Below are 112,848 nucleotides of genomic sequence, written 5' to 3' on the forward strand. Positions count from 1 at the left end.
GAGAAGTTCGACCGGGACGAGAAGTTCGACCGGGACGAGAAGTTCGACCGGGACGAGAAGTTCGACCGGGACGAGAAGTTCGACCGGGACGAGAAGTTCGACCGGGACGAGAAGCAGCACGACTTCGATCGGGACGAGAAGGACTTCGACGACGAGAAGTTCGATCGGGACGAGAAGTTCGATCGGGACGAGAAGGACTTCGACTCGCACGACCGGGAGAAGAAGGACTTCGACTCGTACGACCAGGATGACTCCTACGACCAGGATGACTCCTACGAGAGCGACGAGAAGAAGGACGACTTCGACCGGGACGAGAAGAAGTTCGACGACCAGAAGAAGCGCGACAGGAAGTTCGACTACGCCGATTACGACGAGCAGGCGTACGACAGCGACCGGTACGAGAAGGATTACGACTCCTACGACCAGGACGAGCAGAACTACGACGAGTCCTACGAATCCGCTCGTGACGAGAAGCAGCGCAACGACGGGTTCGAGAAGAAGAAGAACGACTACGACGACGAGAAGTACGACTCCTTCGACAACGAGAAGAAGAACGACTCTTACGACGACGAGACGTACGACTCCGACGACGACGAAAGGTCTTACGACTCCTTCGACGACGACCGGAACGAGAAGAAGCACGGCAAGAGGCACGACGACAACGACGACGACCACAAGCACCACCACCACTGGGGCTGGCCCTACAAGTGGGACAACACCCACGGTTGGTGGCCTTGGAACGGTGACTGGGGCTACTACTGGCCTTGGGGCGCTCGCTACTGACGGACAGTTTGATTCGGGCTCTCGGGGACGCGTCGCGGCGCGCCCCGGGACCCCACCCCGCCGCACATTCCCACCCCTGTGAACCGATCTCCGCAGCCGGGTGCCAGATCTTCGCACTCAGCGCTTGATGGGAATGTGCGCCCCTCCTCACACTTGTCCGCGCCACTGCTCGCGCAGTCGGACGTGGCAACTCTCCCCCCTGCACAGCCAGGCAAAGGGCGCTGCTCGCGCTGCCGGATGTGCCGCCTTCCAGCCCTTGTACGGTTTGGGCAAGTGCATTCAGATGCCGTGTCCTCCGACGCCGGTTCGGCCGGGCGAAGAATGCTGCTCGCGCAGTCGGACGTGACGTCTTCCGCCCTCTGCGCGCTGAGTGAAGTGCAGCCAGGTGCTACGCCCTCCGAAGCCCGTGTTCGCCTATGGGAAGGACCCTTCTTCCGCAATCGGGCGTGACTCCTTCTGGCCCTCGTGCGCTCGGGAAGGCGCAGTCGGGTGCTATGTCCTCCGCCCTTGTACGGCCCTGGGAAGCTGCTGCTTGAGTAGCCGCATGTGATTCCTTCCGCCCCCTCTGTGTGTGTGCAGTCAGGTGCTATGCCCTTCGACGTTTCTGTGGCCGTGGGAAAGGTGCTGCTGCCCGTGTATTCGGATGTGACGTCTTCTGGCCCCGTGCGGCGGGCGAAGTGCATTCGGGTGCTAAATCTTCCGATCCCTGGCGCGTCTGGGCGGGGAGGGCTCTGTGCGGGCGGGCGGAGGTGTCGTGTAGGCGGGGTGGAGGGTGAGGTTATGTGGTTTGGTGGTGGGCTGTGGCGGCTTGTTCGCCGCGGCGGCCGTACCAGGCGCTCCATACCGCCACCAGCGTCAGCGTGCCGATCAGCAGGGCCGACGACAGGCCCGCCATGATGTCCACCGGGAGCAGGTAGATCAGCGGGATCCGCACCACCGACTCGGTCACCAGGGCCGCGGCCCAGGTCAGCGTCATGACCATGTACACGCGCCGGAACTTCGGGTCCGCCTCGTAGAGCACGTCCCAGCGGGCCGCGGTGGCCGCGTCGTCGGCGCCGAAGCGCTTGGCCATTCCGTACGCCGCGGGGTGGCCCGCCACGCAGGTGGCCACCAGGACGACCGCCATCACGCCGGTGGTGACGGACTTGACGGCGAGCATGAAGCGTTCGTCGCCGGTGAGGAAGGCGAGTGCGAGCCCGAGGCCGAAGATCAGGCACATGAAGGCGGCGAAGCCGTCCAGTCGGCGTTCCCGGATCCCGACGTGGGCGGCGCGCACGAAGCCGGTCAGGGAGGCGCCCAGCAGGGCGAGGTGCTCGTTCACGCCGAGGGCGCGTAAGGCGTAGTACGCGGCGACCGGCGGCAGGACGTCCCACAGGGCGACCTTGATCAGAGAACGGTTCACGTACGGCTCCTTTCGTCGGAGCGCCGGCGGATGTGTCCGTTCGCCCTCTTAATGCGAAGAATTTCGCTTCAAGGTAAACACGGTGGAAGTCCTAATGCAAGAGGTCTCGCGTTAAGGTGGGTGCATGCAACCCGCACGACGGCCCGGTGGCCGCAGCGCGAAGGTCCGCGCGGCCGTCCATGACGCGGTCATCGACCTGTTGCGTGAGGAGGACTGGGACACGCTGAGCATCGCCCGGGTGGCCGAGCGATCAGGTGTTCACCAGGCGACGATCTACCGCCGCTGGGGGACGCTGCCCGCGCTGGTCGACGACGCGGTGACCGAGCAGCTCGCGAAGGGCTCGCCGGTGCCCGACACGGGTTCGCTGCGCGGCGACCTGGAGGCGTACGCGATGCAGGCGGCGGCCGATGTGGCCGGTCCGCTGGGCCACCTGTACGTGCGGGCGGCCCAGGTCAGCACGCGCAGTGAGGACTACCAGACGTTCATGGCGGAGCGGGCTGTGCAGCTCGAGGTCATGCTGACGCGGGCGCGGGAGCGTGGCGAAGATCCGCCTGGGCTGCTGGAGCTCATGGAGGTGGTGCTCGCCCCGATCTACTACCACGCGATCTTCTTCAACCGGCCGATCGGGCCCCAGCACGCCAGGACGTACGTGGACCGGTTGCTCAGGCTGCGGGCCGGTTAGGTGGGCGACTGCCAAGGCTGCGGGCTGCTTGGGCGTGCGTAACCGGCCGGACGGCGCAGGCTGCAGGTTGGCGCAGGCTGCCGGCCGGGTGGTGTGCGTGGGGTGGCTCGGGTGGGGGCTGGGTGGTCAGCGGTCGACGATCTCGTTCTTGCCGATCACCACAACCCCTCCCCTGGTCAGGGCGAACCGGGTGCGGTCGTAGTCGAGGTCGAAGCCGATCCTGGCGCCGTCGGGGATCACGACGTTCTTGTCGATGATCGCCTTGCGGATGACGGCGCCCCGGCCGACCTTGACGTTCTCCATCAGTACGGAGTCCTCCACCAGCGAGTGCGAGTGGAGCACGACCTTGGGCGACAGGATGGACCGGATCGCCGTGCCGCCGGAGACGATCACGCCGGGCGACACCAGCGAGTCGATGGCCCGCCCCACCCGATCGCCGTCGTTGTGCACGAACTTGGCCGGGGGCAGCGGGTCGTGGCCGGTGAAGATCGGCCACTTGTCGTTGTAGAGATTGAAGACGGGGTGCGCCGAGATGAGGTCCATGTGGGCCTCGTAGTACGCGTCGAGCGTCCCCACGTCGCGCCAGTAGCCGCGGTCGCGCTCGCTGGAACCCGGCACGATGTTGTTCTTGAAGTCGTAGACGTCGGCCCCGCCCGACTTGACGAGCATCGGGATGATGTTGCCGCCCAGGTCGTGCTTGCTGGTCGGGTCGAGCGCGTCCTCCCGCAGCGCGTCGATCATCGACTGGGTCTTGAACACGTAGTTGCCCATCGACGCGTACACCTCGTCGGGGGAGTCCGCCAGCCCCACCGCGTCCTTCGGCTTCTCCCTGAACGCCACGATCCTGCGCCCCTGCGGATCGGTCTCGATCACACCGAACTGGTCGGCCAGCGACAGCGGCTGCCTGATCGCCGCCACCGTCACGTCGGCGCCCGAGTCCTCGTGCTGCTCGACCATCTGACGCGGATCCATCCGGTAGATGTGGTCCGCCCCGAACACGATCACGTGCTCGGGCATCTCGTCATAGATCAGGTTCAGGTTCTGGAACAGCGCGTCCGCGGACCCCGAGAACCACCGCGGGCCGAGCCGCTGCTGCGCGGGCACGGGCGTCACGTAGTTGCCGAGCATCGCCGACAGCCGCCAGGTGCGCGAGACGTGCCGGTCAAGACTGTGGTTCTTGTACTGGGTCAGTACGACGATCTTCAAGAAGCCGCCGTTCGCCAGGTTGGACAGGACGAAATCGACGAGCCTGTATATCCCCCCGAACGGCACCGCCGGTTTCGCCCGATCCGCCGTGAGCGGCATGAGCCTCTTGCCCTCTCCACCTGCCAGCACAACCGCAAGCACCCTCCGGGACCTCATGCCCAGGACGCTACCCTCAAATGGCCGATCTATCGACGAATCCCGGCATGGAGACCTCCCTTCGTGTCCAGATTTGTTGCGCAATGGACGTCGGGAGATCGTCGAGCCGCTCAGGTTGACCTCTGCCGCGAAACTCGCTGCTTGTGGTGGCCCGCCGGCCGCGGCCCACCATAAGGTCGTCTCATGCGTGTTGATCTGCTCAGCCGGGAGTACCCGCCCGAGGTGTACGGCGGGGCCGGGGTGCACATGGAATACCTGGCCAGGGAGCTGCGGAAGCTGGCCGACGTACGCGTGCGCTGCTTCGGAGCCGACCGCACCGAGCCCGGCGTCTCGGCCTACCGGGTGCCCGAGGGGCTGGCGGCCGCCAACGCGGCGCTGCAGGTGCTCGGCGTGGACCTGGAGATGGCCGCCGCGTGCGAGGGCGCGGACGTCGTCCACTCGCACACCTGGTACGCCAACTTCGCCGGGCATGTCGCGAAGATGCTGCACGGCATCCCGCACGTGATCACCACGCACAGCCTGGAGCCGCTGCGGCCGTGGAAGGCCGAGCAACTCGGCGGCGGCTACACGATCTCGTCGTGGGCCGAGCGCACCGCCCTGGCGAGCGCGGACGCGGTCATCGCGGTGTCGGAGGGGATGCGCCGCGACGTACTGTCGGCCTACCCCGAGATCCCGCCGGACAGGGTCAGCGTCATCCACAACGGCATCGACACCGTCGAGTACGCCCCCGACCGAGACCTCGACGTGCTGGAGAAGCACGGGGTGGACCCGCACCGCCCGTACGTCGTCTTCGTGGGCCGCATCACCTGGCAGAAGGGCCTGGTCCACCTCCTGCGCGCGGCGCGGTCCTTCGACCGGGACGCCCAGCTCGTGCTGTGTGCGGGCGCGCCGGACACGCCGGAGATCGCGGCGGAGGTCACCGAGCTGGTGCGCGGCCTCGACCGGGACGGGGTGTTCTGGATCCAGGAGATGCTGCCCAAGCCTGAGGTCATCCAGCTGCTGACGCACGCGACGGTGTTCGTGTGCCCGTCGGTGTACGAGCCCATGGGGATCGTGAACCTGGAGGCGATGGCCTGCGAGACGGCCGTGGTGGCGACGGCCACCGGCGGCATCCCCGAGGTGGTGGCCGACGGGGAGACGGGCCTGCTCGTCCCGATCTCTCAGGGCCCTGACGGCACGCCGTACGATCCCGACCGGTTCGCCGCCGACCTGGCCGAGCGCGTCAACGCGCTGCTGCGGGACCCGGCGCGGGCCAAGGCGCTCGGGGTGGCGGGGCGGGCCAGGGCCGTCGAGCACTTCTCCTGGGAACGCATCGCCCACCGCACCATGGATCTTTACGCGACCCTGCGGCCCTGAGGCCCCACGAGGGTTCTCACGGGGCGGTCCCGCCACGGTGGTAGAGGGCCCGGGGGCGACCACACCCTTCGAGCGGGCACCGGGGGCGACGGCAACACTGTGCGAGTGGGGCCGGGCGAGGGGAGCGGGACGCGCCGCCCCTGATCTCACACCAGGCCGCGGCGGCTGGCCTGGGCGCCGGCTTGGAAGCGGGTCTCCGCGTTGAGCTCGTCCAGGAGGTGACGCAGCCGGCGGCGTAGGGTGCGGGGGCTGGTGCCGAGCTGGCGGGCGATGGCGTCGTCCTTGAGCCCGGCCGCGAGCAGCGCCAGGAGCCTGCGGTCCTCCAGGCTGAGCGCCCCGGCCGCAGGGCTGAGGGTACTGGCTGCAGGGCCGAGTGAACCGGCCGCAGTACCGAGCGTCCCCGTAGCAGGGCCGGGCGCACCCGCAGCACGGCCGAGTGTCCCCTGCGCAGGAGTCCCCTCCGCAGGGATGAGCGGTCCGGCCTCAGGGTCGAGGTCGGCGACCGGTGATCCGGGATCGGTCGTCTCCGGCCGCGAATCACCGAGCTCCTGCCACAGCTCCGGCCGTACCGGAAGCGCCTCCCGCCACATCCGCTCGAACAGCTCCACCAACGCCATCACCATGGTGGACCCCGTGATCAGCACGCCGCGCGTCAACGGCGGGTCCATCTGCAGAGGCATGACTGCCCGCCACCGGTCGACGATCGCCATCTTGAACGGCAGCTCCGGCAGGACCCGCGCCTCCTCACCCGCCTTGATGAGGCTGCCCACCTCGTCGAGCGCCCCCGTGTGGTCGAAGGCCTCCGGCACGTAGATGGTCCGGTAGCGGACGCCGCTGCGGAGCAGGCCGGTCTGGAGCGGGTTGTGGTAGTCCAGCACGTACGGCGGCCGGTCGAAGGTCAGCACCTCCTCCTTGGCCTCCTGCTGCAACCGTACGTACCACCGGGCCTGCTCCTCGGGCCCGGCCAGGACCTCCAGCTGACCGCCCTCGTCCATCCCCTGGCCGACGGTGCGGAAGGCGGCCTCCAACTCGTCGGCGGTGTCGGTGAGCCGGTCGAGCTCGCCCTGCATGCCGCGCACCAGCGAGCGGATCGCGGCGCCCGGGTTCGTCGCCGTCCAGCGGGGCGAGCGGCCCCACAGGCGGCTGACCATCCCCTTGGCGCGCAGCCGGCTCAGGGACGACTGGATGCGCCCCGCGCTCTCGCCGCTGCGCCTGACCAGCTCCTGCACGGTGATGCCGGGACTGGCCAGCACCCCGCGGTAGACCCGCTCGTCGAAGGCGCTGATGCCCACGACCTCCAGCGCCCGCCCCTCCTCAAGCATGCCCACGATCTTGGCCAATTCCGGCAGTTGCCGCAATAGGCCACATCAACCACCTTGTCACCAAATTTCACTAACAGTTAGAAATCGGGATGTGCTTCAGAGAACCGCCCTTCTGGGCGTCGTGGTAACGGCCCTGATCGCCGCCGCCACGCCGGCTCAGGCGGCCCCCACCCCCGCCCCCTCCGCCAAGGCGACCACCCAGCCGGACAAGCCGTCCGGACCGCCCACGACGATCACCCTGATCACCGGCGACAAGGTCACCCTCCGCGAGCTCCCCGACAAGCAGACCCAGCTCGACGTCAAGCCCGGCCCCGGCAGGGAGAAGGTCACGTTCGTGCACCGCCGGGGCAAGGACGGGCTCAGCATCGTCCCCACGGACGCGATGCCCCTTCTGGCCGCCGGCCGCCTCGACCCCCGGCTGTTCAACGTCACCCGGCTCGCCGCGCTCGGCTACGACGACGCCGCCAGCCCGGCGCTCCCGCTGATCACGACGTACCCGGACCAGGCCGGCGCCGCCACGCTGCGCGCCGCGGGCGGGCGCCCGCTGCCCGCGATCAACGGCGTCGCGCAGAGCGAGCCCCGCACCGGCGCGGGCACGTTGTGGAAGGCCCTGACCGGGCAGGCCAGGACGGCCGCGGCCGCGCCCGAGAAGATCTGGCTGGACGGCAAGGCCAAGCTCTCCCTCGACGTCAGCGTCCCGCACATCGGGGCGCCCCAGGCCTGGGCGGCCGGCCACACCGGCAAGGACGTGCCCGTCGCGGTCCTCGACTCCGGGTACGACCCCGGCCACCCCGACCTCCAGGGCCTGGTCACCAAGACCCAGAACTTCACCGACGAGCCCGACGTCCGCGACCTCAACGGCCACGGCACCCACGTCGCCGCCACCATCGCCGGCTCCGGCGCCGCCTCGGGCGGCAGGTACAAGGGCGTCGCCCCCGGCGCCAAGCTGCTGATCGGCAAGGTCTGCGTGCAGAGCGGCTTCTGCCCCGACTCGGCCATCATCGAGGCCATGACCTGGGCGGCCGAGAACGGCGCCCGCGTCGCCAACCTCAGCCTCGGCGAGCCTGACTCCATCGGCGTGGACCCCGTGGAGCAGGCCGTCAACAGCCTGTCGGAGAAGTACGGCACGCTGTTCGTCATCGCCTCGGGCAACGACGGCCCTCAGACGGTCGGCTCCCCGAGCACCGCGGACCGCGCGCTCTCCGTCGGCGCCTCCTACCGCGACGACGACACGGTCGCCCAGTTCAGCAGCACGGGCCCGCGCGTGGGCGACGCCGCGGTCAAGCCCGACCTGATCGCGCCGGGCGTGGGGATCGTCGCCGCGCGGGCCGCGGGCACGGGCCTGGGCTCGCCGATCGACGACTCGTACACCGAGCTGAGCGGCACCTCCATGGCCACCCCGCACGTGGCCGGGGCCGCCGCGATCGTCGCAGGGCAGCACCCCGACTGGAAGGCCGACCGGATCAAGTCGGCGCTCATGGCCTCCACCGCGCCCGGTGACGAGCTGGGCGCCTACGTCCAGGGCTCCGGCCGCGTGGACGTCGCCCGCGCCGTCATCCAGCAGATCACCGCCGAGCCCGCCAGCCTGAACCTGGGCGAGATCGAGCTGCCCAGCCCCGCGCCCAGGGAGCAGACGCTCACCTACCGCAACGACGGCGACGCCGCCGTCCGGCTGGACCTCAGCGTGATCGCCAAGGACGGCGAGGGCGCGACGGTGACGCCGTTCAAGCTCGGCGCCCCGGCCGTGGAGGTGCCCGCGCACGGCACCGCCCAGGTCAAGGTGACCGCCCAGCCGGGCCCGATCGGCACGTTCAGCGGCACGGTCATCGCCAGGAACGCCGACGTCACCGTCCGCACCGGCATCGGCATGCGGGTCGAGCCGGAGAAGCGCTCGCTCAAGCTGACCTTCACCGGCACCGACGGGCGGCCCGCGCAGGCCGCGTTCGCCGGCGTGATCGACCTCGAGGCCAAGGAACAGGTCAACTACGACATTGCCGGCGGCACGCTGGACCTCAGGCTCCAGAAGGGCCACCGCTACACCGTCGTCACCCTCATGATGGACAGCGACGGCACCCTGGTGATGGCCGCCGACCCGGAGTTCACGCTCGACGCCGACCGCACCGTCGCCGCCGAGGCCCGCAAGGCGCGCCCGGTGACCGTCCGTACGGAGGAGCCCACCGCGCGGCTGGCCGTCGGCATGCTCGGCATGCTCCAGCTCGCCGAGGGCGTGCAGGCCATGGGCGTGGACGTCGACCTGGCCGGCATGTGGGGCGCGGAGCGCGTCGAGGGCATCAAGGCCATCCCGACGGCCCGCACCGTGAGCAAGAACTTCGCCTTCTACCGGTGGACGCAGTGGGCCAAGCCGAAGGCCGACGGCAGCTATGACGACAGCCCGTACTTCTACCACCTGATGAAGGCCGAGCCGCGCATCCCCGCCGACCCCGGCTACCAGCCGCGCCGCCGCGACCTCGCCGAGGTCACCTCCACGTACGCCACGCAGCACGACGCCAAGTTCGGCGAGCGCTTCGCCCTGCCGGTGCTGTACGGCAAGGAGCTGGCCTGGATGCCGTACGGCCAGGTGTCGCGCTTCTCGCTGCCGTTCCGCAGGACCGAGTACTACACGCCCGCCGACACCGGCTGGTACCCGTCCTTCATCCAGTATCAGACGCCGCCGGACGGCTGGGACGACGTCGACCAGTTCTTCTTCGGCGACATCACCTCCTACCGGGCCGGCACGAAGACCACCGACCGCTGGAACGGCGGCGTCTTCGCGGCCGCGCTCAACCCCGACGGCGACTACAACTGGCGTGACGAGAACCTGGTGCAGTTCTCGGCCGGGCTGTTCGAGGACAGCACGCCGGACCGCGTCTCCTACGGCGACTACATCGCCCCGCAGGCCAAGGTCTACCGCGACGGCAAGGAGATCTACGCCGCCGACTACCTGCCGGGCTCGGTCGACGTGCCCGCCGAGACGAAGGCGAGCGAATACCGCCTGACCATGACCGCCGACCGCGAGGCGAAGCAGACCAAGGTCTCCACCCGGGTCAGCGCCGAGTGGAAGTTCAGGTCGAAGTCGGCCGAGCCGGGCAAGCGCCAGGTGCTGCCGTTGCTGACCGTCAAGATCGCCCCTGAGCTGGACGACCGCAACCGGGCGGCGGTGGGTCTCATGAGCATCCCGCTGAGCGTCCAGCGCCAGGACGGCTCGCCCGACCTGCCGCTGCGCAAGCTCACGGTGGACATCTCCTACGACGACGGCCGCACCTGGCTGCCCACGCTGGTGCACCCGGCGGGCAACGGCACGTGGGCCGCGCAGACGTGGCACCCGGTCAGCGCGCGCGGCGGGTTCGCCTCGCTGCGCCTCAACGCCGCCGACACCGGCGGCAACGGCTTCACCGAGACCGTCATCAGGGCCTACCAGCTCAGATGACGTGAAGGGAGCCCCGTCGCGCCCTGACCGGGCGCGGCGGGGCCCGCGTCACTTGACGCGTTCGAGCACGACGACCGGGATATCGCGGTCGGTCTTCTTCTGGTATTCGTCGTAGTCCGGCCAGGTGCGGGCCATCAGCCGCCAGAGCTCCGGCTTCTCCTCCTTCGAGGCCGTACGCGCGCGGGCCGCGAACTTGTCGGCCTTGACCTGCACCTCCACCTCGGGGTTGGCCAGGATGTTCTTGTACCACTCGGGATGGTCGGGATCCCCGCCCTTGGACGCGACGATCACGTGGTCGTCGCCGTGCTTCTGATAGATGAGAGGCGTCGTGTAAGACCGGCCCGACTTGCGGCCCTTCGTGGTGAGGAGGAGGACGATCGTGTTGTTCCAGTCGTGTCCCTCCTCGCCGTTGGTCTCCTGATAACGCTGTACGTGTTCCTTGCCGTAGAGCATGATCCACAACTACCCATCGAGGGCGTGACCTCACCGTTACTCGCCGGGGTCTGTACGAGAAGTTAACAACCCTGGCAGGATGCATGTGTGTAAGCGCTTACAGTCCAAAGTGGAAGCGCTTACACAACAGGGAGACGCTCGATGGACGTGACCATCTACGAGGTGGCCCAGCGGGCCGGCGTGTCGATCGCGACCGTGTCCCGGGCGCTGCGCGGCACCGGCCCGGTCGCGGCCAGGACGCGCGAGAAGGTGCTCAAGGCGGTCGAGGAGCTCAACTTCACGCCCAGCCGCCTCGGGGTGAGCCTGGCCGAGGGCCGCCACGCCGCCAACGGCATCGTCTTCCCCGACCTCGCCGGCCCCTACTACACCGAGGTCCTGCTCGGCTACGAGGAGGTCGCCTCCGAGCTGGGGCGCTCCGTCGTCATCCTGTCCACCAAGGGGCGCACGCGGGTCAACGACCTGGTCAAGGACCTCGCCGGGCGGGTCGACGGCATGCTGATCTTCGGTCACACCGTCCCCGAGTCGCTGGTGGCCGAGCTGGTGCGGCTCGGCATGCGGCTGGTGTTCATCTCGCGCGACCCGCTGACCGGCGCCGACACGCTGCGCAGCGAGAACCGGACCTCGGCGGGAGAGCTGGCCGCCCACCTGGCCGGGCACGGCTACGAGCGCTTCGCCTTCCTCGGCGCGCCCATGGCCAGCCAGGACGACGTGGACGAGCGCTGGCAGGGCGTGCGGGCGGTGCTCGGCGGCGCGATCGAGGCCGTGGACACGCGCCACTACACCGTCGAGTGCGGCTTCGAGGCCGCCAGGGACCTGCTCAAAGGCAAGGGCAGGCCCGAGGCGATCATCTGCTCCGACGACGAGGTGGCGCTGGGCGCGCTGCTGGCCGCCGAGGAGCTGGGCCTGAGCGTGCCCGGCGACCTGGCCGTGACCGGCTGGGACGACATCATGGCCGCCCGCCACGCCCGCCCGGCGCTGACCACCGTACGCCAGCCCATGCGCGAGCTCGGCGCCCGCGCCGCCCGCGCGCTCGACGAGCTGATCACCCGCGCCCGCGACCTGCCCCGCCACCAGAGCCTGCCCACCGAGCTGGTGGTCCGCTCCAGCTGCGGCGACCACCCCGAGACGTCACCCGAGCCCTGACCGCCGAGCCGGAGATCCGTTCCGGCCGCGGTGACCAACCCCCAGGAGGTAGTCCGTGAACACCACCACCCGGCGCGCCGCGGGAGGCGTGCTGGCCCTCGCGATCCTGGCGGCCGGCTGCGGCCGCAGCGCAGACAGGACTCCTGAGCAGGCACAGAACGTCACGACCGGCAAGATCACGGGGGAGGTCACGGTCTGGGCGATGGGCGAGGAGGGCAAGGCGCTCGGCGCGTTCGTCAAGGACTTCGAGGCCGCCAACCCGGGCGTGAAGGTCAACGTCACGGCCATCGGCTGGGACGTGGCGCACGACAAGATCACCGCGGCCATCGCAGGCAGCGCCACGCCGGACGTGAGCATGGTCGGCTCCACCTGGTCGGGCGAGCTGGCCAAGACCGGCGCGCTGGAGCCGACCCCCGGCAACCTGGTCGACAAGTCCGTGTTCTTCCCCGGCGCCTGGCAGACGGTCGACGTCAACGGCACGGCGTACGGGGTGCCGTGGTACGTCGAGACCCGCGTCCTCTACTACCGCACCGACCAGGCGAAGAAGGCCGGCGTCGAGCCGCCGAAGACGTGGGAGGAGTTCACCGCGTTCGCCAAGGCGCTCAAGGAGAAGGGCGGCGCCAAGAACGGCTTCAACCAGAGCTACACGCAGGGCGCCTCCTGGCAGGAGGTGCTGCCGCTCATCTGGCAGGCGGGCGGCGAGATCGTCAAGGACGGCAAGTACACGTTCGACACCCCTGAGGCGCTCACGGCGCTCAAGCAGTACGCGTCGCTGTTCACCCAGAAGCTCGCCCCCAACGACACCCCGGAGGGCGCCTTCCCGCAGAGCTTCATCAAGGGGGAGGTCGGCGGCTTCTTCTCCGGCCCGTGGATGGTCGGCGTGGTGAACAACGACGGCGGCCCCGGCTTCAAGGACAAGTTCGACGTCGCGCCCTACCCCAAGGGGCCGGTCTCGGCGACCAGCTTCCTCGGCGGGTCCGACATGGTGGTCTTCAAGAAGGCCAAGAACCGCGACGCCGCCTGGAAGTTCATCCAGTGGCTGAGCGAGCCGAAGGTCCAGGCCAAGTGGTACACGACGGTGAAGTCGCTGCCCGCGGTCGCGGCGGCCTGGCAGGAGCCGGAGCTGACCGCCGACAAGCAGCTCGCGGTCTTCGGCGAGCAGCTCAAGGACGCCAAGACGCCGCCGCCGTTCCCGACGTGGGAGCAGGTGGCCAGGGTGCTGGAGACCGAGCTGGAGAAGCTGGCCCGGGGCGCGCAGACGCCCGAGCAGACGCTCAAGGCGATCCAGTCACAGGCCGACACGATCGGCACCGGCCTGTGAACGAGCGGGGCGGCTCTCGCGCGGCGCCGACGCGGGAGGGCCCATGAGCGTGGCGGTCCCCGCCGGCCGGGTGGCGCCGATCAGGCTCAGGGGCACGTTACGCCAGGCCGGCATCGGCTGGATCTTCATCCTGCCGTTCGTGGTGCTGTTCGCGGTCTTCTACCTGGGCCCGCTGCTGGTCGGCATCGGCATGAGCTTCACCGACATGCGCAGCACCGACGTGAGCGACCCGCTCGCCGTCAACGTGGTCGGGGTCGACAACTACCTGCGGCTCATGAACGACGGCGCCATGCGCAAGGCGGCGCTCAACACCGTGGTCTTCGTGGTCACCGCGCTGCCGCTGACCATCGGGCTCGGGCTGGCCGCGGCCGTGCTGCTCAACTCGGGGATCGCCCGGCTGCCGGCCGCGTTCTTCCGGCTCGGCTACTACCTGCCGAACATCACCAGCATCATCGGCATCGCCGTGGCCTGGAAGTTCCTGCTGGAGCCAGAGGCCGGGCTGGTCAACCGGCTGCTGGAGCTGGTGGGCGTCCAGGGCCCCAACTGGCTGCAGAGCACGTCCACCGCCCTGCCGTCGATCATCGTGATGACGGCCTGGCGCAGCTTCGGCTTCAACATGGTCGTGCTGCTGGCCGCGCTGCAGAGCATCCCGAGGGAGCTGTACGAGGCCGCCGAGGTGGACGGTGCCGGACGCTGGGCCCGCTTCCGCGCGGTGACCGTGCCCTCGCTGCGGCCCGTGCTGCTGTTCTGCACCGTCTACAGCTCGGTCGGCTTCATGCAGTTCCTGGAGGAGCCCCTGGTCATGACCAGGGGAGGCCCGCTCGACTCCACGCTGTCGGCCTCGCTGGCCATCTTCGGCCAGTTCGGGGTCGGCAACTACGGCTACGCGGGGGCCGCCTCGTCCGTGCTGTTCGTGGTGATCGTGGCGCTGGCCGTCCTGCAGCTGAGGCTGGGGAGGCGCAGGTGAGCCGGACCCGCCGCCAGCGCGCGGTCGTCTACCTGGGGCTGAGCCTGGGGCTGGCGCTGGTCGCCGGGCCGTTCCTGTGGACGGCGCTCAGCTCGGTCAAGCCGGAGCAGGAGATCAGGCGCGACCCGCCGACGTTCTGGCCGGAGACGTTCACGCTGGACAACTTCGCGGAGCTGTTCCAGCGGGTGAACATCGGCGACGCCTTCGCCAACAGCATGCTCATCGCGCTCGTGCTGGTCGCCACCAACCTGCTGTTCTGCTCCATGGTCGGGTACGCCTTCGCCAAGCTGTCCTTCCGCGGCAAGAACCTCGCCTTCGGCCTGGTGCTGGTGCAGCTCGCGATCCCGGCGATCGTGCTCATGGTGCCGCAGTTCGTGCTGATCGCGAAGCTCGGCATGGTCAACACGTTCATCGGGATCATCCTGCCGACCGTGGTGACGCCGCTCGGCGTGTTCATGATGCGGCAGTTCATCGCCGACCTGCCGGACGAGCTGATCCATGCGGCCAGGGTGGACGGCGCGGGAGAGTTCCGGATCTTCTTCACGATCATCCTGCCGCTGTGCGGGCCGCCGCTGGCCACGTTGGGGCTGATCACGTTCCTCGGCTCGTGGAACAACTTCCTGTGGCCGGCCGTGGTCGCGCAGAGCGAGAACATGTACACCCTCCCGGTCGCGCTCAACATCCTGAACGGGCACGAGGCCACCCACTACAACCTGCTGGTCGCCGGGTCGGTCGTGGTGATCGCGCCGATCCTGTTCCTGTTCGTCTTCCTGCAGCGCTTCTTCATCCAGGGCATCGCCACCACCGGCCTCAAGTAGAGGAGCCCCCCATGCGCAAGACAGTCCTGTCCGGCGTGCTCGTGCTGGCCCTGACGGTGCCGGCCACCCCCGCCCCTGCCCTCGCCGACGCCTCCGCGAACGCCACCCTGCTCCGTTACGCCAAGGACACCTGGCGGTCGATGGCCGCCATGGTGGAGCCGGCCACCGGCCTGCCCGCCGACAAGGTGACCGGCGACCTCGCGACCAGGGCGAAGGTCACCTCGCCCACCAACATCGGCACGTACCTGTGGAGCACTCTCGCCGCCCGCGACCTGCGCCTGATCAGCGGCGGGGACGCCGTCGCCAGGATCGGCCGGGTGATCAAGGCGCTGGAGGGACTTGAGCGGAACACGCCCACCGGCCAGTTCTACAACTGGTACGATCCCGGCACCCTCCAGTTGATCCACACCTGGCCGGAGACCGGCGATCCGGTGCGCCTGTTCGCCTCCAGCGTGGACAACGGCTGGCTGGCCACGGCCCTGATGATGGTCCGCAACGCGACCCCGCAATACTCCGCCCGCGCCAACCGTCTGCTGACCTCCATGAACTTCGCCTCCTACTACGACCCCGCCGCCCGCCCCGACGCGGGCACCGGCCTGATCCGCGGGGGCTTCTGGCCCGAGCCGCCCGACGGCTGCTACGTCGCGAGCGACTACGCCGGCACCGGCACGACCGTCTACTCGACCTGCCACCACTACGGCGCGCCCGCCGAGACCCGCATCGGTCAGTACGTGGGCATCGCGCTCGGCCAGCTCCCGCGCGAGAGCTACTTCGGCCCGTACCGCACCTTCCCCGACAACGGCTGCGACTTCGGCTGGCAGGACCAGAAGCCGGTCGGCTCGTGGAAGAAGTACCTGGGCGTGAACGTCTGGGAGGGCACGTACGCCTACCGAGGCATGCGCTACGTCCCCAACTGGGGCGGCTCCATGTTCGAGGCCCTCATGCCGGACCTCGTGGTCCCCGAGGCGAAGTGGGCGCCCAAGAGCTGGGGCCGCAACCACCCGGTGTTCGTGCGCGCCCAGATCGAGCACGGCATGAACGAGGCCAAGTACGGCTACTGGGGCTTCTCCCCGTCCAACGACCCGCACGGCGGCTACCGCGAGTACGGCGTGGACCCGCTCGGCATGGACGAGCCCGGCTACACCACCGACCGCGAGCGCACCAGCACCGACCCCGGCTACGAGGGCTGCCGCCCGGCCAAGCCGGAGCCCACGGCCTACGGCGACGGCGTCGTGACGCCGCACGCCAGCTTCCTGGCGCTGCCGTACGCGAAGGACGCGGCCATCGACAACCTGGACAAGCTCCGCCGGAACTTCGACGCCTACGGCCCCGGCGGCTTCTACGACGCCGTCGCGGTCCGCTCGGGGGCCGTGTCCAAGTGGTACCTGGCACTCGACCAGGGCATGGTGATGGCCGCCCTGGGCAACGTGCTCACCGGCGGCGACCTGCACCGCTACTTCGCGGGCTCGGGCGTGGAGGCCAAGCTGCGCCCGGTAATGGAAATCGAGGAATGGAACGTCACTTCATGAACATGGCTGCCCACCGCGACTGGCAGGAGCGCATCGGCCAGGAGTCCGGTGCGATCACCCCGGCCTCCCGGCCCGAGCTGCCGGCCCCGACGGGCCTGTCGGCGGTCCCGGGAGCGGGCCACGTGACGCTGACCTGGGACGCCGTGCCCGGGGCCATCGGCTACGTGGTGCACCGGGACGGGGCGCCGGCCACACCGCCGGACGTGGACGTGCCCGCCGTCCCGTCCTGCCGGTACGTGGACACCGGCCACGGAGCGGCGTCCTACCAGGTGGCCGCCGTCGCCGCCGTGGACCACGCCGGCCCGCTGTCCGAGCCCGTCCAGGCCGCCCCGCTCGAAGGGCCGGCAGGGTTGTCGGTCCACGTGGACGCGGCGCGGGTGACCCGCGAGCTGCCGCGCCCGTGGGCGTACATGGTGGGGTCGGAGCACCTGTCGCACCTGCTGAGCACCGACGAGAGCGGCGGCCGGCCCATCGGCGAGGAGCTGGCCGAGGCGCTGCGCGTCATGCGCGACGAGCTCGGCGTCCAGACGGTCAGGGCCCACGCCATCCTCTGCGACGACCTGGGCGTCTACCGCGAGGTCGACGGTCAGGCGGTCTACGACTTCAGCCGCGTGGACGAGGTCTACGACAAGGTCGTGGCGCTGGGCCTGCGGCCGATCGTGGAGCTCAGCTACATGCCGCGCGACCTGGCCGCCGACCCCTCCAGGACCGTCTTCGGCTACGGCGCCGTCGTCTCGCCGCCGAAGGACTTCGAGGCGTGGAGCGACCTGGTCAGGGCGCTCGTGGAGCACCTGGCCGAGCGGTACGGGATCCACGAGCTGATCGACCACTGGGCCTTCGAGGTCTGGAACGAGCCGAACCTGGCCGTCTTCTGGACCGGCACGCCCGAGGAGTACTTCCTGCTCTACGACGTCACCGCCGCGGCCGTGAAGAACGTCCACCCGGACCTGCGCGTCGGCGGGCCCGCCTCGGCGGCCGACGGCTGGGTGGAGGAACTGCTCGCCCACGTCGAGGAGTCGGGCGCGGCGCTCGACTTCGTCTCCAGCCACACCTACGGCAACGCGCCGCTCGACTGGCGTCCCGTCCTGGCCAGGTACGGCGTGGACGTCCCCGTCTGGTGGACCGAATGGGGGCCCACGCCCACCCACTTCCACGGCATCGGCGACGGGCCGTTCGGGGCGGCGTTCCTGCTGCATGGCATGAAGTCGGCCGCCGGCCGGATCGCCGCGCTGTCGCACTGGGTGGCCTCCGACCACTTCGAGGAGCTGGGCCGGCCGCCGCGGCTGTTCCACGGCGGGTTCGGCCTGCTGACGGTCGGCAACCTGCGCAAGCCCCGCTTCCACGCGCTCACCCTGGCCTCCCGGCTGGGCGACGCGGAGCTGGCCGCCACGCTCGACGGCGACGTGGCCGGCGTCGAGGCGTGGGCGGCCCGGCACGAGGACGGCAGGATCGGCGTGCTGGTCTGGAACGGTACCCTCAACCACGCCCAGGCCGACGGCGCCCCCGAGCTCACCCGTACGGTGTCCCTGACCGTCGACGGGCTCGCCGGCGGGGAGTACACGGTCACCCACCACCGCATCGACCGCGACCACTCCAACGTGCAGGCGGCCTGGCAGGCGATGGGCGGCGGCGACTGGCCGGCGGACGAGGAATGGGACAAACTTCGCGCCGCCAACACCCTGGACGAGCTGACCTCTCCGGCCACGGCCGCCGGGAGCACGGTCACGCTCGAGTTCGATCTGCCCATGCCGGGCGTGTCCTTCATCGAGCTGACACCGTAAAGAGCGATACCGTACGGGGCGATGTGGAGGTCTGAGGCACGGTTCTGTACGGGCGCGCACGCCGGTGAGAGCCTGTGCCCATGACCGAACCGGCTCGGGCGCTGGCCGCCCGCATCGAGCGGTTCGAGCAGGCCGCGGATCCCGGCCTGATCTGGGATCCCGCGGCGCTGGTCGAGGCCGAGCAGGCGATGCGGGCGTGCGCGGGCGACCGCACCGACGCCGTCACCTGGCGCCTGATCGGCATGCTCCACCTGGCCCGTTACCGGCTGGACCAGCGGTTCACGCAGGACGCGGCGGTGGCGGGCACGTACTTCGCCGCCGTGGCCGTGGTCGATCCGGCGCGGCTCCCGGAGCGGCTGCGCGGCTCGAACGTGCCCCCCGGCGACTCGGCCGACACGTGGGCGGGGCTCGTCGAAGAGGTGTTCCAGCACGTGGACCCGTCGGCGTACCCGCACGTGGGGCTGCTGATCCACGCCCTCGTGCGGCGCGCCATGGCACAGCCGACGACGGAGGTGGCCGACCGGCTCGGCGAGCTGCTGTTGCGGCAGTCGACGGGCTCGCCCGACCCCGCGTGGGCGCCCGGCGCGCTGGCGCTGCTCGGTGACGGGCTGGTGCGGCTGTTCGGGGCCACGGGGGAGCTGGAGGTCGTCGACGACGCCGTGCACGTGCTGTTCAGGGCGGCGCTGGCGGAGCCGGCGCACGTGGACGAGCTGGGCACGGCGCTCGGGCTGGCGGCGTTCGGCGATGAAGAGCTGGCCGGGGCGTACGTGACGGCCGCGCAGGCGCCGCCGGCCGGCCAGGACCGGTCGCAGGCGCTGCTGGCGCTGGTGGAGCTCACGTGGGCGCGCTCGACCGGGTCGTACGCCGACCGCGACCTGCTGGCGTTCATCCGGGTCGGGCAGTGCGCGCTGGACTTCTGGCACGAGAAGTGGGCCCATCCCGGCGTGCTGGCGCCGTACGCGGCCGGGCTGGTCGAGTGGTTCGTCGTCACGGGGGACGAGCGCTCGCTCGAAGCCGGGACGGAGATGCTGGAGGCCCTGCACATCACGCCCGGCGAGAAGGCGCGCGGGCTCGGCGCCGACCCCGTCGTGCGGCTCGGGCTGCTGGGAGACCGCCGCTGGAACCGGTACGGCGTCACCGGCGACTCCGACGACCTGGAGACCGCCATCGAGGTCATGCGCGAGGCGGCCGGCCAGGCTCCGCGCGGGCACTCCGACCGCGCCAGGCTGCTCGCCAACCTGGCGAACGCGGTGCTCAGGCGGGCCGTCGTGACCGGCGGGGACCCCTCGGAGCCGATCGCGGCCGCGCGTGCCGCGCTCGCGGCCCACGGGGAGCGGGACCCGGCCAGGCCCAGGGTCCTGATGCTGCTGGGCCAGGCGCTCAAGCTCGACCTCGACGCCGGGCACGCCGACGAGGCGATCGCCGCGTTACGCGAGGCGCTGGCGGCCGGTGAGCGGCTGTCGCCGCGGGCGGAGGCGTACGGGCTCGTCTCGGAGGTGCTGCGCTGGCGGGCCGCGCGCTCGGGACGGGTTGAGGACCTGAACGAGGCGGTGTCGTCCGCGCGCCAGGGTCTGGAGGTGGCCGTGAAGTCCGCCCAGGACCCGGCGCCCGCGCAGCGGGTGCTGTGCGGGGCGCTGCTGGCGCGCTTCTCGGCGCAGGGCGACCCGGGGGACCTGGGGGAGGTGCTCGAACTCGCCAGGGAAGGGGACCCGGAGCTGCTGTCGCAGCTCGGCGCGGCCCTCGACGGGACGCCGGTGCCGGACGAGCGGCTCGCGGGGGTCGCGACCGAGCTGGCGCTGGCCACGCGGAACGACGAGGTCACGGTCGAGCTGCTGCGTTACGCCGAGCGGCAGGCCGAATCGCGCGGCGAGTTCCTGCTGGAGTCCGGGCTGCGGCTGGCCTCGCTCGGGCGGCTGCGGGTGGCCTGCGCCGTGCTGGGGCGTTCGGCGGAGGCGTTCGGCTCCGGCTTCGAGGAAGGGGCTCGGACGGCGTACGCGCTGGCCGAGCAGGGGCGGGCGTACCAGGAGCTGGGCGAGCTGGGTTCGGCGCTGGAGTCGTTCGCGCGGTCGGCGGCCGGCTACGGCTCGCTGGGCGAGGTCCGGGCCGAGGCGCTCCAGCTCGGCAGCATGGGCGTCGTGCTGCTCAGGGCCGGCGACCCCGTCCGCGCGCTCGAACACCACCACCGCGCCATCGCCCTGTGCGAGAGCGCCGGGCTGGCGGCGGAGGAGGCGGCCCAGCAGGGGCACGCGGCCGAGGCGTTCCTGGCCGCCGGCGACCCGGACGGCGCCGTGGCCTGCGCGGTCCAGGCCCGTGAGCTCTATCGGGAGCTGGGAGAGACCGTGCCGGCCGCCATGGCGCTCGTCCACGCCGCCCGGGCGGCCGTCGACCAGGACGACCTCACCGCGGCCGCGGAACGCATGGCCGCCTGCGCCATCGAGCTGGAGGCCGCCGGGGCGTGGGAGGACGCGTGCCGGGCGCTCGACGCGCACGCCGTCCTGCTGGTGGAGCGCGGTCACCCCGGGCAGGCCGCCGCCTGCGAGACCCGGCTGGTGGAGATCGTGCGGCGCAGGGGCGAGCGGCGCGAGCCCGCCGACGAGTGGTACCGCATCGCGGGGCGCCGCCGGGGCCGTGGGGACTCCGACGGTGCCCGGACGGCCTTCGGGCTGGCCGAGCGCGAGTACGAGTCGCTCGGCCACTATGACGGGGCCGCCTCGGCGCGCTACAACCTGGGCGCGCTCTCGTACGCGGAAGGGGATCCAGGGCGGGCGCTGGAGGAGTTCGGGGCGGCGGCGGAGGCGTTCGCCAGGCTGCGTGCCGCGGTCAAGGAGGCGTCCGCGCTGACCATGCGCGCCTCCTGCCTGACCGCCCTCGACCGCTACGACGACGCGCCGGCCGACCTGGAGCGGGCGCTGGAGCTGGCCGCCACGGAGGGGGACGCGGGGGCCGTCCTCGTCGCCGTGCTGGGGCGGGTGGCGCTGGACCTGCGGCTCGGCTCGTGGGACGAGGCGGCGGAACGGCTGAACTCGGCCCTGGGGCTGTCGGCCGGGGACCCGCTCAAGGAGGCGGTCGTCCGCGACCGGCTGGCCGCGCTGGCTGCCCGTACCGGGGACCTGGACGCGCAGGTGGAGGCGCTGGAGCTGGCGGTGGCCGGATTCCACGCCGGCGACCAGCCCCGGCTGGCGGCGCTCACCTCGATCAAGCTCGGCTTCGCGCTGGAGGAACGCGGCGAGTTCCGCCGCGCCCGAGCCGCCCTCGAAGCCGGCCTCGCCACCCTCACCCCACCACCCACGCCTTCCGACCGACCCGCGCCTTTCGACCGGCCCGCATCCTTCGACCCGCCCACACCCCTGGGCTCGGCGTCGTCCGGCGGCTCGGGGGAGCGCGGCGGCTCCGCGCAGTCCGGCGGAGCGTTTGAGCTCATCGCGGTCATGGGCGGGGGCCTGGACGCGGAGCTGCTGTCGCGCCTGGCCCGCATCCAGCTCACGCTCGGCGAGGCGACCCGCGGCCACGCGACCCTGAACCAGGCGATCAGAGCGGCGGACGGCGACCGGGCCGAACGGCTGGAGACCTGGCTCCGCATCGAGGAGGCGGAGGCCGCCGGCGACCTGGAGACCGCCCGAGCCCTCGCCGAGCAGACGCTCGCCGCGAACCCCGTCAACGGCCGCCCCCTCGCCTCCGACTACCACTCGTTCCTGCTGGTCAAGCTCTCCTCCTTCTGCCGGGCGCTGCGGGACCTGGAGGCCGCCCGCGCGTACGCCGCCCGAGGCTACGAGCTGCGCGACGCCCTCGTGATCGACCACCTGCGCAACCTCGGCGCGGCGGCCCGGGACCTGGGCCGCCCGGACGAGGCCGCCGGCCACCTCACCGAGGCCGTCGCCCTGGCCCGCGACTCGGACGCCGCGCTCCCCGCGGACCTCGTCCAGGCGCTCGACCTGCTCGGTCGCGTACGCGCCGACCAGGCCCGCTGGGCGGAGGCCGCACATGCCTTCGACGAGGGGCTGGAGCTGCTGTCCTCGCCGGTCTGGCGCGCGCTGCGGGCCCCGTTGCTGGCCGGACGGGGCGCGCTCCACCTCAAGCTGGGCGAGCTGGCCGAGGCCGAGGCCCTCTACCGGCAGTCCATCGCGATCGTGGAGGAAGCGGGTTCCCGGACGGACCTCGCCGACAGCTACGCCGACCTGAGCCTGGTCTGCGCGCTGCGGGACTCGACGGACCAGGCCAGGCTCTTCGCCGAGAGAGCCCTGGACATCGAACACGCCCGCGGCCGGACCCGTGGCGTGGTCCTGGCGCTCATCCTGCTCGCCCGCCTCGAGGACTCCTCCCGCGCCGAGGTCGACCTGGCGGAGGCCGCGGCCCTGGCCCAGGAGATCGGATATCGGGCAGGGGAAGCGCTCGCCCTCGGCCGCCTCGGCGCGCTGTACGTGGCCACCACCTCGTACGCCCGCGCCCACCGGCACCTGTCGGAGGCGATCGGCCTGCTGGAGGAGCTCGGACACGAGCTGGAGCTGGGGATCGCACTGCACAACCGCTCCGTCGCCGCCGAGCATCTGGGGGACCTGCCGAGCGCGCTCGCCGACGCCGAACGGGCCTGCGACCTGGGCCACGCCTCCGGCCGCGACCGCGCGATCCGGCTCGCGGTCCGCCTGGGCCGTGGGCTGGCCGCCTGGCGGCACCTGGAGCACGCCAAGTCCCACACCCTGACCACCCACCTCGGCCACCGCCACTGGCCAGGGCCGGCGGGGGAGGGTGGTGACCGCTGGTCCGGGCTGGCGGGGAGTGGGGCCGGCCATTCGTCCGAGCCAGTGGGCCGTTGGTCCGAGCCGGCACGTCAGGGTGAGGAGTCCTGGCCCTGGACGGTCGAGGACCGGCCGACCGCCGCCGACCTCAGCCATCGGCGCTGGCCCGTGCCCGACGGCGTGCCCGCCGAGCTCGTGGAGGCGGAGCGGCGCGGACTCGACACCACGCGGACGCTCAGGTCGGCCGCTGGGAACACCCGGGACCCGTCGGAAGCCGCGACGTTGCTCGGACGCGCCCGCACCGCCGAGGCCGAGGTGGCGGCGCTGTGGCGGCGGATGGAACCCCTCGCCCCCGACTACGTCGCCCTGCACCGGGACCCGCCGCTCGACCAGCTCCACCTCGACGCCCTCGTCACCCCAGAAGGCAGCCCAGGCAGCGGGATCGCCGTGGTCGGCTTCCACGTCGGCGAGGAGAGCGTGACGGTGCTCGCCCACCGCACCGGCTGGACCGAGCCGCGCGCCTTCCCCACCACCGTCGGCCACGACCTGCTGGCCGACTTCACCGCCACCACCGTCGGCCGCCGTCCCGCGCTGCTGGACATCGAGGCGCGCCGCCACCGCGCGGCCGTCTGGCGCCGCCTGGCCGACCTCCTGCTGTCAGACATCCTCGACGCGCTCGGCGACGACCTGGACCACCTCTACCTGGTCCCGCACGCCGAGCTGCACCGGGTCCCGCTCCACGCGCTGGCCCCGGACGGCCGCTCGCTCCTCGAACGCGCCCTCGTGACCTACGCCCCCTCCGTCGCCGCCCTGACCCGCCTCACCCGGCGGGGCCCCGCGACGGGTACCCGGTCGTTGGTGCTCGGGTACACCCCGCATCCCGAACCCGAGGGCGCGCTCGAAGCGGCGGCGCGGGACGCCGGCGCCCTGCTGGACGTCCCGCCCCACACCGGCCCGGCCGCCACCGCGACCCGGCTCCCCGGCATCTGGGACGTGGTGCAGCTGTCGTGCCCGGGCGTGTTCGACCCGGACGACCCGTTCGGCTCGGGCATCGGGCTCGCCGACGGCCTCCTGACCGGCAGGCGGCTCATGAGCATGGCCGTGGACGCCCGGCTCGTCGTCCTCGGCTCCCACGAACGCGACCCCGCGCCGGGCGGCGGCGATGACGTGGCCGCCCTGGCCCATGCGTTCCTCCACGCGGGCGCCGGGTCCGTGCTCCTCCCGCTCTGGCCGGTCTCCGACGAGGTCACCAGGGCCCTGATGCGCGACGTCCACACCAGGCTGCGCTCCGGCATGGGCCCGGCACGGGCGCTGCGGGAGGCCGTACTGGAGCTGCGCGACCTCTACGGCCCCGCCGAGCCCGACCTGTGGGCCCCGTACGTCCTGGTGGGCCTGCCCTCCTGACGAGCGGGCGAGCAGCCTCTACGGTGGTGGGACACAGCAGAACGCGAGGGGGACGATGGACAGCCGGCGGCCGATGCGTGCCGACGCGCGGCGCAACAGGGAGCGGATCCTCCAGACCGCCCGGGAGGCCTTCGCCACCGAGGGCCTGGCCGTGTCGCTCGACGAGATCGCGCGCCGGACCGGGGTCGGCCCAGGCACCGTCCACCGCCACTTCCCGGCCAAGGAGGCGCTGGTCGAGGCGGTGCTCGCCGACCGCCTCGGCGGGCTCGCCGAGCAGGCCCGCCAGGCCGTCCAGGCGGATCAGGGCGGGTCGGCGTTCTTCCCGTTCCTGCTCGGCCTGATCGGTGAGGCCCGCGCCAAGCAGGACCTCGCCGACGCGCTCGCCAGGGCGGAGGTCGATCTGTCGGAGCTCACCCAGCGACTCGTGTTGGACCTGCGCCGGGCCTTCGCCGAGTTGCTCGCGCGGGCCCAGGAGGCCGGCACCGTCCGGGCGGACGTGGACGCCGAGGACGTGCAGGCCGTCGTCCTCGCGGCGATCACCGCCGAGCGGCATCGCGCCGACCCCGAACGGCCGGGGCGTATCGCCGCTGTGGTGCTCGACTGCCTGCTGGTCGCGTAGGACCGGCTCAGTCGCCCAGCCACTTGGAGTCCGGCATGAGCGTGGCCGCGACCAGGTAGCCGAAGAAGCCGATGGCCAGGCCCACCGCGTACGCTCCGAAGACCTCGGGGGTGCCCACCAGCGCGGTCACCGCCCCGCCACCCACAGCGGCCAACACTGGAGCCAGCACCGCCGCGAGGTCGGACAGTCCTGCCGCGCCCTGCCTGCGGCGCAGCGTCCCGTACGTGATCCAGCCGATCACCAGCCCGAAGCAGATCGCGCCGAGCACGGCCATGCGAGGACCTCCTCGTGGTCAGCCGCCACCGTGTCGCGCGGCGGCGGCCCGTGGGTCTGATAGCCGTTCACGATCGCACGAGGCGCGCCCGCCTGGCTAGAGGTAGCTCCTGGTCGCGCTCACCAGATCGGGGGTGGCGTCGCGGGTGTCGAAGTAGAGGGCGGAATCGGGGGTGCGCTCGCGGACGTCGTGGTCGCGGATCGCGAACACGGCCGGGACCACCTCCACGTCGCCGTAACGGCCGGTGACGGCCTCGCCGATCGCCCGGCGTACGGCGCCGACCACGGCACGCGAGGTGTGGCCGGGACCGGAGGCGGCGAGATAGCCCAGCATGCCCGCGAAGCGCAGCTCCGCCTCGGCCGCCGGGCGCTGCTCGGGCAGCACGGGACGGTCCAGCCAGAACACCTTGCCCGCGAGGAACGCCTCGTAGTCGTCGCCCTCGTGGCGGAGCACGCGCGCCGTCTCGGCGAGCAACTCCCCGAACTCGGCCAGCTCCGACTCGGGCGGCAGATCCGTGGTGACGAACAGGGGCACGATCAGCGCGTCGAGCATTGGACTATCCCTCCGTGAGGAGGCTCATCGTAGGACCCGCGACCGACAATCCCGGGTCACGCCACTCTCCGTGGCGGTCTAGCGTTCGGTCCACTCGTCCTGTAACGCCGAGTGCACGATCGAGTCGCGCCACCCGTTCGGCGTGTGCACGTGGTGCCGGATGCGGCCTTCCTCGACCATCCCGGCGGTCAGCATGGCGAGCTGGGCGGGTAAGTTCGCCGGGGAGCGGGCGCCCCAGACGCGGTGCAGCCCGAGCTGCTTGAAGCCGAACGACAGTAACAAGCGCACGAGGTCCGTGCCGACCCCGCGTCCCCACTGGTCGGGGTGGAGGCCGAAGCCGATCTCGGCGCTGTGCGGGTGGTCGGCCTCGATGTGCAGGCGGGCCACCCCGATCACGTCGCGGCGGGCCGTGTCGACCACGGCCAGCACGTACAGGCGGCGTGGTTCGGTCGCGGCCGCCTCCTGGGCCTGGGCGACGAGCCCCGCCACCTCGGCCAGGCTGCGGGGCGCGAACGGCATGTGCTGCGTGGCCGTGGTGTCGCCGTAGACCGCGTGCAGCGCGGTCACGTCGGCCTCCGCGACGTCACGGAGGCCGAGCCGTTCGCCGTTGTACACCACCCGCCGCATTTGCAGACGGTAACGCGATTCCCGCGATCTCTACAAGCCCTTGTCAAGTGGCGAGTTGACTCCCGTAAGCCCGCGCCACAAGCTCGGCGACGGCGCTGTGCGCGCCGAGCGGCTCCGCGTGCCCGGCATTGATCGAGGCGGCGGCCTGCTCGACGATCCCCGTGGGGGACTCGTGGCCGATCATGCAGGGCGCGATGGCCAGGCGCTCGGCGCCCGCCGCGCGCAGCCGCTGGGCCGCCATCGCGATGCCCGGCTCGCTGTCGAGCGAGGCCGAGACGACCGGCAGCGTGAGCCTGGAGGCCAGGAGCACCGCCGTGGCCTGCACCGCGTGCACCGCGCGCTCCCCGCCCACCGTGGCCATGATGACGGCGTCCACGGGGCTGGAGACGTTCAGCAGCCGTACGCGGTCGGCCCTGGCCAGGCCGCGCTCGGCGAGCCTGATGTGCAGGGCCTCGGCCAGCAGCGGGTGCGGGCCGAGCGCCTCGGTGACGACGGCGCCGCTGCCGCTGGCCGCGACCGCCTTGCCGATCTCAGCCAGGACGACCGGATCGTCCCAGGTGAGCAGCGGCACGATGACGGCGTCGCGGCCGGAGGGCAGGGAGTCCGCCAGGTCGGTGACGCTCGTCAGCCGCACCTCGATCTGCGGGTGGTCGAGGCGTACCACGGTCGCGATCTCTTCGGCCACGCCGGCCGCCGCGCCGGGGGTGGCGAGCACGAGCATGGGGGCGTCCGGCGGCAGGGACGTGGGCACGGGACGGCGGTGGCGACCGCCGCCCGGCCGGGGGGAACGTTCACGTACAGGCAGGCTCACAGCCGCGCAGTTTATGCGTATTAGGTGGAGGTTGCTCTGTGAATAGGTGGCGATTCCGTCACAACCCAGACGCTGCGCGCAAAAAGAGTCAACCACATCTTGACTACCGCGACGGAACCACGACCGACTGGGGATTCCCGGGGGCGTACACCGTGATGCCTTGCGGCAGCGACTTGAGCTTCTCGATCTCCGCGCACGCCGGGCACTTGTCGTAACCGTCCTGCCTTGCCCGGTTCGCGTCCGCCTCCGCCTTGGCCTGGGCGACCTTCGCCTGCGCCTCGGAGACGGCCGCCGAGGCGGCCAGCGAGCGGTCCACGGCCTGCTGCACCTCGCCCGGCAGGGTCACCTTGGCCAGAGTGAAGCGCAGCCCGGTGAGGAAGTCGCCGCCGAGCGTGGCCGGCAGGTCGCGGGCCAGCGAGGCGTCGACCGCGTTCTGGACCTTGACGATGTTGGCGTTGCTGTCCTGCGCCTTGAGCGTGGAGCTCTCCAGCAGCGCGCAGGACGGCACGAGTTCGGCGCAGCGCATGGCCCCGATCTGGCCGCGCAGCGCGTTGTCGATCACGGGGCGGACCGCCTGGCCGAAGAACGCCGACCAGCCCTCGTCGCCGTCCCACGCGTAGAGCGAGCGGTCGTCCTGGGCGCGGAAGGTGCGGGTGCCGTACTTGTCGTCGAACGTCTTCAGCGTCTGATGGTCCAGGTTGAGCGTGAAGTAGAGGGTGCCCTCGATGCCGAGGTTCACCCCGTCGCTGCTGGGCACCGTCACCACGTCCACGCCGAGCGTCGTGGCCCGCTTGGGGTCGGCGGTGATCGTGTAGAAGCGCTGCTGCGCCGGGTAGAGGTGGGTGGACGACCACATGCCGGTCCAGGTCAGGCCGGAGCCGGGGTTGATCACCTGGCGTACCTGGTTGTCGTCGAGCGGGCCGCCGTCGCGGATGACGGCCACCTCGCCGCCGCCCGTGCTCTCCAAGCCCCCCAGGCCCCCGATGAGCAGGGGGACGGCGATGAGCGCGGCGACGACGATCAGGGCGATTCTCATCAGTACCCCTTCCGCGCGGGCGGCGTTGGCAGCCGCCGCCCGCGGCTTCTCGCGGCGTTTTCCGGCTGAGCTCAGGCGAAGGGTCCCACCTGGCCGGGCAGGGAGGCCTTGGCCTTGGGGCCGGGGTCGGGCTGCGCGGCCAGGTCGAGGTCGCGGGTCTCCGGGGCGATGGCCAGGCCCAGGGCCGTGACCGCCAGGGCGACCACCACGTAGATCGACACCGCGACCGTGGTCTGGTACGTGTCGAACAGGCTGAGGGCGATGATCGGGGCCAGGGCGCCGCCGACGATGCCCGCCACCTGATAGCCCATGGAGGCGCCGCTGTAGCGCAGCCGCGTGCTGAACAGCTCGGCGATGAAGGCCGCCTGCGGCCCGTACATGGCGGCGTGGGTGACCAGCGCGACCACGGCGGCCAGCGCGATCAGCGGGAACGATCTGGTGTCGAGCAGCGGGAAGAACGCGAACGCCCACACCGCCGCGCCCACCACGCCCGCGAAGTAGACCGGCCGCCGCCCGAACCGGTCCGACAGCGCGCCGGCCAGCGGGATCAGCACGAGCTGCAGCGCCGACCCGATCAGCACCGCGTTGAGCGCGTACGAACGCGGCAGCTTCAACACCGTGGTGAGGTAGACGATGATGTACGCGGTGAACGTGTAGAAGGCCACGTCCACCCCGATCCGCGCGGTGAAGGCGGACAGCAGGGCCCGCGGGTGCGTGTGCAGCACCTCCAGCAGCGGCATCTCCGCCTTGGCGCCCTGCTCCTTGACCTGGGCGAACAGCGGCGACTCGGTCACCCGCAGCCGCACCCACAGTCCCACGAACACCAGCACGCCCGACAGCAGGAACGGCACCCGCCAGCCCCACGACAGGAACGCCGCGTCGGACAGCGTGAACGACAGGAGCGTCAGCAGCCCGGTGGCCAGCACGTATCCGGCGGGCACGCCGACCTGCGGCCAGCTCGCGTTGAAGCCGCGCCGCCGCCCGTCGCCGTGCTCCAGCGACATGATCACCGCGCCGCCCCACTCGCCGCCGAGCCCCAGGCCCTGAACGAACCTGAGCACCGCCAGCAGGATCGGCGCGAGCACGCCCGCGCTCGCGTAGCCGGGCAGCACGCCGATGAGGAACGTCGAGACGCCCATCACCAGGAGCGTCACCACCAGCACGGTCTTGCGCCCCGCCCGGTCGCCGAAATGGCCGAACACGACGCCGCCGAGCGGCCGGGCGACGAACGCCACGGCGTTGGTGGTCAATGACGCCAGCGTCGCGTTGAACGGGTCGAGCGCGGGGAAGAACAGCTTGGGGAAGACCAGGGTCGCCGCCGTGGTGTAGAGGAAGAAGTCGTACCACTCCAGCGACGTTCCGATCAGGCTGGCGAGGATCACCCGCCGGGTCTGTTGCGCGGAGCCTGTCATTCGATCGCTCCTTGTTCGTCTAGGGGGTCCTCTTCAACATAAGAATCGTTGAACAATTCGACAAGAGGTTTGCTCCATGATTCGCTGTCAAATGTGGATAACGTGGTTGCCGATCTCGCTCAGGACCGCCCCAGGCTGGGCCGCAGCAGCACCGCGGAACGGGTGGCCGACATCCTGCGCGACCGCATCAGCGAGGGCTTCTTCCGTCCGGGGCAGCGGCTGTCGGAGGAGTCGATCTCGGAAGGGCTCGGCGTGTCGCGCAACACGCTGCGCGAGGCGTTCCGGCTGCTCGGCCACGAGCGGCTGCTCGACCACAAGCTCAACAGGGGCGTGTTCGTCCGGCTCCCGTCCGCCGAGGACGTCGCCGACCTCTACCGCGTGCGCCGCGTGCTCGAAGGGGCGGCCGTACGGCGCGGCCCGGCCCCCGAGGCGCTGGCCGTGATCAAGGAGGCCGTGCTCGACGCCGAGCGCGCCGCCGAGCAGGACGACTGGCAGGGCGTCGGCACCGCCAACATCCGCTTCCACCAGGCGCTGGTCTCGCTGAACGAGAGCCCCAGGATCGACGAGGCCATGCGCCAGCTCCTGGCCGAGCTGCGGCTGGTCTTCCACGTGATGGAGAACCCGCGGGCCTTCCACGAGCCGTTCGTCGACCGCAACCGGACCCTGCTCGGGCTCCTCGAGTCGGGGCGGCCCGAGAAGGCCGCCGCGTACCTCGACGACTATCTCGACCACGCCGAACGGCTGCTCATCGAGGCGTACACGCCGTAACGTCTGTGGCATGGACCGGATCTTCACCGTTGACGAGGCCCGCGAGCTGCTTCCCGCTGTCATGCGTGACGCCCGCGAGGTGATCGCCGCCCGCGCCGACCTGGCCGAGATCGACTTCGACCGGCGGGCCACGGGGAGCTCCCCGCTCGGCGGCCTGCCCGAGATCAAGGGGCTGCAGGCCCGCATCGAGGAGATCCTCAGCGGGTGGAACGAGCGGGGGATCGAGGTCAAGGGCATCGCGCCGGTGCTGGTCGACTTTCCCGCCGTGATCGACGGGGTGTCGGTGCGGCTGTGCTGGATCGAGGGCGAGCCGGAGCTGGCCTGGTACCACCGTACGGAGCTCGGCTTCGCGGGCCGCCGCCCGCTGGACCCCGGGAGGGAGTGAGCCGTAGCCGTGGCCGATCTGTGACCAACCGGCCACGTCAAGCGGGTGTCTAACGGGGTGAGCGAAAGGATCACACCGATGAGGCACCCCTCAGCGACCGCGGCCCTGCTGGCGTCGGCGGTCATCGGCGGACTGGGGCTCGCGCCCGGCCCCGCCCACGCCCAGTCGAAGTCCCCGGAGGCCCGCGCCGCCTGGGTCAAGACCTGCACCCACAAGAAGGACGACCTCGACTACCCCTGCGGTCACTGGCAGCTGATCATGCGGGACGGCCGCAAGGTCGCCGTGCCCGGCGCGGCCACCTCGCAGATCGACGCCAAGGGCAACGAGGTCCACGACACCGTCACGTTCGCCATCAGCGCCGACGGCCGCGTGATGGCGTACGAGCGCAAGAGCGACCACCGCCTGGTCGTCCAGCCGATCGCGGGCGGCCCGGCCAGGACGCTGCCCAAGGCCGCGGTCCCCAAGGGCGTCGGCACCTCCGACATCGGCGTCTACCTGTCGCCCAAGGGCGACACGGTCGTGATCGACTACGGCGACGAGCCCGTCCGCCTGCCCGCCAAGGTCATCACGGTCGCGACCGGCAAGATCACGACGCTGCCCCTCGGAGAGGGCATGGGCGGGTTCAGCGGCGACGGCGACGAAGTGCTGACCAAGCGCTATCTGAGCGACAACACGCTCCGCCTGACCGCGCGCCGGCTCGGCGGCGCCTCGGTCAAGGCGACCCCGCCCCAGCTCGTCGCGAACGCCCCCACCCTCGTCCTGGCCCCCGACGGCCGGACGGTGGCCGTGTTCACCGCGGGCAACGCCGACACGAAGAAGCCGCCGAGGGTGCGGACCTACGACCTGGCGACCGGGCAGCTGTCCGGCGGCGCCGACCTGCCGCTCTCGCCCGGCGTGCCGCCGGACCTCGCCTGGTGGGGCCCGGACGGCCTGCTCCACGCGGTGGTGGAGAGCGGTGACGTCGGGGAGACGGCGGTGATACGGGAGCTCACCGTCGATCCCGACTCCGGGGCGGTCAACCAGACCGGCCGATACACCATCAGCAAGACCAGGTACGCCTATGTGAAGGCGGGGGAGTGAACGACATGAAAGCCAAGATCTTCGCGGTCCTCGCGGCCGCCGTCGTCGCGGTGCCGGGGGGCGTCGCGTACGCGGAGCCGCACGCGCAGGCACATCGGGGGCACGACAGCGTCCGGTACGCCGCCATCAAGAGCTGCGGCAAGGACGGGGACGCCAAGCCGTGCGGCGACTGGCGGCTCGTCATGCACGACGGCAGCCAGAGCATGCTGCACGACGCCCAGACGGTCGCGCTCGACGTGAAGCGCAAGAAGCTCGTGTACGCCTCGGCGCCCATCGCGGTCAGCGGCAACGGCCAGCGGATCGCGTACCTCACCAAGACCGGCAAACTGGCCGTGCGCACGCTCGGGGGCGGCGTCAAGCTGTTCGCCAAGGACGCGCTGCCCCGGGTGGACCAGAACAACATCACCCTCCGTCTGTCCGACGACGGCGCCCGGCTGGCCGCCGTCATCTCCGGCGAGAAGGTCCAGAGCACGCGCGTGTTCGACACCGCCACCGCTGCCCGGCTCGGCTCCGTGCCGGGCAACCTGACCGTGCTGGGCTTCAGCGGCGACGGGGACGAGGTGCTCACCAGCACAGACGCCGACGAAGGCGTCACCGACCTGGCCGTCTACAGCGACACCGGCGAGCAGCTCGTACGCGGCACGCCGCCGCAGGTCGTGTCGTCCAACTCGCCGCAGGCGCTGTCCGCCGACGGCCGCACGGTCGCGTCCCTCGTGGCGGGGAAGAAGCCGCAGCTCGTCCTGTACGACATGCAGACCGACCAGGTCGTCGGCCGCAAGAAGCTCAACCTGCCGGCCGGGGACGTCGACATGGTCGACTGGACCGGGGACACCCAGGTGACCGTCCACCTGGTCCAGTACCAGGAGAGCGGCAACAAGATGACCATCGTCCAGATCGACACCGAGACGGGCGCGGTCAAGGTCCGGGACCGGTATCGGATGCTGAAGGGCATGTTCGTCTTCGCGGCGTGCGGCGGCTGACGCGGCGCGGGGCCCGGGGAGGCGGCGGGGACTCCCCGGGCCCGCACTGGCATAACCTTCTCGAGGTGGAGGTTCACTCGACCAAGGCGATGGCCGCCAGGGCCGTCGACCTGTGCGTGGCGCTGCTGCACGAAGGGCCGTCCGTCGAGTCGGTGTCGCGGGTCCTGCGCGACCACGGGGAGACCGGGGACCTCGACCTCGGCGAGGCCGACGTGACGGCGATGCGGGCGGCGGCGGCGCGGCTGCGCGAGGTCCTGGGCGCGGCCACCGTCGGCGAGGCGGCCGACCTGCTCAACCGGCTGCTCGCCGGATCGGCCCGAGCGCCCAGACTCACCAGCCACGGGGGCACGACGAGCTGGCACGTGCACGTCGACAGCGGGGACGACGCGCCGTGGGGGGAGTGGTTCCTGGCGTCGTCGGCGATGGCGCTGGCGGTGCTGCTGGCCGACCATCAGCGCATTCCGGGCGGGCTGTGCGCCTCGCGGGGGTGCGGGCGGCCGTACCTGGACCTCGGGGGCGGCAGCCCGCGACGCTACTGCAGCACCCGCTGCGCCACCCGCGAACGCGTCGCCGCCCACCGCTCCCGCACCTCACCGCCCGCCTCGGGCTGAGCGCGACGCTTCTTCCGGGGGTCCCTTGTCGCGGCGCCCGGCCGTGAGTACGGCCACGGCGACGGCCTGCAGCACGGCCCCCGCCACCAGGGCCGAGCTCGCCGAGTACGCCGCCAGCGGTCCGGCCAGCGCTGACCCGATCGCGAACGAGGTGATCTTCAGACTGGCCCCCGTGGTGAACACCTGGCTGCGCAGGCGGGCCGGCGCCTCGCGGTGCCGGACCGAGAACAACGCGGTGAGCTGCGGCCCCTCGCCCGCTCCCGCCACCGCCGCGGCGACCACCGCAGCCCAGAACGTCCCGGCCCCGGCCGCCAGCGCCATCCCCGCGCCGAGCACCGCCGTCCCCCAGGCCAGGACGCGGTCCCACCGCCGCACCCGGCCCCACGCGGCGATCACCGCGTTCGCGGCCAGCCCGGACGCGGCGGTGACGGCCAGCAGCAGCGCGCCGTGGCCGCTCTGGCCGGTGAGCTCGGCGCCGAGGACCGGCGCGGACACGACCAGCATGGCCAGGCCGCAGCACGAGACCGCGGACCCGGCCGTCGCCCGGCGCAACGTCGCGTTCCGCCAGATGACGGCGAACCCCTCGACCAGCTCCGCCCGAATCGCCCGTCCGCGACCGGCCGCGCCACCGTCGGCGGGCGAGCCGGGTGCGGCGGGGTGAGCGCACACGGTGGCGGGCGAGGCGGGTACGGCGGCGGGTGCGGCCGAACGGGCCCGTACGGGAGGCAGGCTCCAGGCGGCCGGCAGCGCGGCGACGAGCAGTCCGGCGCACACCAGGACCGTCGCGGTGCCTCCGCTCGCGCTCGCCACCAGCCCCACCACGGCGGGACCGGCCAGCCCGGCCACGTTGTAGCTCATGGAGTCGAGCGCGTTGGCCCTGCTCAGGCGTTCGGGACCGGCCACCCGGGGCAGCTGCGCCGTCCAGCCCCCGGTCAGCGCGGGCCCCAGCAGCCCGGCCACGACCGCCACGCCGATCAGGGCCGCGTCCGGCACCCGGCCCAGCCCGTACAGGACCAGCAGGAGCCCGGTCGCGTACCCGAGGAGACAGCCCGCGAGCAGCCGCCCCGGCCGCCGCGCCCGGTCGAGCAGCACCCCGAGCAGCGGCCCTCCGAACGCGGCCGAGACGGTCAGCCCCGCCAGCAGCCAGGACGCCGTCAGGGGAGACCCGGTGACGGCCAGCCCGGCGACCAGGAGCGCGGGCCCGGACATCTCGTCCCCGGTGCGCGCGGCCACCGCACCGGCCATGTAACGGTATAACACGGTGAAGACGTTACAGGACGGCGAGTGCCGGCCCGGCCCGTGCGCCGCGCGGACCGGGCCTGTGGCTGGGGTCAGGCCGAGCTGGTGATGACCGCGAAGCGGGCGCCGTAGGGGTCGGCGAGGAAGGCCATGCGCCCGACCTCCTCCACGTCCGTCGCGGGAGCCCGCAGTGTGCCGCCGAGCTGCTGCGCCAGCGCAGCCGTGGCGTCGCAGTCGGGCACCTCGAAGTACGGCAGCCAGTGCGGGCTGTCACCGGGCTGGAGCTGGACGATCCCGGCCATCGCCGAGGCCTCACCGCCGTCGGCGGGCGAGATGACGGGGTAGGAAATGTCGCCCATGGGCAGGTCTTCGACGCGCCAGCCGAAGACCGACTGGTAGAAGGCCCGGATGCCGGCGGGGTCGGGGGTGTAGAGCTCGATCCAGCCGAGCGAGCCAGGCTTGGTGACCATGCCGAGCCCCTTCGTCCGGCCCGGCTGCCACACCGCGAACGCGGCCCCCGTGGGATCGGCGAAGACCGCCATGCGGCCCTGGCCCTCGACGTCGCTCGGCGGGAAGAGCACCGTGCCGCCCGCCTGCTCGATCGTCTTGGCGATCACGTCGACGTCGGGCACCTGGAAGTACGTCAGCCACGCCGGGGTCCAGCCCTCCTGCGTCACCTCGCTGATCCCGGCGACCGTCTTGCCGTCGACCTGGCAGAAGCGATACTGCATGTACTCGGGGCCCAGCGTGACGGACTCCCAGCCGAACAGCCCCGTGTAGAAGACGTTCGCCGCCTCCGCGTCGGGGGTGTTGACCTCGATCCAGCAGGGGGCTCCCGGTAGGTAATCGGTGGTGAGCATGGCCTGCTCCTTCGTGTGACGAAGCGATGGGTGGCCTCTTCGCCTCACGGTGCGGGCTGAGGGCGGCGATGCCACTCGTATCCGGCGATTGCCAGCCTCGCACGACCCCTCGGCAAAGGCGAGCCGACACCCCAGTCGAATGCATGTTTGAACAAAGGCATACACTTGACCGCATGACAGCCTCGTTCCAAGCATCTCTGCTCGGCCTCGACGAGGAGCTCGGGGTCGGGCCGCTCGGCGTCACGGTCCGCAGGACACACCTCGACCACGGCGCCTGGATCGACCTGCGGCCGGGCTGGCTCACGGGGGCCGACACGCTGTTCGAGCGGCTGGCCGGGACGGTGCCGTGGCGGGCGGAGCGGCGGCGCATGTACGACCGGGTGGTGGACGTGCCGCGGCTGCTGAAGTTCTACGACGAGGACGAGACCCTGCCGGATCCGGTGCTCGAGGACTGCCGCCGGGCCCTCGACGATCACTACGGTGAGGAGCTGGGGGAGCCGTTCCGTACGGCGGGGCTCTGCTTCTACCGCGACGGGCGCGACAGCGTGGCCTGGCACGGCGACACGATCGGGCGGGGGAGCACCGAGGACACCATGGTGGCGATCGTCTCGGTCGGCACCCCCCGCCCGCTCCTGCTCCGGCCCCGTGGCGGCGGGCCGTCCATCCGGCGGGATCTGGGGCACGGGGATCTGATCGTGATGGGCGGGAGTTGCCAGCGCACGTGGGAGCACGCGATCCCGAAGACCTCCCGGCCGGCGGGGCCGCGCATCAGCATCCAGTTCCGCCCCCGCGGCGTCCGCTGACACCGCCTACGCGGTTATCGGAGGGTCAGGTGGGCGAGGCGGCCCTGGCCGCCGGAGGCCCAGCAGGAGAGGTCGCGGGTGCAGGACACCGTGTCGAACGATCCGTTGTCGAAGGTCTCCCAGGTGCGCCCGCCCGACCACGTCACGTCGCTGCCCGAAGGCCCCACCGCGATGGCGGCGAACGGCAGGTGGGGGAGCCACGCCACGCCGGAGCGGTAGGCGGGCGGCGGGGTGGTGGCGGGTTGCCAGGTGGTGGCGCCGTCCCGGGTGAGGGCGGCGGCGCTGGGGGAGGGCTGGTCGGGGCGGTAGTCGCCGCCGACCGCGAGGCCGTGGTGGCGGTCGCGGAAGGCCAGGCCGAAGACGCCGCGGGCCGGGTCGCCCGCGGGGATCGGGGTGCCGGAGACCGTCCAGGTGCGCCCGCCGTCCTCCGTACGGTAGACGCGCGAGTCCGTGCCCTCGCCGATCGACAGCGCCACGGCCCTGCGCTCGTCGAACGCCTCGATCGAGAATGCCGGGCGCGGACCCCTGGCTTCAGCCATGGGCGTAAGCCCGGCGCGGGAGTGCCCGCCAGGGCGCGAGCGTGCATTGACGGGAATCGACTGCGGTGACGTGCCCGGCGTGAGTATGGTGGGTCGCGGTCGAACACGTGAGTGATAACCAAGCTCGCGAGGGGGACCGGGCAAGGATCTACTCACCGCTGGGAGGGCGGAGCACGCACAACTCAGACCGGGTGCGCGTGTTGGGGCGTGGAAACCCGCGAAAGCGGGGCCGGAAGGTGAATCGCCAAGCAACAGCGTCGCGACCATGCGCGTAGCCGCACGGTTGGGACGGCTGGAATCCCCCGGATTCATCCGTGGGGAGCGCTTCAAGTCGCGGAACTGGAGCGTGGAGGTGTCGGGCGGGGAGACGTTCTGCTGGCTCTGCCCGCCGTCGACGGTCCTCATGTCGGGCAAACTAGTCCAAAGGATCAACACCGTCCATGGTGTCCGCCCGGGCTTCGGTCAGGCGGACTCGCGGGCCGCACCCCAGGACAGCAGCGCCTCCGCCGTGTCGAAGCGGCGGCTGGAGTCCGACTCGCCGAGCAGCACGCCCACCAGCGTGTGGCCGCGCTTCTCGCCCGCGAACGCCAGCGTGAACCCGGCCGCCCGGGTGAACCCGGTCTTCAGCCCGAGCGCACCGGGCGTCCCGAGCAGCTTGTTGGTGTTGCGCCAGTCGTACGAGCGGTGCTCGGAGGTGGCGTCCAGAGAGTGGTACCGGGTCCCGGCCACTTCCTTGATCAGCGGCACCTGCACGGCCTTGGCCGCCAGCATGCTCTGGTCGCGGGCGGTGGAGTAGCCGTCCCCGCCGCGCTTGGGCAGGCCGTCGGCGTTGACGTACTCGGTGTCGTTCATGCCCAGCTCGCGCGCGGTCGCGTTCATCTTGCCGACGAAGCCGCCGACGCCGGGGCCGTACGTGCGGGCGAGCGCGTGGGCGGCGTCCGCGCCGGAGGGGAGCATGAGGCCGTACAGGAGCTCGCCGACGGTGAGGCGGTCGCCGGGCCGCAGGTCGGCGGTGGTGCCGCCGCCGTCCTCCGCGTACTGGACGTCCTCCCGCTTGACCTGCACCACGTCCGTGGGCTTGGCGGTCTTCAGGACGACGTACGCGGTCATCATCTTGGTGACGCTGGCGATCGGGAGGCGGTCGTCGGCGTTCTTGCTGAACAGTTCCTTGCCGGACGAGACGTCCATCAGGTAGGCGGCGCTGCCGTACACCGAGGGCGCGTCCTGCTGGACGGCGTGGACGGGCGCGGCGGCGGGGGCGCTGGCGTGTGCGGGTGCGGTGAGCCCCGTGACCAGGGCAAGGGCACCTGCCGCAGCGGCCAGGTGGGCTTTCCGAATACGCATCGCTCCAGATTGCCGCGCCCTTTGAGATGCTTTTGCCGAAATGGGCGATATTTCGTGACAAAGGGAGCGGAAAGCCCGGCCATGCCGAAGGAATCTGTCAGGTAAATCTTTTCCCGGACGTCCAGAAGTTGTCGGCCACGCGCTCACCCGCCAGCAACTCCGAGAACAAATCCTCCCACAATGGCATCACCAATTCAGGCGCGTACGCACGCGACGCTTTGTGCGCCGCCTTCCCCATCCGCACCCGCAGCTCCCGGTCACCCATGACCCGGCTCAGCGCGGCGGCCAGCGCGTCCACGTCCCGCGGCGGCACGAGCACGCCGTCCACCCCGTCCGTCAGCACGTCCCGGGGGCCGGTCGGGCAGTCGAAGGCGACCACGGGCAGCGCGTGCGTCATGGCCTCGATCATCACCATCGGCAGGCCCTCGAACCGGGAGCTCAGCGCGTACACGGAGGACTCCGCCAGCTCCCTGTCCAGCCGGTCGGTGCGCCCGGCCAGCGACACGTGCTCGCCCAGCCCGAACCCGTCGATGAGCCCCTGCAACTGGCCCTTGCGCGGCCCGGTGCCGAAGATGCGCAATCGCCATTCCGGATGTTCCCGCACCACCTGCGCGAAGGCCGTGATGAGCAGGTCGAACCCCTTCTGCGGCACCAGCCGCCCGGCCGCGACCACGACGGGATTGACCTGTTGGGAACGTTCCTGGTCGGCCTGATGGACCGCGTTCGGGATCTGCACGATGGGGGTCGAGGGCAGCAGGCGCTGGTACTCGAGGCGGTTGGTGCGCGTCAGCACGGTGACCGCGTCGAACCGGCCGTAGTGGCGGGCGATCTCCCTGCGGATGGTGTCGGGGTACGCCGACAGGTTCATGTGCTCCTGGGCGACCCTGACGACTTCCTTGGCGGCGCGGCGGGCGGCGATCAGGTTCAGGGCGGGCCTGGTGGTCACGAGGACGCCGTCGCGCAGGCCGGAGACGTACTCCATCGCCGCCCACTCCACCCGCTCGGTGAAGTAGTCGGCCGCGAACTCGCCCCTCGGCACGATCTTGCCGCGTACCTTTCGCCAGGCCCGGCGCCCGAACGAGTCCGGCACCCTGCCGCCGCGCTGGTCCACCAGCGCGGTGATCCCGACCCGCGGGTCGAGCGCGAACTGGGGGGTGTCGCGCCGCCGCACCAGGCTGACCAGCTCGACGTCGTGGCCCGCGGCGGCCATCGCGTTGGCCTGGTTGACGACGGTGCGGATGGTGCCGCCCATGCCGTACGCGTGCAGCATGAGGTAGCGGATCTTCACGTGAGGTACCCCCAGGTCCGGCACATGGGTTTCAGCGCGTCCGGGACCTGGTCCGCGGAGGGGAGCTCCCGCGCGGGCTGCACGGCGCCGGAGCGGATCTTGTCGCGCCAGTCCCCGAGGCCCTTCTCCAGGACGGACTGCTCCCCGTACGCGAGCATCCCCGCTTCCCACTCCAGGCCCAGGAACTCGCAGATCTCGCGGGTCACCTTCTCCGGGTCGGCGCTCAGCTCCTCGTACCTGACGGTCAGGCCGGGCAGGGCTGACCTGGCCCGCTCGACGGCCTTCATGTACCGCAGCGCGTCCAGCGCGGCCTCCTCGGGGGTACGCCTGTCGGGGCTGGCCTCATGCCAGGACGCGGCGATCGAGGCGGGGTGGCGGAGCAGGAAGACGAAGCGCGCGTCGGGCCAGCAGGCGGCGATGCGGTGGTAGGCGAAGGCGTTCGCGGGGGTCTTGTCCACGATGAACCGTTTGCCGCTGCGTACCAGCTCCCGGTGCAGGACGCGGTCCCACAGCAGATGCTCCAGATCGGCCTGGTTGTGCCCGAGGGCCGCCATCGCCTTGGCCGCCAGGCTCGTGTCGAACTGCACACGGAGGCGGCGTACGTGCAGCTCGTGAGGGGCGTGCAGGGCGGAGTGGGCGTTCAGAATCGCGCGCAGGAGCGTCGAACCGGACCGCACGGGGGACAGGAGGAACACGGGGGAGTCGAGCAACCGGTCGGTCGCCGGATCCGCGGGCGGTCTGATCTCGGGAACGGGCTGGGGAGGAGCCGCTTTTCCTACACGTTCGATCTGGAATCCGGTGAACCTGACCAGCGCTTTGTTCATTTTGCGCTGCCAGTTCATGCCGAGGGAGACTACCCATCGTTCCTGGCAATTCCCTGGCAACGGTAAACGGCGGACGTAATCTGATATTTACCGATACGCTCGCGCGCGTGGACGATCTCGATCGCGTTTCCTGGGGCAAGCTGAAGCACGCCTACGGCCGGGCCACGGACGTGCCCGGCCAGATTCGGGCGCTCGCGTCCGAGGACGAAGGCGAGCGCCAGAAAGCCATGTCGGCGCTCTACGGCAACATTTTCCACCAGGGCACCCGCTTCCCGGCCACCCCGCACGCGGTGCCGTTCCTGGCCCGCCTGGCCGCCGACCCCGCCACGCCCGACCGCGAGCTGATCCTCCATCTGCTCGCCTCCCTGGCCCTCGGCTACGAGGAGGGCCACCTGCCGGAAGGCGTCGGCATCGCGCGCTGGCGCGAGGAGAGCGCGGGCGTGCAGTCCAGGAGCAAGGAGGAGGCCGACGCCCACCTCGAGCAGTGGGTGGCCGAGGCGCCGAACGACGCCGTCCGCAGGGACCGGGCCTACGTCCGGCAGACGTACGACCACAAGCTGGAGCGCATGTTCGACGCCGCCATGCTGGCCTCCTACGACGCCGTCAGGGAGAACCTGCCGATCGCCCTCCTGGCCGACGGGGATCCGCACGTCAGAACGGCCGCGGCGTACCTCGTGAGCTGGTTCCCCGAGGAGGCGGACACCACCGGGCCCGCGCTCGCTGGCCTCGTCGAGGCCGACGCCGAGCCGGTCACGGTCGCGACGGCGATGTTCGCGCTCTCCCTGCTGCCCTGGCCGGCAGAGGCGTCGGCAGAGGCGTCGGCAGGGGTGCCAGCAGGGGCGATCGAGCCCGGGCTCGGCCACGCCGACGGCCTCGTACGCGACGCCGCCGCGCTGGCGCTGGTCAACCTGCACGGCGAGGACGCGCCCCCGCAGGCCCGCGACGCCGTCGTCCGGCTGCTCACCGCCACCGGCGACACCCCGCTCCCGTACGCCGAGGGCGACCTGGCCACGCTGGCCGCCCGCGTCAGCAAGCGACGCCTGCCCGGTGATGCGCCCGCCAGGGCCCAGGCCCTCATCGCCCGCCTGGCGGCCGCGAAGCCCGTGGACGCCTTCCCGATCGCGGGCGACCTCCTGGAGACCGTCGCGGACGCGCCGGAGCTACGGCGGGCCGCCCTCACGGCCATCGCCGACTTGAGTGACGACGCGTGGAGCTGGATCAACCTCCAGGAGGTCCTGCGCGCCCACGGCGTCCCGGACGACCGGGACGCCCTGCGGGAGCACCTGCGGGATCATTGACCGGCCAGGCCGGTGTGGGCGACGCCGCGTACGATCTGCCGCTGGAAGAGCACGAACACCACAAGCAGCGGCAGCCCGGCCAGCACGACCGAGGCCATGATCTGCGCGTACCGCAGCCCGAACGTCCCCTGCACCACGTTGGCCAGCCCGACGGGCAGCGTCATCGTGTTCGGGTCGGTGGAGACCAGGAACGGCCAGAGGAAGTTGTTCCAGGTCGTGATGAACGTGAAGATCGACACGGCGGCCAGCACCGGGCGCGACAGCGGCAGCACGATCGTGAAGAACACCCGCCACCGCCCGGCCCCGTCCACGAAGGCCGCCTGCTCCAGCTCCGGCGGCACGTCCTGGAAGAACTTGAACAGCACGTACACGATCAGCGGCGCCGCCACCTGCGGCAGGATGATCGCCCACCAGGTGTCGACCAGCCCGAGCGCCACCATCTCCGCGAACAGCGGCGCGATCAGCACGTGCGGCGGCACCATGATCCCGGCCAGGATCACCGCGAGCAGCACCCGCTGCCCCTTGAACTGCGTGCGCGCGAACCCGTAAGCCGCCATCGCCGAGAACAGCACGGTCAGGAACGTGACGATCACCGCGGTGACGGTCGAGTTGATCGCCCACTTGACGATGCCGCCGGTGCCCAGGACCAGCCGGTACGAGTCCAGCGTGATCTCGCTGCCGAACCACTGCAGCGGGACCTTCGTGGTCTCGGTCTCCGGCTTGAGCGAGGTGGCGATCGCCCAGGCGATGGGCGCGAGCCAGACGACCGCCAGGGCCAGGGCGACCACCAGCAGGACGAGCTGGCTGAAGCTGAACCGCTTGGTCATGACGAGATCTCCGTCCGCTTGCGGAACAGCCGCAGCTGCGCCAGGGAGACGATGACGATCAGGACGAACAGGATGTACGAGACGGCCGAGGCGTAGCCGGTGCGGTAGCCGGTGAAGCCGACGTCGTAGGCGTACTCGATGATCGGCCTGGTGGAGTCCTGCGGCCCGCCGGCGGTCATCAGGTAGATCTGGTCGAACACCTTCAGCGACGCCAGCAGCTGCAGCACCACGATGAGCGCGGTCGTGCGGCCGAGCAGCGGCAGGGTGATCGAGCGCAGCTTGTCCCAGGCCGAGGCGCCGTCGATGGCGGCGGCCTCGTACAGGTGCTGCGGGATCGACTGCAGCGCGGCCAGGTAGAGCAGGAAGTTGAAGCCGACCGTCCACCAGACCGTGGTCAGCACCATCGACCACATGGCGACCGACGGGTCGCCCAGCCACAGTGTGTCGGTGCCGAGCGTGCCGTTGAGCAGGCCGTAGTCGGGCGGGTAGATCATCTGCAGCCACAGCAGCGACACGACGGCGGACGGCAGCAGGAACGGCCCGAAGAACGACAGCCGCCACAGCCACTGCACGAACCGCAGATGGTGCACCAGCAGCGCGAACCCGAGGCCGAGCAGCACCAGCGGGACCGTGCTCAGCACGGTGAACGCCAGCGTGTTCCACAGCGAGTGCCACATGCGCGGGTCGGCGAACGCCTCGGCGTAGTTGGCGAACCCGACCAGGTGGTTGTTGCCGCCCGCGATGTTCACGCTCGACAGGCTCATCCGGAAGCCGAGCACCGTCGGCCAGACCAGGAAGGCCAGGTAGATCAGCAGGAACGGCGCCACGAACAGCAGCCCGTGCTGCGTCCAGCCACGCCGGACCTTCGCCTGGGCGACGGGGGCGGCGGTCGCGCGAGCCGCGACGGTGGTGGTCATGCGCCCTCCTCGTTCATTGGCGCTCCTCGGAGGGGAAGGGGTTCGGGGCGGACAGCAGCCGGTCGAGCGCCGCCTTGGCCGCGGCCAGGCCCTCCTCCGGCGTGTGGTCCCCGGTGATGACCGGGGAGAAGGCCTGCCCGAACTCGAGCCACAGCCGCGACGCCGACCCGGCGAACCACACCTGCGGGTCGAGCGCGACGTCGGTGATGACCGAGCGGTACTCCGACTGCGGCTGGAGAGACAGGTACTCGGGCTCCTCCAGCGCCGGCAGGTACGCGGGCACGTGCCCGGCGACCGCCCAGTCCGCGCTGTTCTTGACCAGGTAGGCGATGAACCGGTATGTGGCCCGCTCCACCTCGGGGTCGCGGTTGCGCTGGTGCGGCAGCACGAACGAGTGGCAGTCGGCCTGCGCCGCCCCCGAGCCGAACACGTTGGGGAACCGGGTCATGCTGAACGGCGTCTTGCGCTCCTTGAGCCCGGTGGTCTCCCAGTCGCCGTTCCACAGGAACGCGGCCTGGCCGTTGGTGAAGTTGGCCACCGAAGCCCCGTAGTCGGTGCGCCGGTCGCACAGCCCCTCCTCCCCGAGCCGGCGCATGAACCGCAGCACCTCGAGCGCCTTGGCGTCGTCGATGGCGATCTTGGTGCCGTCGTCCGACAGCAGCGTGCCGCCGCTCTGCGGGTAGAGCGAGTACCACACGCGCCAGGGGCCCACGGTGCCGATGCCGAGCGCGTCGTAGGCCAGCGGGGGTTTGCCGCCCATCACCTCCTTGGCCTTGTTCAGCGCCGCCACCAGCTCGTCCACGCCCGTCGTGGGCTTCAGCTTGCCGTCGGGGCCGAGCAGCCCGGCCTTCCCGCAGATGTCGGTGTTGTAGTACTGCACCATCGGGTGGGCGTCGAACGGGATCGCGTACAGCACTCCGTCGAGGTGGGCACGCTCCCAGATGGGCGGGCTGAAATCGGCGGCCCGCAGGCCGACCTCCTCCAGCAGCTTCACGTTGATGGGGTCGAGGATCTGCCCCGCGCCCATCCCGGCCAGGCGGGCCAGGTGGAAGGTGGCCAGATCGGGGGAGCGGCCGCCGGAGCCGGCCATCGCGATCTTCGTGTAGTACGGCTCGCCCCAGGCGAGCACGTTCTCCTCGACGAAGATGTCCGGGTTGTCCTTGGCGAACGCCTGGACCATCTTGTTCATGATGATCCCGTCGCTCGCGCCGAGGAAGTGCCAGTACTGGACGCGGGTCTGGGACGAGCCGAGCCCGACGGGGATGGCGCATCCGGTGGCGGCGGCGCCGGCGAGGGCGAGGCTTCCGCCGAGGAGCAGGCGGCGGGAGATGTGAGGGGGATCTTGCACGGTGGCCTCTTCCTGCGAGCTGTCGCTTTCCGCTGAGGTCGGGGGCCGTTTGTTTCGTTGGGGTTACCCGAGTGTTAGCGGTAACAACCGGCGTGTCAAGTCCCCTCCCTGACCAGCGCCACCTGGTGGCGCACCCCTTGACCGGCCTCCTTGTTATCGCTAACAATCTGGATCACGTAACGCCCGCGAAACCCAGGAGATCTCTCCGTGCACCAGGCAAAACTCACGCTCGATCCCGCGTTCAAGGTCGCCCCCGTCCGGCGGCGCACCTTCGGCACGTTCGTCGAACACCTCGGGCGCTGCGTCTACACCGGCATCTACGAGCCGGGCCACCCGTCCGCCGACGAGGACGGCTTCCGCGGTGACGTGCTCGACCTGACCAGGGAGCTGGGGGTGTCCACGGTCCGCTACCCGGGCGGCAACTTCGTCTCCGGCTACCGCTGGGAGGACGGCGTCGGCCCCGTCGATCGGCGCCCCCGCCGGTTGGACCTGGCCTGGCACAGCACCGAGACGAACGAGGTCGGCGTGGACGAGTTCGTCCGCTGGTGCCGCAAGGCCGGCGTCGAGCCCATGATGGCGCTCAACCTCGGCACCCGTGGCATCGAGGCGGCCCTCGACCTGCTGGAGTACTGCAACCACCCGTCCGGCACCGCGCTGTCCGACCAGCGCATCGCCAACGGCTCCAAGGAGCCGCACGCGATCAGGATGTGGTGCCTGGGCAACGAGATGGACGGCCCCTGGCAGACCGGGCACAAGACCGCCCACGAGTACGGCCGGCTCGCCGCCGAGACCGCCCGCGCCATGCGCATGGTGGACCCGTCCCTGGAACTGGTCGCCTGCGGCAGCTCCAGCTCCAGCATGCCGACCTTCGGCGCGTGGGAGGCCACGGTGCTGGAGGAGGCGTACGACGTGGTGGACTACATCTCCTGCCACGCGTACTACGAGGAGAAGGACGGCGACCTGGGCAGCTTCCTGGCCTGCTCGACCGACATGGAGTACTTCATCCGCTCGGTCGTGGCCACCGCCGACTCCGTCGGCGCCAGGCTGAAGTCGCGCAAGCGGATCGACATCTCCTTCGACGAGTGGAACGTCTGGTACCTGTCGCGCTTCCAGAACGCCGCGCCGCCCGCCGACTGGCCGATCGCGCCGCGGCTGCTGGAGGACCACTACCACCTGGCCGACGCCGTCGCCTTCGGCGGCCTGCTGATCACCCTGCTGCGCAACAGCGACCGGGTCACGGCCGCGTCGCTGGCCCAGCTTGTCAACGTCATCGCGCCCATCGTGACCGAGCCCGGCGGGCGGGCGTGGCGCCAGACCACCTTCCACCCCTTCGCGCAGGCGTCCCGGCTCGCGGCCGGCGACGTGCTGCGGGTGGAGCCGGTGTCGCCGTCGTACGAGACGGCGCAGTTCGGCGAGGTGCCGCTGCTGCACGCGGTGGCCACGCACTCGGAGGAGGGCACGACGCTGTTCGCCGTCAACCGCTCGACCGACGGGCCGCTCTCCCTGGAGATCGACACCCGGGCGCTCGGCGGCGCCCGCATCGTCGAGGCCACGACCCTGACGGACCCGGACTTCTACGCCCGCAACACCGCCGACGACCCGGACCGGATCGCGCCCCGGGCCAACCCGGACGTGGAGCAGGACCCGGCCCGCGTGCTCCTGCCCCCGGTCTCCTGGAACGTGATCCGCCTGGCCCGCCCATAACCACCACCCCACCGGGCTGACCACTGGCGCTCAGCCCGGCACCTTCGCGGGGTGGACCGCTCGCGCTCGGCCCCGCACCTTCCCGGGGCTGACCGCCGATGCTCGGCCCGGCACCTGCGCCGGGCTGAGCACGGGACCACGCCGCAGACTTCACCGGCGGACCCTCGCCTCGTACACCTCCGGTCCTTGCCGCCTCCTACGCCTCCGGGGCCGGGGCGGTGCTCTCCCTCACGACCAGCTCGGGCTCCACCAGCCGCCGCGCGTCGACCGACGCTCCCGCCATCCGGTCCAGCAGCAAGTGGAAGGCATGCCGGCCCACCTCGTGGAAGTCCTGGCGTACGGTCGTCAGCGGCGGCCAGAAGTAGGCCGACTCGGGGATGTCGTCGAACCCGGCCACGCTCACGTCCTCCGGCACCCGCCGCCCGGCCTCACGCAGGGCGCGCAGCACGCCGAGCGCCATCTGGTCGTTGGCCGCGAACACGGCGGTGACCTCGGGATTCCGGGCCAGCTGCTGCCCGAGCTGGTAGCCGGAACGCGAGCTCCAATCACCCCGCAGCACCTCGGGCACCGGCCGGTCGGCGGACTCCAGCACGCCCCGCCACCCCTCGATGCGCCCGTTCGCGTCGAGCCAGTCGGCGGGACCGGCCACGTGCCACACCGTGCGATGGCCGAGGCTGAGCAGGTGCCGGGTGGCCCTGGCCGCGCCCGTACGCTGATCCACCTTGGCCACGGGCACGGGGATGTCGTCCCCGGCGTCGACCGCGACCACGGGCATCTCGGCCGGCAGATGCCGCAGCCCGTCGGCGGCCGACTCGTGCGGCGCGACGATGATCACCCCGTCCACGGCCTGGTCGCGCAGCCGTTCCACGCCCTCCTCCATCGACTTACGGCTGAGCGAGGGCAGGCTGGCGATGCTCACGTTGAATCCGGCGTTCCTGGCGGCCTGCTCGATGCAGTAGAGCGTGGAGGCGGGCCCGTACAGGGTGGTGTCGATGCTCACCACCCCGAGCACCCCGGACCGCCCGGTGACGAGCTGGCGCGCGGCCTGGTTGGGCCGGTAGTCGAGCTCCTGCACGGCGGCGAGCACGCGCGCCCTGGTCTCGGCCCGCACCCGATCCGGCGCGTTGAGCACGCGCGACACGGTCATGGCCGAGACTCCGGCGAGCACGGCTACGTCCATGAGCACCGCAGGCCTGCCGTCCCTGGATCTCACGGAGGCTCACCCCCTTGCCGATAACGCTAACAGCCGCCGACCCCGAACGCGCGGACCATTATCACCGCCCGACCCGCCTCCAGAAAAGCACGGCCTTCCACGACGGGGCCGCTTCGCACCCGGGATTCCAGCCACCGCCTCCCAGAGGCCTGCCGCCCCTTCGACCCCCGGAAACCTCCGCTATACGTGGTTGCCGGGTGGGCCTGCTGGAGCCCGCCCGGATACCCCGCTCGCCACCCCAAGTCACCTGGTCACGCGGCGGGTCGTGGGAGCGCGCCCCGATCCCGACGAGATTGCGCTGAGCACCACTCAGGGACGGCGCCGTTTCAGGCGCCTTCGACGATGCTCCACAGCATGCTGTGGAACCTGGCATGCTCGGAAGCCGGGATGGCGGCGAGGCGTTCGCTGATGGCCGCGTCGCGGGCCACGGCGACCTGGTTCTTCACCTCGACGCCCCTCGGCGTGGCCGCCGGAATGCGGACGCGCCGGTCGCGTTCGGAGACGTTGCGGATGATCAGGCCGTCCTTCTCCAAGCGGTCGATGATGGCCACCAGCGTCGTCTTGTCGATGTCGAGCTCGCGGGCGATCTCGAGCTGAGTGCGTTGCGAGCCGTCGCTGACCAGGGCGAGAACGAGCCAGTCCCGCAGGTCGGCGAGGCCGGCCGCGCGCGACACCCTGTTGAAGGCCTCCTTGAGCGCCTCGGCGGCGCGATGGGCCAGCCAGGTCAGGTCTTCGGCCGGCACGGAGCGGTCACTGTCTCGGGGCACGAGCGGATGCTATCGCATGTTCCTCGGATGGTCTGGTCTCATATCGTCTTGCTTCGGATAATCCATCACCGTATGGTTGAGCACTCGGAGACCGCCCTCAACGGCTGGGAGAACGCGCATGGCCACCGACCTCGGAGCCCGGATCCGCCGGCTCGAAGACCGCGTCGAGATCGTCGAGCAGGTCACCAAGTACGCGATCAGCGTCGACCGCCGTGACTGGGAGCTGTTCGCCGCCTGTTTCACCGACCCCGTGTACACCGACTACTCCGAACTGGGCAGCCCGGCCGGAAGTTTCGCCCGTGACGAGGTCGTCCGCCGCATCAGCGAGGCCCTCGACGGATTCACCGCCACACAGCACATCAGCCCGAACCATGTCGTCGAATTCGACCCGGACGATCCCGACCGGGCGATCTGCCACTCCGCCATGTACGCGCAGCACCTCCTCGAAGGGTCCGAGGGCGGCGACTTCTACCTGCTGCGCGGCTCGTACACCAACCACATGCTCCGCACCCCGGACGGCTGGCGCATCGAGCGCATCGTCCAGCACGTCGGCTGGGCCGACGGCAACCGCGGCGCGGTCGCGGAAGCCGTGGCCCGGACCCGGGCGAAGAGGATCAGGGGATAGTCGCGGAGCGGTCCCGAGCGAAAGGGACCAGGGGTAGCCGGCGCCCAGCGGGTGCTAGGGTGTGAAACGCTCGTGATCAGAAGCTTGGAGACCAGACGTGGCAGGTGACGACGACATCTCCGGGTGATACCGGAGATTGACCGGCCCCGGCAGGCGCACATGACCGCCGCCGATGTGGCCCTCGTCGTCATTCCCGAACCCCTGTCCCCTTTACCGGGCGGCTTCGGCGCGCCCGCGTTCTCTCACGAGGTCTTCTCGCATGTCCGACGCGTTCATCATCTGCTCCAGCCTGTCCTTCTCCTGGCCTGACGACACGCCCGTCTTCAGCGACCTGTCCTTCACCGTGGGCGGCGGCAGTACGGGCCTCGTCGCCCCCAACGGCGCGGGCAAGAGCACGCTGCTCAAGCTGATCGCCGGCGAGTACCGGCCCGGAGGCGGGAGCGTGTCCGTCAGCGGGCTGCTCGGTTACCTGCCGCAGAGCCTGCCCCTCACCGGCGACCTGACCGTGGCCGAGGTCCTCGGCATCGCCCCGGTGATCGCCGCGCTGGACGCCATCGAGTCGGGCGACGCCAGTGAGGAGCACTTCACCACGATCGGCAACGACTGGGACATCGAGGAGCGCACCCGCGCCCAGCTCGACCGGCTGGGGCTCGGCGATCTCGTGTTCGACCGCACGTTGCGGACGCTGAGCGGCGGCCAGGTCGTCTCGCTCGGCCTGGCCGCGCAGCTGCTCAGGCGGCCCGACGTCCTGCTGCTCGACGAGCCGACGAACAACCTCGACCTCGCCGCCCGCCGCCGGCTCTACGACGTGCTCGGCGACTGGAACGGCTGCCTGCTCGTGGTCAGCCACGACCGGGCCCTGCTCGACCGGATGGACCGCATCGCCGAGCTCGACCGGGGCGAGGTCCGCTTCTACGGCGGCGACTTCACCGCGTACGAGGAGGCCGTACGCGGTGAGCAGGAGGCCGCCGAGCGGAACGTGCGCAGCGCCGAGCAGGAGCTCAAGCGCGAGAAGCGGGAGATGCAACAGGCCCGCGAGCGCGCCGACCGCCGGGCGAGCAACGCCGCCCGCAACCTCAAGAGCGCCGGGTTGCCGCGCATCTTCGCCGGGAACATGAAGCGGGGCGCCCAGGAGTCGGCCGGGCGGGCGGGCCAGATGCACGCCGCCCGCGTCAGCGACGCCAAGGCCAGGCTCGACGAGGCCGGGCGGGCGCTGCGCGACGACCAGAAGATCACGCTGGAGCTGCCGGGTACGAACGTGCCCGCCGGGCGCACGGTGTTCCACGGCGAGCACCTGCAGGCCCGTGGCCTGTTCGCCGAGCCGGGCTTGGACCTGACGGTCCGCGGGCCCGAACGCATCGCGCTGACCGGCCCCAACGGCGCGGGCAAGTCGACCCTGCTACGCCTGATCAGCGGCGACCTGGCGCCCGACGGCGGCACGACCAGGCGGGCCGACGGCCGGGTCGCCTACCTGTCGCAGCGGCTCGACCTGCTCGACGTCGAGCGCACCGTGGCCGAGAACCTGGCCGCGTTCGCCCCCCGCAGGCCGGAGGCGGAGCGGATGAACCTGCTCGCCCGCTTCCTGTTCCGCGGCGCCCGCGCGCACCTGCCGGTGGGCGTGTTGTCGGGCGGCGAACGGCTGCGCGCCACGCTGGCCTGCGTGCTCTGCGCCGATCCGGCTCCCCAGCTCCTGCTGCTCGACGAGCCCACCAACAACCTCGACCTGGTCAGCGTGGGGCAGCTGGAAAGCGCGCTCGGCTCGTACGAGGGGGCGTTCGTGGTGGTCAGCCACGACGAGCGGTTCCTGGCGGAGATCGGGGTGGAGCGCCGGCTGGAGCTGTCCGGCGGCCGGCTGCTGGAGACCGGAGGGCCCGCCGGTGAGTGACGCGCTGCTCGCCCGCGACCTCGTACGGACGCTGGGCACGCGGCGCGTGCTCGACGGCGTCACCCTCACCGCCGCCCCCGGCCACCGGATCGGGCTGATCGGCGAGAACGGCGTGGGCAAGTCCACCCTGCTGCGGCTGCTGGCGGGGGTGGACCAGCCCGACTCCGGCGCCGTCGTCCGCCCCGCCGACCTCGGCTTCCTGCACCAGGAGCTGCCGTTCGACGGCGATGCCACGGTCGCCGAGGTGCTCGACGACGCCCTGCGCGAGGCGCGCGCGGACCTGGCCGAGCTCGACCGGCTCACCCGGGCGCTCGCCGGGGCCCCGGATGACGCCGCTCTGCTCGAAGCGTACGGGGCCCGGCTCGACCAGGCGCAACAGCGCGAGTCCTGGGACGCCGACCGGCGCGCGGAGATCGTCCTCGACCGGCTCGGCCTGGGTGGCGTGCCGCGTTCCCGCGCGCTCGCGTCACTGTCGGGCGGGCAGCGCGGGCGGCTGGCCCTGGCGGCGCTGCTCATCAGGCGGCCCGCGGCACTCCTGCTGGACGAGCCCACCAACCACCTGGACGACGCCGCCGCGATGTTCGTGGAGGAGCAGCTGCGCGGCATGTCCGGGGTCGTGGTCGTGGCCAGCCACGACCGGGCGTTCCTGGACGCTGTCTGCACAGACCTGATCGACCTCGACCCCGCGGTGGACGGGCCCGTCCGGTACGGGGGCGGGTACGGCGCGTACCTGGCCGAGAAGCGGGCCGAGCGGGAGCGCTGGGAGCAGCGGCACGTGGAGGAGCAGGCCGAGCTCTGCGAGCTGCGCCGGTCCGTCGCGGTGACGGCGCGGCGGGTGGCGCTGGACGGGCTGCGGCGCGACAACGAGAAGATGGGGTACGGGCACCGCGGTGGGCGCGTGCAGAGCCAGATCTCGCGCAGGGTACGCAACGCCGCCCGGCGGCTGGCCGAGCTGGAACGCGACCAGGTCCCCGCCCCACCGGCGCCACTCCGCTTCCACCCTCCTGCCCTGGCCTTCCACGCGCCGGACGACGCCACTCCCGCCCTGGCCACCCACGCACCGCAGGACGTCGCTCCCGACACGCCTCTGCTGTCGTTGCGGGACGTGCGGGTGCCGGGACGGCTCGCGATCGACCGGCTCGACGTGTCGCCAGGGGAGCGCCTGCTGGTCACCGGGCCGAACGGGGCGGGCAAGTCGACGCTCCTGGCAGTACTGGCCGGCCGGCTCGACGCGGAGGGCGAGGTGCGGCGGTGGCGCGGCCTGACCGTCGGGCTGCTGGCCCAGGACACCGTGTTCGAGCGGCCGGACCGCACGGTGCGGGAGACGTACGAGCTGGCACTGGGAGCGGAGCGCGCCGAGTCCGTGCCGCTGGGCTCCCTCGGCCTGATCGGCCGGCGGGACGTGGACCTGCGGGTGGGCGAGCTGTCCGTCGGCCAGCGCCGGCGGCTCGCGCTGGCGCTGCTGGTGGCGGACCCGCCGGAGGTGCTCCTGCTCGACGAGCCCACGAACCACCTCTCGCCCCGCCTCTCCGACGAACTGGAGGAGGCGATGGGCTCGGCGGGACCCGGCGCGATCGTGATCGCCAGCCACGACCGGTGGTTGCGGGCGCGCTGGCAGGGCCGTCACGTCCGGCTTCACCATCGTGACAGGTGACGCCGGCACCGGCCTGGAGGCGAACGACAAAGGCCTCAATCCGCGTGCGGCGGCCCCGCCTTGACGCGCTCCACGAGTTGCTCCATGGAGCCCCGATATCCGTGGAGGTGCTCCAGCCACCAGGTGGCGCCCGCGTCGGCGTAAGCCTTCACCGAGGAGCCAGGCTCGCTGACCCCGATGATCGCCACGTCGAAACCCGCGGCTGAAGGCCGGTGCCGGAGGACCTCTCCGACCTGAACGGCGAGCGAGTCCGGCGACAGCGTCATGCGGCACTCCTGGTTGTCACCGCCGATGATCCACCCGTCATAGCGAGCGGCCCGGCGAAGAGCGCCCGGAGCCGAGCCGCCGACCCACACCGGGACCCGGGGGCGCTGGAGGGGCAACGGCGACAGGCGTACCCCGTCGACCGTGTAGTGGGCGCCCCGGTGGTGCACCTCGGCGCCGGACCAGAGCGAGGAGATGACCTCCAGCGCCTCGTCGAGCACGTTCCCACCGGGCCGGGACGAGCCGAACGCGGTGAACTCGGCGGTCACTCCGCCCAGCCCGGCACCCAGGATCGCCCGGCCGCCGCTCAGCCGATCGAAAGTGGCCACGGTGTGAGCCAGCGTTTCCGGACGGTGCCGGGCCACGGCGGTCACCGCAGTGCCCAACCGGACACGGGAGGTTTCCTGGGCCGCGGCGGCCAGCACCACCCACGGGTCGGCCGATGGCGTCCCCCAGGCGAAGGCAAGGTGATCCCACACCACCACGGCATCCCATCCGGCGGCCTCGGCCTCCCGAGCCAGATGAACCAAGCGCGATGGCTCTGCGAGCTCACCGAGGATCGCGATGTCGATGCCGTAACGCATGGGCCCATGCAAGCACTTGGCACCGACATTTCAGGGCGTCGGATCTTGATCGACCTGGGCTGCGGCGTCAGGTGTAACCGGCTCAGGGGGCCGTTCTCGGCGCTCGCCGCCTCGATGGCGAACTCGCTGTAGTCCCTGGGACGGATGGGCGGGAGCGTTGGCGGCTGTGCCGGCTCCGCGCAGATCCCTGTAATCCGGGCGAGCGCCGCGCAGGTTGGCGGGCCTTCGCTGGGCTGCCTGTTGCGGCGAACCGCGTTCTGCTTCGGGGCCGGCCCTCTGCGGCCATGCGTTACCTCCTCATGGCGCTTCGGAGCACTTGCTCAGTTCGGAGCGGACGGTTAGTGTTTTTGGCGAAGCGATCCAGAGTGATGAGCCGCGGGGAGGCTGGCTGGTCACTCAGGGCCGACGAAGCGGTTGGATCATCCGCGATGCCCGTGCTGGCGGACACGCGGTCATGGGGGGAAAGGCGCGCAAGCGTCTGGGAAGTGACCCAACGGACCGTGGACCGGGATCGCAGATGATCGTTCTAAACGCAACCTGGCAGCGAGTGGCGCTTGGCGCGCTCTTGGTTCTTCTCCTCATCCCGGTTGTCGCCATAATGGCGCCGGCGTTGCCCATTCTGATCTGGCGGTCGGAGGGGCGTGAGTTCGTTCTCGCCCTGTTCGACAAGGTCACGGAACTTGCGCGGGCACTCGTGCCACGGGATGACGGCAACGGCGAAGCCGTCGAAGGTGAGGGCCTCAAGCTCGCTCCGGCCGATCAACAGAGCGTCGAGTCGGCAGCGAGCTGAGCGGGATGGAAGGACTCGAGCCCTCATCACCTGTTACCTTCGCCGCGATCGTAGTGGATGAAGCTGGGCCAGGGGGCGAGTCGGGCGTCAGCACAACGTCAGCACCGGTGCTGACAGCAACCATGATCAACCGAGGACAACAAGAAGCCCCAGACTCTCGGCATGTGCCGTGAGCTGGGGCTTCAACTCTTGAACTGGTGGACGATACTGGGATTGAACCAGTGACCTCTTCCGTGTCAGGGAAGCGCTCTCCCGCTGAGCTAATCGTCCGTGGAGGTGGCGACGGGATTTGAACCCGTGTGGACGGCTTTGCAGGCCGCTGCCTCGCCTCTCGGCCACGCCACCGAGTCGAATCTCTCCGAGCGGAAGACGGGATTCGAACCCGCGACCCTCACCTTGGCAAGGTGATGCTCTACCACTGAGCCACTTCCGCGTTGCTGCCTCGACAACTCTAGCGCGTTCGCCGACCGGATGGTTACGCGTAGCGGTGGAGTGCGCCTATTTGCGGAGCTGGCGGGCCACGCTCCGTTCGGTGGCGGGCAGGCTGAGGAAGATCTCCAGGATGCGGGTGAGGCGGTGGACCTCGATGCGGTGGAAGGCGGGGCCTTCCGAGCGGGCCAGGAGGAGGGAGAGGGCCAGGGGCGGCAGCGGGGCGTGGATGACGTGCAGCCCCTCCTCCAGGGTGACGGCCGTCGGGCGGGACGGGGTCTCCTCCGGGACGATCAGGTCCTTCGGGGCGCGCCAGCTGGCGTACAGGACGCGCCGCTCGGCGGTCGTGGCGGCCCAGTCGGCGCTGAACAGGACCGGGAGCGAGTCGACGAGCGTGGTGAGCGCGCGGTCGCCCGCCGTGGTGATGTACTTGAGAATCTCCAGCTCAGGGTACGTGCCCGGGGCCTCCCGCGTGGTCCAGATGCCCTCGACCGCCACGCCCTCCACCGTCTCCAGGCTCTTGACCAGCGACTGCCTGGGCGTGCTCTCCGCGCAGAAGACCGTGATGTCGTCAACGGCCTGGCCGGCGCCCCGGTCGAGCACGGTCACCTGCGTGATGTCGGCCCCCGACGCCCCCAGGACCTTGGTCACCTGTGCGAGCGAACCCGGCTTGTCGGGCAGCGCCACCCGTACGCGAAGAAGCATCCGTCCTCTCTCCGCTCAAGATGTGAATGACAACGTCTCTGATCAGCTTAGCCATCCTGCGTCAGGCGTACTCGGCTGGGATCGTTGCCCACCTGGGCGGGGAGGCGTGGGCACTCACCCTGAGTGACCATGAGATTACCAGGCTTTGGCCTGTGCGGGTAGAACGTGTGAGCGATGCGCGAGTGGCAACGTGACCTTTGCGAATACCGGTTTCGACCTGACCTGCGCTACAACTGACGGAGTGAAGATTGGGCCGATTGGGGTTTGGCCGCCCGTGGTGCTGGCGCCGATGGCGGGCATCACGAACGCGCCGTTCCGGGTGCTGTGCAGGGAGCAGGGCGCGGGCCTGTTCGTCTGCGAGATGATCACGACGCGGGCGCTGGTCGAGCGTAACCCGAAGACGCTGCGGATGATCAGGTTCGCGGAGTCGGAGCGGCCCAGGAGCATCCAGCTGTACGGGGTGGATCCCGACATCGTGGGGCGGGCGGTCAAGATGATCGCCGAGGAGGACCTGGCCGATCACGTCGACCTGAACTTCGGCTGCCCGGTGCCCAAGGTGACCAGGCGCGGGGGCGGGTCCGCGCTGCCGTACAAGAGGAATCTGCTGCGGCGGATCCTGCGGGAGGCGGTGGCCAACGCGGGGTCGTTGCCCGTCACGATGAAGATGCGCAAGGGGATCGACGACGATCACCTGACGTATCTCGACGCGGGGCGGATCGCGGCCGAGGAGGGCGTCGCGGCGATCGCGCTGCACGCCCGCACGGCCAAGCAGCATTACGGGGGAGTGGCCGACTGGGAGGCCATCGCCCGGCTGAAGGAGGCGGTGCCGGAGATCCCCGTGCTGGGCAACGGCGACATCTGGTGCGCCGACGACGCCCTGCGCATGGTGGCGCGCACCGGGTGCGACGGCGTGGTGGTCGGGCGGGGCTGCCTGGGGCGGCCGTGGCTGTTCAAGGACCTGGAGAACGCGTTCAACGGCAGCCCGGAGCGGGCCCGGCCCACGCTCGGCGAGGTCGCCGAGGTGATGGCCAGGCACGCCGAAGGGCTGACCGAGTGCTTCGACATCGAGCGGTACGCGGTCGCCGACTTCCGCAAGCACGTCGGGTGGTATCTGAAGGGGTTCACGGTCGGGAGCGAGCTGCGGCGGGAGCTGGCCACGGCCGAGTCGCTCGACGGGCTGCGCGAGGGGCTGGCGAAGCTGGAGCACGACCAGCCGTGGCCGCCGAACACCGACACGCCTCGCGGGAAGTCGGGGGAGCGGACCAAGGTGCTGCTGCCGGACGGGTGGCTGGACGACCCCTGGGACTGCGTGATGCCCGACGGCGACGCGGAGTCCGACATCTCCGGCGGTTGACCTCTTCTGCGGGTACGCGGCTTAGTGGGGGCCGGTGATCTCGGTGCCGCAGGGGCCGCCGCCCACGGACGTCTCCAGCCGGACGGGTTCGCCCGACATCGTGAGCGTCGGGTAGTACTCGGCGATCCGCTCGGCCGAGCGGCCCACGTAATGGCAGATGAAGCTGCGCCTGAAGCGGTCGGCCGTGCTGTTCGGCTCCGAGCCGTGCACCAGGCTGCCGTTGAAGAACAGCACGTCCCCGGGCTCCATGTCCACCGGCACCTTCGTCAGGCCGGGCGGCGGCGGCACGTACTCCCTGGTGAAGGAGATGTCCTGGTCCGCCTCCTCCGGGCAGAACAGGTCCATGAGGTGCGTCCCCGGCACGACCTCGAGGCCGCCGTTGGCCCGGTCGACCTTGTCGAGCGCCACCCATGCGGCCACGCACGTGCCCGGTTCGACCCGGAGGTAGAAGTTGTCCTGGTGCAGCGCCTGGCCCCTGGCGCCCGGCGGCTTGAAGTAGAACATGCTCTGGGCTGCTATCGGCTCCTCTCCTAGGATGTCGCGGAGAATCGCGGCGATGCGCGTGTCGAGCAGATACCGCAGGGCCAGGTCGTTCACCTGGTGAGGGTGCATGATCCGCGGGTAGTCACGGAGGATGTCGTACGGCCGGCCGGGTTCCTGCGGCTGCGGGGCGAAGTGACCCGGGATCGGCCCCTTGGCGTGCAGCGCCATGAACGCGTCGCGCAGCTCGGCCACCTCTTCAGGGGCGAGGAGAGCGGGCACCAGCAAGTACCCCTGATCGTGGAAGTCGTTGAGCCTCATGTTTCCCACGCTAGAGACCGGGATCGTGGAACGGTATGCCTGTGACCGCTGAGGACATGTCTGTTCCTGCTGCCGAGCTGACGATCGTCGGCCACTACGACAATGCGCCCGGGTACGCCACCCGCCGTCCCGCCGGGTCGCCGAGCTGGCTGCTGCTGTGGACGGAGGCGGGGGCGGGGTTCGTGGCGCAGGGCGGGGCGTCGTTCGAGGTCCGGGCGGGGGACCTGGCGGTGCTCGGGTCCGGGGTGTCGCAGTACTACCGGGTGCTGCCGGGCGCGGAGCGGTGGCGGTTCTGGTGGGTGCACTTCCAGCCCCGGCCCTCGTGGGCGGCCTGGCTGGGGCCGTTCGCCCGGGGTGACGGGTGCCATCTGGTCGGGGGTGTGCCGGTGGGCGTGCGCGGGCGGATGGGGCTGGCGTTCGAGCGCGCGCTCCAGGATGCCCGGTGGGTACCGGCCGCGCCCCTGCCCGACGTGTACCCGCCCGTGGCGGCTTCCGCCGAGGCGCGGCTGCCCGCCGTCGTCCTGTCGGGGCCGGTGCGTGAGCTGGTGCTGGGGGCCGTCGAGGAGGCGATCGTCCTGGCCACCGCCTCCGCCCGGCCCGAGGGGGCGCGGCGGCCGGACGAGGGCGACGAGCGGGTACGCCGGGCGCTCGCGCTCATCGCCGCCGAGCCCGGCGCGGCGCACTCGGTCGCCTCGCTCGCTCGTGCCGTCGCGCTCTCGCCGTCCCGCTTCGCCCACCTGTTCGCCGCCGAGACCGGGCGCAGCCCGATGCAGGCCGTCCGCGAGGCGCGGGTACGGCACGCCGCGAGCCTGCTGGAGGTGACGGACCTGGACGTGGGACAGGTGGCGGCGGCGTCCGGCTTCGTCAGCCCGTTCCACTTCAGCCGGGCCTTCAGCCGCGAGTACGGCCTGCCACCCCGCGACTACCGCGCCCGCCGCCGCCCACCCTCCTGACCCAAGGGTGTCAGCGGGTGAACGGGAGGGGGCCTCTGTCGGGGGTGAAGAGCTGGTCGTCGAGGTGGTCGACCGCGTAGTCGATGGCCCCCACCACCACGCACTCGTCCCCCAGCGTCGACGCCCGCACCTCCGGCATCCGCATGCACGTACGCTCCAACCGCTCCCGCAGCCGCCCCAGCAGCACGTCGGACGAGCGGGAGAAGCCGCCGCCCAGCACCACCATCTGCGGGTCCAGGATGAGCACCATCGCGGCCGTGCCCACCGCGAGGTCGTCCACGTACCGTTCGACGGCGGCGAGCGCCACCGGGTCCCCGTTGCGGGCGGCGGCCAGCGTCCAGCCGGCCGCGTCCTCGGGCGGCGTGCCCTCGGGGAGGGACGGGCAGGTGTTGAGGTGCTCGGCGGGGTCGTACCAGCGGGCCTCGGGCAGCATGGAGATCTCCCCGGACGCCGCCCCGAACCCCCTGTGCACCTTCCCGCCGATGATCAGCCCGGCTCCCATGCGCCGGCCGACGTGCATGAACACCACGTCCCTGGCGCCCTTGGCCACCCCGCGCCGGGTCTCGGCCATGGCGGCCAGGCGGCTGTCGTTCTCGATGAGGATCTGGCAGGGGAACATCTCGCGCATCTTGCCCGCGAGGTCGAGATCGCGCCAGGCGGGCACGGCGGCCGAGTAGATGACGCGCCCCTCGACGTCGATCACGCCGACCGTGCCGACCGAGATCATCCACAGGTCGGAGACCGACGTACGGCTGAGCGCCAGGCAGCCGGAGACGGCGCGTTCGATCGCCGCCAGGCGCTCCTCGATCGGGTCGTCGGGCAGCACCGGCTGGCGGGTCTCGGCGAGGATCTCGCCGTCCAGGTCGGACAGGGCGGCGCGGATGTTGTGACCCCCTATGTCCACCCCGACCAGGTAGCCGCTGTCGGCGCGGAAGCGGTAGCGGCGGGCCGGCCGGCCCATCGTGCCGAGGCTCGGCGGCACCTCCTCCACCCAGCCCAGGCCCATGAGCTCGTCGGTGACCTCCTTCATGGACGGCCGGGACAGGCCGGTGCGCTCGGCGAGCGCCGACAGGGTGAGCGGCCCCGCCCTGCGCAGCTCCCGGATGGCCGTCAGCGAGTTGAGCTGCCGCAGCCGGGACAGGTCGCCGCCGCGAACGTCCGCCATCGCCGTCCTTAAGTAGGTCTCCTCTGTAACCAGAGATTATGCCAGCGATTGACGGCTGTACGCGCCGCCTCCACCTCCTGTTATTGCGGCAAAAATCCGTCATTGACCCCACCAGAGCGCCGGTGCTACTAATGAAGCGCTCCTTCGTAAGTCGAGAGGATTGAGGATGTCGTTCGAAGACATCGGCGAGATCAGGTGCGGCCCTGGCGAGGCGCGGGTGTTCGAGCACGGCTGGCAGTCGTGGAGCCCCACCGGCGCGTACCGCCTGACGGACGCCCCGCCCCGGCCCGCCGACGAGACCATCCAGATCCTCGCCTACCGCCCCGAGACCCCCATCCCCCGGGGGGTGTTTCAGGGCGAAGGGCTGCTGGCCGTCGAGCCGGGCGACGGCTCCGTCGAGCTCTGGTCCGCGCCGAGCCCCCTCCAGGTGCCCTCGATCAGGGCGCGTGAAGAGGGCGGCCGCCTGGTGATCTCCGCCGACGGCCCGGTACGCCACCACCGCGCCGAAGGCGGCCTGGACCAGGCCCTGCGCGACTGGGCGGAAAGCATGACGGAGAAGCGGACGTTCCCAGCCGTCCCGCCCATGTGGTGCACCTGGTACGGCTACTGGGACAAGGTCACCGACGCCGACGTCATCGAGAACCTCCAGCGCTCCGAACGCCTCGGCCTGGGCGCCGACATGTTCCTCGTCGACGACGGCTACGAGGCCGAGATCGGCGACTGGCTGGAGGGGCGACCGGAGTTCGGCTCGCTGGCGCGGGCCGTGGACGCCGTCACGGGCGCCGGGCGGCGGGCCGGGATCTGGACCGCGCCGTTCCTCGTCGGCCACCGCAGCCGGATCTTCCGCGAGCACCCCGACTGGCTGGTCCGGGACGCGTACGCCGGGCGCATGTGGGACCAGGAGCTGGCCGTGCTCGACGTCACCAACCCGGAGGCGGCCGAGCATCTCGTGAACGTCTTCCGCACGTTCAGCGCCATGGGGATCAGCCACTTCAAGCTCGACTTCATCTACGCGGGAGCCCTCGCGGGCGGGCGGCACGAGGACCTCGACCCGATCGCCGCGTACCGGCGGGGTCTGGAGCTGATCCGCCGGGGCGCGGGCGCGGACGCCACCCTGCACGGGTGCGGCGCGCCCATGCTGCCCAGCATCGGCCTGGTCGACGTCATGCGGGTCAGCCCGGACATCGCGCCGACCCTGCAGCCCAAGTCCGGCGACATCAGCCAGCCGTCCCAGCTCGGCGCCCGGCTCACCGGCGCGGCCCGCGAGTTCCTGCACGCCCGCTGGTGGGTGAACGACCCCGACTGCATCATCCTGCGCCCCGAGGTGGAGGCGCGGGAGGAGTGGGCCGCGCACATCGCCGGCACGGGCGGCCTGCGCGGGTCGAGCGACCCGATCGCGGCGCTGGACGACTGGGGCCTGGAGACGACCAGGCGCCTCATGGTCCCGACGGCGACGGACCCCTCGTGACCACCCACATCGCGCGGAGCAGCCTGGTGGCGGACGTCAAGGTGGCCAAGAGGCGGGGGAGCGGCTGGCACGCCTACCTCTTCGTCGCTCCCAGCCTCTTCGGGGTGATCGCGTTCCTCCTGCTGCCGATGCTCATCGTGCTCGTCCTCAGCCTCTTCGACTGGGAGCTGCTCTCGTCCCCTGAGTTCGTCGGGCTGGACAACTACCGCCGCCTGGCGGGGGACGGGCAGGCGTGGCACTCGCTCGGGGTGACGGTCGCGTACGTACTGCTGTGCATCCCGCTCCAGACCGTGCTCGCCCTGGCCCTCGCCATGCTGCTCAACCAGCGCGTCAAGGGGGTCAGGTTCTACCGCTCGCTCTTCGTGGTCCCCTGGATGGCCACGCCCATCGTCCTCGCCCTGATCTGGAACTGGATCTTCGACCCCCGCGAAGGCGCCATCAACAGCGCGCTCGCGCTCGTCGGCGTCACCGGCCCCGACTGGCTGTCCGACCCCGCGTGGGCGCTGCCCGCCGTCGCGCTGGTCAGCGTCTGGCAGTACACCGGCTACAACATGCTGTTCTTCCTGGCCGGCCTGCAGGGCATCCCGAAGGAGCTGCACGACGCGGCCGAGACCGACGGCGCGACCCCGGCCCAGCGGTTCTGGCGGGTCACGCTGCCGCTGCTCAACCCCACGATGTTCTTCGTCAGCGTGACGAACCTGATCGGCGCCTTCCAGGTGTTCGACACGGTGTTCGCGATGACGGACGGCGGCCCCAGCCACACCACCGAGGTGCTGAACTTCCGGATCTACCAGACCGCGTTCAAGGAGTTCGACTTCGGCTACGCGGCCACGCTGTCGACGCTGCTCTTCCTGATCATCTTCCTGGTGACGATGGCGCAGGTCAGGTTCTTCGGCAAGCGCACCACCTACGACCTGAGCTGAGAGCTGTGAGACTCGTGGCCAAGCGAATTTTCCTGTACGCCGTGCTCGCCATCGGTGCGTTCGTCTCCGTCTTCCCGTACCTGCTCGTGGTCCTGACCGCGTTCAAGACGCAGGGGCAGCTCAGCGAGACGGCCCCATGGCTGCCGGGGCTGCCGCCGACCACGGACAACCTGGCGAAGATGCTGGCCGGCGACTTCCCCCGCTACCTGCTCAACACGGCCGTGATGACGGCGCTGCTGACGGCCGGGCAGCTGGTGTTCACCACGTTCGCGGCGTACGCGTTCGCCCGGCTCCGGTTCAGGGGCAGGGACGCGCTGTTCTGGCTGTTCGTGGCCACGATGATGGTGCCCAGCGCCGTCACCATGATCCCGCTGTTCCTGATCATGCGGCAGCTGGACCTGGTCAACACCTGGTACGGCCTGCTCGCCCCGTACGTGCTCGGCACCCCGTACGGGATCTTCCTGATGCGGCAGTTCTTCAAGACCCTGCCCGCCGGCCTGGAGGAGGCGGCGCGGATCGACGGGGCGGGCCCGCTGACGATCCTGCTGCGCGTCATGCTCCCGCTCTGCCGCCCGGCGCTCGGCACGCTGGCGATCATCACCGTGATCTCGTCCTGGAACAGCTTCCTCTGGCCGCTGATCATCACGAGCGGCGACGACACCAAGGTCATCACGGTGGCCATCGCCACGCTCAAGCAGGGCATCGGCGTCGACTACAACCTCATGATGGCCGGCAGCCTGATCGCGCTGGTCCCGATGGTGGCCATCTTCATCTTCTTCCAGAAGCACATCGTCAGATCCGTGGTCCTCACAGGTCTCAAGTAAGAAGAGGTCAGCGAATGTTGCGCAACCCCCCGATTCGCTGGGCGCTGCTCGGCGCCGCCCTGCTCGCCCTCACCTCCTGCGGCTCGGGCTCGGGCGGCGGAGGCGGGTCCGATCAGGTCACGTTGACGTACCGGCTCTGGGACGACCAGCAGAAGGTCGGCTACGAGAAGGTCATGGCGGCCTTCGAGAAGGCCAACCCCGGCATCCACGTCAACATCGAGCTGCTGCCGTACGACCAGTACTGGACGAAGCTCACCGCCGACGTCGTCGCGGGCACCGCGCCGGACGTCTTCTGGATGACCCCCACCCAGTTCCCCGAGTACGTCACCAAGGGCGTCCTGTCGCCGGTCCAGGTGGACGCGTCGAAGTACCACCAGACCGTCGTCGGCTCCTTCACCTACGAGAACAAGCTGTACGGCGTCCCGAAGGACTGGGGCATCGTCGGCCTGCTCTACAACAAGGACCTGTTCAAGCAGGCCGGCGTCGAGATGCCCGACAAGCTGACCTGGGCCAAGGACGGCACCGGCACCCTGCTCGACACCGCGCGCAAGCTCACCGTGGACGAGGCCGGCAAGCACCCCGGCGACGCGGGCTTCGACCCCGCCAAGGTCAAGACGTACGGCTTCGCCTCCTGGAACCACTACCAGACGCAGTGGATGAACTGGGTCAGCTCCAACGGCGGCAAGCTCGTCGACAAGCCCTTCGGCAAGTACGCCTTCAACGACCCGGCGTCGGTCGAGGCGCTGCAGTTCGGCGTGGACCTGGTCAACAAGCACCACGTCGCCCCGCCCGCCACCCAGACGAACCCGCCCACCGGCAAGATCACCGACATGTTCAAGGCGGGCAAGGTCGCGATGTTCCCCGCCAACAACGCGCTGCTGCCGTTCGTGGCGCCGGAGGCCACGTTCGAGATGGGCGTCGCGGCCATGCCCGAGGGGCCGCAGGGCCGCTCCGTCAACCTGAACGGCCTGGCCGAGGCCGTCTACGCCAAGAGCAAGCACCCGAAGGAGGCCATGAAGCTGGCCGAATACCTCGGCACCCAGGAGCCGCAGAAGATGATGGCCGACGGCGGCTACGTCTTCCCCGCGCTCAACGGCCTCAGCCAGGGCTACGTCGACTACTGGAAGGCCAAGAAGATCGACGTCGCGCCCTTCGAGCAGGAATCCACGGGCTCGACCTTCCCGCTGCCGGTCACCACCGGCTTCACCGGCTTCGAGACCAAGCTCAACCAGATCTTCAACGAGATGTACCTCGGCAAGCTCACCCCCAAGGCCGCCGCCGACCAGGCCGTGGCCGAGGGCAACGCCACCGTCAAGTAAGGACCCCCATGATCACCCGGCGTTCACTCTTCGCCGGGGGCGCGAGCCTGGGCATTTCCGCCGCACTGGGTGCCGAACCCGTGCGCGCGGCCGTCCGGCGCGCCCCTCTCTCCGACCCCTTCCAGCTCGGCGTCGCCTCCGGCGAGCCCACGCCCGGCGGCGTGGTCCTGTGGACCCGGCTCGCCATGAACCCGGTCGCCCTCGACGGCCTCGGCGGCATGCCGGACCGCCCGGTGCCGGTCCAGTGGCAGCTCGCCAAGGACGAGAACTTCCGGCACGTCGTACGGAGCGGCGCCGAGGTCGCCCGCACCGACGTGGCCCACAGCGTGCACGTCGAGCTCGACGGCCTCCAGCCGGGCGCCGAGTACTTCTACCGCTTCAAGGCCGAGGGCGAGCTCAGCCCCGTCGGCCGCACCCTCACCGCCCCCGCCCCCGGCACCCGCAGCCGGGCCCTGAACCTGTCGTTCACCTCCTGCGCCGACTACCAGGTGGGCTGGTTCACGCCGTACCGCAGGATGGCCGAGGACCAGCCCGACCTGATCGCCTTCCTCGGCGACTACATCTACGAGTACGGCGACTACAAGTACCCGGTCCGCGACCAGGCCGGCGGCGAGTGCTTCGACCTGGCCGGATACCGGTTACGCCACGCCCAGCACAAGGCCGACCCCGAGTCGCAGCTGGCCCACGCCATCGCCCCCTGGGTCGTGGTGTGGGACGACCACGACATCGAGAACGCCTGGGCCGGCGACGTGCCCGAGCAGCCCGACCCGCCGTTCCTCGCCCGCCGGGCCGCCGCCTTCCAGGCGTACTACGAGAACATGCCGCTGCGCCGCGCCCAGAAGCCGAACGGGTCGGCGCTCAAGCTCTACCGCAGCATCCGCTGGGGCGCGGTGGCAAACCTGCACCTGCTCGACACCCGCCAGTACCGCGACCTGTACGCGTGCACCGGCAAGAGCGGCACCGTCGGCCCCGACTGCCTCGACCGCCTGGAGCCGAACCGCACGATCCTGGGCCGCGACCAGGAGGCCTGGCTGGACGGCGAGCTGAAGGGCTCGCGCGCCACCTGGGACCTGCTCGGCCAGCAGGTCTTCCTCATGGAGATGGACTGGACGAACGGAGAGGGCAAGGGCTACTCGAACGAGGGCTGGGACGGCTACGTCGCCTCCCGCAACCGCCTGACGGCCGCCATCGACACCTACAGGCGCAACGCCGTCGTGCTCACCGGCGACGTGCACAGCCACTGGGCCGGCGAGGTCAAGCGCGACTACCAGGACCCGGAGTCGAAGTCCGTGGCCGTCGAGCTGGTCACCACCTCGGTGACGAGCGCCGGCAACGGCCTGGACGAATACCCCAACACGCAGGTGCTGCTCAACGAGAACCCGCACGTGAAGTTCTTCAACGGCCGCCGGGGCTACGTGCGCACCAAGCTCACCCAGCAGGAGATGAAGGTCGACTTCCGGTCGCTGTCACGCGTCACCGAGCCGTACGCCCCCGCCTACACCTCCGGCTCCTTCGCCATCGAGCCGGGCGCCGCCAGACTCAACCCCGCCTGACAGGACTCCCATGCGCATCCTCACGGCCGCCGCCGCGGCGGCCCTCCTCGCCATGCCCTTCGTGCCGTTATCCAGCACCGCCGAAGCGGCGGCCGGCCCGCCGATGGGCTGGAGCAGCCGCTCGCTCGGCTGCTCGGTCTCCGAGTCGTCGGTACGCAAGGCCGCCGACGCCCTCGTGCCCCTCGTCCCGCTCGGCTACCGGTACGTCATCGTCGACGACTGCTGGCTGGCCGCGCAGCGCGCGGGCGGCGCCCTCGCCCCCGATGCCACCCGCTTTCCCGGCGGCGTCAAGGCCCTGGCCGACTACGTCCACGGCAAGGGCATGAAGCTGGGGCTCAGCCTGTCGGCCGGCACCAAGGCGTGCTCCGGCGGCGGTCCCGGCTCGTACAAGAGCGAGGCCGCCGACGCCGAGCAGCTCAAGGGCTGGGGCGTCGACTACGTCAAGTACGACTGGTGCAACATCCCCGCCGCCGACTTCCCCGGCCAGAACGTGCAGCAGATCGCCCAGGTCCTCTACCCCCGCATGCGCCAGGCCCTCGGCGCGGACGTCGTGTTCGCCATGAACAACGAGGACGGCAGCACCGTGCCGTGGCTCTGGGGCAAGGGCGCGGGCGCCACCACTTGGCGGACGAACGTCTACAACCGCCCCATCCCCGACACCTACGCCACGATGGTGGACATCTGGGAGACCAACCAGCTCAGGGCCGAGTACGCGGGCCCGGGCACCTGGGCCGACCCCGACCTGATCCAGGCCGGGCGCGGCGGGATGACCGAGGCCGAGTACCGCGCCCAGTTCACCCTCTGGGCCGTCGGCGCCGCACCGCTGATCCTGCAGGCCGACCCGGCCGCCGCGCCGCCCTCGGTCGTGGCCAACCCCAAGGTCGTCGCCGTCGACCAGGACTCGCTGGGCGTCCACGGCACGTTCGTCAAGACCGACGGCTGGTACCACGTGCTGTCCAAGCCGCTGGCCAACGGCGACCGGGCCATCGCGCTGTTCAACGAGAGCGACCGGGCGGCCACCATCGCGACCCGGCTCGGCGGCTCGCGCCACCGGGTCGAGGAGCTGTGGAGCGGCGCGGTCGCCTCGTCCAAGGGCGAGCTGTCGGCCCAGGTCCCCGCGCACGGGGCGCTGCTCTACCGGGTGAGCGAGAGCCGCGAGCAGGCGCCGCCGCTGGTGACGTTCGAGGCCGACCCGCCCGCGTTCCTCGGCGACGACCGGCCCTCGGTGCTGGAGCCGGGCAAGGCCGGCGAGATCGTCACCCGGGTCACCAACACCGGGGCCACCGCGCGGCTGCGCGACGTCGAGGTCGCGGCCCGCGTACCGGACGGGTGGCAGGTCGCCGCGCGCACGCCCGCCAGGGCGAGCCGGCTCGACGGCGGCGAGACGCTCACCGTGAAGTGGGCCGTCACCCCGCCCGCCGGCGCGACGCCGGGGAACTACGAGCTCACCTTCACCCAGGGCGCCCAGACCGCCGTGGCCGTCGTGACGGTCGCGACGGCGCCGGGCCCGGGGCGGACCTCCCTCAGCGACGTGGCCTGGACCAGCGCCAAGAACTACTTCGGCCCGGTCGAGAAGGACACCAGCAACGGTGACAAGGCGGCCGGCGACGGCAAGCCGATCACCATCGAGGGCGTCGTCCACGCCAAGGGCCTCGGCGCCCACGCGCCCGCCGAGATCGAGTACTACCTCGCCGGACGCTGCTCCACCGTCGAGTTCCAGGCCGGGATCGACGACGAGGTCGGCGCGGCGGGCTCGGCCGACTTCGAGGTCTGGACCGACGGCGGCCGGGTCGACCACTCGGGCGTGCTCACCGGCGCCATGCCCGCCCGCAAGGTCACCGCGTCCGTCGAGGGCGCCAGATATGTCCGGCTGGTCGCGACCAACGGAGGCGACAACGCGACCTCCGACCACGCCGACTTCGCCGACGCCGCCATCACCTGTAAGTAAGGAGTCTGCCGTTGTTGATCGTTCCCAAGCCCGTCAAGCACGAGCCCAGGCCAGGGGCGTTCGTTCTCGACCGCGAGACCTCGCTCGCCGCCGACCCGGCGCTCGGCGAGGTGGCCGCCTGGCTGCGCGGCGAGCTCGCCCCCGTCACCGGTGGCGAGCTGCTGCCGGGGGGCTCGGGAACGATCACCCTGGCGCTCGGCGACCTGCCGCCGGAGGCGTACCGGCTGACCGTCGGCGCCACGGTGGAGATCGTCGCGGGTGGTCCCGCCGGGGCCTTCTACGGGGCGCAGACGTTCAGGCAGCTGCTGCCGCCCGCGGCCTTCAGGAAGGCCGCGGGCGGTCCCTTCGAGGTGCCCGGCGCGTACGTGGAGGACGCGCCCAGGTTCGGGTGGCGCGGGGCCCTCCTCGACGTCGCCCGGCACTTCATGGTCAAGCGGGACGTGCTCCGCTTCATCGACCTGCTGGCCCTGCACAAGCTGAACGTCCTGCACCTGCACCTCACCGACGACCAGGGCTGGCGGGTCGAGATCCGCCGCTACCCGAGGCTGACCGAGGCCGGCTCCTGGCGCAAGGAGAGCCAGACCGGCTGGGACGGCCCGATGGACGGCCGCCCGCACGGCGGCCACTACACCCAGGACGACATCAGGGAGATCGTCGCCTACGCGGCCGCGCGGCACGTGACGGTGGTCCCCGAGATCGACCTGCCCGGCCACACCCAGGCCGCCATCGCCGCCTACCCGGAGCTGGGCAACCTGGACGCTCCCCTGGAGGTGCGCACCACCTGGGGCGTCGGCCACAACGTGGTCAACGTCGAGGACAGCACGATCAAGTTCTTCCAGAACGTGCTGGACGAGGTGCTCGACCTGTTCCCCAGCCCGTACATCGTGCTGGGCGGCGACGAGTGCCGCAAGGACCAGTGGCGGGCCAGCCCCGCGGCGCAGCGGCGCATCGCCGAGCTGGGGCTGCGGGACGAGGAGGAGCTGCAGAGCTGGTTCATCCACCAGTTCGACGCCTACCTGACGGCGCGCGGCCGCAGGCTCGTCGGCTGGGACGAGATCCTGGAGGGCGGCCTCGCGCCCGGTGCGGTGGTCGCGTCCTGGCGCGGCGAGCTGGGCGCGGTGACCGCCGCCAGGAGGGGCCACGACGTGATCAACTGCTCGAACACGAGCCTCTACCTGGACTACCGGCAGGGGCCGGGGGAGGAGGAGCCGGTCCCGTTCGGGACGGTGCTGGCGCTGGAGGACGTCTACGCCTTCGAGCCCGTGCCCGCCGACCTGCGCGGCGAACCGGCGGCCGACCGCGTGCTGGGCGCGCAGTGCTGCCTGTGGACGGAGCTGATCGACTCCGCCCGGCACGCGGACTACATGGCCTTCCCCCGGCTCACGGCCTTCTCCGAGACGGTGTGGAGCTCTCCCGAGCGCGACCTGGCCGACTTCCGCACGCGGCTGGCGGCGCACCTGCCCCGCCTGGAGGCGATCGGCGTGGAGTACCGGCACGAGGAGGGGCCGCTGCCCTGGCAGACCCGGCCCGGCGTGCCGGGCCGGCCGGAGGACCCGGAGCGCTGGCAGGCCAAACTCGACGCCTGGACCAGCAACCTGCGCCGCTAGACCTCTGCTGTGCCGATGTCCACGTGCCCGCCGCTGCGCCAGTAGACGTTGCCCTCCCTGGAGAGCAGTCCCTCGTCCACCAGGTAGCGGCGCAGCGCCGCGTAGTCGTCGTGGAAGGCCCGCAGCGTCACGTTGACGTCCTTCTCCGGGTAGCGCACGCCCGGCTCGAACAGCGTGGCGATGTAGCGCAGCACCACGAGCCGCTTGTCGCGGCGCATCCCCATGGTCGTCAGCCGCCCGTCCACCAGGAACGTGCGCAGCACCCGCTCATCGGCGCTCAGCGCCTGCGCCGGCTCGGCCCGCGCCCGCAGCAGCTCCCTGAACCGCTCGGGCGCGGCCCGCCACTTGCCGCTCTCGTCACACGTCGCCAGGCCGCCGCCGGCCAGCTTGTGCAGTGCCTTGGGGGACAGGCCGTCGGTCTCGCCCAGCACCAGGGAGGCGAAGGTCCGTAACGTGTCGTCCTGATAGAGCAGCCCGAGCACGCGCCTGAGTTCTTCGTCGTTCACCCCTACCATTTTGTCGCATGATCCCAGCGAGGTCGCGGTCGCCGTACGCGCCTGCTCCCGGTCCGGCTACCGCTCCACCGCCCGCACGCTCGCCAAGGTCTGCACCTTGAAGCGCTCCCCGCGGCTGATGCCGGGGGATTCCAGCCGTCCGAGCGTCCCGTCAACGCGGCGACTCCAGACGCTGTTGCTTGGCGATTCACCTTCCGGCCCCGCACATGCGGGTTTCCACGCCCCAACCCACGCAGCCGGTCTGGCCTGCACGGGCTCCGCCCTCCCGGCGGTGAGTGACACTGGCAGCTTGGTTGTCACTGCCAGTGAAGGGGATATTACCCTCTACGTCTCCGGCTTCGCATGAGCTTTCGAAAGAAGGGCTCACTCCAATGGCTGAAGCCTGGGTCCGGGCCGTAGACCTTCGATCGCCGATTGCTGATCGTGAGAAATGTCTCGATCTTGGGACATTGTCATGACACGACCCCGACGTTCCACCGAGGACACTTGATCCGACAGGCGTGTGCCGGGGCGCCCTTGCCAGTCCGTTCCGGCACACGGCTTGTCATTTTCTGGGGCTGCATTGGGCTTCGGGGGCAGCCCCAGCGCAGCTTTCCGGTTTGTTCAGAGCCGATTGAGGCCGAGTCCGCCTCAGAGCCGGTTGAGGCCGGTCACGTGCAGGACCGCGCGGCCCTCCTCGTCGGAGGCCGCCAGATCCACCTGGGCGTCGATGCCCCAGTCACCGTCGCCGGCCGGATCCTTGATCGTCTGCCGGACCTTCCAGAGCCCGCTCTCCTCCTCGATCCGCAGCAGCGCGGGCCCGCGCGCGTCGGCGTCGGTGAAGATCTCCTCGTGGTCGGCGTAGTACGCGTCCAGCGCCGCACCCCAGTCGACGTCGGGAGCCAGCTCCTCCAGCTCCTCCTCCTTCTCGATGGCGCACAGCTCCACCAGCCGGAACATCGCGTTGCGCACCAGCACGCGGAAGGCCCGCGGGTTGGCCGTGACCGGCCGCACCTTGGCCTCCAGCTGGTCCTTCTGCTCCAGCGCCTCGGCCGGGTTGGTGAGCTTCTCCCACTCGTCGATCAGCGAGGAGTCGACCTGGCGGACCAGCTCGCCGAGCCACTCGATCAGATCGACCAGATCGTCGGTCTTGAGGTGCTCGGGCACCGTACGCGACAGCGTCCGGTAGGCGTCGGCCAGATAGCGCAGCACCGTGCCCTCGGACCTGGTCAGCTCGTAGAACTGGATGTAGTCGCTGAACGTCATCGCCCGCTCGAACATGTCGCGGATGACGGACTTGGGGCTGACCGTGTAGTCGCCCACCCACGGATGCCCGCGCCGGTAGGTCTCGTAGGCCCCGAGCAGCAGGTCCTCCAGCGGCATCGGGTACATGACCTCGGCCAGCTGCTCCATGCGCTCTTCGTACTCGATGCCGTCGGCCTTCATCTGCGCGACCGCCTCACCGCGCGCCTTCTTCAGCTGCGCCGACAGGATCTGCCGCGGGTCGTCGAGGATCGACTCCACGATCGAGACGATGTCCAGCGCGTACGACGGCGACTCGCGGTCGAGCAGGTCGAACGCGGCCAGCGCGAACGTGGACAGCGCCTGGTTGAGCGCGAAGTCCTCCTGCAGGTCGATCGTCAGCCTGGCCCGCCGGCCCTGCTCGTCGGGCTCGGCGAACTGCTCCACGATGCCGCCCGCCAGCAGCGACCGGTAGATCGCGATGGCCTGGCTGATGTGCCGCCGCTGCCACTTGCGGTCCTCGTGGTTGTCGGTCAGCAGGTGCTTCATCGCCTGGAAGCAGTCGCCCGGCCGGTTGATGACCGCGAGCAGCATCGCGTTGCTGACCTTGAAGCGGGAGTTGAGCGGCTCCGGCTCGGCCTCCTGGAGCTTCTGGAAGGTCTCCTCGCTCCAGCCCACGAACCCCTCCGGCGGCTTCTTGCGCGCGTATCCGCGCCGCCGCTTGGGGTCGTCGCCGATCTTGGCCAGGGCCTTGGCGTTCTCGATGTCGTGCTCGGGGGCCTGGCAGGCGACGTAGCCGATGGTGTCGAACCCGGCCCGGCCCGCCCGGCCCGCGATCTGGTGGAACTCGCGGGCGCGCAGCCGCCGCACCTTGTTGCCGTCGTACTTGGACAGCGCCGTGAACAGCACCGTCCTGATCGGCACGTTGACGCCGACGCCGAGGGTGTCGGTGCCGCAGATGACCTTCAGCAGCCCCGCCTGGGCCAGCCGCTCCACCAGGCGCCGGTACTTCGGCAGCATCCCCGCGTGGTGCACGCCGATGCCGTGGCGCACCAGCCGGGACAGCGCCCGCCCGAACCGCGTCGTGAAGCGGAAACCCCCGATCATCGTGGCGATGGCCTCCTTCTCGGCCTTCGTCGCCATGTTGATGGACATCAGGGCCTGCGCCCGCTCCATCGCCGCCGCCTGCGTGAAGTGCACGACGTAGACCGGCGCCTGCCCGGTCTTGAGCATCTCCTCCAGCGTCTCGTGCAGGGGCGTCATCCGGTAGGAGTAGATCAGCGGCACCGGGCGCTCGGCGTGCTTGACCACGGACGTCGGCCGGCCGGTGCGCCTGGTCAGGTCGCGCTCGAACATCGAGACGTCGCCGAGCGTGGCCGACATGAGGATGAACTGCACGTTGGGCAGCTCCAGAATCGGCACCTGCCACGCCCACCCGCGGTCGGGCTCGGCGTAGAAGTGGAACTCGTCCATGACGACCTGGCCGATGTCGGCCCCGGCGCCGTCGCGCAGGGCCACGTTGGCCAGGATCTCGGCGGTGCAGCAGATGATCGGCGCGCCCGGGTTGACGCTGGCGTCGCCGGTCATCATGCCGACGTTCTCGGTGCCGAAGATCGCGCACAGGTCGAAGAACTTCTCCGACACCAGCGCCTTGATCGGCGCGGTGTAGAAGGTGCGCTGGTCGCGCGTCAGCGCCGCGAAGTGGGCGCCCGCGGCCACCAGCGACTTGCCCGAGCCGGTCGGGGTGGCCAGGATCAGGTTGCTGCCGGAGACGACCTCGATGAGCGCCTCCTCCTGAGCGGGATAGAGAGTGAGCCCCCGCTCGGAGTTCCACTGGACGAACGCGTCGAAGATCGCGTCCGGGTCGGCGTCGATGTCTTCGGGCAGGCGGTCAACGAGTAGGCTCACGCTCTCTATCCTGCCGAAGTTTGCCGTGTGGTCGAACCGGCAGGGGCCTTTTATCGCAAGTCGAGCTGAAGCAGCAGGGTGTCGATCCAGCGCCCGTGCTTGAATCCGACCGCCCGCAGCCGCCCGGCCTCCTCGAATCCGAACGCCTTGTGCAGCCGGGCCGACGCCGGGTCGCCCGAGTCCGCGATCACCGCGATCATCTGGCGGGCGGGGGTCTCGCCGGTCTTCTTGATCAGCTCGGCGAGGAGCAGCTTCCCGAGCCCCCGTCCGGTGAAGGCGGGCGCCAGGTAGATCGTGTCCTCGACCGTGTGCCGGTAGGCCGGCTTGGGGCGGTACTGGGCGACGTAGGCGTACCCGGCGACCGCGCCGTCCACCTCGGCCACCAGGAACGGCAGCCCCGCGCCCGCGATGCCGTCGGCCTTGGCCCGCCACTGGCCGATGTCGAGCGGCGTCTCGTCGAACGTGGCCACGCCGCCGGTCACGTAGTGGGCGTAGATGTCGGCGACGGCGGGCAGATCGGCTTCGGCAAGGGCGCGGATACTCGTCATGGCTCACATTCTGCGCAACGGCGCGTGACGGCGGTGTTTCGCGATCCTCACCCGTGCCCTGACGCCCGTGCCTTCAGGTCCGTGCCCGCGGCGCCGTCAGCAGCAGCCCGCCGAGCAGGGCGAGCACCGCGAGGAACGGGCCGCCGCCGGGCGCGAACCCGCCCACCGTCAGCGTCAGCACCCCGCCGCCGATCAGCGCGACCGAGGCGAGCGTGCCGCCCCATCCGCCCTTCCCGTACGGCAGCGCTGGCGGCGTCTCGTACCTGTGGAACCCCTTCAGCAGCGGCCACATGACCAGGCACAGCAGCCCGAACCAGATCGGCCACCCGGCCAGCCAGAACGCGCTTCCGGGCCGCGGCGTGTCGATCCCCAGCAGGACCACCACCACGCCGGTCACCGCGAACAGGGCCGGCATGTGCCAGAGGTACACGGTCATGATCCTGGGGCTCGCCCAGGCCAGCAGGCGGCCGGTGCGCAGCCGGAGCAGCCACGGCCGCAGCAGGGTGACCAGGCCGATCTGGCCGATCCCGACGGCCAGCATGGCCAGGGTGGGCGGGGCCATGTTCGACACCTCGGCGCCCGGCAGGCCGATCATGCTGCCCGGGTAGGGGCCGTAGGCCACCAGCAGGGCCGCGGCCCCGTACCCGCCGATCGCCAGCGCCCACGGGCGCCGCAGCCGGCCCTCGGCGTAGAAGAAGCCGAGCTGGTGCACCGCCAGCCAGACGAACACGATGTTCAGGTAGCCCAGCGCCTCGAGACCGGTCGAGAAGCGCACCACGTCCGTCAGCACCGCCCCGGCCGCCAGCGCCGCGGGGACGCGCAGGCCGTACCGCTCGTGCAGGCGCAGCGCGTACGGGGTGACCGTGACGGCGATCAGGTAGACCGCCAGGAACCACAGGAGCTGGCCGGTCAGCCGCGCGCCCGTCTCCAGCGGCTGCGGCGGCACCCCCAGCGTGAGCAGCACGTGGGGGAGCGGGATCCACACCGCCGCCAGCGGCAGCAGCGGCCAGGCCAGTCGGCGCAGCCTCGTGGCCAGCCACCGCTGCGCGCCCTTGTCCGCCCGGGCGAAGCTGATCGCGTTCGCCGCGCCGCCCGCGAAGAACACCAGCGGCATGACCTGGCTGATCCACGTCACCACCCACACGCCGGGCGTCGAGAGCGCGTTCCCCGTGGTCAGCCGGCCGCCGTCATAGGTCAGCACCGGGATCGTCCAGTGCTGGAACACGATGAGCGCCATGCCGAAGACACGCAGCAGGTCGATGAACGGGTCCCGCACCGCCGTGCGGGTGCCCGCGCGGGACGGCGCCGCGGGAGCGGCGGTGGGGCGGTCCAGCAGGACGGTCATGGGGGAGCCTCGATTCGCACGGAGCGGTGAGCCTGGGGCGGAGAGCGGTAGCTTGCGTGACCAGCGGAGCCCCGTGCGAGCGGGACCAACAGGCACGAGGAGATGAATCAAGGCTCCCGCCGGGGGCGTCCGCGCACATTGCCGCTCACCACCGTCTTGCGGTGGAGATCACGTGACCCTCCGGGGTAGGGCTGGCCCTACCCTCGGACACCCGTACACCCGCTCGTGCCGGTGACCGCCACGCCATACGGTGATTCCATGCGCTCCCGGATGAGGCGTGTCCTTCTCGACACCCGTTACACGCTCGTCGGCTTCCCCACGGCCGTCATCGGCTTCGTGATCATGCTCGCCGGCTTCGCGGCCGGCCTGGGCACGGCGATCGTGTGGCTGGGCGTGCCGCTGCTGGCCGGCACGCTGCTGGCCGCCCGGGGCTTCGCCGACGCGGAGCGCGGCTGGCTGGCCGACGTGCTGGACCGCCCGCCCGTACGGCCCCGCTACAAGCCCGCGCCGCCCGGAGCGGGCCGCTTCCGCCGGGCCGTCAACCCGCTGACCAGCGGGCAGTCCTGGCTCGACCTGCTGCACGGCATCATCAACCTGCCGTTCGCCATCCTGTCGTTCGTGCTCACCGTGGTGTTCTGGGCGCTCCCGCTGGCCGGCCTGACCTACCCGGTGTACGGCATCATCACCTCGCGCATCCCCGGCAACGTGGAGCTGCCCGAGCTGCTCGGCCTGGGCGACGGCTACGGCGTCAACTCGATCTTCTACGTCTCCCTCGGCCTGGTCTTCGCCCTGATCATGCCGTTCGCCGTGCGCGGCTCCGCGCTGCTGCGCGCCGGGCTCGGCCGGGCCCTGCTGACCGGCGTGGCCGAGCTGCAGGAGCGCATCGACGACCTGGCCCAGGGCCGCGCCGCCGCCGTCTCCGCCGAGGCCAACGCGCTGCGCAAGCTGGAGCGCGACATCCACGACGGGCCGCAGCAGCGGCTGGTCTCGCTGGCCATGGAGCTGTCCAGGGCCCAGCGGCAGATGGCCAAGGACCCCGAGGCGGCGCAGGCCACCATCAAGTCGGCCATCTCCGCCACCCGCGAGACGCTCGACGAGCTGCGCGCGCTCTCGCGCGGCATCGCGCCGCCCATCCTGTCCGACCGCGGCCTCGCGCCCGCCCTGGCCGCCCTGGCCGGGCGCTGCACGGTCCCCGTCGACCTCGACGTGCAGACCGCCGAGCGCTACCAGGCGGCGGTGGAGAACGCCCTCTACTTCGTCTGCGCGGAGACCCTCACCAACGTGGCCAAACACAGCCGCGCCACCAGTTGCGCGATCCAGCTTGTCCGCATCGGCGACATCCTCATGCTCACGATCGGGGATGATGGGGTCGGCGGCGCGCACGTCGCCAAGGGACACGGTCTCGCCGGGCTGGCCGACCGGCTCCGCGCCGTCGACGGGGAGCTGAGCGTGCAGTCGCCGGACGGCGGGCCGACAGTGATCGTGGCGGAGGTGCCGTGCGGGTAGTCGTGGCCGATGACGCGGTTCTGATCAGGGAGGGCCTGGTCAGGTTGCTGGAGGAGTTCGGCTGCGAGGTGGTCGCGACCGTCGGTGACGGCGACGCCCTCGTGCTGGCGATCGCCGAGCACAGGCCGGACGTGTCGGTGGTCGACGTGCGCATGCCGCCGTCGTTCACCGACGAAGGGCTCAAGGCGGCCGTGGAGGCGCGGCGCAGGGTGCCCGGGGCGCCCGTGCTGATCCTTTCCCAGTACGTCGAGGTCTCCTACGCCGACGACCTGCTCGCCGACGCCAGGGGCGCGGTGGGTTACCTGCTGAAGGACCGGGTCGTCGACGTGGACGAGTTCCTGGAGGGCCTGCGGCGGGTGGCCGCGGGCGGGACGGTGTTCGATCCGCAGGTGGTGTCCCAGTTGATGGTGCGCAGACGTAAGGACGATCCGCTGGCGCAGCTGACGCCGCGGGAGCGCGAGGTGCTCGGGCTGATGGCCGAGGGGAAGTCCAATCCGGCCATCGGACGGCAGCTCGTGATCAGTGACGGGGCCGTGGAGAAGCACATCAGGAGCATCTTCAACAAGCTCGGCCTCTACGCGGAGGACAGCGACCAGCATCGCCGGGTGCTCGCCGTCCTGGCCTACCTGCGTTCCTGATCGTCCCACCGGTCGAGGGCCGGTCCGGGGGAGGGGGCGAGGGGGGTGTCGAGGGGTGGTGGCCGGTCCGCGCGGCGTCGCGCGCGGACCTGGCCGCTCGGGGGATTAGCCGAGCGCGTCGACCAGCTTCTTGCGCTGCTGGGCGCCCAGGCCGCCGAGGCGACGCTTCTCGTCGACGCCCGCCTCCTCCATCAGCGCGGTGGCCTTGGCCGGGCCGACGCCCTTGACGGCGCGCAGGGCCTGCGACACCTTGATCTTCTTCGCGATGTCGTCGTCGCGCTCGAGCAGCTGGGCGAACGTCAGCTCGCCGGCCTTGACCTTGGCGAGCAGGGCGGTGCGGGCCGCACGCGCCTCGGCGGCCTTGGCCAGAGCCGCCTGACGCTGCTCGGGGGTGAGAGTGGGAAGTGCCATCTCGGTTCTCTCCTCGGGGAGTTTACGTTCGGGATTCTGTTACCCGTGGTGCAGTGGCTAATCATGGCGGATACCAGCGGTTCGTGTTGCGAAAAGCGCCGCTCAACGTGTCCGCCAGACCTCCGCGGCCGCTTCCGCGCACACCACGTCCTGCGTGATCGTGCCTCCGCTGACGCCTATGCCGCCGACCACGCGTGCTCCCCCACCGTAGTCCGCCCAGAGCGGGATGCCGCCTCCTACGCAGACGTAATCATGCCTGGGCAGGCCGTACAGGTCACCTCCCGGAGCCGTCCGCACGGCCAGTTCCGCCGTGGGTCTGCGCAGGGCCACCGAGGTGTACGCCTTGCCCTGCGCGAGACCCGGCCCCGCGATCTCCGCACCCTCCATACGCTGGAAAGACACCAGATGTCCGCCCTCGTCGACGACCGCCACGGCGATCACCGCGCCTTCGCGGATCGCCCGCCTGACGGCGGCCTCGGTCATGCGGAGCGCGAGCTCGAGATTCACGCGTGCTTCCCTCGGATCGCCGGGGTCATGATTGGTCTCCCTCTCATGCGTACAGTCCTTGGCCGGGCGCGGCAAGATCGCTGGCATGGCTCGGAAGGGGAAGCGGGCCGGAGGGGCTTCACCCCTTCAGCGTGGAATTCATCACATTCTGCCGCTCGGGCGTGTCGCAACCCTGGTCAGGCCGGTTTTCCCGCCACATTTCGACACACTCCGGCGTGAGGAACGCGTCGAACACCGACTCCATCGCCCCCACCAGCGCCCCGCGCCAGCCCAGCGCCGAGCCCTCGATCCTGGGCGGGTGGTCGCGGCGGATGGCCATGAGGCGGGGCTCGCAGGCCGCGAGGAGCGCCTTCCCGGCGCGCTCGCGCAGCTCCACGCCGTGGCCCGAGAGGGTCACGACCTCGGGGTCGTGGGCGTTGACGAGTGCCGCGATGCCGCGTCCGAGCGCTTTGGCGTTGGCCGCGACCGCCTCCTCGCTGGTGGCCAGCACCCGCTCGGCCTGGGCGCGCCCCTTGCCGCCGCCGTGGGCCAGGCCGACGTGGCGGAGCAGGGCGTTCGTGCCGACGTCCATGCTCCAGCAGCCGATCGCGCCGCACGGGCAGGGGCGGTCGCCGCCGGTCAGCGGCATGTGACCGAACTCGGCCCCCACGCCGCTCGCCCCGCCCAGCGGCCGCCCGTCCACGACGAGCACGCCGCCGAGGTCGAAGTCCACGTGCAGGTGCAGGCCCACCTGGACGCCCCGCAGCCGCCCCCTGCGCGCCTCGGCCAGCGCCGCGAACGCCGTGTCGTTGCCCACGACGGGCGCCGGGACATCCGGGCCGAGCAGGCGCGGGACGTCGACCGACCGCCAGCCCAGGTGGGCGATGTCCACCAGGCCGCCGTGCCGGACCGGACCCGCGAAGGCCACCCCGAGGCCCACCACCCGGTGCCCGAGGCGGCGCCGGTGGGCGGCGACGGCCTCGCCCAGAGGTCTCAGGACGCCTTCGGGGGTGCCGTCGTGCGGGCGCAGGTCAAGCGTCTCCGTCCGGCCGCCGAGCTCGCAGGCCGCCAGCTCCCAGGCGTCCTCCCGTACGTCGACGGCCAGGGCGAGCGGGCCGCGCGGATGCGGCCCCGGCACCTGCGTCGGGCGTCCCCGGGCGTGCTCCCTGGCGGGTTCCTCGTGCAGCAGTTCGTCCTCGGCGAGCCCGGCCACCAGCACCGACGCCGTCCCTCGCGCCAGGCGCAGGTCGCGGGTCAGCTGCGACCTGGTGCGGGTGGCCCCGCAGTCGTGTACGGCGCGCAGCAGCCGGACCCGGTTGTGCGCGCGAAGCTCGCCACTCGTCGTAGCACCGATCACGGACCACAGTTTATGCTCTAGCCGTGAACAAAAGCCTCATTGACGCCAGACGTGCTCGTGCCGGAGTGTTCGGATTCTTCTTTCTCGCCGGGTTCGTGATGGGTTTGTGGGCCGCCGGGCTCCCGTCCCTGAACGACCGGCTCGGCCTCGGCCCCGCCAGGCTGGGCAGCGTCCTGCTGCTGATCTCGGGTGGCGCCCTGGTGTCGATGCTGGTGGCGGGGCCGCTGGTGGACAGATGGTCCAGCCGCCGGGTGTGCTGGTTCGCCGGTCCCTTCTCGGGGCTGGTGCTGCTCGGCCCCGCCCTCGCGTCCTCGTACTGGGCTCTGGCGGCGCTCGCGGTGCTGTTCGGGATCGGGCTCGGGGTGACCGAGGTCGCCATGAACGCCCACTCCGTCGAGGTCGAACGCCGCTACGGCCGCCCGATCATCTCGGCCTTCCACGGCACGTGGAGCCTGGGCGGGGCGGCCGGCGGCGGGCTCACCTCGCTCGCGCTGCAGACCGGCGTGGACGCGCAGTGGCTGCTCATCGTCGCGGCGCTGGTCGTGCCCCTCCTGTACGTGCCGGCGGCCCGCCTCCTGCTCCCCGACCCGCCCGCCCACACCACCGCGTCGGAAACCGGCGCCTCCTCCGGCTCGTCGCTGGGCTGGGGCCTGATCGCCCTGCTCGGCCTGGCCGCCTTCGCGGCGCACCTGAGCGAGGGCGCCGCCATCGACTGGGCCGCCCTGCACGCCCGGTGGGTGCTGGACACGGATCCGGCCATGGCGCCGCTGGCGTACACGATCTTCTCGGTGGCCATGACCACCGTCCGCCTGCTCGGCGACCCCATCCGCGCCCGACTCGGCTCGGTGCGCACCATCCAGCTCGCGGGCGTGTTCGCCACGGCCGGCTACATCCTGGTCCTGGTGTCGCCCGTGGCGGGAGGCGCCCTCCAGATCGTCTGCGCCTGGACCGGCTGGGCGCTGGCGGGCGTCGGGCTGGCCACGGTGATCCCGGTCCTCTTCAGCGCGGTCGGGGCCGCCGGGGGCCGCGTCGGCCGCGCCCTCGCCATGGTGACCGCCTTCGGCTACAGCGGCCTCCTCCTGGGGCCCGCCGTCCTGGGCTACGTGGCGGAGGCCTCGTCCCTGCCGGTCGCCTTGATCATCCCCGCGGTCCTCGCCGCCGTCGTCGCCCTCAGCGGCGCCCCCGCCATCCGCACCCTGACCCACCTCCCCACCTCAACACCCAGCCCGAACCCCACCCCGGCCCCTGCCCACGACTGACCCCGCGCACGGCGAGGCGCCTCACAGCGGCTCCCGGTCCCCGCCGGCACCACCGCGCACCGCCCACCGGGCGCCGGGTTGGCGAGGTGTGGAGCGGTGGTGCTCGGCGCGACTTGCGCGGGGGCCGGTTGCCGTGTGGAGCGGTGGCCGGTTGCCGTGGGAGCGTGGGAGACTGCGGAAAGTGGGTTTGACCTGGTGTTATGCGATCGTGACTTGACCTGCAAGTTACGCGCATATTTCATGTCCCAAACACCGTAAACGTTTACAGCACCTAGATCGTAAACGTTTACAGGACATGGAAGGACAGCCTTGGCCGACGGACCCACGATCAACACGATCGCCGCGCGCGCCGGTGTCTCGATCGCCTCCGTCTCGCGGGTGCTGAACGGCCTGCCGACCAGGCAAGAGACCGTGCGCAAGGTGATGGCCGCCGCCGACGAGCTCGGCTACGTGCGCAACGCCGTGGCCAGGTCGCTCAAGTCGCGCCGCACCCACCAGGTCGCCTTCGCCATGGCCGACGTCGGCAACCCCGCCTACCTGGCCATGCTCCGCCAGATCCAGCCCGTGCTGAAGGCCGCCGGGTACCGGCTCGTGCTGCACTCCACCGACGCCGTCGTGGCCGACGAGATCGACGTGCTGCGCAGCCTGGGCGAGCGGTACGTGGACGGGCTGATCATGAGCCCGCTGCGGGTCACCGAGGCGCATCTGCAGATGCTGGCCGCCGCCCGCACCCCCGTCGTGATCATCGGCTCGGTGCCCGAGGGCACCCGCGTGGACAACGTACGGGCCGACTCGCGGACCGGTGTCAGGCTGGCGATCGATCACCTGTACGCGCTCGGCCGCCGCCGGATCGCCATGGTCAACGGCCCGCTGGACACCGTCCCCGGCGCCGCCCGCGGGGCCGCGTACCAGGAGGCGCTCCAGGACCTGGGCCTGCCCTACGACGAGAACCTCGTGCAGATCGGCGACTTCTACCGCGCGGAAGGGGGCCGGGCGGTGGCGGAGCTGCTCGCCAGGGTTCCCGACGTGGACGCGCTGATGTGCGCCAACGACCTGATCGCGCTCGGCGCGCTCGACGTGCTGCGCGCGGCCGGCCGGCGGGTGCCGGAGGACGTGGCGGTGGTCGGCATGGACGACACCGACCTGGCCGCCGCCTCCTGGCCGTCGCTGACCAGCGTCTCGCTGGGGTCCGCCGAGCGCGGCAAGGCCGCCGCCGAGCTGCTGCTCGAACGGCTGCAGGGAGGCGATCGCGAGCCGAGGCTGGTCACCGTGCCGCCCGAGCTCGTGGTCCGCGCCTCCACCGCCGGACACGAGCCCGGACACGAGCCCGGACACGAGCCCGGACACGAGCCCGGATACGAGCACCGTACGGACGAAAGGGGAGAGGCGTGACGGCGACCGTGACGAGACCGGCGCCGCCGCGCGGGACGCGACGCGCCAAGCGCCGCCGGATCTCGCGCCAGACGCGCGAGATGTGGCTGCTCATGCTGCCCGCCCTGGTGCCGGTGGCGCTGTTCAGCGTGGGCCCGCTGCTGTACGGCATCGGCCTGGCGTTCACCGACGCCCGCAACACCCGCAACCACGAGACGAGCTTCGTCGGCCTGGAGAACTTCGGCCGGCTGCTGACCGACGACGAGTTCTGGTCCTCCTTCAAGATCGGCGCGATCTGGGGCGTCTCGGTGACGGTGCTGCAGTTCCTGGCCGCGCTCGGCCTGGCGCTGCTGCTCAACGAGAACCTGCGGTTCCGGGGCGTGGCCCGGGTGCTGGCGGTGGTGCCGTGGGCGATGCCGCCGGTGGTCATCGGCCTGATGTGGAAGCTCGTCTACCACCCCGACGCGGGCATCCTGAACGCCCTGCTGGGCACGGACGTCAACTGGCTGGCCGACTTCTCGCTCGCGCTGCCGGCGATCATCGTGGTCGGCATCTGGACGGGCATGCCGCAGACCACGGTGGTCCTGCTGGCGGGCCTGCAGGGCATCCCGAAGGAGCTCTACGAGGCGGGCGAGGTGGACGGCGCGACCCGCTGGCGGCGGTTCTGGAACATCACGCTGCCGCAACTGCGGCCGGTGATCGTGGCGATCACCTCGCTCGACTTCGTGTGGAACATCAACCAGTTCGGCCTGGTCTACGTGCTCACGCAGGGCGGGCCGGGCGGGCAGACGCGGCTGCCGATGCTGTTCGCGTACGAGGAGGCGTTCAGGTACCGGATGGCCGGTTACGCCTCGATGCTCGGCCTCGCGATGGCGATCGTCGTGCTGGCCGTGCTCGCGCTCTACCTGGGACGCCAGATGAGGGAGGCCAAGTGATGAGGCGCTTCTCGCAGTACGCGGCACTGGTCGCGTACATCGTCTTCCTGGCGTTCCCGCTGGTCTGGCTGCTGTCGACGGCGCTGAAGACGCCGCGGGAGATGGCCCTGGCCGACCCCACGTGGATCCCGCGCGACCCGACGCTGGCCAACTTCGCCGACGCGTTCGGCGAGCAGGACCTGGTGGGCGCGGGGCTGCGCAGCCTGGTCGTGGCGCTGTTCAGCAGCGTGATCACGGTGCTGATCTCGCTGCCCGCCTCCTACGCGATGGCGCGCTACCGCAGCCTGCTCAACCGGATCGCCATCGGGTGGGTGCTGGTCAGCCAGGTGTTCCCGTTCATCCTGATCATCATTCCGCTCTTCATGATCCTGCGCGATCTGGACCTGGTGAACACGCTGCCCGGCCTGGTGGTCGTGCACGTGACGTTCACGCTGCCGTTCGCGCTGTGGATGCTGCAGGGGTACGTGCGCTCGGTGCCGCGTGAGCTGGAGGAGGCCGCGGCCGTGGACGGCGCGACCCGGCTGCGCTCGATCGTGAGCGTGGTCGCGCCGCTGCTGGCGCCGGGCGTGGTGGCCACGCTGCTGTTCTCGTTCATCTCGTCGTGGAACGAGTTCATGTTCGCGCTCGTGGTCCTGCAGAACCCCGATGTCATGACGCTCCCGCTCACTCTGGTGCGGTTCACCGGTCCTGAGGGGGTGGCCAGGCTCGGCCCGCTGGCCGCGGCGTCGCTCATGGCGACGATCCCGAGCCTGATCTTCTTCGCAATCATTCAGCGGCGACTGAAGTCCGGCCTGATGGCCGGCGCCGTGAAGGGCTAGGAGGCTCACATGCGAATCACGTCCGCTCTGGCGGCTGCGGCGATCCTCACGCTGGCCGCCGCGTGCGGCGGGGGAGGCGGCGGCACGCAGTCGTCGTCCGCCCCCAACGAGCCAGTAAAGATCAATTTCCTCAGCCTGGCGTGGCAGAAGGAATCCGTCGCCGCGAACAAGCAGCTCGTGGACGAGTGGAACAAGGCCAACCCCAACATCCAGGTCACCTACGTCCAGGGCAGCTGGGACAACGTCAACGACCAGCTCGTCACCCAGTTCGCCGGTGGCACGGCGCCGGACGTCATCCACAACGACTCGCCCGCGCTGTCCGGCTTCGCCTCCGACGGCTACCTGCTCGACCTGAAGGACAAGCTGCCCGCCGAGCTCAAGAGCGACATCCCGCAGCCCGCCTGGGACACCGTCACCTTCGACGACGGCAAGGGCCAGCAGGGCGTGTACGGCGTGCCGTTCCTCCAGGAGTCGCAGGTCATCATCGCCAACAAGAAGCTGCTCGACGCCTCCGGCGCGCGCGTCCCGACGGCCGACAACCCCTGGACGTGGGACGAGTTCTCCGAAGCCGCCAAGAAGATGACCAAGGGCGGCAACTTCGGCGTGGCCTGGCCGATGAAGTCGCCGGTCAACAAGACGCTCAACCTGGCGCTCAACTTCGGCGGCACGTTCTTCCAGACGGCCGACGGCAAGACCACGGTCAAGGTCGGCCCCGAGGAGCGCGAGGTGCTCCAGCGCATCCACGACCAGCTCTACAAGGACAAGTCCGCCGACCCGGCCGCGCTCGGCCAGGGCACCGCGGACCCGTTGCCGGCCTTCTACAAGGGCAAGTTCGCGCTGCTGCCCGCCGGCGTCTACCTGCGCCAGCAGGTCGCCGAGCAGGCTCCGCAGGGCTTCGAGTGGGTCACGCTCCCCGCGCCGAAGGGCACCAGCGCCCAGCAGGGCGCGGTCTCGCAGACGCTGTCGATCGCGCAGGACAGCAAGCACGCGGACGAGGCCATGAAGTTCATCGCCTTCTTCCTGAACGGCGCGAACCAGGCCAAGCTCGCCAAGGGTGACTGGCTCCTGCCGACCTCCCAGGCGGCCGCCGCCGACCCGGCGATGACCACCAAGGAGAACGGCTGGGACGTGGCCACCGCCTCCGCCAAGAACCTCGTCGTGGCGCCGTTCCTCAAGGTGAACGGGTTCGACGAGTGGAAGACCAAGGTGGCCACGCCGACGCTGCAGGAGTACTTCGCCAATAAGATCACCATTGACCAGGCGGCCTCGAAGCTGGTCGAGGACGGCAACAAGGTGTTGGAGCGGTACCAGCGGTGATTTATCGGGATAAAGCCCGTGGGTGTCTCCTCGGCCTCGCGGCCGGGGACGCCCTCGGGGCCCCGGCCGAGAACCTGTCGCCGTCGGAGATCCGGCGGCGGTGGGGCCGGCTCACGGAGATCGAGGGCGGCGGGACCGACGACACGGAATACGCCATCTTCGCCGCCTCGCTCCTGGTGCGGCACGGGCACGCGCTGACCTCCGCCGACGTGGCGCAGGCGTACCGGCGGGAGATCATCCCGCGGATCGCCGGGCCCATGCGCGGAGCCGGGTTCTCCGAGCTGGGCACTGTCGAAGCGCTTCGCCGCGGACTGGCGCCGCCGCTGACGGGGCTGGTGCACTCGCACGGCTGGTCGGACGGGCTCGCGATGCGCGCGGCGCCGTACGGGGTGTTCTGCCCGGGCGATCCCGCGGAGGCGGCCCGGCTGGTGGAGCAGGACGGGCAGGTCAGCGGGTCCGGCGAGGGCATCCTGGGCGGCCGCGCGGTCGCCGGGGCCGTGGCCGCCGCGATGGGCGGGGCCTCGGTCCAGGACGTCGTACGGGCGGCGCTGTCGGTGATCCCCGCCGACTCGTGGACGGCCCGCAACGTCGTACGGGCCTGCGCGACCCTGCCCACCACGGACGAAGAGGCGCTCGTCGAGGCGCTGCACGAGGCCGTGGTCGTCAGGCACTACCCCTGGACCGACGTCGCCCCCGAGGCCGTGGCGCTGGCGCTGGCGGCCGTGCTGGCCGGGGACGGCGACGTCGAGGCGTCCGTGACGTTCGGGGTGAGCCTGGGCAGGGACGCCGACACGATCGGCGCCATCGCCGGGGCGATCGCCGGAGCCATGCGCGGCGAGAGCGGCGTGCCCGAGCGGTGGGCGGCCAGGATCGGACCCGTGACGGGCAAATGCCTGCCCGTCGTGGCCGGAAAACACGTACTGGACGTCGCCGACGAACTGGCGGGAGGACTGTAGATCACGATGTCGGGGGACAGAATCAGAGGGGCTTTCGCCGGGCTCGCCGTCGGTGACGCCGCCGGATGGCCGGCGGCCAGGCACCGGGCGGCCCTGCACGCCCCCTGGAGCAGACGCCTGCACAGAGAGCTGGACGCCTTCGCGGAGGAGCACGAGGTCACCACGCTGCCGGTCCCGTTCGCGCTCAACCAGCCCACGGCCCCGCTGGCCGTAGGCCCGTCCGACGACGCCGAATGGCTCGCCTGGACGGCGCTCACGATCGACCGTCCGAGAGCCGAGGCGTTCAGGGAGCTGCGGGACGGCGTCAGGGGGCGGATCTCGGTGGCCACCGCGCTCGACAACCTCGCCAAGGGCGTCGAGCCGCCAGCGTCCGGGCACGACAACCCGCACCACTTCGACGACGCCGCCGCCGTCAGGGCCGTGGCGTTCGGGGTCCTGGGACGGGACCCCACGCAGGACGCCCAGGTGACGAACGCCTACGACGGCGTCCTGGGCGCCCTGGCCATGGCCGCCGCCGTGGCCGAGGCCGTGCGGTCGGGATCGGTGGCCGGGGCGGTGGAGGCGGCGCTGGCCGTACTGCCCGAGGACACCGCCATCGGCCACAACGCCCGCGCGGCGCTGGCCGTCACGCGCAAGGCGGGCGACCCGTTCGCGGCCGTGCCCGCGCTGGACGCCGCGCTGCTCGACCACGTCTACAGCTACGGCGTCGGCGCCGCGCAGACCGTGCCGGTGGCGCTGGCGCTGGCCGAGGCGGCGGGCGGCGAGCTCACGCGGGCGGTGCCCGCGGCCGCCTGCCTGGCCGCGCTGGCCGACTCGGCGCCCGCGCTGACCGGCGCGCTCGCGGGCGCGTGCCGTGGATTGGAGGCGATCCCGGAGGGGTGGATCGCGTCGGCCCGCACGCTGGCCGGTTGTTGCCTGCCTGACCTGGCGGGCCGGGATTTGATCGAACTATCGGAGGGAATCGCATGACGCCGCTTGAAGACAGGGCCACTGGCTGCGTGGCGGGGGCGGCGGTCGGAGACGCGCTGGGCGGCGCCACCGAGGGCTGGACGCCCGAGCAGATCGTCGAGAGGTACGGGGGCCGCGTCGAGGGCATCGTGCCGCCGTTCAACGAGGACTGGCGCAACGCCCGCCCCATCGCCCCGTACCACAAGGGCGACGGCCACATCACGGACGACACGTTGATGACGCACGCCCTGATCCGCGTGTACGAGAAGGCCGGCGGGCACCTGACCGCGTACTCGATGGCTGAGCACCTGGTGCCCGAGCTGATGGGCGAACGGCGCTGGATCCCCGAGCTGGAGGCCGAGGCGCTGCCGCTGCAGCGGATCTTCCTGGCCGAGAAGTGGATCGTGGCCAGGCTCCACTACGGGCACGTGGACCCGCGCGAGGCCGGCGTCGGCAACATCGTCAACTGCGGCGCCGCCATGTACGTCGCCCCCGTCGGCATCGTGAACGCCGCCGACCCCGACGCCGCCTACGCCGAGGCCGTCGACCTGGCCGGGGCGCACCAGTCCAGCTACGGCCGGGAGGCCGCCGGGGTGATGGCCGCCGCCGTGGCCGAGGCCATGCGACCGGGCGCCACCGCGGACTCCGTGATCGCGGCCTGCCTGCGCCTGGCCAAGGACGGCACGAGGGCCGCCATCGAGTCCGTCTGCGAGGCCGCCGCCGGGCTGGGGCACTGGGACGGGTCGTTCGAGACGTTGCGCGCCGCCATGCGGCCCTACGACACGGTCGCCGACACCTACCGCGACCAGGGGCTGGGCGCGCGGCGGCCGAGCCGGGTGCACAGCATCGAGGAGCTGCCGCTGGCGCTCGGGTTCCTGGTGATCGCCAAGGGCGACTACCGCGAGACCGTGCTGGGCGGTGTCAACTACGGGCGCGACGCCGACTCGATCGCGTCCATGGGCGGGGCCATCGCGGGCGCTCTCGGGGGGCTGTCCGCGGTGCCGTCGCAGTGGGTCTCGCAGGTGGGGGCGGCCAGCCGTACGGACCTGGTGGCCCCCGGGCTCGCGATCGCGGAGGTGGCGCGCCGGGTGCACGCCGACGACCTGGTACGGCGCCGCGGCCACGAGGCCGCCTTCGCCGACCTCGACCGCCGGTGATCCGCCTCACCTGGGTCCAGCCGGAGGACCTGATCGGGCACGAACTCCGCCAGGCCGCCGAGGACGGCCGGGCCACCGGCCCCGACGCAGAGCGCGTGCGGGAGATCGCGGCCCGCTGGCACGCGGCCGGCGGCCACGACGCGCCTCCGCGCGCCGGGGCCTCCGAGCCGGGTGCGGCCCGGCTGCGGGACCTGGCCGGGGAGCTGCTGGACGATCTGGCCGCCGTCCCGTCCCCGCTGCCCGAGCCCTCGGACCTGGCCGGCATCGTCGCCGCCTGCCCGTCCTGGCCGGGCACGGCCCAGGGAGCGGCCCAGGGAGCGACCCCGCGAGCGGCCGTGGATCCGGCGCGGGTGCTGGGCGCGTGGCAGGGGCGGGCGGCCGGGTGCGTGCTCGGCAAGCCCGTGGAGAAGATCCCGCGCGAGGGCATCAGGCAGATCGCCGAGGCCACCGGCAACTGGCCCATCCGCGGCTGGTTCACCGCCAAGGGGCTCCCGGACGACGTCGCCCGCCGCTGGCCGTGGAACCGGCGCAGCGCCGTCAACTCCCTGGCCGAGAACATCGACGGCATCCCCGAGGACGACGACCTCAACTACCCGCTGCTGGCCCTGTCCGTCCTGGAGCGCCACGGGCGCGGCTTCACCACCGACGACGTGGCCAAGCTGTGGCTGGACGAGCTTCCCGCCGGCCGTACGTTCACCGCCGAGCGGGTCGCGTACCGCAACCTCCTGGACGGCGTCGAGCCGCCCGCCACGGCCACCCGCCGCAACCCGTTCAGGGAGTGGATCGGCGCCCTGATCAGGGCCGACGTGTACGGCTGGAGCAACCCGGGCGACCCCGCCACGGCGGCGGAGCACGCCTGGCGCGACGCCCGCCTGACCCACACCGCGAACGGGATCTACGGGGCGATGTTCGTGGCCGCCATGTGCGCGGCCGCCCTGGTCGCCACCTCGCCCGAGGAGGTCGTACGGGCGGGCCTGTCGGTGGTGCCGGAGCGCTCGCGCCTGCACGAGGCGGTACGCCTGGCCGTCGCGGACGCCGCCCGCGAGGACGACTTCGAGCGGGTCGTCGACCTCCTGCACGAACGCCATGGCGGCCTGCACTGGGTGCACACCATCAACAACGCCGCCCTCGTCGCCGCCACGCTGATCCACGGCCGCGGCGACTTCACCGCCACGCTCGCCGGAGCGGTGGCCGGCGGCTGGGACACCGACTCCGCCGGGGCCACGGCCGGCTCCGTCGCGGGCGCGCTGAACGGCGGCGTGCCGGACCGCTGGCGGATGCGCGACAGCCTGGCCAGCAGCCTGACCGGGTACGACGGGGTGGGGCTGGCCGCGCTGGCCGCCCGCACACAGGAGATGATGGGGCCATGATCTCGGTTTTCGGCAGCGCCAACATGGACCTCGTCGCGTACGTCTCCGAGGCCCCCAAGCGGGGCGAGACGGTCACCGGGCACCGGTTCCGCACCGTGCCCGGCGGCAAGGGCGCCAACCAGGCCATCGCCGCCGCCCGCGTGGGCGCGCACGTGGCCTTCCTCGGGGCGGTGGGCGACGACGGGTTCGGGGCGGAGATGCGCGCCACGCTGGCGGAGGCCGGAATCGACGTACGCGGCCTGCGGGAGGTGCCCGGGCCCAGCGGCATCGCGCACATCGTGGTGGACGACGAGGGCGGCAACTCGATCATCGTCGTCCCCGGCGCGAACGGCACCATCGCCGGCCCCTCGGGCGAGGACCTGGCCGCCATCGCCCGCTCGGACGCGCTGCTGCTCCAGCTCGAGCTGCCCATGGAGGCCGTCGTGGCGGCCGCGCAGGCCGCCCAGGTCTCCGGCGTGCATGTCTACCTGACCCCGGCCCCCGCCCGGCCGCTGCCGGACGAGCTCCTCGACGCGGTCACCACGATCGTCCCGAACGAGCACGAGGCCGCCGCGATCACCGGCGCCGCCGGCCCGGACGCCGCCCTCGACGCGCTGCTGGAGCGGGTCGAGGAGGCGCTGATCACGCTGGGCTCCGAGGGCGCGCTGTACGGGTCGCGCTCGGGGGAGCGGCTGCGGGTGCCCGCGGTGAAGGTGGAGGCCGTGGACACGACCGCGGCCGGCGACACCTTCGTGGGCGCGTTCGCCGTGGCCAGGTCGGAGGGGATGAGCGTGGCCGACGCGCTGGGCTTCGCGTCCACCGCGGCGGCGCTGTCGGTGCAGCGGGAGGGGGCCAGCACGTCCATGCCGACCCGCCACGAGATCGAGGCCGCGCTGCCCTAGCCCTCGGCCCGTTCGTAGCGCAGCAGCGCCACCCCGGCGTCGAACGTGCGCGTCTCCACCAGGCGCAGGCCGGTCCGCTCCTTGAGCGGCGGGAACACCGGCCGGCCGCCGCCGAGGACGACCGGGTGCATCATGATGTGATATTCGTCGATCAGCCCCAGCTCGGTGAGCGCGCCGGCCAGCCGGGAGCCGCCGTTCAGCAGGAGGTCCTTGCCGGGCCCGCTCTTCAGCTCGGCGACCTCCTTGGCGAGGTCCCCGGAGACGATCCGGGCGTCCCAGCCGGCCTCCTGCAGCGTGGTGGAGAAGACGATCTTCGGGGTGCTGCGCCAGATGGGGGCGAACTTGAGGTCGTGCGGGTCGTCCGAGATCGACTCCGCGTGGGGCCAGTAGTTGGACATCATCTCCCAGACGACGCGCCCGTACAGGAAGGTGCCGACGCGGGCGTGGACCTCGTCCCCGTACGCCGACAGCTCCGGCCCCATGGTCGGCCAGTCGAACTCCCCGTTCGGGCCCTCGATGTGGCCGTCTACGGAGGTGTGGACCCAGTAGATGAGCTTGCTCATGGTGTGCTCCTTCGCGTTGTGCTCATGACTGGGTCGGAGCCGCCCGCGCGTTCTTCACATCCCTTCCGAAGATTCTTTCTCCTGCGTCCAGTGAAGTCTGACGGGGGCCTCGGGCCGTACCCCGGCCAGGAGGTCCGGCAGCAGCCCGGCCAGGCCGGGCGGGAACACGCGCTCCTCGGTGGCGGCCAGCTCGTCCGCGCGCCACCAGCGGTGGCCGAGCTTGAACTCCTCCGTCTCGTACTCCTCCAGCGCAGTGGGGGTGACGGTCGCGGACGGCACGCGGGCGAAGAAGTACGTGTGCACGGTGTAGAAGTGGCGGCCCAGGTTGGACCACGCGCCTTCGTTCACCGCCACGGGGTCGCCGAGGTCGGCGGCGCCGAGCACGTGGCCGGTCTCCTCCAGCGCCTCGCGCGCCGCCGCCTGCGCCGGTGACTCGCCCGACTCCAGGCCGCCGCCGGGCAGGTGCCAGGCGGGCTCCTTCGGCCACGGGTCCGGCGGGATGAAACGGAGCAGCAGGACGCGGTCGTCGGGGGCGGCCAGGATGACGCGGGCCGTGGGCCGCTGTGTGCGGAGGATCACGGTCGAACCGTAACGAACGGGGGGCTGCGCGGGGCTACGAGTCGTGCAGGTGGGCGAGCGTCTGCTCCAGCTCCGCCTGCAGGATCGCGCCCGCCGCGTCCCCGTCCCCGTCCCGGACGGCGGCCACCAGCTCCGCGTGCGTGTCGTGCCCGGGATTGCGGTCGTGCGCGCGCAGCCCCAGCACCTCCACCAGGCCGATCAGCCCCTCGCGCAACGCCGGCGCGAACTCGGCGAACAGGTCCGTCAGCACCGGGTTGCCGGCCGCCGCGACGACCGCCGCGTGCAGGGCGATGTCGGCGTCCACGAACGCCGCGTCGTCCTGCGACGCCGCCCGCGCCCGCGCCGCCAGCGCCTCCTCCAGCGCCGCGACGTCCTCCTCGGTGCGCCGCTGCGCGGCCATCCGGGCGGCCTGCGTCTCGACCATCATGCGCACCTCGTAGACGTCCGTGATGGCGGCCCGCCGCAGCCGGGCAGGCCAGTCCTCGGCGATCGCGGTGGTGATCGCAGTGGCGATCACGAACACGCCCGAGCCCTGCCGGGCCTGCACCAGCCCCGCCCCCGCCAGCGCGCGCAGCGCCTCCCGGACGGTCGAGCGTCCCACTCCCAGCGCCTTGGCAAGTGCGTTCTCGCCGGGCAGGCGGGTGCCCACGGGCCACTCGCCCTGCGTGATCTGCTCGCGCAGGTGCTGGGTGGCCTGCTCGACGAGCGGGCTGGGACGGAGGGAGCCGAGCGGCATCGAACGAACCTCTCAGGTTGTCTGAGGACCTGTGTTGTGATTAGTGTAGCCGCCATGACGCCGTCCGTGTACGCCTGGAACCGTCAACGTCCCAGCACCATGCCCTACCACCGCTACCGGCCCGCCCACGAGCGCGTCGAGGTGCCGCTCACCGAGCGCGACTGGCCGTCCGCGCGCATCACGCGGGCCCCGCTCTGGGTGCCCGTGGACCTGCGCGACGGCAACCAGGCGCTGGCCGAGCCGATGGACCCGGCCCGCAAGCGCCGGATGTTCGACCTGCTGACGGGCATGGGGTTCAAGGAGATCGAGGTCGGCTACCCCTCGTCCAGTCAGCTCGACTTCGACTTCGTCCGCCACCTGGCCGAGCCCGGCGTCGTGCCGGAGGACGTGACCGTGGTCGTCTTCACGGCCGCCAGGCAGGACCTGATCGAGCGCACGTTTGCCGCCATCGAAGGGCTGCCCCGCGCGGTCGTGCACCTCTACACCGCCACCGCCCCCACCTGGCGGAACGTGGTGCTCGGCCACGACAGGAACGAGCTGCGCGGCCTGATCATGGACGCCGCCGGGCACATCGCCCGGCTCGCGGACGGCCTCGACGTGCGCTTCCAGTTCTCGCCGGAGGTGTTCAACCTCACCGAGCCCGACTACGTGCTGGAGGTCTGCAACGACCTGACGGCCCTGTGGGACGCCGCGCCGGACCGCCCGGTGATCCACAACCTGCCCGCGACGGTCGAGGTGGCCACCCCCAACGTGTACGCCGACCAGATCGAGTACATGCACCGCCACCTCGACCGCAGGGACGCGGTGATCCTCTCGGTGCACCCGCACAACGACCGCGGCACCGGCGTGGCCTGCGCCGAGCTGGCCGTGCTGGCCGGCGCCCAGCGGGTGGAGGGCTGCCTGTTCGGCAACGGCGAGCGGACCGGCAACGTGGACCTGGTGACCCTCGCGCTCAACCTGCACACCCAGGGCGTGGACCCCATGCTCGACCTGTCCGACATCGACGAGATCCGCCGGGTCGTGGAGCACTGCAACCGGCTGCCCGTGCCCGAGCGCCACCCGTACGCGGGAGACCTCGTCCACACCGCCTTCTCCGGCACCCACCAGGACGCCATCGGCAAGGGCCTGGCCCACCACGCCAAGCGGGCCGCCGAGCTGGGCGTGCCGCCGGAGCAGGCGCCGTGGGAGGTGCCGTACCTGCCCATCGACCCCGCCGACGTGGGCCGCGGCTACCAGGCGGTCATCCGGGTCAACAGCCAGTCGGGCAAGGGCGGCATCGCCTACCTCCTGCGCACCCGCCACGGGCTGGAGCTGCCCCGCCGCCTGCAGATCGACTTCTCCTCGGTCGTGCAGCGGGCCACCGACGGCAGCGGCGAGGAGATCACGGCCGAGCAGCTGTGGGAGCTCTTCTACGTCACCTACCTGGCCCCGGGGGAGACCGGCGCGCTGGCCGAGTGGAGCACGAGGGAGACGGCGCCGGGGGTGCACGAGTTCAAGGGCACGCTGAAGTCGGGGCGCCGGCTGCGCGGCACCGGCAACGGGCCGCTGTCCGCGCTGACCGCCGCGCTCGGCGACGACGGGATCGACGTGGACATCCTCCACTTCGCCGAGCACGCCCTGGACCCGGGCCGGGGCAGCCTCGCGATCGCCTACGTGGAGGCCCGCGTCGACGGCGTCACCAGCTGGGGCGCGGCCCAGGACACCTCGGTCCTGACCGCCTCGGCGCACGCCGTGCTGGCCGCCGTCAACCGCGTGCTGGCGTCCGTGCCGGCCTGATCAGGTCGTGGTGGTGATCTTCGCGTCCAGGTGGGCCGCGCACTCGTCGCGGAAGTAGAGCGTACGGGAGCGCAGCCGCTTGGGGTCGGCCAGGACCGCCCGGGAGACCGAGGGCACGACGGCGTGCCGTACGGAGGCGAACAGCCGCGCCACGTCGGCGGGAGAGGCTCCCTGGGCGCCCAGCCCCGGAGCGAGGATGGGGCCGTTGAGGTCGTCCAGCGAGTGCTCCAGCTCGGGCAGCGTGGCCCCCATCACGACCCCGATGGGCCCCAGCGGCTCGTGCCCGGCGTTCGCCGCGGCGACCCCGGCCAGCACCTGGTCGGCCACGAGCCGCTGCAGCGAGGCCGCCTCCGGGTTGGAGGTGCGGGCCAGCACGAAGACACCGGCGTCGTTGGCCAGGGCCGACAGGATCGCGCCCTCCAGCGACCCGAACCCGAGGTACGGGCTCAGCGTCACGGCATCGGCGGCCAACGGGCTGCCCCGGTCGAGGTAGGCCTCGGCGTAGGCGGCCATCGTGCTGTCGATGTCGCCCCGCTTGACGTCGAGCACCACCAGCGTCCCGGCCTCGCGCAGGTCGGCGATGGTGCGTTCCAGAACTGCGATGCCGCGGCTGCCCCAGCGCTCGTAGAAGGCGGACTGCGGCTTGACCAGGGCCGCCACGTCGCCGACGGCCTCGACGACCGTGCGGCTGAAGCGTTCCAGACCGGCGGGCGAGTCGTCGAGCCCCCAGGCGTGCAGCAGCGCCGGGCTCGGATCGATGCCCACACAGAGCGGCCCGCACTCGTCGAGCCTGGCTCGAAGGCGCGTCCCGAATGACTCGTTCATTTCAAGGGCCCCCTTATGACCGTACGCAGCCTAGCTTGCGGCGGCCGTGGCCAGGAATGCTTACTTCGGCGCCGGTATGGGATCGGGCCTTCAAGTGGCTTTCCGGGGGTAGATCAGGCTATATGTACGAGATCGCCCATCGGGTGCTGGTGCTGCGTACCGATCCGCCGCGTGATGTCACCGTCACGGTCGGCGTGCCTTACGAAGAGCCGACGGGGGACTGGTCGTGCCCGTACCGGATCGACGGGCTCGACGGCTGGGAGCACGAGCGGAAGGTCACCGGGGTCGACTCGCTGGAGGCGATCGAGCTGGCCCTGGCCATGCTGCGGGCGGCGCTGGCGGGCTCGCACGAGGCCAAGGAGGGGCTGCTGGGCTGGGACGAGGCGCCGTCGGGGCAGCGGCCGCAGACGGTGTACGTGAGCTTGGACAAGTTCCGCGATATCGCCTATATCGCGATGAAGCACGAAATAGCGCCAGAAGAGGTCGTAAGTCAGGTTGAAGTGGCGGATGTCGTTCTTGATTTCGGCGACGCCGGGCAACTCCTCGGCCTGGAGGTCTCGAACGCGGCCGGGCGGCTCCCGTCCGAGATGCGGATCTGAAAGATCGGCATAATCGGCACCATGAGCGCCGGAACCCTCCCCCGCCTTGTGGCCACCGACCTCGACGGCACCCTCCTCAACTCCTCACGTGCCATCACCCCCCGCACCAGAGAGGCCCTTCAGGCCGCCCGCGCGGCCGGAGCCGAGATCGTCTTCGTCACCGCCAGGCCGCCGCGCGGCATCCGCGCGATCGCCGAGCAGGCGGGCGTCACGGGCGTCGCGATCTGCAGCAACGGCGCGATCGTGTACGACCTGGCCACCGACGAAGTCGTCACCAGCCATCTCCTGGACCGGACGGCGGCGAACAAGGTCGCGCAGGCCCTGGCCGCGGCCCTGCCCGGGGTCGGCCTGGCCGTCGAGACGGGCCGGGGCGTGCTCGCCGAGGCCGCCTACACCAGGCGCATCGTGGAGGACCTGGCCTACCTCCGCGAGGTGAGCTCTGTCTTCGACGGCGACGACCCCATCATCAAGCTGCTCGCCCAGTCGCAGACCAGCACGGCGGACGAGATGGTCGCGGCCGTCATGGCGGGGATCGAGGGGCTGGCCGAGGTCACGCACTCCGGCGGGACCGGGCTCCTGGAGATCAGCGCTGCCGGGGTGACGAAGGCGAGCACGCTCGACGTGCTGTGCCGGGAGCGGGGGATCGCGCCCGGCGAGGTGGTGGCCTTCGGCGACATGCCGAACGACCTGGCCGTGCTCGCCTACGCGGGCGCCGGGTACGCCATGGCCAACGCGCACCACCTGGTGCTGGCGGCGGTCGAGCGCCGCACGCTGTCCAACGACGAGGACGGCGTGGCCGCGGTGCTGGAGGAGCTGTACGGCTGAGGATCCGTACGTGCCCGCCCGCCCCCGCAGGCGGGCACGTACGGTGTCAGGCGTCGTCGTCCGACACCCGCGAGGCGCCCTTGCAGGTGGTGGGCGACTTGCCGAGCAGTGGGAGCAGCGACCCGCAGGTGCTCACGGGCAGCGACACCGGCTCGATGATCTCGTCGTTGAAGATGGTCACGTTGCCGATCAGCGGCGGGGGACCGCTCGGCCTGGCGGCCTCGCCCTCGGCGTGCGCGGCGCCCGCGAGCGAGCACACGAACACCGCGATCGTCACGGTGACGGCCGGCCGCCTCACCGGAGCGCCCCGGCTAGGCGGCGACCCGTTCCTGCTTCAGGGTCGACTGCCGCTCGCCCCCGTTCGTCTCGGCGTCGCGCCGCGCGCCCGCCATGATGCGGTCGATCAGCGCCAGCGTCAGCGCCGAGACCACGAAGGTCAGGTGGATCAGCGTTTTCCACAGCAGCTCCCGGTCGGTGATGGTCGGTCTGGACGCGTTGATGAAGATCTGCAGGAGGTGGACGGACGAGATGCCGATGATCGCCATGGCCAGCTTGACCTTCAGCACGTTGGCGTTGACGTGGGAAAGCCATTGGGGCTGGTCGGGGTGCCCGTCGATGCGTATACGGGAGACGAACGTCTCGTAGCCGCCGATGATGACCATGATGAGCAGGTTGGAGACCATGACCACGTCCACGAGGCCGAGGACGATCAGCATGACGGTGGTCTCCGGTGGTGAGCCGCCGAAGCCGAGCTCGATCAGATGGAGCAACTCCAGCATGAACCGCCACGTGTACACGATCTGGGCGAGGATCAGCCCCATGTAGAGCGGCGCCTGAATCCACCGGCTGAGGAACATGAAGTAGCCGACATAACCAGACATGGTCCGTGACTCCGGTGGAGGGTCGGCCACGGGCACCTGCGCGAGCCGCACTAGGACGTGAAGACGTTGACGTGCTGGACCCAGGTCTCGACGCGCACGATGGGCGGGTCGGTGGTGAGCTTGTCGAAAGCGATGGAGGGTAGGGCGCCCGCCAGCGCGAGTGCGGCGACGGCGGTCAGGACGCGGACCTTCAAAGGATCTCCTAGCTGCTCTGCGCTATCGGATGGACTGGGCTTGCGCTGCAGGGGGAACTGATCGGGCCACCGTGGCGGGCGGCGCGGCCGGCTTCGCCGCGCCGCCTGCCCGGATAACCGGATCGGCCGGGGACGTGCCCAGGCCGAGCCGGTCAGGGCTGCAAGCAGCTCACGGCCGGGACCTCGGCCGGCACGGCCGGGGCGGTCGGGTCGATCAGCGTCGTGGCGCCGGCGCCGGCCTCGGCCAGGCAGGGGACCAGGGCGAGAGGATCCACCACGGCGTAGGAGGCCGGGGCGGAGAGCAGGGTCAGGCCACCGGCGAGGGCCGCGACGGCGGCGATCCTGCGGGGGGAGAAAAGCATAGAACCTCCTGGGAGACGGTAATGAACAACCGTCGTCTAGCTACCCAGGGTAGTGATCCAGTAACGCTCCGTATATTAGAAAGCTCTCACGTCTCCCAGCGGTCCTGCGCGGCCATGACCTCGTCGGCGTGGTCGTGCGCCCACACCCCGAACGCCTCGATCGGGCCGAGGAGCGTGCGGCCGAGATCGGTCAGCTCGTACTCGACACGGGGCGGGGCCTCCGCGTACGTGCGGCGCGTGACCAGGCCGTTGAACTCCAGGCGGCGCAGCGTCTCGGTGAGGACCTTGGTGCTGATGCCGCCGATCTCCTCGCGCAGCCGCCCCGGCCGGCGCGGGCCGTGGCGCAGCGCCCACAGGACGACCGCGTTCCAGGTGTTGGCCAGCAGGTCGAAGGCCAGCCGGGCCTGGCAGTCGGCGATGAACCCCAACGAGGCCTCCGTTAGGCACCAAATGGTGTGTGACGGGCTTTCTACAGTCCTTCTACTTACCAGTTCATGCGACGGAGGACGAACATGCGAATCGGGATCCTGGGGGCGGGCGGCATGGCGGACGCCCTGGGCACGCAGTGGACCGGGGCGGGGCACGAGGTGATGATCAGCGGCAGGGACGCGTCCGCGAGCGCGGCCCGGGCCGCGACGATGACGGCCGAGGCGGCCCGCGCCCGCGCCGGGACCCCGGGGGTGCGCGCCGGGAGCTGGGCGGAGGCGGCGGCGTTCGGGGAGGTCGTGATGGTGGCCGTCAGGCAGGCGGGGCTGAGGGGCGTGCTCGAGTCCGCCGGCGGCGCGCTGCGCGGCAAGCCCGTCATCGACGTGGCCAACGCCGAGGGCCCGTACGACCCCGCCCGCCCCATCGCCCCGCTGATCCGCGACCTCACGGGAGGGCACGTGGTGAAGGCGTTCAACCTGTGCCACGTGGACGTGTGGCGGCTGATGCCGCCGGTGTTCGACGGCAGGCCGCTGGCGGTGCCGCTGTGCGGTGACGACCCGGCCGCCCTGGCCGCGGTGCGTACGCTGGTCGCCGACCTCGGCTGCACCCCGGTGGACGGCGGCGGGCTCGACCGGGCCGTGCTGCTGGAGGCGACGGCCGCGTTCATGATCGGGCTCTGGTTCGGCGGCGCCGACGCCCAGGCCGTGCTCCCCCCGGTGGCCTATTCGGGAGTCTGAGCCGTACGACCGGCGGTGTATCGGGGATGACGACGAGCGGCGGATGCCCTCCGGCGGGCCCGGCAAGATCCTGGAGACCTCAAACCAGGTCGAAGGAGAGATCCAGTGGTAACCCAGGTCGCCAAGGGGAACGGGTACGTGACCGCGTTCAAGGCCGTGGTCGTCCTCAACACGCTGTCCGTCCTGGCGCAGGCCGTGACGGCCGGGCAGCTGATGAGCGGGGGAGGGGCGGGCTCGCACGGCATGGGGGCGTTCGCCGTGCACGTGCTGGGGCTGCTGCAGCTCGTCGCGGCCGTCCTGCTGTGGCGGCCCGGCCGGGGCCCGGGCTGGCCCGCGCTGGTCGGCCTGGCGGTGCTGCTGCTCGGCTTCGTCCAGTCCGCGCTGGGCGGATCGGGCGTGCTGGCGGTGCACGTACCGCTCGGGATGACCCTCTTCGGGCTCAGCGTCTGGCTCCTCGTCTGGGCCTGGCGCCCGCGATGACGGCGGGGGTCAGCCGGGCTGGTGGGTTCGGGCATCAGCCGGGGTGAGGGCCGGTGGTCGGCGCGGGCATCAGTCGGGGTGGCGGGCCAGGTGGTCGGCGCGGCGGATCGGGTCGGGGAGGCGGTAGCGCGGGGCGAGGCGCAGGACCTGGTCGGTGACCGTGTCCAGGGAGATGCGGTGGCCCTGGGAGACGTACACCGGCTTGATCTCCCGCTGCGTGCGCAGCGCGCGGCCGACGACGGCGCCCTCGTGGACGATCGGCGCCCAGTCGCCCCGCTCCGGCCCCGGCGGCTCGTGCGTGCCGACGAAGGGCGTCTTGCCCACGCCGAGCGCGGGCAGGCCGGTCAGCACGCCCAGGTGGCAGGCCAGGCCGAAGCCGCGGGGGTGCGCCAGCCCGTACCCGTCGCAGACCAGCAGGTCGGGCGTCACCGTGAGCCGTTCGAGCGCCTCCACCAGGGCGGGCAGCTCCCGGAAGGCGAACAGCCCCGGCACGTACGGGAACGCCACCCGCCCGCGCACCGTCACCTCCTCCACCGTCGCCATCGTGCCGGCGTCGAGGACGACCACGGCGGCCGTGAGGGCGTCGTCGCCGTGATAGTGCACGTCCAGGCCCGCGACCAGGGAGAAGTCGGCGGGGCCGGTGAGCTCGACGCGTCCGCGGAGCCGGTCCTGGACGGCCTCGGCCTCGGCGGTGGTGGTGGGCCATGGGTGAAGCTGCTGTACCTGCACCCGGCCTAAGCTATTACGCGTAGGGTCGGGCTCATGATCGAGGTGCTGGTGGTCGTCGGCCCCGGCGTGGTGGCCGATGCGGGGTTGCTGGAGGAGATCGCGGCCCGCGAGTTCACCGCCGCGGGGGTCTCCGGGACGCTCGTCCACGCCCGCCACGCCTCTCAGGTCCTCTCGCTGCTGTCGTCGCCGTCCTCGCCGTCCTCGCCGGAGGGGGCGGGCGGTGTGGTCGTGCTGCCGGGGCCCTCGGCCGAGGTGCGCTCGCTGATCGGGCGGGACCTCGGGGCGGTGGTCTGGGTGGACGTCGAGCGCGCCGACGGGGTGACGGCCGGGGAGGGCGCCACCCACCTGCACGGGCGCGGCGTCGGCGGACTGGCCTGGGGGATCCGCCATGCCGTGCACCGGGTACGGCATCCGTCGCGGCGGATCGCGTACGGGCCGCTGCCGGAGCAATGGGGCGAGCTGTACCTTCCGGACGCCGACGAGCCGCCCGTGGTGATGCTGATCCACGGCGGGTACTGGCGCTCGATCTGGGCAGCCGACATCATGGGGCCGCTCTGCGCCGACCTGGTCGGGCGCGGGCTCGCGGTGTGGAACCTCGAATACCGGCGGCCGGATCTGCACGGCTGGGACGCGACGACGGCGGACGTGGCGGCGGGGCTGGCCGCCCTCGCGACGGCGCACGCCGCGCCGCACGGCTCGGATGCGCTCCCGCCGGACGCGCTCCCGCCGGACCTGCTCCCGCCGGACCTGCTCCCCTCGGGCGCGCTTCCGGCGGGCGTCGATCGGACGGTGGTGCTGGACCTCACCCGGGTGACCGTCGTCGGCCACTCGGCAGGCGCCCAACTCGCCCTCCGCGCGGTTGCGGACGCGGTGGCCGGCGAGGCGTCCGCCACCGGCGGCGCCCAAGCGGCGGCGGGTGAGGCTTACGCGGCGGGTGAGGCTTGCGAGGCCGGTGGGGCTCACGCGGTGGACAGGGCTCGCGCGGACGGTGGGGCTTGCACGGCCGGTGAGGCTCGTGCGGTGGGTGGGGTGCGGGTGGTGATGGTGGTGTCGCTCGCCGGGGTGCTCGATCTTGTGGAAGGCGACCGGCGGTGGGTCGGGACCGGCGCCGTCGGAGCCGCCCTGGGCGGGCGCGCACCCGAAGGCCAGGTGGCGGTGCCGCCGTACGCGGACGCCTCGCCGTTGCTCCGGCTCCCGCTCGGTGTACGCCAGCTCGTCGTCCAAGGCGCCGCCGACGACCTGGACCTGGTCGACTTCAGCCGCCGCTACGCCCGCGCGGCCGAGGAGGCCGGCGACGAGGTGACCTACCTCGAAATGCCCGGCGACCACTTCGATGTCATCAACCCCGCCACCCCGATCTGGCAGGCCACCGCCCGAGCGCTGGCGGGAGGCCCCGCCTCAAGGGGATAAAACGGACAACAACTAACATAACCGGGTGATCGTCGGAGAAACGCTCGGCCTGCTCGGAGCCGGGGTGGCGGCCGGAGTGGTGAGCACGGTCGTCAGCCTCGCCTCGATCGTCTCCTACCCGGCGCTCCTGGCGTTCGGCCTGCCCCCGCTCACCGCGAACGTCACCAACACCGTCGCCCTCGTCTTCACCGGCATCGGCGCCGCCGCCGGATCGCGGCCGGAGCTCGCCGGGGAGGGCGCCCGGGTGCTCAAACTCGGCCCCGTGGCCGCGGTCGGCGGCGCGACCGGCGCGTTGCTGCTGCTGGTCACCCCGGCCAGGACGTTCGAGCTGATCGCGCCCTGGCTGATCGCGATGGCCTCGCTGCTGCTGGTCAGGCCGCCGTCGGGGCAGGCGCATGGCGAGCACGGCGTGCTGGGGCGGGTGGCGCTGTTCGCCGTGACGATCTACACCGGGTACTTCGGCGCGGCCGGAGGGCTGATGGTGTTCGCCGTGCTGGCCCTCATGTTCGACCACCCGGCGGCCAAGCTGAACGCCATGAAGAACGTGATGTCCGGGCTGGCGAACGCGGTGGCCGCGCTCGGGTTCGCGCTGTTCGGTCCGGTGAACTGGGCCGCCGCGGCGCCGCTGGCGGCCGGGTTTCTGCTCGGGGGGTGGATCGGGCCCAGGATCGCGCGTCGGCTGCCGGGCAACAGCCTGCGCTACCTGGCGGCCGCCTGCGGGCTGGCGGTGGCGGTCAAGCTCGGCTGGGACTCGTACGCGCGCTGACCCCCTCGGGCGCCCCAATGGAGAGCCCAGTGGAGAGCCCGGTGGCGAGCGTGGCGAAGCGGGTGGTGACCCGATGCCAGATCGGCGTGGAGACCGGCTCGTCCGCCACCGCCCGCGCGTAGACCTCCTCGGGGTCGAACCCGTCCGGTGACCACTCGCGGATGCGCGCGGGCAGCACCTCGGGATGGAACTGCACGCCCCAGGCCCGCTCGCCCACCCGGAACGCCTGGTACGGGCAGGCGCCCGTCTCCGCCAGCCAGACGGCCCCGCCGGGCAGCCGGGTGACCGCGTCCTTGTGGTGCTCGATCGCGGGCACCACCTCCGGCAGCCCGTGGAACAGCGGATCGCCCGCGGCCTCGGGCCGGATCGTGAGGGGGAGACTGCCGTTCTCCGGCGCGCCGGTGTCGGCGGTCACCTCGCCGCCCGCGACCTCCGCGAGCAGTTGCCCGCCCAGGCAGATGCCGAAGAAGGGCACGCCCTCCTCCAGCGCCTGCCCCGCCAGCCGCCGGGCGTCGGCCAGCCACGGCGCCCGGTCGTCCTCGCCGGGCAGGTAGCCGCCGCCGAGCATGATCATGGCCGCGTGGTCGAGGCGGCCGGGCAGGGGAGCGCCCTCGTGGGCGAGGATGACGTCGAGCTTCAGCCCGGCCTCCTCCAGCCAGCCGCCCAGCCTGCTGGGGCCGCCGCTCCTGCTGTTCTGGACGATCAGGATCTGCTCGTTCACGGGAGGTTCGCCGCCCTGGCCGTGTGGCGCAGCAGCAGCGCGGTCGTCACCGGGCCGACCCCGCCCGGGACCGGCGTGAGCGCGCCCGCGACCTCCGACACCGCGTCGAAGTCCACGTCGCCGACCAGCCCGCCGTCGTCCGTGGGGTTGGTGCCGACGTCGATCACCACCGCGCCCGGCGCCACGTGCCCGGCGCCGATCAGCCCGGCGCGGCCCACGGCCGCGACCAGCACCTCGGCGGTAGCGGTGACCGAGGCCAGGTCCCGGGTGCGCGAGTGGCAGACGGTCACCGTGGCGTTCCGGTCGAGCAGCAGGTGGGCCAGCGGCTTGCCCACCACGGTCGAGCGCCCGACCACCACCGCCCGCCGGCCCTCCAGCTCCACCTCGTAGTGGTCGAGCAGGGCCATCACGGCCGCAGCCGTGGCGGGCGGGAACGCGGGCAGCCCGGCGGCGAGCCGGCCCAGCGAGAGCGGGTTGGCGCCGTCGACGTCTTTGCGCGGGTCGATGGCCGCGGCCAGCCGCTGCGCGGAGGCGCCCGCGGGGAGCGGGGTCTGCAGCATGAGCCCGTGGACGTTGGCGTCGGCGCTGAGCTTGGTCAGCGTCTCGCTGATCCGCTCGGGCGCGGCCTCGGGCCCGAGATCGACGATGTCGCAGGCGATGCCCACGCCGGCCGCCGCCTTGGCGATCGACCTGACGTACCACAGGCTCGCCTCGTCGTCCGTCGCCACCACCACGGCCAGCCGCGGCTGCGGGCCCGCCGCGGCCTCGGCCTGCGTCTGGGCCCTGATGGCGGCGGCCAGCTCTTTCCCGGTCAGGGTTCTCACGGGTTGATCTCCTCGCGTACTTCGGCGGTCACCCAGTCTGCCCTGGCCACGGCCGCGTCCACACCGTGGACACGGGCGTTCAGCTCCTCGCGTATCCGCTCGTCCTTGATACCCGACAGGTTGACCTCGACGTTGATCCGGGCGGTGGTGAGCGCGGCGCGGGCGGCCTCCGCGGCGGCGGCGACGTCGGTGACGACGTTGCGGTTGCAGATCGGCAGCAGCACCTCGCACAGCTCGATCACCCGCGTGGCGGTCTCGACCACCCTGGCGGGCGGCTCGGCGGCGCCGGCCAGCGCCCGGGCGATGGCGGCGCTGCGCTCCTCGCCCTTGGGCAGCCGGTACGCGTTCGTGACCGCGGTGAACGCCGCCGCGTCCGCCTCGGCCAGCCGCAGCGCGCGGACCCGCAGGGTGTCGGTCTCCCCGATCACGCCGACGACGGTCTCGGCCTGGCCGGCGTACTTCTCTCCGGTCGTGTAGCGGGCGACCATGCCGAGCAGCGCGGCGCCCTGGGCCGCGTGCAGGGCGGCCGTGGCGCCGCCGCCCGGCGCGGGCACTCTGTCGGCCAGCTCGGTCAGGAAGTCGACGATCTTTGAGTCGCGCATGGCGGCATTCTGTCAGGCCACGCGTCCCTCATTCCCGATGCATCGGCCGCGTGGCGTCCTCCGGTCCGCTGTACGACGCGTACGGCGACGGCGCCGGCCCGTACTCGGGCTCGTAGACGGCCTGCTTCCCCGAGGACCGCCACCGCGACGGGAACAGCGAGACGACGACCAGCGCCACCCCCAAGAACAGCAGCACCCCCGAGTCCGCCACCGTCCGGAATCCCTGCTCCATGACGTTCGGCAGCCAGTGGTCGGGCAGCACCCGCACGCCGACCTGCACCTCCACTGTGGGAATGACGCCCAGGGCGGTGAACGCCAGGCCGCCGAGCAGCGAGGCGATCGGCGACAGCCGCGAGCCGGCCAGGAACGCGAACGCGATCCCCGATGCCACGATCGCGGACAGCCCGAGCCAGGACGGCTGGAACGCCGACTGGAACCTGAGCAGATATTCGCCGATGCCGTACCAGAGGCTCGCGGCGATGATCGGAGGGAGGAGCAGCCCCGCGACCACTCCCAGAACATGACGGGCACCGTTTGACATGTCTAAACCCCGTTTGTTCGCTTGCGTCCCAACCTACCGCGCGATCCCACGGCGTGCGGGTGGCCTTCCCCACCCCCCTTGCTGAAAGCTCCCTGTGAAGGCTGCCTTCAGGCTTTGCCCGGGCGGCGGGCGCGGGCATCGTGGGCCGCATGAGATCCGCGATCCTGAAGACCGCACTCAGCACCGTCGTCGTGGTCCTGCTCAGCGGCGTGCCCGCGCAGGCCACCGGGAAGCCCGACACGTTCGCGCTGCCGAACGGGTTCCAGCCGGAGGGCATCGCGATCGGGCCTGGCCCGTACGCCTACTTCGGCTCCCGGGCGAGCGGTGACATCTACCGGGCCGACCTGCGGACCGGCGAGGGGTCCGTCATCAGCAAGGGCCCGGGCACGCCCTCGCTCGGGCTCAAGACCGACGGGCGCGGGCGGCTGTTCGTGGCCGGAGGCGCCGGCGGCGACGCCCGCGTGATCGATCTGCGTACCGGCGAGGTCGTCAAGTCGTACAAGCTGACCGCCGACCCGGCGTTCGTCAACGACGTCATCCTCACCGGGCGCGCCGCGTACTTCACCGACTCCCGCAACCCCGTCCTGTACAAGCTGGAGCTCGGGCGCGGCGGGGGGCTGCCCGGCGAGGCCGTCAAGATCCCGCTGTCCGGCGCCATCCAGTACACGACCGGCAACAACGCCAACGGCATCGCCCCCAGCCCCGACCGGGAGTCGCTGCTGATCGTCCAGTCGAACACCGGCAAGCTGTTCGAGGTCGACCCGTCCTCCGGGGTCACCACGGAGGTGGACCTGGGCGGCGAGTCGCTCGTCAACGGCGACGGCCTGCTGCTGGAGGGGCGGACCCTGTACGCGGTGCAGAACCGCCTGAACGCGATCGCCGTCGTCAGCCTGACGCGCGACGGCGCATCCGGAAAAGTCGTGAAACGGCTGACCGATCCGCGGTTCGACATCCCGACGACGGTCGCCGCCTCCGGCAAGCGCCTCTACCTGCCCAACGCCCGCTTCACGACGACCCCGGCCCCCGACACGCCGTACTCGGTGGTCGCCGTCAAGCGCTGACAGCCCTGGACGGGCAGGGGGCCGCCCTGCCCGTCCGGGCCCTACTTCTTGATCGTGTAGCTGTCGCCGTAGACCTTCCAGGTCAGCGGCGGGTTCAGGTCGAGGTTGCCGTTCTTGAGGAAGACGCGCTGCATCGTGTCCACGCGCGTCGTGTCCTCGTGCGCCTCCTCCGCCTTCATCGCCGCCTTCCTGGCGTCCAGGAACGCGTTCAGGTACGTCACCTCGTTCCCGCCCTGCGCGGGCGGCTTGGCCTTGGCCAGGGCCGACTTCCTGATGCCGCCGAAGCTCAGCTTGTCACTGCCCGGCCCGTGCATGACCATGGCGTCGTAGTAGACGAACTGGCCGAGCGCGCGCAGCCCGTCCTGCTTGGCCTGGTTGACGGCCGGGTTGAAGTACACGCGGTCGCGCTCGTCGTTCTGGGCCTGCTGGAAGACGGTGTCCTTGGCGGCCGTCTTCCAGTCCTTGGTGAAGTTCGGGTCGAGGCCCTTGTGGGAGGCGCTGCCGTTCACCTTGCGCAGGGCCGGGAGGTATTTGGCGAGGACGTTGCCGGGCTTGCGCTCGGCGTAGAGCTCGACTAACTCCAGCATGTCGCCGGTGCCCGAGCAGAAGCCGATGATCCCCGCCGTGTAGCCGCGGTCGTCGTCGATGTCCTCGATGTAGCCGTACTGGGCTTTCCAGTCGAGCGAGGAGTTCTCCGCGCTGGACACCAGCTGCATGGCGATGTCCTTCTTGTGCGGGTCGTCGAGGTCGGCCGGGCCGGTGCCGGTGACGGCGAGGGAGAGGGTCAGGAGTGTGGCGGTCAGCACATGAGCCCCTGGAGGAGAGGGAGGTTAGGAAAGCTTCCTAACGAAACATACTCCGATAAGTCAACCTACGGGGCTCATGTTGTGAAAACTAACCCAAGGGCCGCAACGCGGCCAGCTGCTGCTCGAACGGGACGACCTCCTCCGCGGCCTCGGCCTTGGGCCTGCGGTGCAGCAGCAGGTCGGCCAGCTCCTCGGCGGCCCGGGCGATGCGCGGGCCGAGGCCGTCGGTGAAGGCGTCGGCCGCGCCGCCCCAGTCCTCCGAGGCCGCGTACACGGCGGTGGGGACGACAATGGCCCGCAGGTAGGCGAAGAGCGGGCGCAGCGCGTGCTCCAGCGCCAGCGAGTGCCGGGCCGTGCCGCCGGTGGCGGCGATCAGCGCGGGCTTGCCCGCCAGCGCCCCGTCGTCGATCACGTCGAAGAAGGACTTGAACAGGCCGCTGTACGAGCCGCTGAAGATCGGCGTGACCGCGATGAGCCCGTCGGCCTCCGTCACCGCCTCGATCGCCTCGCGCAGCCGGGCGTTCGGGAAGCCGGTCACGAAGTTGTTCGCGATGTCCACGGCCAGGTCGCGCAGCTCGATCACGCGTACCTCGGCCGGCGCCTGGCGCGTGACGGCCTCCGTCAGGCGGTCGGCGAGCAGGCGGCTGGAGGAGGGCTGGGTCAGCCCCGCCGTGACGACGGCGAGCTTCATCTGGTCGATCTCCTTTCCGATGGGTCAGGCGGTGGCGGGGATGCGGGCCGCGTGGGTGGGCCCGTCCGGGACCTCGGCGGGGCGGTCCTTGGCGAACTCCTTGCGCAGCACCGGCACGACCTCCTCGCCGAGGATGTCGAGCTGCTCCAGCACGGTCTTCAGCGGCAGGCCCGCGTGGTCCATCAGGAACAGCTGGCGCTGGTAGTCGCCGAAGTAGTCCCTGAACTCGAGGGTCCTGTCGATGACCTGCTGCGGGCTGCCCACGGTGAGCGGCGTCTCCGCCATGAACTCCTCCAGCGACGGCCCGTGGCCGTACACGGGGGCGACGTCGAAGTACGGGCGGAACTCGCGCACCGCGTCCTGCGAGTTCTTGCGCATGAACACCTGGCCGCCCAGGCCCACGACGGCCTGCTCCGCGGTGCCGTGGCCGTAGTGCGCGTAGCGCTGGCGGTAGAGGTGGATCAGGCGCATGAAGTGCTCCTTCGGCCAGAAGATGTTGTTGGCGAAGAAGCCGTCGCCGTAGTAGGCGGCCTGCTCGGCGATCTCGGGGCTGCGGATCGAGCCGTGCCACACGAACGGCGGCACCCCGTCCAGCGGGCGCGGCGTCGAGGTGAAGCCCTGCAGCGGGGTGCGGAAGCGCCCCTCCCAGTCGACGACGTCCTCGTGCCACAGCTTGTGCAGCAGGGAGTAGTTCTCGATGGCCAGCGGGATGCCCTGCCTGATGTCCTGGCCGAACCACGGGTAGACGGGCCCGGTGTTGCCCCGGCCCAGCATGAGGTCCACCCGGCCGTCCGCCAGGTGCTGCAGCATGGCGAAGTCCTCGGCGATCTTCACGGGGTCGTTGGTCGTGATCAACGTGGTGGCGGTGGACAGGATCAGGCGCTCCGTCTTGGCCGCGATGTAGCCGAGCATGGTGGTCGGCGAGGACGGCACGAAGGGCGGGTTGTGGTGCTCGCCGGTCGCGAACACGTCGAGCCCGACCTCCTCGGCCTTGAGCGCGATCGCCACCATCGCCTTGATCCGCTCGTGCTCCGTCGGCGTCCTGTCCGTGGTGGGGTCAGTGGTGACGTCGCCCACACTGAAGATTCCGAACTGCACTTTAGTCACCATCCATGACTGGTGAACTTTTGACGGCTACGGTAGCGCACAACCCCGCTGAGATATTCCACCATGGTGTGCACCAGTACGCGGAACCTCCAGGCGGATCACCACAGGCTGGAGGCCGACAACCACGCGGGTCCACGTCCCCAGCCCGCCTCCCGGCGGCTGAGCGACTAGGCGGCCAGCGCGTTGATGTCGGACGGGCCGAGGATGCGCTTGGGCGCGCCGCGCTCGGCGACCGCGATCATGGCCCGTCCGATGCGCTCCGTCGTGGTGACCGCCGACGCGAACAGCCGCCGCAGGATCGGGTAGAGCGGCCGCGTCACCACATAGGCCAGCCGGTAGACCCGGGTCCGCGACGTGACGCCGTGCATCGGCTGGATGTAGCCGGGCCGGAACATGTAAGCCTCGAAGGGCAGCTCCAGCAGCGCGTTCTCGGTCGCGCCCTTCACCCTGGCCCACATCGAGCGCCCCTGGGCGTCGGTGCCGACGCCCGACACGTACACGAACGTCGAGCCGGGGTTGAGCCGGGCCAGCGTGCGGCCCGCGGACAGGGTGACGTCGTAGGTGATCCGCCGGTAGTCCGGCTCGCTCATGCCCGCCGACGAGACCCCGAGGCAGAAGAAGCAGGCGTCGTAGCCGGCCAGCTCGGCCTCGATCGGGGCGAGGTCGAGCAGGTCGCGGTGGGTGATCTCGCGCAGCTTGCCGTGGACGACCCCCGTCGGGGCGCGCCCGACGGTGAGCACGGCGTCCACCCGGTCGTCGAGCAGGCATTCCCTGAGCACCCCGCGCCCGATCATCCCGGTCGCCCCGAACAGGATCACCCTCATGCTCCGATTGTCTCTCGGATCTCGTCGGGCAGGGGATAGGGCTGCTCCGCGGGCAGCAGGCCGCTCACGTCCGCACGCGCCACGACCGCCGCGCGCACCTCCCGTACCCGGTCGGTGATGTCGGTGATCGCCAGCGTCCACTCGTCGACGTAGCGCCGCACGGCCTCGCCGGACAGCCCGACCTGGATCGACCGGTACGGCAGCGCCTGGTGCCGCACCCCGCGCTCGGGATCCCACTGGATCCGCACCGGGCTGCGCCGCATCCGGTCCGACCACCCGGGGCGGCGGTCGTCATGGCTCAGGCACGAGTGCGCCAGCGCCCACTCGAACCCCTCCCGCGACAGCGAAATGGCCAGCACCCGCTCCTGGCCGGGCTTGGTCGCCCACCCGCACCGGTACATCATCCACAGGAACGACGGCTTGATCCACGTCATCCGCTCGCGCTTGAACGGCGCCACGAACCGCTGCGCCGCCACGGCGGGCCCGGCGATGGCGGCATCGTAGGCCTGGTAGACGGTGATCGACTCCTCGGTGTAGGCGGCCCGGATCTGCCGGTAGGGCATGTTCATGCGGCCCAGCCTGGCGAAGAGCCGCACCGGAGGGCAACGGATTATGGCCCCGCCAGATCCCGGACCGCGAGCGCCAGGTGGGCGGTGGCGGGCGTCGGGACGGTCAGGCCGCGGGCCGAGATGCCGATCGCCCACTGCGTCCCGGGCACGACCGCGCTCGCGCACGCCACGTCCTCCCTGAACTGCCCGTGCTCCTCCACCACCTGCCCGGGCCGCAGCCCCGCCAGCTCTTCCTCCAGCTCCTCCACGCTCGAAGGGGTCACGGAGGTGAAGCGCTGCATGCCGTGCCCGGTGAGCACGCCGCGCCGGACATGCGGCGGGAGGGACAGCAGCAGCGCCTTGCCGAGCGCGGTGGCGTGCGGCGCCGTCTCCAGGCCCGCCTGCAGGTCCTCCAGCCACGGCGAGCGTGGCCCCTCCGCCACCTCCACCACCATCAGGCGATCGTCGGCGAGCTGGGCCAGGTAGGCGGTGTGGCCGGAGGCGTCGGCCAGGTGCCGCAGCACCTCCGAGGCGCGCGGCGGCCGCTCGAACGACTCCAGCATCTCGTGGAACCGCTCGGCCACCTGCGAGCCCGGCAGGTAGTCGCCGTCGGGCAGCCGGTGCAGGTAGCCCTCGTAGCACAGGGTTCGGACGAGGTGGTACGACGTGGACAGGTTCAGGCCACATCGGCGGGCGATGACCTTGACCGACAGCGGCCGGTCGGCACGCGAGACCTCTTCCAGCACGCGGAGCGCGCGGGAGACGCTGCGGATCAGGTCGCTGGGTTCTTCCCCGGTCATCCATATAGCATGCCGCCGCGTCGGCTTCTCCGCCCTTACGAGAAGGACCGAGCTTGCAGCCGTTCGGCGGCCGTGACGGCTCCCGCTACGGCTCCATGGCCCTGGTCCGGTGCACGGCCTGGAGCAGCCCGATGGCCACCAGCCCGGCGACCGTGGCCGAGCCGCCGTAGGAGACGAACGGCAGCGGCACGCCCACGATCGGCACGAGGCCCACGGTCATGCCCACGTTCACGAACGTCTGGAACGCGATCCACGACACCAGCGCACCGGCCAGCACGGTCCCGTAAGGGGAGTCGCCGCGCCGGGCGATGGCCAGCCCGCGCCACAGCAGCGCGCCCACGCACAGCACGATGAGCGCCGCGCCGACGAACCCGAGCTCCTCGCCCGCGACGGTGAAGATGAAGTCCGTGTGCTGCTCGGGTACGAAGTGCCCGGCGGTCTGTTCGCCGTTGAACAGCCCCTTGCCGTAGAGGCCGCCCGACCCGATGGCGATGCGCGCCTGGGCGGCGTTGTACCCCACGCCGCCCGGGTCGGACGCGGGGTCGGCCAGCACGAGCAGCCGTTCGATCTGGTACGGCCGCACCAGCCCCAGCTTCCAGGCCGCCGCGCCCGCCCCCACCGCCCCGGCGAAGAGCACCAGCAACCACCGCTTGGGCGCCCCCGACACCAGCAGCGCCCCGGTCACCATGGCTGCGAACACCAGCATCGTCCCCAGGTCCGGCTGCAGCGCGATCAGCCCGATCGGCACCGCGGCCAGCACCAGCGCCAGCACCACCCCGCCGAACCCGGGCCGTCGCTGCCCGTCGCGCAGCTCGCCGAGCGGCACCGCGAAGGCCAGCGCCAGCGCCACCTTCGCGAACTCCGACGGCTGGAACTGCACCCCCGGGGCCGGCGCGATCCACGAGTGCGCCCCGTTCACCCGCACGCCCAGCGGGGTCAGCACGCCCGCCAGCGAGACCAAGGCCAGCACGTACACCACCGGCACGTACGCCCGCAGCACCCGCAGGTCGACCCGCGAGACCAGCCACATGAGCACCAGCCCGAGCCCGACGCTGACCGCCTGCCGCACCAGCAGCGAGTAGTCGCCCTCCATCCGCGTGGCCGACCACACCAGCAGCAGGCCCACCGCCGAAAGGGCCAGCGCCAGCAGCGTCAGGATCCGATCGGGCGCGGCCAGCGTCGGCGCCCACACCAAACGCGACCTCATCGCCTCTCCCTCAGCCCCAGGATGCCCTCCCAGATGTTCCGGGCGGCCGGCGCCGCGCCCTCCGCGCCCCGGCCGCCCTCCGACAGCACGACCACCACGGTGTAGGCCGGATCGGGGGCGAAAGAGGCGAACCAGGAGGTGTCCCGCCGCCCGAACGACTCCGCCGTGCCGGTCTTCCCGGCCACCGCGATCCGGTCGAACGGGAACTTCTCGAAGGCACCCCGAGCCGTCCCCGACCGGGGCACCTGGCTCAGCGCCTGCCTGATGAACCGCAGCGTCTCGCCGGAGGCCGGCAGCCGCCCCGCCACCGGCGGCTGGATCGTCCGCACGGTGCTCCCGTCGGGCCGCACGATCCGCAGGCCCACGCGCGGGCTGTACAGCGTGCCGCCGTTGGCGACGGCCGCGTACGCCCGCGCCAGCTGCAGCGGCGTCACCAGCACGCCGCCCTGCCCGATGGCGAAGTTGGCCGCGTCGCCGCCCCGCCACACGCCGCCGCCCCGGCAGTTCTCCCCGGCGACGGCCGTCAGGTACGCGGCCCGCCTCCGGTCGGCCAGCTCCGGGTAGCCCTTGACCGCGCGCCGGCAGCTCTCCTCGCGCGTCGCCTGCCAGTACGCCTTCTTCGACGCCGGGTCGGGCACCGCGCCCGCCGCCTCGCCCGGCAGGTCGACGCCCGTCGGCCGGCCGAACCCGAACCCGCGGGCGGACCTCTGCATGACGTCCGACCCGCGCTCCCAGAGCTGGTCGGCGAGCCGGTAGAAGATCGTGTCGCACGACTCCACCAGCGCCTCGCGCATGGTCATCCGGCCGAGGTCCGCGCTCGC

At 71.5% G+C, this 112,848-nt stretch carries 106 protein-coding genes, 3 tRNA genes and 1 pseudogene (1 of these 110 only partly in view); 53 read left to right on the forward strand and 57 right to left on the reverse strand.

The genetic code is table 11. From position 1 onward, the window contains the following. Window positions 1-783 (forward strand): annotated as a pseudogene (locus ACWDRB_RS20425) (hypothetical protein); the annotation flags it as partial. Window positions 784-1,561: 778 nt separating this feature from the next. Here the strand turns inward: ACWDRB_RS20425 and ACWDRB_RS20430 are convergent. Further along, entirely contained in the window at window positions 1,562-2,185 is a 624-nt protein-coding gene (locus tag ACWDRB_RS20430; protein WP_449895883.1) for a VC0807 family protein, read from the reverse strand. 124 nt (window positions 2,186-2,309) lie between these two features. Between ACWDRB_RS20430 and ACWDRB_RS20435 the strand changes: the two genes are divergently transcribed. Next, complete coding sequence (locus ACWDRB_RS20435; protein ID WP_449895885.1) at window positions 2,310-2,867, forward strand: TetR/AcrR family transcriptional regulator C-terminal ligand-binding domain-containing protein; 558 nt, start codon at window positions 2,310-2,312, stop codon at window positions 2,865-2,867. Between the two features lie 126 nt (window positions 2,868-2,993). On the opposite strand, the gene glgC is transcribed toward ACWDRB_RS20435, so the two are convergent. After that, entirely contained in the window at window positions 2,994-4,229 is a 1,236-nt protein-coding gene (gene glgC / locus ACWDRB_RS20440; RefSeq protein WP_364260351.1) for a glucose-1-phosphate adenylyltransferase, read from the reverse strand. Window positions 4,230-4,412: 183 nt separating this feature from the next. On the opposite strand from glgC, the gene glgA reads away from it, so the two are divergent. Beyond that, window positions 4,413-5,585 carry a glycogen synthase gene (gene glgA, locus ACWDRB_RS20445; RefSeq protein WP_449895887.1) on the forward strand — a complete coding sequence of 391 codons (1,173 nt, stop codon included), beginning with the start codon at window positions 4,413-4,415 and terminating at the stop codon, window positions 5,583-5,585. A gap of 146 nt (window positions 5,586-5,731) precedes the next feature. Here the strand turns inward: glgA and ACWDRB_RS20450 are convergent, their stop codons facing one another. Beyond that, window positions 5,732-6,907: a TrmB family transcriptional regulator gene (locus ACWDRB_RS20450; RefSeq protein WP_449895889.1), complete on the reverse strand. Its 1,176-nt coding sequence runs from the start codon at window positions 6,905-6,907 to the stop codon at window positions 5,732-5,734. A gap of 91 nt (window positions 6,908-6,998) precedes the next feature. Here ACWDRB_RS20450 and ACWDRB_RS20455 point away from each other — a divergent pair, with 91 nt between their 5' ends. After that, entirely contained in the window at window positions 6,999-10,334 is a 3,336-nt protein-coding gene (locus tag ACWDRB_RS20455; RefSeq protein WP_449895891.1) for a S8 family serine peptidase, read from the forward strand. 48 nt (window positions 10,335-10,382) lie between these two features. Here ACWDRB_RS20455 and ACWDRB_RS20460 read toward each other — a convergent pair whose 3' ends face one another. After that, window positions 10,383-10,787 (reverse strand): nitroreductase family deazaflavin-dependent oxidoreductase, encoded by a 405-nt coding sequence (locus ACWDRB_RS20460; RefSeq protein WP_449896297.1) that lies wholly within the window; start codon window positions 10,785-10,787, stop codon window positions 10,383-10,385. Between the two features lie 141 nt (window positions 10,788-10,928). Here ACWDRB_RS20460 and ACWDRB_RS20465 point away from each other — a divergent pair, with 141 nt between their 5' ends. From ACWDRB_RS20465 to ACWDRB_RS20500, 8 genes are all read left to right on the forward strand, one after another. Further along, window positions 10,929-11,930, forward strand: coding sequence for a LacI family DNA-binding transcriptional regulator (locus tag ACWDRB_RS20465; RefSeq protein WP_449895893.1), 1,002 nt, complete (start codon window positions 10,929-10,931; stop codon window positions 11,928-11,930). Between the two features lie 55 nt (window positions 11,931-11,985). Further along, window positions 11,986-13,251 (forward strand): sugar ABC transporter substrate-binding protein, encoded by a 1,266-nt coding sequence (locus ACWDRB_RS20470; RefSeq protein ID WP_449895895.1) that lies wholly within the window; start codon window positions 11,986-11,988, stop codon window positions 13,249-13,251. A 43-nt stretch (window positions 13,252-13,294) separates the two neighbouring features. Further along, window positions 13,295-14,218, forward strand: a complete 924-nt coding sequence (locus tag ACWDRB_RS20475) for a carbohydrate ABC transporter permease (protein ID WP_397371883.1) — start codon at window positions 13,295-13,297, stop codon at window positions 14,216-14,218. Next, window positions 14,215-15,036, forward strand: a complete 822-nt coding sequence (locus ACWDRB_RS20480; RefSeq protein WP_449895898.1) for a carbohydrate ABC transporter permease — start codon at window positions 14,215-14,217, stop codon at window positions 15,034-15,036. Before ACWDRB_RS20475 ends, ACWDRB_RS20480 begins: the two co-directional genes overlap by 4 nt. Before the next feature lie 11 nt (window positions 15,037-15,047). Then, window positions 15,048-16,565 (forward strand): glucoamylase family protein, encoded by a 1,518-nt coding sequence (locus ACWDRB_RS20485; protein ID WP_449895900.1) that lies wholly within the window; start codon window positions 15,048-15,050, stop codon window positions 16,563-16,565. Continuing rightward, window positions 16,562-18,346: a GH39 family glycosyl hydrolase gene (locus ACWDRB_RS20490; protein WP_449895902.1), complete on the forward strand. Its 1,785-nt coding sequence runs from the start codon at window positions 16,562-16,564 to the stop codon at window positions 18,344-18,346. Before ACWDRB_RS20485 ends, ACWDRB_RS20490 begins: the two co-directional genes overlap by 4 nt. Before the next feature lie 80 nt (window positions 18,347-18,426). Beyond that, complete coding sequence (locus ACWDRB_RS20495; RefSeq protein WP_449895904.1) at window positions 18,427-24,483, forward strand: CHAT domain-containing protein; 6,057 nt, start codon at window positions 18,427-18,429, stop codon at window positions 24,481-24,483. A gap of 73 nt (window positions 24,484-24,556) precedes the next feature. Then, window positions 24,557-25,102: a TetR/AcrR family transcriptional regulator gene (locus ACWDRB_RS20500; RefSeq protein WP_449895906.1), complete on the forward strand. Its 546-nt coding sequence runs from the start codon at window positions 24,557-24,559 to the stop codon at window positions 25,100-25,102. 7 nt (window positions 25,103-25,109) lie between these two features. Here the strand turns inward: ACWDRB_RS20500 and ACWDRB_RS20505 are convergent, their stop codons facing one another. The 6 genes from ACWDRB_RS20505 to ACWDRB_RS20530 all read right to left on the reverse strand — a co-directional run bounded on the left by ACWDRB_RS20505 (window position 25,110) and on the right by ACWDRB_RS20530 (window position 29,814). Then, window positions 25,110-25,376: a hypothetical protein gene (locus ACWDRB_RS20505; RefSeq protein ID WP_363972436.1), complete on the reverse strand. Its 267-nt coding sequence runs from the start codon at window positions 25,374-25,376 to the stop codon at window positions 25,110-25,112. A 96-nt stretch (window positions 25,377-25,472) separates the two neighbouring features. Continuing rightward, window positions 25,473-25,928: a hypothetical protein gene (locus tag ACWDRB_RS20510; RefSeq protein ID WP_449895908.1), complete on the reverse strand. Its 456-nt coding sequence runs from the start codon at window positions 25,926-25,928 to the stop codon at window positions 25,473-25,475. A gap of 78 nt (window positions 25,929-26,006) precedes the next feature. Next, a complete protein-coding gene (locus tag ACWDRB_RS20515) occupies window positions 26,007-26,555 on the reverse strand; it encodes a GNAT family N-acetyltransferase (protein ID WP_449895910.1) in 549 nt (182 codons plus the stop codon). Window positions 26,556-26,598: 43 nt separating this feature from the next. Then, window positions 26,599-27,306 carry a sirohydrochlorin chelatase gene (locus ACWDRB_RS20520; RefSeq protein ID WP_449895912.1) on the reverse strand — a complete coding sequence of 236 codons (708 nt, stop codon included), beginning with the start codon at window positions 27,304-27,306 and terminating at the stop codon, window positions 26,599-26,601. 163 nt (window positions 27,307-27,469) lie between these two features. Beyond that, window positions 27,470-28,402 carry an SPFH domain-containing protein gene (locus ACWDRB_RS20525; protein ID WP_449895914.1) on the reverse strand — a complete coding sequence of 311 codons (933 nt, stop codon included), beginning with the start codon at window positions 28,400-28,402 and terminating at the stop codon, window positions 27,470-27,472. 71 nt (window positions 28,403-28,473) lie between these two features. Then, on the reverse strand, window positions 28,474-29,814 hold the full coding sequence (locus ACWDRB_RS20530; protein ID WP_449895916.1) for an MFS transporter: 1,341 nt from the start codon (window positions 29,812-29,814) through the stop codon (window positions 28,474-28,476). A gap of 93 nt (window positions 29,815-29,907) precedes the next feature. Between ACWDRB_RS20530 and ACWDRB_RS20535 the strand changes: the two genes are divergently transcribed. The 5 genes from ACWDRB_RS20535 (at window position 29,908) to ACWDRB_RS20555 (ending at window position 33,638) form a co-directional block, all read left to right on the forward strand. Then, the gene (locus ACWDRB_RS20535) at window positions 29,908-30,582 is read left to right on the forward strand and encodes a GntR family transcriptional regulator (RefSeq protein WP_350727020.1); all 675 of its coding nucleotides are present in this window, start codon (window positions 29,908-29,910) and stop codon (window positions 30,580-30,582) included. A gap of 10 nt (window positions 30,583-30,592) precedes the next feature. Beyond that, entirely contained in the window at window positions 30,593-30,967 is a 375-nt protein-coding gene (locus ACWDRB_RS20540) for a DUF2203 family protein (protein ID WP_449895918.1), read from the forward strand. Between the two features lie 78 nt (window positions 30,968-31,045). Next, window positions 31,046-32,047, forward strand: a complete 1,002-nt coding sequence (locus ACWDRB_RS20545; protein ID WP_449895920.1) for a hypothetical protein — start codon at window positions 31,046-31,048, stop codon at window positions 32,045-32,047. Between the two features lie 5 nt (window positions 32,048-32,052). Then, window positions 32,053-33,027, forward strand: coding sequence for a hypothetical protein (locus tag ACWDRB_RS20550; RefSeq protein WP_449895922.1), 975 nt, complete (start codon window positions 32,053-32,055; stop codon window positions 33,025-33,027). A gap of 65 nt (window positions 33,028-33,092) precedes the next feature. Further along, the gene (locus ACWDRB_RS20555; RefSeq protein WP_449895924.1) at window positions 33,093-33,638 is read left to right on the forward strand and encodes a CGNR zinc finger domain-containing protein; all 546 of its coding nucleotides are present in this window, start codon (window positions 33,093-33,095) and stop codon (window positions 33,636-33,638) included. On the opposite strand, the gene ACWDRB_RS20560 is transcribed toward ACWDRB_RS20555, so the two are convergent. Together ACWDRB_RS20560 and ACWDRB_RS20565 are read right to left on the reverse strand one after the other, a co-directional pair. Continuing rightward, on the reverse strand, window positions 33,618-34,898 hold the full coding sequence (locus ACWDRB_RS20560; RefSeq protein WP_449895926.1) for an MFS transporter: 1,281 nt from the start codon (window positions 34,896-34,898) through the stop codon (window positions 33,618-33,620). The genes ACWDRB_RS20555 and ACWDRB_RS20560 overlap by 21 nt on opposite strands. Before the next feature lie 71 nt (window positions 34,899-34,969). Beyond that, entirely contained in the window at window positions 34,970-35,737 is a 768-nt protein-coding gene (locus tag ACWDRB_RS20565) for a VOC family protein (protein WP_350727026.1), read from the reverse strand. 173 nt (window positions 35,738-35,910) lie between these two features. Here ACWDRB_RS20565 and ACWDRB_RS20570 point away from each other — a divergent pair, with 173 nt between their 5' ends. Continuing rightward, entirely contained in the window at window positions 35,911-36,540 is a 630-nt protein-coding gene (locus tag ACWDRB_RS20570; RefSeq protein WP_449895929.1) for an alpha-ketoglutarate-dependent dioxygenase AlkB, read from the forward strand. 14 nt (window positions 36,541-36,554) lie between these two features. Here the strand turns inward: ACWDRB_RS20570 and ACWDRB_RS20575 are convergent, their stop codons facing one another. The 4 genes from ACWDRB_RS20575 to ACWDRB_RS20590 all read right to left on the reverse strand — a co-directional run bounded on the left by ACWDRB_RS20575 (window position 36,555) and on the right by ACWDRB_RS20590 (window position 40,553). Continuing rightward, complete coding sequence (locus tag ACWDRB_RS20575) at window positions 36,555-37,079, reverse strand: hypothetical protein (protein ID WP_449895931.1); 525 nt, start codon at window positions 37,077-37,079, stop codon at window positions 36,555-36,557. A 462-nt stretch (window positions 37,080-37,541) separates the two neighbouring features. After that, window positions 37,542-38,423 (reverse strand): D-alanyl-D-alanine carboxypeptidase family protein, encoded by an 882-nt coding sequence (locus ACWDRB_RS20580; protein WP_449895933.1) that lies wholly within the window; start codon window positions 38,421-38,423, stop codon window positions 37,542-37,544. Window positions 38,424-38,520: 97 nt separating this feature from the next. Continuing rightward, on the reverse strand, window positions 38,521-39,711 hold the full coding sequence (locus tag ACWDRB_RS20585) for a glycosyltransferase family 4 protein (RefSeq protein ID WP_449895935.1): 1,191 nt from the start codon (window positions 39,709-39,711) through the stop codon (window positions 38,521-38,523). Beyond that, window positions 39,708-40,553 carry a sulfotransferase family protein gene (locus tag ACWDRB_RS20590; RefSeq protein ID WP_449895939.1) on the reverse strand — a complete coding sequence of 282 codons (846 nt, stop codon included), beginning with the start codon at window positions 40,551-40,553 and terminating at the stop codon, window positions 39,708-39,710. Before ACWDRB_RS20590 ends, ACWDRB_RS20585 begins: the two co-directional genes overlap by 4 nt. An 89-nt stretch (window positions 40,554-40,642) precedes the next feature. Between ACWDRB_RS20590 and ACWDRB_RS20595 the strand changes: the two genes are divergently transcribed. Further along, window positions 40,643-41,833 (forward strand): hypothetical protein, encoded by a 1,191-nt coding sequence (locus tag ACWDRB_RS20595; protein WP_449895941.1) that lies wholly within the window; start codon window positions 40,643-40,645, stop codon window positions 41,831-41,833. Here ACWDRB_RS20595 and ACWDRB_RS20600 read toward each other — a convergent pair. The 3 genes from ACWDRB_RS20600 to ACWDRB_RS20610 are packed head-to-tail and all read right to left on the reverse strand — an operon-like array spanning window position 41,827 to window position 44,925. After that, window positions 41,827-42,660 carry a carbohydrate ABC transporter permease gene (locus ACWDRB_RS20600; protein ID WP_350727033.1) on the reverse strand — a complete coding sequence of 278 codons (834 nt, stop codon included), beginning with the start codon at window positions 42,658-42,660 and terminating at the stop codon, window positions 41,827-41,829. The genes ACWDRB_RS20595 and ACWDRB_RS20600 overlap by 7 nt on opposite strands. After that, window positions 42,657-43,577, reverse strand: a complete 921-nt coding sequence (locus tag ACWDRB_RS20605; protein ID WP_449895943.1) for a carbohydrate ABC transporter permease — start codon at window positions 43,575-43,577, stop codon at window positions 42,657-42,659. The genes ACWDRB_RS20600 and ACWDRB_RS20605 overlap by 4 nt, the downstream gene beginning before the upstream one ends. 13 nt (window positions 43,578-43,590) lie before the next feature. Further along, window positions 43,591-44,925, reverse strand: coding sequence for an extracellular solute-binding protein (locus ACWDRB_RS20610; RefSeq protein WP_449895945.1), 1,335 nt, complete (start codon window positions 44,923-44,925; stop codon window positions 43,591-43,593). A gap of 207 nt (window positions 44,926-45,132) precedes the next feature. On the opposite strand from ACWDRB_RS20610, the gene arfA reads away from it, so the two are divergent. Further along, on the forward strand, window positions 45,133-46,629 hold the full coding sequence (arfA, locus tag ACWDRB_RS20615) for an arabinosylfuranosidase ArfA (RefSeq protein WP_449895947.1): 1,497 nt from the start codon (window positions 45,133-45,135) through the stop codon (window positions 46,627-46,629). Between the two features lie 196 nt (window positions 46,630-46,825). Here the strand turns inward: arfA and ACWDRB_RS20620 are convergent, their stop codons facing one another. Beyond that, window positions 46,826-47,842 carry a LacI family DNA-binding transcriptional regulator gene (locus ACWDRB_RS20620; RefSeq protein ID WP_449895949.1) on the reverse strand — a complete coding sequence of 339 codons (1,017 nt, stop codon included), beginning with the start codon at window positions 47,840-47,842 and terminating at the stop codon, window positions 46,826-46,828. A 326-nt stretch (window positions 47,843-48,168) separates the two neighbouring features. Then, a complete protein-coding gene (locus ACWDRB_RS20625; protein WP_449895951.1) occupies window positions 48,169-48,609 on the reverse strand; it encodes a MarR family winged helix-turn-helix transcriptional regulator in 441 nt (146 codons plus the stop codon). Window positions 48,610-48,727: 118 nt separating this feature from the next. On the opposite strand from ACWDRB_RS20625, the gene ACWDRB_RS20630 reads away from it, so the two are divergent. The 3 genes from ACWDRB_RS20630 (at window position 48,728) to ACWDRB_RS20640 (ending at window position 52,773) form a co-directional block, all read left to right on the forward strand. Continuing rightward, window positions 48,728-49,234: a nuclear transport factor 2 family protein gene (locus tag ACWDRB_RS20630; protein ID WP_449895953.1), complete on the forward strand. Its 507-nt coding sequence runs from the start codon at window positions 48,728-48,730 to the stop codon at window positions 49,232-49,234. 259 nt (window positions 49,235-49,493) lie between these two features. Next, window positions 49,494-51,119 (forward strand): ABC-F family ATP-binding cassette domain-containing protein, encoded by a 1,626-nt coding sequence (locus tag ACWDRB_RS20635; protein ID WP_449895955.1) that lies wholly within the window; start codon window positions 49,494-49,496, stop codon window positions 51,117-51,119. Beyond that, window positions 51,112-52,773 carry an ABC-F family ATP-binding cassette domain-containing protein gene (locus ACWDRB_RS20640; RefSeq protein WP_449895957.1) on the forward strand — a complete coding sequence of 554 codons (1,662 nt, stop codon included), beginning with the start codon at window positions 51,112-51,114 and terminating at the stop codon, window positions 52,771-52,773. Before ACWDRB_RS20635 ends, ACWDRB_RS20640 begins: the two co-directional genes overlap by 8 nt. Window positions 52,774-52,808: 35 nt before the next feature. On the opposite strand, the gene ACWDRB_RS20645 is transcribed toward ACWDRB_RS20640, so the two are convergent. Then, window positions 52,809-53,621 (reverse strand): LLM class flavin-dependent oxidoreductase, encoded by an 813-nt coding sequence (locus ACWDRB_RS20645; protein ID WP_449895959.1) that lies wholly within the window; start codon window positions 53,619-53,621, stop codon window positions 52,809-52,811. Window positions 53,622-54,138: 517 nt separating this feature from the next. On the opposite strand from ACWDRB_RS20645, the gene ACWDRB_RS20650 reads away from it, so the two are divergent. Beyond that, window positions 54,139-54,411 carry a hypothetical protein gene (locus ACWDRB_RS20650; protein WP_449895961.1) on the forward strand — a complete coding sequence of 91 codons (273 nt, stop codon included), beginning with the start codon at window positions 54,139-54,141 and terminating at the stop codon, window positions 54,409-54,411. A 195-nt stretch (window positions 54,412-54,606) separates the two neighbouring features. Here the strand turns inward: ACWDRB_RS20650 and ACWDRB_RS20655 are convergent. From ACWDRB_RS20655 to ACWDRB_RS20670, 4 genes are all read right to left on the reverse strand, one after another. Then, window positions 54,607-54,681: transfer RNA gene (locus tag ACWDRB_RS20655), tRNA-Val, on the reverse strand. A 1-nt stretch (window position 54,682) separates the two neighbouring features. After that, window positions 54,683-54,756 (reverse strand) — tRNA-Cys (locus ACWDRB_RS20660). 16 nt (window positions 54,757-54,772) lie between these two features. After that, a tRNA-Gly gene (locus ACWDRB_RS20665) sits at window positions 54,773-54,844 on the reverse strand. Between the two features lie 65 nt (window positions 54,845-54,909). Next, window positions 54,910-55,545, reverse strand: a complete 636-nt coding sequence (locus ACWDRB_RS20670; RefSeq protein ID WP_355198235.1) for an ACT domain-containing protein — start codon at window positions 55,543-55,545, stop codon at window positions 54,910-54,912. 241 nt (window positions 55,546-55,786) lie between these two features. On the opposite strand from ACWDRB_RS20670, the gene dusB reads away from it, so the two are divergent. Continuing rightward, window positions 55,787-56,899 carry a tRNA dihydrouridine synthase DusB gene (gene dusB / locus ACWDRB_RS20675; RefSeq protein ID WP_350727044.1) on the forward strand — a complete coding sequence of 371 codons (1,113 nt, stop codon included), beginning with the start codon at window positions 55,787-55,789 and terminating at the stop codon, window positions 56,897-56,899. A gap of 21 nt (window positions 56,900-56,920) precedes the next feature. Here dusB and ACWDRB_RS20680 read toward each other — a convergent pair whose 3' ends face one another. Further along, window positions 56,921-57,700, reverse strand: a complete 780-nt coding sequence (locus ACWDRB_RS20680; RefSeq protein ID WP_449895964.1) for a phytanoyl-CoA dioxygenase family protein — start codon at window positions 57,698-57,700, stop codon at window positions 56,921-56,923. Window positions 57,701-57,756: 56 nt separating this feature from the next. Between ACWDRB_RS20680 and ACWDRB_RS20685 the strand changes: the two genes are divergently transcribed. Beyond that, complete coding sequence (locus ACWDRB_RS20685) at window positions 57,757-58,653, forward strand: helix-turn-helix domain-containing protein (protein WP_449895966.1); 897 nt, start codon at window positions 57,757-57,759, stop codon at window positions 58,651-58,653. Window positions 58,654-58,663: 10 nt separating this feature from the next. Here ACWDRB_RS20685 and ACWDRB_RS20690 read toward each other — a convergent pair whose 3' ends face one another. Further along, window positions 58,664-59,818, reverse strand: coding sequence for an ROK family protein (locus tag ACWDRB_RS20690; RefSeq protein WP_449895968.1), 1,155 nt, complete (start codon window positions 59,816-59,818; stop codon window positions 58,664-58,666). Between the two features lie 166 nt (window positions 59,819-59,984). Between ACWDRB_RS20690 and ACWDRB_RS20695 the strand changes: the two genes are divergently transcribed. From ACWDRB_RS20695 to ACWDRB_RS20725, 7 genes are read left to right on the forward strand one after another with little or no spacing between them, the layout of a single operon-like run. Next, the gene (locus tag ACWDRB_RS20695) at window positions 59,985-61,286 is read left to right on the forward strand and encodes a glycoside hydrolase family 36 protein (RefSeq protein ID WP_449895970.1); all 1,302 of its coding nucleotides are present in this window, start codon (window positions 59,985-59,987) and stop codon (window positions 61,284-61,286) included. Next, window positions 61,283-62,209, forward strand: coding sequence for a carbohydrate ABC transporter permease (locus tag ACWDRB_RS20700; protein WP_350727049.1), 927 nt, complete (start codon window positions 61,283-61,285; stop codon window positions 62,207-62,209). The genes ACWDRB_RS20695 and ACWDRB_RS20700 overlap by 4 nt, the downstream gene beginning before the upstream one ends. Before the next feature lie 14 nt (window positions 62,210-62,223). Further along, window positions 62,224-63,033 (forward strand): carbohydrate ABC transporter permease, encoded by an 810-nt coding sequence (locus ACWDRB_RS20705; protein ID WP_364260482.1) that lies wholly within the window; start codon window positions 62,224-62,226, stop codon window positions 63,031-63,033. A 14-nt stretch (window positions 63,034-63,047) separates the two neighbouring features. Beyond that, a complete protein-coding gene (locus tag ACWDRB_RS20710; RefSeq protein WP_350727051.1) occupies window positions 63,048-64,352 on the forward strand; it encodes an ABC transporter substrate-binding protein in 1,305 nt (434 codons plus the stop codon). A gap of 8 nt (window positions 64,353-64,360) precedes the next feature. Next, the gene (locus ACWDRB_RS20715; RefSeq protein ID WP_449895974.1) at window positions 64,361-65,905 is read left to right on the forward strand and encodes an alkaline phosphatase D family protein; all 1,545 of its coding nucleotides are present in this window, start codon (window positions 64,361-64,363) and stop codon (window positions 65,903-65,905) included. A gap of 10 nt (window positions 65,906-65,915) precedes the next feature. Next, window positions 65,916-67,853, forward strand: a complete 1,938-nt coding sequence (locus tag ACWDRB_RS20720) for an NPCBM/NEW2 domain-containing protein (protein ID WP_449895976.1) — start codon at window positions 65,916-65,918, stop codon at window positions 67,851-67,853. 5 nt (window positions 67,854-67,858) lie between these two features. Next, on the forward strand, window positions 67,859-69,460 hold the full coding sequence (locus ACWDRB_RS20725) for a beta-N-acetylhexosaminidase (RefSeq protein WP_449896299.1): 1,602 nt from the start codon (window positions 67,859-67,861) through the stop codon (window positions 69,458-69,460). Here ACWDRB_RS20725 and ACWDRB_RS20730 read toward each other — a convergent pair. The 4 genes from ACWDRB_RS20730 to ACWDRB_RS20745 all read right to left on the reverse strand — a co-directional run bounded on the left by ACWDRB_RS20730 (window position 69,457) and on the right by ACWDRB_RS20745 (window position 74,997). Then, a complete protein-coding gene (locus tag ACWDRB_RS20730; protein WP_449895978.1) occupies window positions 69,457-69,966 on the reverse strand; it encodes a DUF2087 domain-containing protein in 510 nt (169 codons plus the stop codon). The two genes, ACWDRB_RS20725 and ACWDRB_RS20730, sit on opposite strands and share 4 nt — an antisense overlap. A 639-nt stretch (window positions 69,967-70,605) precedes the next feature. Beyond that, window positions 70,606-73,113 carry a DEAD/DEAH box helicase gene (locus ACWDRB_RS20735; RefSeq protein ID WP_364260695.1) on the reverse strand — a complete coding sequence of 836 codons (2,508 nt, stop codon included), beginning with the start codon at window positions 73,111-73,113 and terminating at the stop codon, window positions 70,606-70,608. Window positions 73,114-73,154: 41 nt separating this feature from the next. Continuing rightward, window positions 73,155-73,652 (reverse strand): N-acetyltransferase family protein, encoded by a 498-nt coding sequence (locus ACWDRB_RS20740; RefSeq protein WP_449895980.1) that lies wholly within the window; start codon window positions 73,650-73,652, stop codon window positions 73,155-73,157. Window positions 73,653-73,725: 73 nt separating this feature from the next. Then, window positions 73,726-74,997, reverse strand: a complete 1,272-nt coding sequence (locus ACWDRB_RS20745; protein ID WP_449895982.1) for an acyltransferase family protein — start codon at window positions 74,995-74,997, stop codon at window positions 73,726-73,728. A gap of 270 nt (window positions 74,998-75,267) precedes the next feature. On the opposite strand from ACWDRB_RS20745, the gene ACWDRB_RS20750 reads away from it, so the two are divergent. Continuing rightward, window positions 75,268-76,503, forward strand: coding sequence for a sensor histidine kinase (locus tag ACWDRB_RS20750; RefSeq protein ID WP_350727057.1), 1,236 nt, complete (start codon window positions 75,268-75,270; stop codon window positions 76,501-76,503). Beyond that, entirely contained in the window at window positions 76,494-77,141 is a 648-nt protein-coding gene (locus ACWDRB_RS20755; protein ID WP_397371840.1) for a response regulator transcription factor, read from the forward strand. The genes ACWDRB_RS20750 and ACWDRB_RS20755 overlap by 10 nt, the downstream gene beginning before the upstream one ends. 105 nt (window positions 77,142-77,246) lie before the next feature. Here ACWDRB_RS20755 and mihF read toward each other — a convergent pair whose 3' ends face one another. The 3 genes from mihF to ACWDRB_RS20770 form a co-directional block, all read right to left on the reverse strand. Next, the gene (gene mihF / locus ACWDRB_RS20760; RefSeq protein WP_043641121.1) at window positions 77,247-77,552 is read right to left on the reverse strand and encodes an integration host factor, actinobacterial type; all 306 of its coding nucleotides are present in this window, start codon (window positions 77,550-77,552) and stop codon (window positions 77,247-77,249) included. A gap of 102 nt (window positions 77,553-77,654) precedes the next feature. After that, window positions 77,655-78,059, reverse strand: a complete 405-nt coding sequence (locus tag ACWDRB_RS20765; RefSeq protein ID WP_449895985.1) for a GlcG/HbpS family heme-binding protein — start codon at window positions 78,057-78,059, stop codon at window positions 77,655-77,657. A gap of 118 nt (window positions 78,060-78,177) precedes the next feature. Further along, complete coding sequence (locus ACWDRB_RS20770; protein WP_449895987.1) at window positions 78,178-79,395, reverse strand: ROK family protein; 1,218 nt, start codon at window positions 79,393-79,395, stop codon at window positions 78,178-78,180. 23 nt (window positions 79,396-79,418) lie between these two features. On the opposite strand from ACWDRB_RS20770, the gene ACWDRB_RS20775 reads away from it, so the two are divergent. From ACWDRB_RS20775 to rbsK, 10 genes are all read left to right on the forward strand, one after another. Next, window positions 79,419-80,654 (forward strand): MFS transporter, encoded by a 1,236-nt coding sequence (locus tag ACWDRB_RS20775; protein WP_449895989.1) that lies wholly within the window; start codon window positions 79,419-79,421, stop codon window positions 80,652-80,654. Window positions 80,655-80,963: 309 nt separating this feature from the next. Beyond that, window positions 80,964-82,046 (forward strand): LacI family DNA-binding transcriptional regulator, encoded by a 1,083-nt coding sequence (locus tag ACWDRB_RS20780; RefSeq protein ID WP_449895991.1) that lies wholly within the window; start codon window positions 80,964-80,966, stop codon window positions 82,044-82,046. Beyond that, a complete protein-coding gene (locus tag ACWDRB_RS20785; protein WP_449895993.1) occupies window positions 82,043-82,960 on the forward strand; it encodes a carbohydrate ABC transporter permease in 918 nt (305 codons plus the stop codon). Before ACWDRB_RS20780 ends, ACWDRB_RS20785 begins: the two co-directional genes overlap by 4 nt. Continuing rightward, a complete protein-coding gene (locus tag ACWDRB_RS20790; RefSeq protein WP_355198276.1) occupies window positions 82,960-83,778 on the forward strand; it encodes a carbohydrate ABC transporter permease in 819 nt (272 codons plus the stop codon). Before ACWDRB_RS20785 ends, ACWDRB_RS20790 begins: the two co-directional genes overlap by 1 nt. A 9-nt stretch (window positions 83,779-83,787) precedes the next feature. Continuing rightward, a complete protein-coding gene (locus ACWDRB_RS20795; protein ID WP_355198278.1) occupies window positions 83,788-85,095 on the forward strand; it encodes an ABC transporter substrate-binding protein in 1,308 nt (435 codons plus the stop codon). Then, complete coding sequence (locus ACWDRB_RS20800; protein ID WP_449895996.1) at window positions 85,092-86,051, forward strand: ADP-ribosylglycohydrolase family protein; 960 nt, start codon at window positions 85,092-85,094, stop codon at window positions 86,049-86,051. Before ACWDRB_RS20795 ends, ACWDRB_RS20800 begins: the two co-directional genes overlap by 4 nt. Before the next feature lie 6 nt (window positions 86,052-86,057). After that, window positions 86,058-87,020 (forward strand): ADP-ribosylglycohydrolase family protein, encoded by a 963-nt coding sequence (locus tag ACWDRB_RS20805; RefSeq protein WP_449895998.1) that lies wholly within the window; start codon window positions 86,058-86,060, stop codon window positions 87,018-87,020. Continuing rightward, on the forward strand, window positions 87,017-88,156 hold the full coding sequence (locus ACWDRB_RS20810) for an ADP-ribosylglycohydrolase family protein (RefSeq protein ID WP_357735971.1): 1,140 nt from the start codon (window positions 87,017-87,019) through the stop codon (window positions 88,154-88,156). Before ACWDRB_RS20805 ends, ACWDRB_RS20810 begins: the two co-directional genes overlap by 4 nt. Next, window positions 88,153-89,526: an ADP-ribosylglycohydrolase family protein gene (locus ACWDRB_RS20815; protein ID WP_449896001.1), complete on the forward strand. Its 1,374-nt coding sequence runs from the start codon at window positions 88,153-88,155 to the stop codon at window positions 89,524-89,526. The genes ACWDRB_RS20810 and ACWDRB_RS20815 overlap by 4 nt, the downstream gene beginning before the upstream one ends. Continuing rightward, complete coding sequence (gene rbsK, locus ACWDRB_RS20820; RefSeq protein WP_449896003.1) at window positions 89,523-90,407, forward strand: ribokinase; 885 nt, start codon at window positions 89,523-89,525, stop codon at window positions 90,405-90,407. Before ACWDRB_RS20815 ends, rbsK begins: the two co-directional genes overlap by 4 nt. Here rbsK and ACWDRB_RS20825 read toward each other — a convergent pair. From ACWDRB_RS20825 to ACWDRB_RS20835, 3 genes are read right to left on the reverse strand one after another with little or no spacing between them, the layout of a single operon-like run. Continuing rightward, entirely contained in the window at window positions 90,404-90,970 is a 567-nt protein-coding gene (locus ACWDRB_RS20825; RefSeq protein ID WP_449896005.1) for a dihydrofolate reductase family protein, read from the reverse strand. The two genes, rbsK and ACWDRB_RS20825, sit on opposite strands and share 4 nt — an antisense overlap. Window positions 90,971-91,024: 54 nt before the next feature. Then, a complete protein-coding gene (locus tag ACWDRB_RS20830; RefSeq protein ID WP_449896007.1) occupies window positions 91,025-91,549 on the reverse strand; it encodes an NUDIX hydrolase in 525 nt (174 codons plus the stop codon). A gap of 34 nt (window positions 91,550-91,583) precedes the next feature. Beyond that, the gene (locus ACWDRB_RS20835; RefSeq protein WP_449896009.1) at window positions 91,584-92,285 is read right to left on the reverse strand and encodes a FadR/GntR family transcriptional regulator; all 702 of its coding nucleotides are present in this window, start codon (window positions 92,283-92,285) and stop codon (window positions 91,584-91,586) included. A gap of 54 nt (window positions 92,286-92,339) precedes the next feature. Between ACWDRB_RS20835 and leuA the strand changes: the two genes are divergently transcribed. Continuing rightward, window positions 92,340-94,061: a 2-isopropylmalate synthase gene (gene leuA / locus ACWDRB_RS20840; protein ID WP_449896011.1), complete on the forward strand. Its 1,722-nt coding sequence runs from the start codon at window positions 92,340-92,342 to the stop codon at window positions 94,059-94,061. On the opposite strand, the gene pyrF is transcribed toward leuA, so the two are convergent. Next, window positions 94,062-94,886 carry an orotidine-5'-phosphate decarboxylase gene (pyrF, locus tag ACWDRB_RS20845; protein WP_449896013.1) on the reverse strand — a complete coding sequence of 275 codons (825 nt, stop codon included), beginning with the start codon at window positions 94,884-94,886 and terminating at the stop codon, window positions 94,062-94,064. Window positions 94,887-95,008: 122 nt separating this feature from the next. Between pyrF and ACWDRB_RS20850 the strand changes: the two genes are divergently transcribed. Together ACWDRB_RS20850 and ACWDRB_RS20855 are read left to right on the forward strand one after the other, a co-directional pair. Beyond that, window positions 95,009-95,485, forward strand: a complete 477-nt coding sequence (locus tag ACWDRB_RS20850; protein ID WP_449896015.1) for a DUF2283 domain-containing protein — start codon at window positions 95,009-95,011, stop codon at window positions 95,483-95,485. A 21-nt stretch (window positions 95,486-95,506) separates the two neighbouring features. Then, window positions 95,507-96,310, forward strand: coding sequence for a Cof-type HAD-IIB family hydrolase (locus ACWDRB_RS20855; RefSeq protein WP_449896017.1), 804 nt, complete (start codon window positions 95,507-95,509; stop codon window positions 96,308-96,310). Between the two features lie 46 nt (window positions 96,311-96,356). Here ACWDRB_RS20855 and ACWDRB_RS20860 read toward each other — a convergent pair whose 3' ends face one another. From ACWDRB_RS20860 to ACWDRB_RS20880, 5 genes are all read right to left on the reverse strand, one after another. After that, on the reverse strand, window positions 96,357-96,608 hold the full coding sequence (locus ACWDRB_RS20860) for a hypothetical protein (protein ID WP_449896019.1): 252 nt from the start codon (window positions 96,606-96,608) through the stop codon (window positions 96,357-96,359). Between the two features lie 13 nt (window positions 96,609-96,621). Beyond that, a complete protein-coding gene (locus tag ACWDRB_RS20865) occupies window positions 96,622-97,191 on the reverse strand; it encodes a TIGR00645 family protein (RefSeq protein WP_355198303.1) in 570 nt (189 codons plus the stop codon). A 50-nt stretch (window positions 97,192-97,241) separates the two neighbouring features. Beyond that, window positions 97,242-97,385: a hypothetical protein gene (locus ACWDRB_RS20870; protein WP_185077192.1), complete on the reverse strand. Its 144-nt coding sequence runs from the start codon at window positions 97,383-97,385 to the stop codon at window positions 97,242-97,244. 152 nt (window positions 97,386-97,537) lie between these two features. Beyond that, window positions 97,538-97,747, reverse strand: coding sequence for a hypothetical protein (locus ACWDRB_RS20875; protein ID WP_363972267.1), 210 nt, complete (start codon window positions 97,745-97,747; stop codon window positions 97,538-97,540). A gap of 86 nt (window positions 97,748-97,833) precedes the next feature. Next, window positions 97,834-98,175 carry a winged helix-turn-helix transcriptional regulator gene (locus ACWDRB_RS20880; protein ID WP_357736006.1) on the reverse strand — a complete coding sequence of 114 codons (342 nt, stop codon included), beginning with the start codon at window positions 98,173-98,175 and terminating at the stop codon, window positions 97,834-97,836. Window positions 98,176-98,259: 84 nt separating this feature from the next. Here ACWDRB_RS20880 and ACWDRB_RS20885 point away from each other — a divergent pair, with 84 nt between their 5' ends. Beyond that, a complete protein-coding gene (locus ACWDRB_RS20885) occupies window positions 98,260-98,910 on the forward strand; it encodes an NADPH-dependent F420 reductase (protein WP_449896023.1) in 651 nt (216 codons plus the stop codon). Between the two features lie 105 nt (window positions 98,911-99,015). Further along, the gene (locus ACWDRB_RS20890) at window positions 99,016-99,390 is read left to right on the forward strand and encodes a hypothetical protein (RefSeq protein WP_350727083.1); all 375 of its coding nucleotides are present in this window, start codon (window positions 99,016-99,018) and stop codon (window positions 99,388-99,390) included. A 69-nt stretch (window positions 99,391-99,459) separates the two neighbouring features. Here ACWDRB_RS20890 and ACWDRB_RS20895 read toward each other — a convergent pair whose 3' ends face one another. Continuing rightward, a complete protein-coding gene (locus ACWDRB_RS20895) occupies window positions 99,460-100,119 on the reverse strand; it encodes an endonuclease V (protein WP_350727084.1) in 660 nt (219 codons plus the stop codon). A 33-nt stretch (window positions 100,120-100,152) separates the two neighbouring features. Here ACWDRB_RS20895 and ACWDRB_RS20900 point away from each other — a divergent pair, with 33 nt between their 5' ends. Both ACWDRB_RS20900 and ACWDRB_RS20905 read left to right on the forward strand, forming a co-directional pair. Continuing rightward, window positions 100,153-101,529, forward strand: coding sequence for a hypothetical protein (locus ACWDRB_RS20900; RefSeq protein ID WP_449896026.1), 1,377 nt, complete (start codon window positions 100,153-100,155; stop codon window positions 101,527-101,529). 25 nt (window positions 101,530-101,554) lie between these two features. Beyond that, window positions 101,555-102,295, forward strand: a complete 741-nt coding sequence (locus ACWDRB_RS20905) for a sulfite exporter TauE/SafE family protein (RefSeq protein WP_449896028.1) — start codon at window positions 101,555-101,557, stop codon at window positions 102,293-102,295. Here ACWDRB_RS20905 and ACWDRB_RS20910 read toward each other — a convergent pair. The 4 genes from ACWDRB_RS20910 to ACWDRB_RS20925 are packed head-to-tail and all read right to left on the reverse strand — an operon-like array spanning window position 102,264 to window position 104,983. Further along, window positions 102,264-103,016 carry a type 1 glutamine amidotransferase gene (locus ACWDRB_RS20910; protein ID WP_449896030.1) on the reverse strand — a complete coding sequence of 251 codons (753 nt, stop codon included), beginning with the start codon at window positions 103,014-103,016 and terminating at the stop codon, window positions 102,264-102,266. The two genes, ACWDRB_RS20905 and ACWDRB_RS20910, sit on opposite strands and share 32 nt — an antisense overlap. Beyond that, window positions 103,013-103,840 (reverse strand): bifunctional 5,10-methylenetetrahydrofolate dehydrogenase/5,10-methenyltetrahydrofolate cyclohydrolase, encoded by an 828-nt coding sequence (locus tag ACWDRB_RS20915; RefSeq protein ID WP_449896032.1) that lies wholly within the window; start codon window positions 103,838-103,840, stop codon window positions 103,013-103,015. The genes ACWDRB_RS20910 and ACWDRB_RS20915 overlap by 4 nt, the downstream gene beginning before the upstream one ends. Next, on the reverse strand, window positions 103,837-104,442 hold the full coding sequence (locus ACWDRB_RS20920) for a cyclodeaminase/cyclohydrolase family protein (RefSeq protein ID WP_449896034.1): 606 nt from the start codon (window positions 104,440-104,442) through the stop codon (window positions 103,837-103,839). Before ACWDRB_RS20920 ends, ACWDRB_RS20915 begins: the two co-directional genes overlap by 4 nt. A gap of 28 nt (window positions 104,443-104,470) precedes the next feature. Next, on the reverse strand, window positions 104,471-104,983 hold the full coding sequence (locus ACWDRB_RS20925; protein ID WP_449896036.1) for a hypothetical protein: 513 nt from the start codon (window positions 104,981-104,983) through the stop codon (window positions 104,471-104,473). 149 nt (window positions 104,984-105,132) lie between these two features. On the opposite strand from ACWDRB_RS20925, the gene ACWDRB_RS20930 reads away from it, so the two are divergent. Then, entirely contained in the window at window positions 105,133-106,044 is a 912-nt protein-coding gene (locus ACWDRB_RS20930; RefSeq protein WP_449896038.1) for a superoxide dismutase, read from the forward strand. Between the two features lie 41 nt (window positions 106,045-106,085). Here the strand turns inward: ACWDRB_RS20930 and ACWDRB_RS20935 are convergent, their stop codons facing one another. From ACWDRB_RS20935 to mrdA, 8 genes are all read right to left on the reverse strand, one after another. Then, entirely contained in the window at window positions 106,086-106,850 is a 765-nt protein-coding gene (locus ACWDRB_RS20935) for a chitosanase (protein WP_350727092.1), read from the reverse strand. 88 nt (window positions 106,851-106,938) lie between these two features. Continuing rightward, complete coding sequence (locus ACWDRB_RS20940; RefSeq protein WP_449896040.1) at window positions 106,939-107,541, reverse strand: FMN reductase; 603 nt, start codon at window positions 107,539-107,541, stop codon at window positions 106,939-106,941. 24 nt (window positions 107,542-107,565) lie between these two features. After that, complete coding sequence (locus tag ACWDRB_RS20945; protein ID WP_449896042.1) at window positions 107,566-108,639, reverse strand: LLM class flavin-dependent oxidoreductase; 1,074 nt, start codon at window positions 108,637-108,639, stop codon at window positions 107,566-107,568. A gap of 176 nt (window positions 108,640-108,815) precedes the next feature. Further along, window positions 108,816-109,472, reverse strand: coding sequence for an epimerase (locus tag ACWDRB_RS20950; protein ID WP_449896044.1), 657 nt, complete (start codon window positions 109,470-109,472; stop codon window positions 108,816-108,818). Beyond that, the gene (locus ACWDRB_RS20955; protein WP_397371811.1) at window positions 109,469-110,041 is read right to left on the reverse strand and encodes a DUF4291 domain-containing protein; all 573 of its coding nucleotides are present in this window, start codon (window positions 110,039-110,041) and stop codon (window positions 109,469-109,471) included. Before ACWDRB_RS20955 ends, ACWDRB_RS20950 begins: the two co-directional genes overlap by 4 nt. A 41-nt stretch (window positions 110,042-110,082) precedes the next feature. Beyond that, complete coding sequence (locus tag ACWDRB_RS20960) at window positions 110,083-110,820, reverse strand: IclR family transcriptional regulator (RefSeq protein WP_363972241.1); 738 nt, start codon at window positions 110,818-110,820, stop codon at window positions 110,083-110,085. A gap of 85 nt (window positions 110,821-110,905) precedes the next feature. Continuing rightward, on the reverse strand, window positions 110,906-112,027 hold the full coding sequence (gene rodA / locus ACWDRB_RS20965) for a rod shape-determining protein RodA (protein ID WP_449896047.1): 1,122 nt from the start codon (window positions 112,025-112,027) through the stop codon (window positions 110,906-110,908). Beyond that, window positions 112,024-112,848: the 3' portion of a penicillin-binding protein 2 gene (gene mrdA, locus ACWDRB_RS20970; protein WP_449896049.1), read on the reverse strand. 1,020 nt of this gene lie beyond the right edge of the window; 825 of the gene's 1,845 nt are visible here — the last part of the coding sequence; the start codon falls outside the window, past its right edge — the gene reads right to left on this strand; it ends in the stop codon at window positions 112,024-112,026. The genes rodA and mrdA overlap by 4 nt, the downstream gene beginning before the upstream one ends.

The sequence above is a fragment of the Nonomuraea sp. NPDC003707 genome (assembly GCF_053587055.1).

Coding starts and splice junctions, on each gene's coding strand:
- ACWDRB_RS20885 (WP_449896023.1), top strand. CDS start 98,260: ATGCGAATCGGGATCCTGGGGGCGGGCGGCATGGCGGACGCCCTGGGC.
- ACWDRB_RS20855 (WP_449896017.1), top strand. CDS start 95,507: ATGAGCGCCGGAACCCTCCCCCGCCTTGTGGCCACCGACCTCGACGGC.
- ACWDRB_RS20850 (WP_449896015.1), top strand. CDS start 95,009: ATGTACGAGATCGCCCATCGGGTGCTGGTGCTGCGTACCGATCCGCCG.
- ACWDRB_RS20460 (WP_449896297.1), bottom strand. CDS start 10,787: ATGCTCTACGGCAAGGAACACGTACAGCGTTATCAGGAGACCAACGGC.
- ACWDRB_RS20515 (WP_449895910.1), bottom strand. CDS start 26,555: ATGCGGCGGGTGGTGTACAACGGCGAACGGCTCGGCCTCCGTGACGTC.
- ACWDRB_RS20530 (WP_449895916.1), bottom strand. CDS start 29,814: ATGACAGGCTCCGCGCAACAGACCCGGCGGGTGATCCTCGCCAGCCTG.
- ACWDRB_RS20500 (WP_449895906.1), top strand. CDS start 24,557: ATGCGTGCCGACGCGCGGCGCAACAGGGAGCGGATCCTCCAGACCGCC.
- ACWDRB_RS20485 (WP_449895900.1), top strand. CDS start 15,048: ATGCGCAAGACAGTCCTGTCCGGCGTGCTCGTGCTGGCCCTGACGGTG.
- ACWDRB_RS20645 (WP_449895959.1), bottom strand. CDS start 53,621: ATGCGTTACGGCATCGACATCGCGATCCTCGGTGAGCTCGCAGAGCCA.
- ACWDRB_RS20475 (WP_397371883.1), top strand. CDS start 13,295: ATGAGCGTGGCGGTCCCCGCCGGCCGGGTGGCGCCGATCAGGCTCAGG.
- ACWDRB_RS20505 (WP_363972436.1), bottom strand. CDS start 25,376: ATGGCCGTGCTCGGCGCGATCTGCTTCGGGCTGGTGATCGGCTGGATC.
- ACWDRB_RS20875 (WP_363972267.1), bottom strand. CDS start 97,747: ATGCTTTTCTCCCCCCGCAGGATCGCCGCCGTCGCGGCCCTCGCCGGT.
- rbsK (WP_449896003.1), top strand. CDS start 89,523: ATGATCTCGGTTTTCGGCAGCGCCAACATGGACCTCGTCGCGTACGTC.
- ACWDRB_RS20510 (WP_449895908.1), bottom strand. CDS start 25,928: ATGCTCGACGCGCTGATCGTGCCCCTGTTCGTCACCACGGATCTGCCG.
- ACWDRB_RS20605 (WP_449895943.1), bottom strand. CDS start 43,577: ATGACCACCACCGTCGCGGCTCGCGCGACCGCCGCCCCCGTCGCCCAG.
- ACWDRB_RS20570 (WP_449895929.1), top strand. CDS start 35,911: ATGACAGCCTCGTTCCAAGCATCTCTGCTCGGCCTCGACGAGGAGCTC.
- ACWDRB_RS20630 (WP_449895953.1), top strand. CDS start 48,728: ATGGCCACCGACCTCGGAGCCCGGATCCGCCGGCTCGAAGACCGCGTC.
- ACWDRB_RS20940 (WP_449896040.1), bottom strand. CDS start 107,541: ATGAAGCTCGCCGTCGTCACGGCGGGGCTGACCCAGCCCTCCTCCAGC.
- ACWDRB_RS20715 (WP_449895974.1), top strand. CDS start 64,361: ATGATCACCCGGCGTTCACTCTTCGCCGGGGGCGCGAGCCTGGGCATT.
- ACWDRB_RS20740 (WP_449895980.1), bottom strand. CDS start 73,652: ATGACGAGTATCCGCGCCCTTGCCGAAGCCGATCTGCCCGCCGTCGCC.
- ACWDRB_RS20450 (WP_449895889.1), bottom strand. CDS start 6,907: ATGCTTGAGGAGGGGCGGGCGCTGGAGGTCGTGGGCATCAGCGCCTTC.
- ACWDRB_RS20690 (WP_449895968.1), bottom strand. CDS start 59,818: ATGGCGGACGTTCGCGGCGGCGACCTGTCCCGGCTGCGGCAGCTCAAC.
- ACWDRB_RS20465 (WP_449895893.1), top strand. CDS start 10,929: ATGGACGTGACCATCTACGAGGTGGCCCAGCGGGCCGGCGTGTCGATC.
- ACWDRB_RS20795 (WP_355198278.1), top strand. CDS start 83,788: ATGCGAATCACGTCCGCTCTGGCGGCTGCGGCGATCCTCACGCTGGCC.
- ACWDRB_RS20590 (WP_449895939.1), bottom strand. CDS start 40,553: ATGAACTGGCAGCGCAAAATGAACAAAGCGCTGGTCAGGTTCACCGGA.
- pyrF (WP_449896013.1), bottom strand. CDS start 94,886: ATGAACGAGTCATTCGGGACGCGCCTTCGAGCCAGGCTCGACGAGTGC.
- ACWDRB_RS20580 (WP_449895933.1), bottom strand. CDS start 38,423: ATGCGTATTCGGAAAGCCCACCTGGCCGCTGCGGCAGGTGCCCTTGCC.
- ACWDRB_RS20635 (WP_449895955.1), top strand. CDS start 49,494: ATGTCCGACGCGTTCATCATCTGCTCCAGCCTGTCCTTCTCCTGGCCT.
- ACWDRB_RS20835 (WP_449896009.1), bottom strand. CDS start 92,285: ATGCCGCTCGGCTCCCTCCGTCCCAGCCCGCTCGTCGAGCAGGCCACC.
- glgC (WP_364260351.1), bottom strand. CDS start 4,229: ATGAGGTCCCGGAGGGTGCTTGCGGTTGTGCTGGCAGGTGGAGAGGGC.
- ACWDRB_RS20960 (WP_363972241.1), bottom strand. CDS start 110,820: ATGACCGGGGAAGAACCCAGCGACCTGATCCGCAGCGTCTCCCGCGCG.
- ACWDRB_RS20805 (WP_449895998.1), top strand. CDS start 86,058: ATGTCGGGGGACAGAATCAGAGGGGCTTTCGCCGGGCTCGCCGTCGGT.
- ACWDRB_RS20495 (WP_449895904.1), top strand. CDS start 18,427: ATGACCGAACCGGCTCGGGCGCTGGCCGCCCGCATCGAGCGGTTCGAG.
- ACWDRB_RS20710 (WP_350727051.1), top strand. CDS start 63,048: ATGTTGCGCAACCCCCCGATTCGCTGGGCGCTGCTCGGCGCCGCCCTG.
- glgA (WP_449895887.1), top strand. CDS start 4,413: ATGCGTGTTGATCTGCTCAGCCGGGAGTACCCGCCCGAGGTGTACGGC.
- ACWDRB_RS20490 (WP_449895902.1), top strand. CDS start 16,562: ATGAACATGGCTGCCCACCGCGACTGGCAGGAGCGCATCGGCCAGGAG.
- ACWDRB_RS20950 (WP_449896044.1), bottom strand. CDS start 109,472: ATGAGGGTGATCCTGTTCGGGGCGACCGGGATGATCGGGCGCGGGGTG.
- ACWDRB_RS20720 (WP_449895976.1), top strand. CDS start 65,916: ATGCGCATCCTCACGGCCGCCGCCGCGGCGGCCCTCCTCGCCATGCCC.
- rodA (WP_449896047.1), bottom strand. CDS start 112,027: ATGAGGTCGCGTTTGGTGTGGGCGCCGACGCTGGCCGCGCCCGATCGG.
- ACWDRB_RS20600 (WP_350727033.1), bottom strand. CDS start 42,660: ATGACCAAGCGGTTCAGCTTCAGCCAGCTCGTCCTGCTGGTGGTCGCC.
- ACWDRB_RS20825 (WP_449896005.1), bottom strand. CDS start 90,970: ATGAGCAAGCTCATCTACTGGGTCCACACCTCCGTAGACGGCCACATC.
- mihF (WP_043641121.1), bottom strand. CDS start 77,552: ATGGCACTTCCCACTCTCACCCCCGAGCAGCGTCAGGCGGCTCTGGCC.
- ACWDRB_RS20685 (WP_449895966.1), top strand. CDS start 57,757: ATGTCTGTTCCTGCTGCCGAGCTGACGATCGTCGGCCACTACGACAAT.
- ACWDRB_RS20745 (WP_449895982.1), bottom strand. CDS start 74,997: ATGACCGTCCTGCTGGACCGCCCCACCGCCGCTCCCGCGGCGCCGTCC.
- ACWDRB_RS20650 (WP_449895961.1), top strand. CDS start 54,139: ATGATCGTTCTAAACGCAACCTGGCAGCGAGTGGCGCTTGGCGCGCTC.
- ACWDRB_RS20695 (WP_449895970.1), top strand. CDS start 59,985: ATGTCGTTCGAAGACATCGGCGAGATCAGGTGCGGCCCTGGCGAGGCG.
- ACWDRB_RS20955 (WP_397371811.1), bottom strand. CDS start 110,041: ATGAACATGCCCTACCGGCAGATCCGGGCCGCCTACACCGAGGAGTCG.
- ACWDRB_RS20575 (WP_449895931.1), bottom strand. CDS start 37,079: ATGGCTGAAGCCAGGGGTCCGCGCCCGGCATTCTCGATCGAGGCGTTC.
- ACWDRB_RS20810 (WP_357735971.1), top strand. CDS start 87,017: ATGACGCCGCTTGAAGACAGGGCCACTGGCTGCGTGGCGGGGGCGGCG.
- ACWDRB_RS20865 (WP_355198303.1), bottom strand. CDS start 97,191: ATGTCTGGTTATGTCGGCTACTTCATGTTCCTCAGCCGGTGGATTCAG.
- ACWDRB_RS20435 (WP_449895885.1), top strand. CDS start 2,310: ATGCAACCCGCACGACGGCCCGGTGGCCGCAGCGCGAAGGTCCGCGCG.
- ACWDRB_RS20925 (WP_449896036.1), bottom strand. CDS start 104,983: ATGTCAAACGGTGCCCGTCATGTTCTGGGAGTGGTCGCGGGGCTGCTC.
- ACWDRB_RS20790 (WP_355198276.1), top strand. CDS start 82,960: ATGAGGCGCTTCTCGCAGTACGCGGCACTGGTCGCGTACATCGTCTTC.
- ACWDRB_RS20750 (WP_350727057.1), top strand. CDS start 75,268: ATGAGGCGTGTCCTTCTCGACACCCGTTACACGCTCGTCGGCTTCCCC.
- ACWDRB_RS20920 (WP_449896034.1), bottom strand. CDS start 104,442: ATGCGCGACTCAAAGATCGTCGACTTCCTGACCGAGCTGGCCGACAGA.
- ACWDRB_RS20680 (WP_449895964.1), bottom strand. CDS start 57,700: ATGAGGCTCAACGACTTCCACGATCAGGGGTACTTGCTGGTGCCCGCT.
- ACWDRB_RS20565 (WP_350727026.1), bottom strand. CDS start 35,737: ATGCTCACCACCGATTACCTACCGGGAGCCCCCTGCTGGATCGAGGTC.
- ACWDRB_RS20670 (WP_355198235.1), bottom strand. CDS start 55,545: ATGCTTCTTCGCGTACGGGTGGCGCTGCCCGACAAGCCGGGTTCGCTC.
- ACWDRB_RS20545 (WP_449895920.1), top strand. CDS start 31,046: ATGAGGCACCCCTCAGCGACCGCGGCCCTGCTGGCGTCGGCGGTCATC.
- ACWDRB_RS20900 (WP_449896026.1), top strand. CDS start 100,153: ATGATCGAGGTGCTGGTGGTCGTCGGCCCCGGCGTGGTGGCCGATGCG.
- ACWDRB_RS20930 (WP_449896038.1), top strand. CDS start 105,133: ATGAGATCCGCGATCCTGAAGACCGCACTCAGCACCGTCGTCGTGGTC.
- ACWDRB_RS20550 (WP_449895922.1), top strand. CDS start 32,053: ATGAAAGCCAAGATCTTCGCGGTCCTCGCGGCCGCCGTCGTCGCGGTG.
- ACWDRB_RS20540 (WP_449895918.1), top strand. CDS start 30,593: ATGGACCGGATCTTCACCGTTGACGAGGCCCGCGAGCTGCTTCCCGCT.
- leuA (WP_449896011.1), top strand. CDS start 92,340: ATGACGCCGTCCGTGTACGCCTGGAACCGTCAACGTCCCAGCACCATG.
- ACWDRB_RS20525 (WP_449895914.1), bottom strand. CDS start 28,402: ATGAGAATCGCCCTGATCGTCGTCGCCGCGCTCATCGCCGTCCCCCTG.